Annotated in this window: 86 protein-coding genes; 41 read left to right on the top strand and 45 right to left on the bottom strand. The window is 64.3% G+C overall.

What is annotated here, in order from left to right:
- Nucleotides 1–381: 381 nt before the first annotated feature.
- Both D4754_RS21270 and lepA read right to left on the bottom strand, forming a co-directional pair.
- Nucleotides 382–813: a nuclear transport factor 2 family protein gene (locus D4754_RS21270; RefSeq protein WP_121067860.1), complete on the bottom strand. Its 432-nt coding sequence runs from the start codon at nucleotides 811–813 to the stop codon at nucleotides 382–384.
- 178 nt (nucleotides 814–991) lie between these two features.
- Entirely contained in the window at nucleotides 992–2791 is a 1800-nt protein-coding gene (lepA, locus tag D4754_RS21265) for a translation elongation factor 4 (protein WP_121067858.1), read from the bottom strand.
- Nucleotides 2792–2980: 189 nt separating this feature from the next.
- Between lepA and D4754_RS21260 the strand changes: the two genes are divergently transcribed.
- From D4754_RS21260 to D4754_RS21245, 4 genes are all read left to right on the top strand, one after another.
- On the top strand, nucleotides 2981–3286 hold the full coding sequence (locus tag D4754_RS21260) for a hypothetical protein (RefSeq protein WP_121067871.1): 306 nt from the start codon (nucleotides 2981–2983) through the stop codon (nucleotides 3284–3286).
- Nucleotides 3287–3365: 79 nt separating this feature from the next.
- The gene (locus D4754_RS21255) at nucleotides 3366–4331 is read left to right on the top strand and encodes a LysR family transcriptional regulator (protein WP_121067856.1); all 966 of its coding nucleotides are present in this window, start codon (nucleotides 3366–3368) and stop codon (nucleotides 4329–4331) included.
- A gap of 160 nt (nucleotides 4332–4491) precedes the next feature.
- Complete coding sequence (locus tag D4754_RS21250; protein ID WP_121067854.1) at nucleotides 4492–4953, top strand: MaoC family dehydratase; 462 nt, start codon at nucleotides 4492–4494, stop codon at nucleotides 4951–4953.
- The gene (locus D4754_RS21245; RefSeq protein ID WP_121067852.1) at nucleotides 4953–5807 is read left to right on the top strand and encodes an HpcH/HpaI aldolase/citrate lyase family protein; all 855 of its coding nucleotides are present in this window, start codon (nucleotides 4953–4955) and stop codon (nucleotides 5805–5807) included. The genes D4754_RS21250 and D4754_RS21245 overlap by 1 nt, the downstream gene beginning before the upstream one ends.
- A 79-nt stretch (nucleotides 5808–5886) precedes the next feature.
- Here the strand turns inward: D4754_RS21245 and D4754_RS21240 are convergent, their stop codons facing one another.
- Nucleotides 5887–7395: a class I adenylate-forming enzyme family protein gene (locus D4754_RS21240; RefSeq protein ID WP_121067850.1), complete on the bottom strand. Its 1509-nt coding sequence runs from the start codon at nucleotides 7393–7395 to the stop codon at nucleotides 5887–5889.
- Nucleotides 7396–7462: 67 nt separating this feature from the next.
- Between D4754_RS21240 and D4754_RS24605 the strand changes: the two genes are divergently transcribed.
- Nucleotides 7463–7597: a hypothetical protein gene (locus D4754_RS24605; protein ID WP_276208640.1), complete on the top strand. Its 135-nt coding sequence runs from the start codon at nucleotides 7463–7465 to the stop codon at nucleotides 7595–7597.
- A 166-nt stretch (nucleotides 7598–7763) separates the two neighbouring features.
- On the opposite strand, the gene argF is transcribed toward D4754_RS24605, so the two are convergent.
- Both argF and D4754_RS21230 read right to left on the bottom strand, forming a co-directional pair.
- A complete protein-coding gene (argF, locus tag D4754_RS21235) occupies nucleotides 7764–8690 on the bottom strand; it encodes an ornithine carbamoyltransferase (protein WP_121067848.1) in 927 nt (308 codons plus the stop codon).
- A gap of 70 nt (nucleotides 8691–8760) precedes the next feature.
- Nucleotides 8761–9939: an aspartate aminotransferase family protein gene (locus D4754_RS21230; RefSeq protein ID WP_121067847.1), complete on the bottom strand. Its 1179-nt coding sequence runs from the start codon at nucleotides 9937–9939 to the stop codon at nucleotides 8761–8763.
- Between the two features lie 361 nt (nucleotides 9940–10300).
- Here D4754_RS21230 and D4754_RS21225 point away from each other — a divergent pair, with 361 nt between their 5' ends.
- Together D4754_RS21225 and D4754_RS21220 are read left to right on the top strand one after the other, a co-directional pair.
- The gene (locus D4754_RS21225) at nucleotides 10301–10900 is read left to right on the top strand and encodes a GcrA family cell cycle regulator (RefSeq protein WP_121067845.1); all 600 of its coding nucleotides are present in this window, start codon (nucleotides 10301–10303) and stop codon (nucleotides 10898–10900) included.
- A 158-nt stretch (nucleotides 10901–11058) separates the two neighbouring features.
- Nucleotides 11059–12357: an MFS transporter gene (locus tag D4754_RS21220; protein ID WP_121067843.1), complete on the top strand. Its 1299-nt coding sequence runs from the start codon at nucleotides 11059–11061 to the stop codon at nucleotides 12355–12357.
- Between the two features lie 114 nt (nucleotides 12358–12471).
- Here D4754_RS21220 and D4754_RS21215 read toward each other — a convergent pair whose 3' ends face one another.
- The 3 genes from D4754_RS21215 to D4754_RS21205 form a co-directional block, all read right to left on the bottom strand.
- The gene (locus D4754_RS21215; protein WP_121067841.1) at nucleotides 12472–12990 is read right to left on the bottom strand and encodes a YHS domain-containing (seleno)protein; all 519 of its coding nucleotides are present in this window, start codon (nucleotides 12988–12990) and stop codon (nucleotides 12472–12474) included.
- A 240-nt stretch (nucleotides 12991–13230) separates the two neighbouring features.
- A complete protein-coding gene (locus tag D4754_RS21210) occupies nucleotides 13231–14025 on the bottom strand; it encodes an SseB family protein (RefSeq protein ID WP_121067839.1) in 795 nt (264 codons plus the stop codon).
- Complete coding sequence (locus D4754_RS21205; protein ID WP_121067869.1) at nucleotides 14022–14636, bottom strand: uracil-DNA glycosylase family protein; 615 nt, start codon at nucleotides 14634–14636, stop codon at nucleotides 14022–14024. The genes D4754_RS21210 and D4754_RS21205 overlap by 4 nt, the downstream gene beginning before the upstream one ends.
- Before the next feature lie 105 nt (nucleotides 14637–14741).
- On the opposite strand from D4754_RS21205, the gene D4754_RS21200 reads away from it, so the two are divergent.
- From D4754_RS21200 to rimO, 4 genes are all read left to right on the top strand, one after another.
- Complete coding sequence (locus tag D4754_RS21200; protein ID WP_121067838.1) at nucleotides 14742–14924, top strand: hypothetical protein; 183 nt, start codon at nucleotides 14742–14744, stop codon at nucleotides 14922–14924.
- Nucleotides 14925–15115: 191 nt separating this feature from the next.
- Nucleotides 15116–15775: an ABC transporter ATP-binding protein gene (locus D4754_RS21195; protein WP_121067836.1), complete on the top strand. Its 660-nt coding sequence runs from the start codon at nucleotides 15116–15118 to the stop codon at nucleotides 15773–15775.
- Nucleotides 15753–17444, top strand: coding sequence for a KpsE/RkpR family capsule polysaccharide export protein (locus D4754_RS21190; RefSeq protein WP_121067834.1), 1692 nt, complete (start codon nucleotides 15753–15755; stop codon nucleotides 17442–17444). The genes D4754_RS21195 and D4754_RS21190 overlap by 23 nt, the downstream gene beginning before the upstream one ends.
- A 54-nt stretch (nucleotides 17445–17498) precedes the next feature.
- A complete protein-coding gene (rimO, locus tag D4754_RS21185; protein WP_121067831.1) occupies nucleotides 17499–18890 on the top strand; it encodes a 30S ribosomal protein S12 methylthiotransferase RimO in 1392 nt (463 codons plus the stop codon).
- A 68-nt stretch (nucleotides 18891–18958) separates the two neighbouring features.
- Here the strand turns inward: rimO and D4754_RS21180 are convergent, their stop codons facing one another.
- The 3 genes from D4754_RS21180 to folD all read right to left on the bottom strand — a co-directional run bounded on the left by D4754_RS21180 (nucleotide 18959) and on the right by folD (nucleotide 21428).
- Entirely contained in the window at nucleotides 18959–19897 is a 939-nt protein-coding gene (locus tag D4754_RS21180; protein WP_121067828.1) for a methylenetetrahydrofolate reductase, read from the bottom strand.
- Nucleotides 19890–20453: a methylenetetrahydrofolate reductase C-terminal domain-containing protein gene (locus D4754_RS21175; protein WP_121067825.1), complete on the bottom strand. Its 564-nt coding sequence runs from the start codon at nucleotides 20451–20453 to the stop codon at nucleotides 19890–19892. Before D4754_RS21175 ends, D4754_RS21180 begins: the two co-directional genes overlap by 8 nt.
- An 81-nt stretch (nucleotides 20454–20534) precedes the next feature.
- A complete protein-coding gene (gene folD / locus D4754_RS21170) occupies nucleotides 20535–21428 on the bottom strand; it encodes a bifunctional methylenetetrahydrofolate dehydrogenase/methenyltetrahydrofolate cyclohydrolase FolD (RefSeq protein WP_121067867.1) in 894 nt (297 codons plus the stop codon).
- 236 nt (nucleotides 21429–21664) lie between these two features.
- On the opposite strand from folD, the gene D4754_RS21165 reads away from it, so the two are divergent.
- The gene (locus D4754_RS21165) at nucleotides 21665–21898 is read left to right on the top strand and encodes a hypothetical protein (protein WP_121067822.1); all 234 of its coding nucleotides are present in this window, start codon (nucleotides 21665–21667) and stop codon (nucleotides 21896–21898) included.
- Between the two features lie 37 nt (nucleotides 21899–21935).
- On the opposite strand, the gene D4754_RS21160 is transcribed toward D4754_RS21165, so the two are convergent.
- From D4754_RS21160 to D4754_RS21145, 4 genes are all read right to left on the bottom strand, one after another.
- Nucleotides 21936–22889: a D-2-hydroxyacid dehydrogenase gene (locus D4754_RS21160; RefSeq protein WP_121067819.1), complete on the bottom strand. Its 954-nt coding sequence runs from the start codon at nucleotides 22887–22889 to the stop codon at nucleotides 21936–21938.
- Nucleotides 22890–22965: 76 nt separating this feature from the next.
- On the bottom strand, nucleotides 22966–24156 hold the full coding sequence (locus tag D4754_RS21155) for an aminotransferase class V-fold PLP-dependent enzyme (RefSeq protein WP_121067816.1): 1191 nt from the start codon (nucleotides 24154–24156) through the stop codon (nucleotides 22966–22968).
- Between the two features lie 24 nt (nucleotides 24157–24180).
- A complete protein-coding gene (glyA, locus tag D4754_RS21150; protein ID WP_121067813.1) occupies nucleotides 24181–25497 on the bottom strand; it encodes a serine hydroxymethyltransferase in 1317 nt (438 codons plus the stop codon).
- 34 nt (nucleotides 25498–25531) lie between these two features.
- Entirely contained in the window at nucleotides 25532–26584 is a 1053-nt protein-coding gene (locus D4754_RS21145; protein WP_121067810.1) for a ketopantoate reductase family protein, read from the bottom strand.
- Nucleotides 26585–26725: 141 nt separating this feature from the next.
- Between D4754_RS21145 and D4754_RS21140 the strand changes: the two genes are divergently transcribed.
- Nucleotides 26726–28132, top strand: coding sequence for a helix-turn-helix domain-containing protein (locus D4754_RS21140; protein ID WP_121067807.1), 1407 nt, complete (start codon nucleotides 26726–26728; stop codon nucleotides 28130–28132).
- Between the two features lie 52 nt (nucleotides 28133–28184).
- Here D4754_RS21140 and D4754_RS21135 read toward each other — a convergent pair whose 3' ends face one another.
- From D4754_RS21135 to D4754_RS24145, 10 genes are all read right to left on the bottom strand, one after another.
- Nucleotides 28185–29636 (bottom strand): tripartite tricarboxylate transporter permease, encoded by a 1452-nt coding sequence (locus D4754_RS21135; RefSeq protein WP_420837226.1) that lies wholly within the window; start codon nucleotides 29634–29636, stop codon nucleotides 28185–28187.
- A gap of 109 nt (nucleotides 29637–29745) precedes the next feature.
- Nucleotides 29746–30273 carry a tripartite tricarboxylate transporter TctB family protein gene (locus D4754_RS21130; protein WP_121067800.1) on the bottom strand — a complete coding sequence of 176 codons (528 nt, stop codon included), beginning with the start codon at nucleotides 30271–30273 and terminating at the stop codon, nucleotides 29746–29748.
- 128 nt (nucleotides 30274–30401) lie between these two features.
- Complete coding sequence (locus tag D4754_RS21125) at nucleotides 30402–31361, bottom strand: Bug family tripartite tricarboxylate transporter substrate binding protein (protein WP_240453970.1); 960 nt, start codon at nucleotides 31359–31361, stop codon at nucleotides 30402–30404.
- A gap of 174 nt (nucleotides 31362–31535) precedes the next feature.
- Nucleotides 31536–32372 carry a universal stress protein gene (locus D4754_RS21120; RefSeq protein ID WP_240453969.1) on the bottom strand — a complete coding sequence of 279 codons (837 nt, stop codon included), beginning with the start codon at nucleotides 32370–32372 and terminating at the stop codon, nucleotides 31536–31538.
- 31 nt (nucleotides 32373–32403) lie between these two features.
- Nucleotides 32404–34071 (bottom strand): formate--tetrahydrofolate ligase, encoded by a 1668-nt coding sequence (locus D4754_RS21115; RefSeq protein ID WP_121067789.1) that lies wholly within the window; start codon nucleotides 34069–34071, stop codon nucleotides 32404–32406.
- Nucleotides 34072–34101: 30 nt separating this feature from the next.
- Nucleotides 34102–35019, bottom strand: coding sequence for a methionyl-tRNA formyltransferase (locus D4754_RS21110; RefSeq protein WP_240453968.1), 918 nt, complete (start codon nucleotides 35017–35019; stop codon nucleotides 34102–34104).
- A gap of 64 nt (nucleotides 35020–35083) precedes the next feature.
- The gene (frc, locus tag D4754_RS21105) at nucleotides 35084–36358 is read right to left on the bottom strand and encodes a formyl-CoA transferase (RefSeq protein WP_121067782.1); all 1275 of its coding nucleotides are present in this window, start codon (nucleotides 36356–36358) and stop codon (nucleotides 35084–35086) included.
- A gap of 20 nt (nucleotides 36359–36378) precedes the next feature.
- Nucleotides 36379–38154, bottom strand: a complete 1776-nt coding sequence (oxc, locus tag D4754_RS21100; protein WP_121067779.1) for an oxalyl-CoA decarboxylase — start codon at nucleotides 38152–38154, stop codon at nucleotides 36379–36381.
- A gap of 57 nt (nucleotides 38155–38211) precedes the next feature.
- A complete protein-coding gene (locus D4754_RS21095; protein ID WP_121067776.1) occupies nucleotides 38212–38931 on the bottom strand; it encodes a GntR family transcriptional regulator in 720 nt (239 codons plus the stop codon).
- Nucleotides 38928–39104, bottom strand: coding sequence for a hypothetical protein (locus tag D4754_RS24145; protein ID WP_163026017.1), 177 nt, complete (start codon nucleotides 39102–39104; stop codon nucleotides 38928–38930). The genes D4754_RS21095 and D4754_RS24145 overlap by 4 nt, the downstream gene beginning before the upstream one ends.
- A 357-nt stretch (nucleotides 39105–39461) precedes the next feature.
- Between D4754_RS24145 and D4754_RS21090 the strand changes: the two genes are divergently transcribed.
- The 4 genes from D4754_RS21090 to ppc all read left to right on the top strand — a co-directional run bounded on the left by D4754_RS21090 (nucleotide 39462) and on the right by ppc (nucleotide 44958).
- The gene (locus tag D4754_RS21090) at nucleotides 39462–39977 is read left to right on the top strand and encodes a hydrolase (RefSeq protein WP_240453967.1); all 516 of its coding nucleotides are present in this window, start codon (nucleotides 39462–39464) and stop codon (nucleotides 39975–39977) included.
- 52 nt (nucleotides 39978–40029) lie between these two features.
- On the top strand, nucleotides 40030–41223 hold the full coding sequence (gene sucC / locus D4754_RS21085; protein ID WP_121067770.1) for an ADP-forming succinate--CoA ligase subunit beta: 1194 nt from the start codon (nucleotides 40030–40032) through the stop codon (nucleotides 41221–41223).
- Nucleotides 41224–41227: 4 nt separating this feature from the next.
- On the top strand, nucleotides 41228–42109 hold the full coding sequence (gene sucD, locus D4754_RS21080) for a succinate--CoA ligase subunit alpha (RefSeq protein ID WP_121067767.1): 882 nt from the start codon (nucleotides 41228–41230) through the stop codon (nucleotides 42107–42109).
- Nucleotides 42110–42252: 143 nt separating this feature from the next.
- Nucleotides 42253–44958 carry a phosphoenolpyruvate carboxylase gene (gene ppc / locus D4754_RS21075; protein WP_163026016.1) on the top strand — a complete coding sequence of 902 codons (2706 nt, stop codon included), beginning with the start codon at nucleotides 42253–42255 and terminating at the stop codon, nucleotides 44956–44958.
- 78 nt (nucleotides 44959–45036) lie between these two features.
- Here ppc and fdhF read toward each other — a convergent pair whose 3' ends face one another.
- From fdhF to D4754_RS21060, 3 genes are all read right to left on the bottom strand, one after another.
- Nucleotides 45037–47805: a formate dehydrogenase subunit alpha gene (gene fdhF / locus D4754_RS21070; RefSeq protein WP_121067761.1), complete on the bottom strand. Its 2769-nt coding sequence runs from the start codon at nucleotides 47803–47805 to the stop codon at nucleotides 45037–45039.
- Between the two features lies 1 nt (nucleotide 47806).
- Nucleotides 47807–49498 carry an NAD(P)H-dependent oxidoreductase subunit E gene (locus tag D4754_RS21065; RefSeq protein WP_121067758.1) on the bottom strand — a complete coding sequence of 564 codons (1692 nt, stop codon included), beginning with the start codon at nucleotides 49496–49498 and terminating at the stop codon, nucleotides 47807–47809.
- A gap of 87 nt (nucleotides 49499–49585) precedes the next feature.
- The gene (locus D4754_RS21060; protein ID WP_121067755.1) at nucleotides 49586–50467 is read right to left on the bottom strand and encodes a LysR family transcriptional regulator; all 882 of its coding nucleotides are present in this window, start codon (nucleotides 50465–50467) and stop codon (nucleotides 49586–49588) included.
- 126 nt (nucleotides 50468–50593) lie between these two features.
- Between D4754_RS21060 and D4754_RS21055 the strand changes: the two genes are divergently transcribed.
- The 10 genes from D4754_RS21055 to D4754_RS21015 all read left to right on the top strand — a co-directional run bounded on the left by D4754_RS21055 (nucleotide 50594) and on the right by D4754_RS21015 (nucleotide 60748).
- Nucleotides 50594–51748: a succinate--CoA ligase subunit beta gene (locus D4754_RS21055; RefSeq protein WP_121067752.1), complete on the top strand. Its 1155-nt coding sequence runs from the start codon at nucleotides 50594–50596 to the stop codon at nucleotides 51746–51748.
- A gap of 13 nt (nucleotides 51749–51761) precedes the next feature.
- Nucleotides 51762–52640: a succinate--CoA ligase subunit alpha gene (gene sucD / locus D4754_RS21050; protein ID WP_121067749.1), complete on the top strand. Its 879-nt coding sequence runs from the start codon at nucleotides 51762–51764 to the stop codon at nucleotides 52638–52640.
- A 20-nt stretch (nucleotides 52641–52660) separates the two neighbouring features.
- On the top strand, nucleotides 52661–53650 hold the full coding sequence (locus tag D4754_RS21045; RefSeq protein WP_121067746.1) for an NAD(P)H-quinone oxidoreductase: 990 nt from the start codon (nucleotides 52661–52663) through the stop codon (nucleotides 53648–53650).
- A 39-nt stretch (nucleotides 53651–53689) separates the two neighbouring features.
- On the top strand, nucleotides 53690–53875 hold the full coding sequence (locus tag D4754_RS24140) for a hypothetical protein (RefSeq protein ID WP_163026015.1): 186 nt from the start codon (nucleotides 53690–53692) through the stop codon (nucleotides 53873–53875).
- Between the two features lie 54 nt (nucleotides 53876–53929).
- Nucleotides 53930–54838, top strand: a complete 909-nt coding sequence (locus tag D4754_RS21040) for a dihydroneopterin aldolase (protein ID WP_121067743.1) — start codon at nucleotides 53930–53932, stop codon at nucleotides 54836–54838.
- 63 nt (nucleotides 54839–54901) lie between these two features.
- The gene (locus D4754_RS21035; RefSeq protein ID WP_121067740.1) at nucleotides 54902–55378 is read left to right on the top strand and encodes a dihydrofolate reductase; all 477 of its coding nucleotides are present in this window, start codon (nucleotides 54902–54904) and stop codon (nucleotides 55376–55378) included.
- Between the two features lie 176 nt (nucleotides 55379–55554).
- On the top strand, nucleotides 55555–57834 hold the full coding sequence (locus tag D4754_RS21030) for an NADP-dependent malic enzyme (protein ID WP_121067737.1): 2280 nt from the start codon (nucleotides 55555–55557) through the stop codon (nucleotides 57832–57834).
- 84 nt (nucleotides 57835–57918) lie between these two features.
- The gene (locus D4754_RS21025) at nucleotides 57919–58110 is read left to right on the top strand and encodes a DUF6494 family protein (RefSeq protein WP_121067733.1); all 192 of its coding nucleotides are present in this window, start codon (nucleotides 57919–57921) and stop codon (nucleotides 58108–58110) included.
- Between the two features lie 263 nt (nucleotides 58111–58373).
- Entirely contained in the window at nucleotides 58374–59462 is a 1089-nt protein-coding gene (gene folE2, locus D4754_RS21020) for a GTP cyclohydrolase FolE2 (protein WP_121067865.1), read from the top strand.
- Nucleotides 59459–60748: a glycerate kinase type-2 family protein gene (locus D4754_RS21015; protein WP_240453966.1), complete on the top strand. Its 1290-nt coding sequence runs from the start codon at nucleotides 59459–59461 to the stop codon at nucleotides 60746–60748. The genes folE2 and D4754_RS21015 overlap by 4 nt, the downstream gene beginning before the upstream one ends.
- Before the next feature lie 3 nt (nucleotides 60749–60751).
- Here the strand turns inward: D4754_RS21015 and D4754_RS21010 are convergent, their stop codons facing one another.
- The 4 genes from D4754_RS21010 to D4754_RS20995 are packed head-to-tail and all read right to left on the bottom strand — an operon-like array spanning nucleotide 60752 to nucleotide 63984.
- The gene (locus D4754_RS21010) at nucleotides 60752–61636 is read right to left on the bottom strand and encodes a helix-turn-helix transcriptional regulator (RefSeq protein ID WP_121067729.1); all 885 of its coding nucleotides are present in this window, start codon (nucleotides 61634–61636) and stop codon (nucleotides 60752–60754) included.
- Nucleotides 61637–61683: 47 nt separating this feature from the next.
- Nucleotides 61684–62502, bottom strand: coding sequence for an ABC transporter substrate-binding protein (locus D4754_RS21005; protein ID WP_121067726.1), 819 nt, complete (start codon nucleotides 62500–62502; stop codon nucleotides 61684–61686).
- Nucleotides 62503–62528: 26 nt separating this feature from the next.
- Nucleotides 62529–63284 (bottom strand): ATP-binding cassette domain-containing protein, encoded by a 756-nt coding sequence (locus D4754_RS21000; protein ID WP_121067724.1) that lies wholly within the window; start codon nucleotides 63282–63284, stop codon nucleotides 62529–62531.
- Nucleotides 63277–63984, bottom strand: a complete 708-nt coding sequence (locus D4754_RS20995) for an ABC transporter permease (protein WP_205589687.1) — start codon at nucleotides 63982–63984, stop codon at nucleotides 63277–63279. The genes D4754_RS21000 and D4754_RS20995 overlap by 8 nt, the downstream gene beginning before the upstream one ends.
- Nucleotides 63985–64129: 145 nt before the next feature.
- Between D4754_RS20995 and tsaA the strand changes: the two genes are divergently transcribed.
- Nucleotides 64130–64615, top strand: a complete 486-nt coding sequence (gene tsaA, locus D4754_RS20990; RefSeq protein ID WP_121067718.1) for a tRNA (N6-threonylcarbamoyladenosine(37)-N6)-methyltransferase TrmO — start codon at nucleotides 64130–64132, stop codon at nucleotides 64613–64615.
- 60 nt (nucleotides 64616–64675) lie between these two features.
- Here the strand turns inward: tsaA and D4754_RS20985 are convergent, their stop codons facing one another.
- Entirely contained in the window at nucleotides 64676–64945 is a 270-nt protein-coding gene (locus D4754_RS20985) for a DUF6455 family protein (RefSeq protein WP_121067715.1), read from the bottom strand.
- 115 nt (nucleotides 64946–65060) lie between these two features.
- Nucleotides 65061–65771, bottom strand: coding sequence for a M48 family metalloprotease (locus D4754_RS20980; protein ID WP_121067712.1), 711 nt, complete (start codon nucleotides 65769–65771; stop codon nucleotides 65061–65063).
- Nucleotides 65772–65868: 97 nt separating this feature from the next.
- On the opposite strand from D4754_RS20980, the gene D4754_RS20975 reads away from it, so the two are divergent.
- Complete coding sequence (locus D4754_RS20975; RefSeq protein ID WP_121067709.1) at nucleotides 65869–66108, top strand: hypothetical protein; 240 nt, start codon at nucleotides 65869–65871, stop codon at nucleotides 66106–66108.
- On the opposite strand, the gene D4754_RS20970 is transcribed toward D4754_RS20975, so the two are convergent.
- Nucleotides 66081–66371 carry a DUF167 domain-containing protein gene (locus D4754_RS20970; RefSeq protein WP_121067706.1) on the bottom strand — a complete coding sequence of 97 codons (291 nt, stop codon included), beginning with the start codon at nucleotides 66369–66371 and terminating at the stop codon, nucleotides 66081–66083. The genes D4754_RS20975 and D4754_RS20970 overlap by 28 nt on opposite strands.
- An 11-nt stretch (nucleotides 66372–66382) precedes the next feature.
- Nucleotides 66383–66886 (bottom strand): YfgM family protein, encoded by a 504-nt coding sequence (locus D4754_RS20965; protein WP_121067703.1) that lies wholly within the window; start codon nucleotides 66884–66886, stop codon nucleotides 66383–66385.
- A gap of 156 nt (nucleotides 66887–67042) precedes the next feature.
- On the opposite strand from D4754_RS20965, the gene D4754_RS20960 reads away from it, so the two are divergent.
- Nucleotides 67043–67621, top strand: a complete 579-nt coding sequence (locus D4754_RS20960; RefSeq protein WP_121067700.1) for a nitroreductase family protein — start codon at nucleotides 67043–67045, stop codon at nucleotides 67619–67621.
- Nucleotides 67618–68343 carry an EI24 domain-containing protein gene (locus tag D4754_RS20955; RefSeq protein ID WP_121067697.1) on the top strand — a complete coding sequence of 242 codons (726 nt, stop codon included), beginning with the start codon at nucleotides 67618–67620 and terminating at the stop codon, nucleotides 68341–68343. Before D4754_RS20960 ends, D4754_RS20955 begins: the two co-directional genes overlap by 4 nt.
- Here the strand turns inward: D4754_RS20955 and D4754_RS20950 are convergent.
- A complete protein-coding gene (locus D4754_RS20950) occupies nucleotides 68294–68569 on the bottom strand; it encodes a DUF1467 family protein (protein ID WP_121067695.1) in 276 nt (91 codons plus the stop codon). The genes D4754_RS20955 and D4754_RS20950 overlap by 50 nt on opposite strands.
- A gap of 3 nt (nucleotides 68570–68572) precedes the next feature.
- Entirely contained in the window at nucleotides 68573–68977 is a 405-nt protein-coding gene (gene mce, locus D4754_RS20945) for a methylmalonyl-CoA epimerase (protein ID WP_121067692.1), read from the bottom strand.
- A 141-nt stretch (nucleotides 68978–69118) separates the two neighbouring features.
- Here mce and D4754_RS20940 point away from each other — a divergent pair, with 141 nt between their 5' ends.
- Both D4754_RS20940 and D4754_RS24600 read left to right on the top strand, forming a co-directional pair.
- Complete coding sequence (locus D4754_RS20940) at nucleotides 69119–69838, top strand: response regulator (protein ID WP_121067689.1); 720 nt, start codon at nucleotides 69119–69121, stop codon at nucleotides 69836–69838.
- Between the two features lies 1 nt (nucleotide 69839).
- On the top strand, nucleotides 69840–69962 hold the full coding sequence (locus tag D4754_RS24600; RefSeq protein WP_276208639.1) for a hypothetical protein: 123 nt from the start codon (nucleotides 69840–69842) through the stop codon (nucleotides 69960–69962).
- Here the strand turns inward: D4754_RS24600 and D4754_RS20935 are convergent.
- The 5 genes from D4754_RS20935 to puuE form a co-directional block, all read right to left on the bottom strand.
- On the bottom strand, nucleotides 69959–70684 hold the full coding sequence (locus D4754_RS20935; protein ID WP_121067686.1) for a GNAT family N-acetyltransferase: 726 nt from the start codon (nucleotides 70682–70684) through the stop codon (nucleotides 69959–69961). The genes D4754_RS24600 and D4754_RS20935 overlap by 4 nt on opposite strands.
- Nucleotides 70685–70731: 47 nt before the next feature.
- Complete coding sequence (locus D4754_RS20930) at nucleotides 70732–71961, bottom strand: DUF1501 domain-containing protein (RefSeq protein WP_121067683.1); 1230 nt, start codon at nucleotides 71959–71961, stop codon at nucleotides 70732–70734.
- A 9-nt stretch (nucleotides 71962–71970) separates the two neighbouring features.
- Nucleotides 71971–73272, bottom strand: a complete 1302-nt coding sequence (locus D4754_RS20925) for a DUF1800 domain-containing protein (RefSeq protein WP_240453965.1) — start codon at nucleotides 73270–73272, stop codon at nucleotides 71971–71973.
- A 243-nt stretch (nucleotides 73273–73515) separates the two neighbouring features.
- Nucleotides 73516–74022, bottom strand: a complete 507-nt coding sequence (locus D4754_RS20920; RefSeq protein ID WP_121067677.1) for an ureidoglycolate lyase — start codon at nucleotides 74020–74022, stop codon at nucleotides 73516–73518.
- Nucleotides 74019–75431, bottom strand: a complete 1413-nt coding sequence (gene puuE, locus D4754_RS20915) for an allantoinase PuuE (protein ID WP_121067674.1) — start codon at nucleotides 75429–75431, stop codon at nucleotides 74019–74021. Before puuE ends, D4754_RS20920 begins: the two co-directional genes overlap by 4 nt.
- A gap of 156 nt (nucleotides 75432–75587) precedes the next feature.
- On the opposite strand from puuE, the gene uraH reads away from it, so the two are divergent.
- Both uraH and D4754_RS20905 read left to right on the top strand, forming a co-directional pair.
- Nucleotides 75588–75941, top strand: a complete 354-nt coding sequence (gene uraH / locus D4754_RS20910; protein ID WP_121067671.1) for a hydroxyisourate hydrolase — start codon at nucleotides 75588–75590, stop codon at nucleotides 75939–75941.
- Between the two features lie 39 nt (nucleotides 75942–75980).
- Nucleotides 75981–76523 carry a histidine phosphatase family protein gene (locus tag D4754_RS20905; protein WP_121067668.1) on the top strand — a complete coding sequence of 181 codons (543 nt, stop codon included), beginning with the start codon at nucleotides 75981–75983 and terminating at the stop codon, nucleotides 76521–76523.
- 6 nt (nucleotides 76524–76529) lie between these two features.
- Here D4754_RS20905 and D4754_RS20900 read toward each other — a convergent pair whose 3' ends face one another.
- Nucleotides 76530–77477, bottom strand: coding sequence for a LysR family transcriptional regulator (locus tag D4754_RS20900; RefSeq protein WP_121067665.1), 948 nt, complete (start codon nucleotides 77475–77477; stop codon nucleotides 76530–76532).
- Nucleotides 77478–77578: 101 nt separating this feature from the next.
- Between D4754_RS20900 and D4754_RS20895 the strand changes: the two genes are divergently transcribed.
- The 3 genes from D4754_RS20895 to D4754_RS20885 all read left to right on the top strand — a co-directional run bounded on the left by D4754_RS20895 (nucleotide 77579) and on the right by D4754_RS20885 (nucleotide 85416).
- Nucleotides 77579–78826 (top strand): urate hydroxylase PuuD, encoded by a 1248-nt coding sequence (locus D4754_RS20895; RefSeq protein WP_121067662.1) that lies wholly within the window; start codon nucleotides 77579–77581, stop codon nucleotides 78824–78826.
- Nucleotides 78827–78976: 150 nt separating this feature from the next.
- A complete protein-coding gene (locus D4754_RS20890) occupies nucleotides 78977–80845 on the top strand; it encodes an autotransporter assembly complex protein TamA (RefSeq protein WP_121067659.1) in 1869 nt (622 codons plus the stop codon).
- On the top strand, nucleotides 80845–85416 hold the full coding sequence (locus D4754_RS20885) for a translocation/assembly module TamB domain-containing protein (RefSeq protein ID WP_121067656.1): 4572 nt from the start codon (nucleotides 80845–80847) through the stop codon (nucleotides 85414–85416). The genes D4754_RS20890 and D4754_RS20885 overlap by 1 nt, the downstream gene beginning before the upstream one ends.
- A gap of 47 nt (nucleotides 85417–85463) precedes the next feature.
- Here D4754_RS20885 and D4754_RS20880 read toward each other — a convergent pair whose 3' ends face one another.
- Complete coding sequence (locus D4754_RS20880) at nucleotides 85464–86477, bottom strand: AraC family transcriptional regulator (protein WP_121067653.1); 1014 nt, start codon at nucleotides 86475–86477, stop codon at nucleotides 85464–85466.
- Nucleotides 86478–86752: 275 nt separating this feature from the next.
- Between D4754_RS20880 and D4754_RS20875 the strand changes: the two genes are divergently transcribed.
- From D4754_RS20875 to D4754_RS20865, 3 genes are all read left to right on the top strand, one after another.
- A complete protein-coding gene (locus D4754_RS20875) occupies nucleotides 86753–87601 on the top strand; it encodes an SDR family oxidoreductase (protein ID WP_163026014.1) in 849 nt (282 codons plus the stop codon).
- A 2-nt stretch (nucleotides 87602–87603) separates the two neighbouring features.
- Complete coding sequence (locus D4754_RS20870) at nucleotides 87604–89043, top strand: flavin-containing monooxygenase (RefSeq protein ID WP_121067647.1); 1440 nt, start codon at nucleotides 87604–87606, stop codon at nucleotides 89041–89043.
- Nucleotides 89044–89117: 74 nt separating this feature from the next.
- Nucleotides 89118–90632, top strand: a complete 1515-nt coding sequence (locus D4754_RS20865; RefSeq protein ID WP_121067644.1) for a malonate--CoA ligase — start codon at nucleotides 89118–89120, stop codon at nucleotides 90630–90632.
- Nucleotides 90633–90849 lie beyond the last annotated feature (217 nt).

Below are 90849 nucleotides of genomic sequence, written 5' to 3'. Positions count from 1 at the left end.
CGACCCTGAAATGGGCTGCGCATCATCAGACCCGACGCAACAACCCGTCAACTGACGGCCTTCCAAGCCCTTCAGGCTGCGCCAACTGCTCCATAGTCGAGAAAACAGTCAAAAATCGAGGTGCCCAAGACTAACTCGGTCTTTGAGGCGACCGCGCCCCTCCTTCATCTGCCTAAGCGAATTTGACGGCAGGCGAAAACTGACCCGGCTTAAAAAGTACAACAAGAAATGGGTGAATTTCTCATTTACAATTGCCATGGATATCATCGTTGCCGTACTTTTGATTAGTCTTGAGGAGCGAATTGCGGCGCTGTTCTAGCGCATAAGAAATAGTGCCTCCTATTTTCCGTGCCTCGACTAAATTTCAAGCTGGGAAAGCTGTCACCCCTGCGGCAAAGCAAAATTCGCATGCGCCGAAACGAACCATGTCTCTCCGATGCGGCGGAAGACGGTCAGGCGGGGGGCTTCGTGTTGCAGTTCCTTGCCGTCGACCGTCTCGGTGATCTGCAGGACATAGCTGACCACGCGGATGTCGCCTTCGCCCGTGACGACGAAGTCGGTGGCGTCGGGGATCGACGTGATCTTGGGGAAGTTGTTCTGAACGTAGGACGCCGCGTCGTGCTGCGTGCCGCTGCCGCGGACGATCTGGAATTCCGGGGCAAGGACGCTCGCCACCGTGTCGGCATTGCCCGAGGCGACGACCCCAACCCATGTGCCCACCATCAGCGCCGCGTCGTCGGCTTCGATCCCGTCGGCCAGGGCGGGGGACGTGGCGAGAGCGGCCAGCAGGGCCAGCGTGCGGATGGGTTTCATGGGTTATCCTCCAGTGTTGCGGCAGAGTTTAGATAGCTCTGCGGCAGGAGGACAGGATTTTTCGTGTTTGGCGTGTATCTGGGGAGATGAGCGGCCGCGGATGGTGCGTGCGGAGCACGCACCCTACGGGGGCAGTTGTGCGTAGGGTGCGTGGTTGCCACGCAGCGTTGCCCCGCCCCTAGCTGTCCATTTTCAGCGCCGAGATGAACGCTTCCTGCGGAATGTCCACCTTGCCGAACTGGCGCATCTTCTTCTTGCCGGCCTTCTGCTTGTCCAGCAGCTTGCGCTTCCGGGTCGCGTCGCCGCCATAGCATTTCGCCGTCACGTCCTTGCGCATGGCCGACAGCGTCTCGCGCGCGATGACCTTGCCGCCAATGGCCGCCTGGATCGGGATCTTGAACATGTGGCGCGGGATCAGGTCCTTCAGCTTCTCGACCATCGCCCGGCCGCGCTGTTCCGCCCGATCGCGGTGCACCATGGTGGAAAGCGCGTCCACGGGTTCGTCGTTCACGAGGATCTGCATCTTCACCAGCGAATCTTCACGGTAGCCGATCATCTGGTAATCGAAGCTGGCATAGCCCTTGGTCACCGATTTCAGCCGGTCGTAGAAATCGAACACGACCTCGTTCAGCGGCAGATCGTAGACGACAAGCGGGCGGCTGCCAGCATAGGTCAGCTCCTGCTGGATGCCGCGGCGGTCCTGGCACAGCTTCAGCACGTCGCCCAGGTAGTCGTCGGGCACCATGATCGTGGCCTTGATCCGCGGCTCCTCGATATGATCGACATGGGTCAGGTCGGGCATGTCGGCGGGGTTGTGCAGTTCCAGCACCTCCCCGTCCTTCATGAATACATGGTAGACGACCGACGGCGCGGTGGTGATCAGGTCGATCCCGTATTCGCGTTCCAGCCGGTCGCGGATCACTTCGAGGTGGAGAAGCCCAAGGAACCCGCATCGGAAGCCGAAACCCAGCGCGGCGGAGGTCTCCATCTCGTACGAGAACGAGGCGTCGTTCAGGGCGAGCTTCTCGATCGCGTCGCGCAGGTCTTCGAATTCGGCGGAATCGACGGGGAAGAGGCCGCAGAACACCACTGGAACGGACGGCTTGAAGCCCGGAAGCGCCTTGTCGGTGCCCCTCTTTTCATGGGTGATCGTGTCGCCAACCTTGGTGTCGCGGACCTGCTTGATCGACGCGGTGATGAACCCGATCTCGCCCGGGCCCAGCTCATCGACATTCTGCATCGCGGGGCGGAAGACGCCGATCCGGTCGATCTGGTGCACGGTGCCGAAGCGCATGAACCGCACGCGGTCGTTCTTCTTCATCACGCCGTCCATGATCCGGACGAGCACGACGACACCCAGATAGGGATCGTACCAGCTGTCGACCAGCATGGCCTTCAGCGGTGCGTCACGGTCGCCCGAAGGCGCGGGAAGACGGTGGCAGATCGCCTCCAGCGTCTCGTGGATGCCAATGCCGGACTTGGCCGACACCAGCAGCGCGTCGGAGGCGTCGATCCCGATCACGTCCTCGATCTGCGCCTTCACCCGGTCGGGTTCCGACGCGGGCAGGTCGATCTTGTTCAGGACCGGGATGATCTCGTGATCCGCATCGATGGCCTGGTAGACGTTGGCAAGCGTCTGCGCCTCGACCCCTTGGGTGCTGTCGACCACCAGGAGCGAGCCTTCGACCGCGTGCATGGAACGGGAGACCTCGTAGGCGAAATCGACGTGGCCCGGCGTGTCGATCAGGTTCAGCACGTAGAACTCGCCATTGTCGGCGATGTACTCGATCCGGACGGTGTTCGCCTTGATGGTGATGCCGCGCTCGCGCTCGATGTCCATCGCGTCGAGCAGCTGTTCCTTCATCTCGCGTTCGGACACCGTATTGGTCGATTGAATCAACCTGTCGGCAAGCGTGGACTTGCCGTGGTCGATATGGGCGACGATGGAGAAATTCCGGATATGCGCGAGGTCTGTCATGGAACGTGCATATGATCGTGAACGCCGGGCCGGTCAAGCGGGACGCGCCTGCCAGCGATAGAAGATTGATCTGAAGCCCCGATTGACGGTATCTAGGACGCCATAAGGCGGAAAACCGGCAAAGCCGGGCCGCCACGGATCCGGGCAAACCGGGCCGGACGTGCAAACCAGATGGGCAAGAGGCAGTCCATGAAAAATTCGATTATCTTACTCTCTCTCGGTCTGTGTCTGGCCGGGGCATGCGCAAACGCAGGCGGCGTTGTCGAGCGGGCCTGCCGCGAGTCGGAACGCACCGCGGCGTCCGACAGATTGTGCAGTTGTATACAAAACGTTGCGCAAAAGACGCTTTCGTTCTCGGAACGCCGCAAGGTCGCCAAGTGGTTCCGGGATCCGCATCGGGCGCAGGAAACCCGGCAGTCGGATCGCGCCCGTGATGAAGTCTTGTGGAAAAACTACAAAAAATTCGGCGATACTGCGCGGAGAACCTGTGGTTGACCAAAACTGTCGTCTTTAACCTTGACCCCGTGCACTGTGCCATTAAGGAACAGCGCGGGGGGAATGGCAGGACGGCAGAATGCTGATCAAGGGTGTGACGTTGCGGGGGCTCGAGGTGTTCGAGGCGCTCGCCAGTACGGGGTCGGTCGCTCAGGCGGCGGAACGGACCGGGCTTAGTCAGCCGGCGGTCAGCCAGCAGTTGCGCAATCTGGAACAGGCGCTGGGGGTCGATCTTGTCGATCACGGTCGTCGCCCGATGCGCGTGACGCCCGCCGGACGCGCCTTCCTGTCCCGCACCGAAGCGGTTCTGAGCGAGCTTCGCCTTGCCCAGAACGAACTGACGGTGATGGACCTGGGCGATCTGACGACGCTGTCCATCGGGCTGATCGACGATTTCGACAATGACCTGACCCCGCGGCTGGTGACCGAACTGGCGGATTCGCTGTCGCGCTGCCGGTTCAAGCTGATCACGGCCTCCAGCCGCGAGATTTCCGCCGCGATGAAGGCCCGCGAATTCCACATCGCCGTGGCCGCCAGCACGGGCGAGGCGATGGACGGGGTGACGGAATACCCGCTTGTCGAAGACCCGTTCATCCTTGTGACGCCGGCCGGCTGGGTCAGCGATCCGGAAAAGATCATTTCCGATATCCACGGCCTGCCGCTGCTGCGTTATGCCCGCGAACAACTGATCGCACAGCAGGTCGAAGGCATCCTGACCCGGCATGGCCTGCAGTTCGACGACCGCTTCGAAATCGGCAGTCACCTGGCCCTGATGGCCATGGTCGCGCGGCGCGTCGGCTGGGCGATCACGACGCCGCTGGGCTACATGCGCGCCACGCGGTTCCACGATGCGATCGACGCCTATCCCCTGCCCTTCGGCAACGAGGGCCGCAAGATCTCGCTTTTTGCCGGAACCGACTGGACCGACCGCGTCCCCCGCGACGTGGCCGACATGATGCGCCGGCTGGTGCGCAGCCAGATCACAGAGCCCGCGACTGCGAAGCTGCCGTGGCTTTCGGGTTCGCTGGAAGTCATCGGGAAGTAGTCGGACGCTCAGGGGAGCGAGCCGACCCAGCGTTCGCTCGATCATGCAATTTTGCACGCCCCGATATGCGCCGGCGCATGGCCCTTTTTTTGGTGCCTTTGCTTTCCTTTGGGGCGGGTCTCATGCAGATCATGCAGAAGGCAATTGATGGAGGGTTTGAATGGCCGGTCTCTTTTTCGACGAGTATCACGAAGGGCAGGAGTTCCAGCACGAGCTGCGCCGCACGGTGTCAGAGGCGGACAACACCATGTTCAGCCTGATGTCGATGAACCCGCAGCCGCTGCATATCGATGCGCATTTCGCCGAGCAGACGGAATGGGGCCAGCGGTTGTTCAACTCCATGTTCACCTTCGCGATCCTCGTGGGCCTGTCGGTGCAGGACACGACACTGGGCACGCTGGTGGGCAACCTGGGCTTCACGGATGTCGTCTTCCCGAACCCGGTCTTTCACGGCGACACGCTGCGCGCGGAAACCACGGTGACGATGCTGCGCGAGAGCCGCTCGAAGCCCGACCGGGGCATCGTGGAGTTCGAGCACCGCTGCTACAAGCAGGACGGCACGCTGGTGGCCAAGTGCAAGCGCACGTCGCTTCTGTACAAGAAACCGCAGGGGGACGCGTGATGCGCAGCTTCCTGTTCGTCCCCGGCGACAGCGAACGCAAGTTCGGCAAGGCCCGCGATGGCGAGGCGGATGCGCTGATCCTGGATCTGGAGGATTCGGTGGCCCTGTCCGAAAAGGACGCCGCCCGCGGCATCGTGGGTCGGATGCTGGGCCAGAAGCGCGAAGGGCAGAAGCTGTTCGTGCGGGTCAATGCGCTGGACACGGGGCTGACCTTGGCCGACCTGGCCGCCGTGATGCCCCATGCGCCCGACGGGATCGCGCTGCCGAAATGCGAAGGCCCGGAGGATCTGAACCGCTGCGCCCACTACCTTGCGGCGTTCGAGGCAGCGCATGGGCTGGGAGAGACACCGATCCTTGCGATTGCCACCGAAACGGCCGGATCCCTGTTCACGCTGGGCACGTACAAGGGCTGCGATCCGCGGCTCTGGGGCCTGATGTGGGGGGCAGAGGATCTGGCGGCCTCGCTGGGCGCCAAGGAGAACGGCGCACGCGAGGGCTATCACGAGCCGTTCCGGCTGGCGCGGAACCTGTGCCTTGCGGGGGCGGCGGCGGCGGGCGTCGTGCCGGTCGACACGATCTGCGCGGTGCTGGACGATCTGTCCGTGGTCGAGGCCGAGGCCAACGCCGCGCGCCGCGACGGGTTCGGCGCCAAGGCAGTGATCCACCCGAAACACGTGGCCCCGGTGAACGCGGCCTTCACGCCGACGGAAGATGAACTGAACTGGGCCGAGAAAGTGCTGGCCGCCTTCGCCGCCGACCCCACGGCGGGGGTCGTGCGGATCGACGGGCAGATGATCGACAAGCCGCACGAGCGCGCCGCGCGCAAGATCATGGCGATGGCCGGGCGGGACTGATACCGGGAAGGATCGCGCCTCTCGCGCCCCACCCGCCCGCCCCGGCGGTCGAGGCGCGATGGGCGCATGCGCGCCCGGGTCATTCCCCAGTGCGACCGGACCCAAGCCGCGCGCGGAGGTCTGTCTTAAGGACCTTGCCGTAATTGTTCTTCGGCAGCGCATCGACGAAGATGTACCGCCTCGGCTTCTTGAAGCGCGCAATCCGGTCGGTGCAGGCCCGGTCCAGATCGGCCTCCTCGGGCCTTTGCGTGGCGGCCACGACGAAAGCCACCACGATCTCTCCCCAGTCCGGGTCGGGCTTGCCCACGACAGACACTTCGCTGACGCCGGGATGGGTCAGCAACGCTTCCTCGACCTCGCGCGGATAGATATTGGTTCCGCCCGAGACCACCAGGTCCTTGGCGCGATCCTGCAGCGTCAGGTAGCCGTCCGCATCCAGCCGCCCCAGGTCCCCGGTCCAGAGCCAGCCGTCGCGGAGCGCCTTCGCGTTGGCCGCGTCATCGTCCAGATAGCCCAGCATCACCGTCGGTCCCCGCACCACAATTTCGCCGGTCTCCCCGTGCGGTTTGGGCCGCCCCGCATCATCGACCACGCGGACCTCGGCCACCGAATGGGCCCGGCCGACCGAGCCCAGGCGCCTGTCCCGGTCGGGATGGGACGCATCGGCCAGGTCTGCACGCGACAGGGCAGTGATCGTCATCGGCGTTTCGCCCTGTCCGTAGATCTGGACGAATTTCGGCCCGAAATGATCCAGCGCCTCGCGGATGTCGGCGACATACATCGGCCCCCCGCCATAGACGATGGTCTTGATCCCATGGCCCCTGTCGACCGCAGCCCGGGCCGCGGTGACAAGGCGCTTGACCATGGTGGGTGCCGCGAACATCGACACGGGCCCCAGCCTACGGGCCAGATCCAGAATTTCGGCCGGATCGAACCCGCCGCTTTCGGGCAGCACGTGGCGGGCGCCCCGCAGCACGTGAACGAAATTGTAAAGCCCCGCACCGTGGGACATCGGCGCCGCGTAGAGCGCGGCATCGCGGGCATGAACGTCGTCGACATCCGCGAGATAGCCGAGCGACATGGCCATCAGGTTCCCCGCGCTCAGCATCGCGCCCTTGGGGCGGCCGGTGGTGCCCGAGGTGTAGAAGATCCAGACAGGATGGTCGGCGCCCAGCGGATGGGGATGGCCCAGGGGCGCCCGTGCATAAAGATCGGCCGACGGCCCGATCAGTTCGGCGTCGACGCCGGCCCCTGCCAGCGCCTGGTGGTCCGTGGCAAAGACAAGCCGCGCCGACGCATGACCGGTGATCCAGGCCACTTCCCGCGGATGCAGCTTGCCGTTGACCGGAACGGCTGTCGCGCCTGCATACCAGATACCGTAAAGGGTCGGCAGGTAATCGGGACCGTTGGGCAGGAACACGGCGACCCTGTCCCCGGGACCGATCCCGCGTTGCGCCAGAAGCGCACCGACCGACCCGGCCATCCGGGCGAACCCGGCATAGTCGCAGATCTGGCGTGCGCCGTGAAACAGCGCCGGCGCCTCCGGCACGGCTTTCGCCGTCCGGGCCAGCCATTCTGCAGGGTTCATCCTGTCCCTCCTCGTTCCCGCACGGAATGATACCGCGGCGCCTCGCGCTGTAAATCCGGGAACACGGATGAAAGACGCCGCGCGCCCGAAACCCGGTCGGGGGCGTCAGCCCAACTGGAACCTCGGGGTCGATTTCGTAAGTGCGATCTCGTCCTCGCTCATGGCTTCCGGGATCGCCTCGAACAAGGGCGTCGACATGTAGCGCTGCCCCGTGTGGCTGCTGCGTGATGCACCGCAACGGTCCGGCCACCGGAACCGATCAGGCGCCTGGTCACCCTATGTCAGGTCAGGCAGGAACGGCCCGGGAAAAAGCGAGGTGCCCGCGAAGCGCAACGGGCCGGCGATCTGTGCCGGCCCGTCAGCAAAGGTCAGACGCCCAGGCACCAGCGCAGGATCGCCTTCTGCGCGTGAAGCCGGTTCTCCGCCTCGTCGAAGATCACCGATTGCGGACCGTCCATCACTTCCGACGTCACCTCTTCCCCGCGATGCGCGGGCAGGCAATGCATGAAGAGCGCGTCCGACCCCGCCGCCTCCATCAACCGCTTGTCGACCTGGTAGGGCCGCAGCAGGTTGTGGCGCCGTTCGCGCGCCGACTGGGCATCGTGCATCGAAACCCACGTGTCGGCCACGATCAGGTCTGCGCCTTCGACCGCCTTGTAGGGATCGCGTTCGATCAGGATCTCGCTGCCCTTCTCGCGCGCATAGGCCACATCGGCCGCGGCCGGGTCCAGCACCTGCGGACCGGTGAAGGTCAGGTCGAACCCGAACTGCCCGGCCGCGTGCAGGAAGGACGAACACACGTTGTTGCCGTCGCCCGTCCAGACGACCTTCTTCCCGGCGATGGGGCCGCGATGTTCTTCGAACGTCATCACGTCGGCCATGATCTGGCAGGGATGCGAGGCGTCGGTCAGCCCGTTGATCACCGGCACGTCGGCGGCTTCGGCCATTTCCGTCAGGACCGAGGGATCGAAGGTCCGGATCATGATCAGATCGACGAAGCGCGACATCACGCGGGCGGTGTCGGCGATCGTCTCCCCATGGCCCAGCTGCATGTCGGACCCCGACAGCACCAGCGTCTCGCCGCCCATCTGGCGCACGCCGACGTCGAAGGACACGCGCGTCCGGGTGGATGGCTTTTCGAAGATCAGGGCCACCACGTGACCCTCCAGCGGCCGGGTGTCGTCCGCCGCGCCGCGCGGGCGGCCGGCGCGGGCCGTCTTCATGGCGCGGGCATCTTCGATCATCTGCCGCAGGTCGGTCGGGTCGGTGGTGTGAATATCCAGAAAATGGTTCATGTCTGTCCGTCGATCAGGCCGGAGACCGCCGCCGTCCTTGGGCTGGCGTTCTCCGGGCAGTTGGGCTTGTTTATCCGGCTGTCAGGGCCGTTGCGGCGGCGCCGAGGCGCGCGATGGCTTCGCCGATTTCGTCCTCGGTCAGGTTCAGGGGCGGGATGAGGCGGATGATGTTGTCCGCCGCAGGCACGGTGATGACCCCGGCCGCATAGCCCGCCGCCACGACTTCACCCGCGGGCGGCTTGCATTTCAGGCCCAGCATCAGCCCGGTGCCACGCACCGATTCAAACACCTCCGGGTGATCCGCCACCAGCCCTTCCAGTCGCTGACGGAACAGGCCCGCCCGGCGGTTCACGTCGGCCAGGAAATCCGGATCGCCCACATGGTTCAGGACCGTCAGGCCCACGGCACAGCCCAGCGGGTTGCCACCATAGGTCGACCCGTGGGTGCCCGCGACCATGCCGCTTGCGGCCTCTTCGGTGGCCAGCACGGCGCCCAGCGGGAAGCCCCCGCCGATGCCCTTGGCGACCATCATTATATCCGGCGTGATCCCGGCCCATTCATGGGCAAAGAGCCGCCCCGTCCGGCCCACGCCGCACTGCACCTCGTCAAGGATCAGCAGCAGGCCGTGCGTGTCGCACAGGTCGCGCAGCGCCTTCAGTTCGGCATCGGGCAACACACGAATACCGCCCTCGCCCTGGATCGGTTCGATCAGGATGGCGGCGGTAGTGTCGGTCACCGCGGCCTTCGCAGCCTCCACCGCGTTCTCCCACGGGAGATGCACGAAACCGGGCAGCACGGGCCCAAAGCCCTTGACCATCTTCTCGGCCCCAGACGCGGCGATGGCCGCCGACGACCGGCCATGGAACGAGCCATCGAAGGTCATGATGTCGACCTTCTCGGGCTCACCCTTCTCGTAGAAATACTTCCGCGCCATCTTCACGGCCAGTTCGCACGCCTCGGTGCCCGAGTTCGTGAAGAAGACCGTGTCGGCAAAGGTCAGATCGACCAGCCGGTTCGCCAGCGCTTCCTGCTGCGGGATCTTGTAGAGGTTCGACACATGCCACAGCTTCGACGCCTGATCGGAAATCGTGGCAACCAGATCGGGATGGGCATGGCCCAGCGCGTTCACGGCAATGCCGGCGCCCAGGTCCAGAAAGCGTCGCCCGTCCTTCTCGATCAGCCAAGCGCCTTCGCCGCGCTCGAATTCGAGCGGCGCACGGTTATATGTCGGCAGAACGGACGGGATCATGAGATTTTCCTCTGATAAGTCCCAGGACAGGCCACAGAAGTGCCGGATGGGGCTGGGAACGTCAACGAAATGTAAGGGAAAGTCAGGTCGTACGGGCATTGGCCCGAGCGCCGGGGCGCTTCAGGCTGTGCGACGTCGGCGTCGCGAGGCGATATTGGCAATACCAGTGACCATGGCGCGGCTTTAGCGCTTGCACACGGGAAAGGGAAGTGGGAATTGCAGTACGCTGCTGCCGGGCTATGGGGCCTGTACCTTGTAACTCCGCCCCGAAAGACTAATATGTCGGTCTGGCGAAAGCCAAGCTTGATGAAATTGACGGCGGGCGCCTTCCGGGTTGTCCGCTATACGAGATGGGGTTGGCATGTCCTGGACCGACGAGCGCGTTGAACTGCTCAAGAAAATGTGGGGCGAGGGTCAATCCGCCAGTCAGATCGCCAAGGAACTGGGCGGCGTGACCCGCAATGCCGTGATCGGGAAGGTGCATCGCCTGGGCCTGTCGAACCGCACCGGCGGACCGGCGGCGGCGGCAAAGCCCGCAGCGGCGGAAGCAAAGCCTAAACCGGCCAGCAAGCCCGAAGCGGTGCAGCCGGAAGCGGCGCCCGAAACGGCCAAGGCCGAAACGGCCGATGCCGCGCCCGAACCCGAAGCCCGGCCCGCCCCTTCGGCGCCGGTCAACCCGCGCAAGCAGATCGTGCCCGCGGGGCAGCCCCTGCCGCCACAGCCATCGGCCAATGAAATCAGCCCCGAAGCGCTGGCCAAGGTCAGCGAAGTCGAAAAGGGCGCACTGAAGCTGACGCTGATGGACCTGACGGAACGGACCTGCAAATGGCCCGTGGGCGATCCGGCGACGGAAGATTTCTGGTTCTGCGGCCTGCCTGCCCAGCCCGGCAAGCCCTATTGCGAAGCCCATGTCGGCGTCGCCTTCCAGCCGATGAGCGCACGCCGCGACCGCCGGCGGTAATCACACGATCGAACGGCGCCGTGCTGTGTTGGCGCGGCGTCACTTCCCCGGGTAACAGCTTCCCGCTGGCAGCTTACCCTTGCGTCATACATCTCCCCCTTTCTATCTGAACCCGACCGCACGCCTCATTTGCGTGCACGGGCGGGGGAAACCGTGACATGACCGAAACCGCACAGGCCGAAGGCCCGCGCGCCTTCTGGAGCCGTTCGAACATCGCCGGCGCCATCGGCAACGTTCTGGAATGGTACGATTTCGCGATCTACGGCTTTCTTGCGCCGATCATCGCCAAGCACTTCTTCCCCGCCGACAGCGAAACCGTGAGCCTGATCGCCACCTTCGGCGTCTTCGCCGCGGGCTTCATGATGCGCCCCATCGGCGGCATCGTCATGGGCCATATCGCCGACACGTTCGGCCGGAGACTGGCGCTGACGCTATCGGTGGGGCTGATGGCCATCCCCACGACGCTGATCGCGTTCCTTCCGACCTATGCCGCGGTCGGCGTGGCCGCCCCCCTGCTCCTGACCCTCTTCCGCCTGTGCCAGGGCCTGTCGGTAGGCGGCGAATACACCAGCTCGGCCACCTTCCTTGTCGAAAACGCGCCGCCGAACCGCCGCGGCCTTGCCGGATCGTGGAGCGTCACCGGCGCTGTTCTGGGCCTTCTTCTGGGATCGGGTGTTGCGACATTGCTGTCGAACCTGCTGTCCGACACAGCGATGAGCGCGTGGGGCTGGCGTGTGCCGTTTCTGCTGGGCATCGTGCTGGGCCTCGCCGGCGTCTACCTGCGCCGCCATGTCGAGGAAACGCTGGTCGCACCCGAAGTCGACGACCTGGAAGGCAATGTCGAAAAGCAGGTGCCGCTGGTCGATGCCGTGCGCAATCACGGGGCCGACATGCTGCGCATCATCGGCATCTGCGTGATGAGCTCGATCGCCTTCTACGGCGGGTTCGTGTTCCTCGTGACCTACCTTGTCGAATACAACACCGTCACCCAGCGGCTGGCGCTTGACCTGAACACGATCAGCCTCGTGGTTCTGGTCGTGCTGCTGCCGGCCATGGCCTACCTGTCCGACCTTGTCGGACGGAAGACGATGCTGCTGGCCGGCACCCTCCTGATGGGGCTGGGCGCCTACCCGGTGTTCTGGCTGCTGCACCATGACAACGGCACGCTGATCCTGACGGGCGAGCTGATCATGGTCGCGATCATCGCCGTCTTCAGCGGCTGCCTGCCCACCGCGATGTGCGAGCTCTTCCCCGGCAGGATCCGGGTGACGGCGGTGTCCGTTGCCTACAACCTGCCCTATGCCGTCTTCGGCGGCACCGCACCGATGGTCGTCACCTGGCTGATCGGGGCCAGCCATGACGACCTTGCGCCGGCCTACTACATCATGGCCGCGTCGGCCGTTTCTCTCGTGGCTGTTCTGACGATGCGCGAAACCTTCCGCGAACCGCTGCGCTGACGGCAAAAGGCCGGCTGTTCCCAGCCGGCCTTTCCCGCCTGACGGCCCAGCGCCCGCATTGTCCGGGGGGACAGGTCGGGTGCAGGCGCGTTCTGTGGCCGTCGAGGCCCGGGCTCAGTCCGCGACGGGACCGGGCGAGGTGTATTTCGGGATCGTGCTGGTCGAGGCCGGCGTGGGCTCGATATCCACCCAGTTGCCTTCCGACAGGTCGAGGTTGCCGGGAATGTCTTCCTCCCAGAAGCCCACGACGACAGGCGTGATGTTCAGGTACAGCTTGTCGTCGACGATCCGCCACAGGTGCGGATTGCCCGGCACCTTGCCACCCTTGGCCACGCCATAGGCGCAGTGCCCGTCATATTGCGGCGCGTAATAGTCCGGGTTTTCCAGGAATTTCGCGCGGTTTTCCTCGGTCGAGAAGGCAAATGTCGCGCCGTTGTGCTCGGCGGTGATGTCCGCCTTGCCCCGCACGGCTTCGGGCTGGCTCTGGCCCGGCGGGGCCTGTTCAAGGTCGCGGTAGGCCACGACATCGTATCCCGAAACGGCGTAGCCCGTCTCATCGGTGTACTGGTCGCCGGCAAAGGCGGCGGGCGCGGCGAAAAGGCCGGCGGCAAGAATCATGGCAAATCGGTTCATGGTCGGCACGAAAGCTCCCTGTAAGGACTGGATCCGTTCGCGCCGCAGGAAATATCGCGGCGCCTCATCACCCTAGACCGGGCCCGGCGCCGGCCACAGTGGGTCTCTCACCCTCGTGACAGCCCGACATCGCTCGTGATGCCCCTGAAATAGAAGCGTGATCCGCACACGTCTTTGGTCTTCAAATACCTTTGAGGGAGTCCGTCCGCAGGACGGACGGGGGCAAAGCCCCCTCCCCGCTCACCGCAATTTCGGCGGCTTGGAAGGATCGCTGCCCGGCGCGGTGCGGTTCAGCCCTTTCGAGACCGGCAGGTCGAACCGCAGCCCCACCCGCGCCAGCCGTGCCGCCATCGGCTCCGACGCGCCAAAGAACGCCACGTCGATGGCGCCCGCTTCTATCCCCGAGAAGACCAGGGCCTCGGCCACCGCCCGGCTCAATGCCGTCTCGGCACCTTCGGTCGCGTCGATGAAGGCCAGCAGGTGCCCCGAGGCGCCGCTTTCGTAATCCACCGCCGTCAGATAGGCCATCTGCGCCAGCCCCGCGGCGCTGGCCAGCTTGGTATCCAGCCCCGACAACAGCGCCTCGGGCACGCCTGCGGGCGAACGGAGTTCCGAGATCTGCGCCTCTTCCGCCACCGGCGCGCCGGAATGGGCCTGCGCCAGGATGTCCGACAGCCATGCCAGCGCATCGGGCGGGATCAGGATCGACGACGGCGCGACTTCAAGGTTCAGGCCCAGACCGATCCCCTGCCCTGACAGCAAGCCCGCCAAGGCCCGCCCCGGGATCGCCACGTAGCGCACCGAGGCGCCGGCGAAATCGGCCAGCCGTTCGACCCGGTCGAAGGCCAGGGCGAACTGGCCGTCGGCCACGTTGAAGATGTCTGGGCTGATCGCGTCGCCCTGCGGATCGGCGGCCAGCATCAGGAACAGCTCGTTGTCCGCGACGCGTTCGAAGAAGCGCAGCCGCGCGGCATCGTCGTCGGGCGCGGCCTCCATCGCGGCATGGGCCAGGTCGATAGGTGTGGGATCGGTCATGAAAGTACCTCTGCGACCCGGGCACGCAGAACCGGCAGAAGCTCGGTCTCGAACCAGGGGTTTTTCTTCAGCCAGCCGGTATTGCGCCACGACGGATGGGGCAGAGGAAAGACCCGCGGTGCATGATCGCGCCAATTCGCCACGGTCCGGGTGACGGAAACCTGACGGCCCATATGCCAGCGATGGGCATGACCGCCAACCAGGATCTTCAGTTCGACGCTGTCCAGCGCGTCCATCACCTGTCCGTGCCACGTGTGCGCACAGATGGGCGGCGGCGGCAGGTCGGCCTTTTTCGCGTTGTAGCCGGGAAAGCAGAAGGCCATCGGCACCACCGCCACGCCGGACAGATCATAGAACGTCGCTTCGTCGATCCCCAGCCAGTCGCGCAGCCGGTCGCCCGACGGATCGGTGAACGGCCGGCCCGAGGCATGAACCCGCGCACCCGGCGCCTGCCCTGCCACCAGCATCCGCGCGCCGGGGCGGAACCAGACCACCGGGCGCGGCGCATGGGCGGTGGCGGTCGCGGCAAAGCGTTCGGCGCAGATCCGGCAGGCGCGGATCCGGTCGGCAAGCGGGTCGTGGGTGGGAATGGGTCGGCCGAGGTCGCTCATGCCGCGATAGATGGGGGCAGAGGCCGGGATTGGCCAGTACCGCCGGTGCCGGAACGGCTCCCGCACCTTTGCACCGGAGCGGATAATCGGATTTGGGCCGCCCATGTGTCGCGTCTGGATCGCCGCCCGCCCGCTGGCCTTGGCCGGCCCGAAGGCATGCGCAGCATCGGCCCGGTCGTGATCGACTTCGTCGTTGCCATCGGCTTTACCCTGGCGCTGTTCAGCTTCGGGGCGGTTCTCAGCTTCTTTTCCGGTGCCGTCTGCCAGGTCGAAACGCAAAACGCCTGAGACCGGCAAAGGTCTGAAAAGAAAAGCGTCGCGTTCCTGTGAGCGCGGCGCTTGTGCTTATGGATTTGTTTCCCGTTTCGGCATAAATTGACCTGCGGTGCCTGAAAACTGTTTCCGGGCGTCCCCGAAAGGTGTGACCGAATGGCAGAACGTGAGTGACCAGAAAGAACGCCTCTCCACGGCAAACGCGGATGATCGAGTTTTCGAATGTCAGCAAGAGCTTCTGGACCGGAACACAGCGGAAGGTGATCCTCGACCGCGTGTCCTTCCGGGTCGAACTGGGGCGCAGCCTTGGGATCCTCGCACCGAACGGCACCGGCAAGACGACCCTGATCAACATGATGGCCGGGATCGAAAAACCGGACGAGGGCGTGATCCGGCGCACCTGCAACGTGTCCTTCCCGCTTGGCTTCATGGGCGGCACCGTCTCGCGGATCTCGGCCAAGGAAAACAGCCGCTACATTGCCAAGCTGTATGGCATGGATCCGGATTACGTCGAATCCTATTGCCGCTGGCTGTGCCACCTGGGCGAATATTTCGATCAGCCGATGGGCACGTATTCATCGGGCATGAAGGGGCGGTTTTCCTTTGCCCTCATGCTTGCGCTAGACTTCGATATCTATTTGATCGACGAAGGCATGCCCGGATCGACCGATGCCGAATTCAACCGCAAGGCCGCCAGCATCCTTCGCGAACGGCTGGAGACGACGACAATCGTGATCGTCTCGCATTCGCCTGCCACGCTGGAGAAATTCGCCAGATCCGCGGCTGTCCTTCGCAACGGGCAACTTTACATGTTCGACACGCTAGAAGAAGCGAAACAGCTTTATGACTACCAAACCGAAGGCTAGGAAGTTCCGCATCCGCCGCAACCCGGCGGCGGCAGGCAACGCGGCCCCGGAAACTGTCGAGACCGAGGCTGGCCGCGATCCCCGTCGCGTCGCCCCGCCGCCGGATGGCGCGTTCTCGGCCCCGAAGGCCGATCCCTACGTCACGGATGCGGCACAGCGCGCGACCCCCCGGCCCGAACAGCCCCCGCCACAGGATGATCCCACGACGTCGCCCAAGCGCGACGAGACCGAAGCACAGCCGACCCCGGCCGAAGTGGAAAACGAGGCGATCCGACAGGAAGGGCTGACAAGCCGGCAGTTGCGGATGGCGCGCCGGGTGGCACAACGTCACGATCTGCCCGCCACATCGGACGAGGACGCCGTCCGCCTGCTGCGGCAGAACGGGATCGATCCGTTCCGCCACGCCAACATGCTGGAACTTGTCGTGCCACGGAAGAAGGATGGCGAGGCCCGCGTCCAGCTTCCCCAGACGGTCGAGCAAAAGCCCGATCTCCTGCCATCGACCGAGCTTGACCCGGCCCGGCGCCGCGAACGCGAGATCAGCGAGATCCAGCGCGACATCGTCCGCCGCCGCCGCCGCACGCTGGCGCTTCTGGCGGCGCGGCTTGCCTTCTTCGTGGGGCTGCCAACGCTGATCTGCGGGTACTATTTCTACAACATCGCCACGCCGATGTATTCGTCGGACAGCGAATTCCTGATCCTGCAGGCCGATGGCGGCAGTGGCCAGGTGGCCGGCCTGCTGACAGGCACGCAATTCGCGACCTCGCAGGATTCCACCGCCGTCCAGTCCTTCCTTGAATCCAAGGACGCGATGGTCAGGCTCGACCGCGATGCCGGTTTCCAGGCGCATTACTCGCAGCCCTGGATCGACCCGATCCAGCGCCTGCCGGCCGATGCCTCGACGGAGGAGACCTACAAGACCTACAAGAAAGCCGTGAAGATCGGCTACGATCCGACCGAAGGCGTGCTGAGGATGGAGGTCACGGCGGCAAATCCCGAGACGGCCACCGAATTCTCGCGCCGGCTGATCTCCTACGCGGAAGACCGGGTGAACGACATGAGCCGTGAAAAGCGCGGCGACCAGATGGAGGACGCCGAAGAGGCGCTGGCCGTCGCCGAACAGGACCGCCGCGACGCACAGGAAGCGCTGATCAAGTTGCAGCAGAAGAACGCGCTGATCGACCCGGAGGGCCGGATCGCCAGCCTTCGCACGATGATCAGCACCTTCGAGACCCAGCTTGAGGAAAAGGAACTGGAACTGGCCGCGCTGGAAGACAACCTGCGCCCGAACCAGGCCAAGGTCGACGGGGTCAAGGGCGACATCCGGCGGCTGACCAGCAAGGTGGCCGAGCTGAACGATCGCATGACCCAGGCCAACCAGGGCGAGGAATCGCTGGCCAGCATGTCGGTGCAGATGCAGATGGCGCAAGCCGATCTGGCGACGCGGGACATGATGATGCAATCCGCGCTGCAACAGGTCGAACAGACCCGGATGGAAGCCAACCGGCAGGTCCGTTACCTGACGATCTCGGTCCAGCCCATCCCCAGCGAGGAGCCAAGCTCTCCCCGCAAATTCGAAAACACGGTTCTCGCCTTCCTGATCTTCGGGGGCATCTACCTGATGATCTCGCTCACCGCTTCGATCCTGCGCGAACAGGTCAGCACCTGACACGGCTGCGCGAGGGGCCTTTCCAGCCCTGCGTGCGCTCGTTATAGCGCGCGCATGGTACAAAACCCGCCCGAGCTTCGCCCCGACCTTGCCCCCGCCCCGCGGATGGACGACACCCGCCGTGACGGGCAGCCCCGGATCGGGATGGTGTCGCTCGGGTGCCCGAAGGCGCTCGTCGACAGCGAACGCATCCTGACGCGGCTGCGCGCCGAAGGCTACGGGATCTCGCCCGACTATTCCGGCGCCGACGCGGTGATCGTGAACACCTGCGGGTTCCTTGACAGTGCGAAGGCGGAATCGCTGGATGCCATCGGCGAGGCGCTGACGGAAAACGGCCGCGTGATCGTCACCGGCTGCCTGGGCGCCGAGCCCGACTACATCCGCCAACACCACCCGCGCATCCTGGCCGTGACGGGCCCGCACCAGTATGAACAGGTGCTGGACGCGGTGCATCTGGCGGTGCCGCCGTCGCCCGATCCATTCGTGGATCTGTTGCCCGCGGCGGGCGTGAAGCTGACGCCGCGGCACTTCTCTTATCTAAAGATATCAGAAGGCTGCAACCACAAGTGCAAGTTCTGCATCATCCCCGACATGCGCGGCCGGCTGCAATCGCGCCCCGCCCACGCCGTGCTGCGCGAGGCGGAAAAGCTGGTCGAGGCCGGGGTGAAGGAGCTGCTGGTGATCTCGCAGGATACCAGCGCCTATGGGCTCGATCGACGCCACGAGCCGCAGACATGGAAGGACCGCGAGGTTCGCAGCCACATCACCGATCTGGCCCGCGAACTGGGCACGCTGGGCGCGTGGGTGCGGCTGCACTACGTCTATCCCTACCCCCATGTCCGTGACCTGATCCCGCTGATGGCGGACCCGGCCAACGGCGTGCTGCCTTACCTCGACATCCCGTTCCAGCACGCGCATCCCGACGTGCTGAAGCGCATGGCCCGCCCCGCGGCCGCCGCCAAGACGCTGGATGAAATCGCCGCCTGGCGGGCGATCTGCCCCGACCTGACGCTCCGGTCGACCTTCATCGTGGGCTACCCAGGAGAGACCGAGGCCGAGTTCCAGACTCTTCTGGATTGGCTGGACGAAGCGCAGCTGGATCGCGTCGGCTGCTTCCAATACGAAAATGTCGCTGGCGCGCGGTCGAACGCCTTACCGGATCATGTCCCGGAAGAGGTGAAGGCCGAACGTTGGGACCGGTTCATGGAAAAGGCACAGGCGATTTCCGCCCGGAAGCTGGAAGCCAAGGTCGGCCAACGGATGCAGGTTCTGGTGGACAGCGTGGAAGACGACGGGGCCACCTGCCGGACAACCGCCGACGCGCCAGAGATCGACGGCAACCTGTTCATCGATGAGGGCTTCGAAACCCTTCAGGCCGGGGACATGGTCAACGTCATCGTCGACGAAGCCGGCGATTTCGACCTTTGGGGCAAGATCGAGAACTGAAGCAGAACATGTGCTTTCGGATATTCAATATTTCAGGTAGTTGCGCGTCTTATCTCGCGCGATTCACGTCATCGCCATTCGATTTTCCGACGCTCCAGAACGCCTGAGCGCATGACGATCTCCGACACCTCATGTTCGCGCCGATAGGCCATGACATGAACGCCGGACACACCCGAGATCTCGCGCACCTGTTGGATCAGTTCGACGGATATGCGCTTGCCCTCCTCGACCGGATCGCTGGCCTTTTCCAGACGGTCGATCACGTGGTCGGGGATGTGGATCCCCGGCACACGCGCCCGCATCCACCGCGCGCCCTTGGCCGACGTCGCCATCCCGACGCCCGCAAGGATGTACGCACGTCGATGGAGGCCCAGTTCACGGACCCGGTCCATGAAGCGTTCGAACCGTGGGATGTCGTAGATCAGGTTGGTCTGGATGAAATCAGCGCCCGCGTCGATCTTCTTGCCCAGCCGGTCGGCGCGCCATTCCAGCGGGTCGACGCACGGGTTTTCGGCCGCGCCAAGGAACAGCTTCGGCGGGGTGGTGATCTTGCGGCCGGACAGGAACACCGCATCGTCGCGAAGGGTCCGCAGCGTGCGCAGGAGCGAGATCGAATCGAAGTCGAACACCGGTTTCGCGCCCGGCTGATCGCCTGCCGAAACGTCATCCCCCGTCAGGCACAGCACGTTGTGCACGCCAAGGGCCGACGCGCCCAGCACATCCCCCTGGATCGCGATCCGGTTCCTGTCGCGGCACGACACCTGCAGCACTGGCCCGTACCCGGCCTGCACGAGCAGGGCCGAGATCCCCAGCGATGACATATGGCAGTTGGCACCTGACGCATCGGTGGCGTTGATCGCGTCGGCGACCTCTCCCAGGGGGCGCGCGGCCTCGTACACGTCCTCCGGGTCGGCGCTGTCGGGCGGGTTCAGTTCGGCCGTGATGGCGAAACGGCCCGACCGCAGGACCTTCTCCAACCGGCTTCCGGTGCGCGGAGCGTCATCCATCCTTGCGACCGGGTTCGGGCGCCAGGGGGGCCGAGGTGGGTTCTGTCTTGCGGGCGCCGCCGAAGGCCCCGGCGATGGTCGTGCGGCGGGGCTCCTGCGCTTCGCGCCGTTCCTCAGCCTTTTCGCGGGCGACACGCAGCCACGAGGACGAGCCTTTCAGGGAATGATCGACAGGTGGCAGGACCGTCTTGATCCGATCCCCGCCCTTCATCCTGGCCGCACCGTCCCAGCCTTCGACCCAGACACAGCGCATGTCGGGCTTCACCTCGCAGTACCCGCCCGGGCGGACGCCGCCGCACGGGCCGTTGCGCAGGGTCTTGGGGCAGTTCATCGGGCAGGACATGCCGGTCGAGGATAGTACGCACTGCCCGCACATCTTGCAGTCGAACAGCAGTGATTTGGTCAGGTTTTCCATCGGCCCCACCACGCGTTCAACGCGGGTGTAGCCCAGCCGCCGAAAGACGGGGTCCAGTGCGACCATGACCGTTTCCAGCATCCCGTAGAGACGCTCGAATCCGCGGGCATGGCGGGTCGCGAAGAGTCGGATGCGGTACATGTCACCTTTGCCGTTCTGGGTCGCGGGACAGTGTGCAGCAGTCTAGGGCGCGGCCCGGCCTGCACAGCCGGGCCGGCAGGATCAGGCCGTCAGGCCTTCGGGTTCGGGCAGGCCGTTGGCGCGGCAGCAGGCGGTGATCGTGTTGGCCAGAAGGCAAGCGATGGTCATTGGGCCTACGCCGCCCGGCACAGGCGTGATGGCGCCTGCGACCTTGGACGCGCTTTCGAAATCAACGTCGCCCACCAGCTTCGTCTTGCCGCCTTCGCCTTCGATCCGGTTGATTCCCACGTCGATCACCGTGGCGCCCTCGCCGATCCAGTCGCCCGTCACCATCTCGGGCCGGCCGACGGCCGCCACGACGATATCGGCCGCGCGGACCACATCCTGAAGGTTCTTCGTCCGGGAATGCGCGACGGTCACGGTGCAGCTGTCGCCCAGCAGCAACTGCGCCATCGGCTTGCCCACGATATTCGACCGGCCCACGACAACAGCGTTCAGCCCCGAGAGCGAGCCCAGATGGTCGCGCAGCAGCATCAGGCAGCCCAGCGGCGTGCAGGGGACCATGCTTTTCTGTCCGGTGCCCAGCAGCCCGACATTGGAGATGTGGAACCCGTCGACATCCTTGGCCGGATCGATCGCGTTGATCACCAGGTCGGAATCGAGGTGATCCGGCAGCGGCAATTGAACGAGGATCCCGTGGATCGAAGGATCGGCGTTCAGATCCGCGATCAGCTTCAGCAGGTCTTCTTCGGACGTGTCCGGCGAAAGCTTGTGCTCCACCGACAGCATCCCGGCTTCCTTGGTCTGCTTGCCCTTGGACCGGACATAGACCTGGCTGGCCGGATCTTCACCCACCAGAACCACCGCCAAGCCCGGGGTCAGCCCATGGTCGGCCTGCAGACGCGCGACATGGTCGGCCACCTTGGCCCGAACCGTCGCTGCAAAAGCCTTCCCATCAATAATCTGTGCCGTCACGGTCTTCTCCTTCAACCCATTGGCCTGTCCATTGGCCTGTACGTCCGCCCTGCGCCGGGACCGGAGCATACCCCCCGGCCGTTTAGCGAAAATCGATCCGAACCCATACCGAAATCACCCGCAATGCCCCAGCCTTGCCATTTCTGCATAGCGGCAATGCTGACGCAGCATTTGCCGTTCGCGCCGCAACGCGGCATAAGTTGGTACCAGATATACCAGATGAAAAGGTGCCAGTCATGGCGAACACCGTTACACACCCCACTCAGGTCAACTTTGGTCAAGCTCTGCTTTTTCCGCTGCGGGCACTGGTTCTGGCCATCGAATGGATTCGTGAAGCCAACCGTATGGCAAACGAGTACACCCACCTGTCGCACAAAACCGACGCTAGCCTCGCCAAGGCCGGCTTTTCGCGTGAAGATCTGCCGAAGGTCGTTGTCTCCCGGGCGAACGGCTTCTGGAAGTTCCCCTGAATGCTTGGCGGTCCGGGTTGCCGGACCGCCAGCCGCTTCACGTGACGACGTTGCTCGGTTCGCCACGGTAGAAGTTTTCAAGATGATCGCGGACCTGATTCCACAAGGTCTGCATCGCCTCCTCGCTGGCCCAGGCCACGTGCGGCGTGACGATCACGTTCGGGCGATCCAGTACCGTTAACAACGGGTTATCGTCCGCCGGCGGCTCGGACGTCAGCACGTCGAAGCCCGCGCCGGAAATCCAGCCCTCGTCCAGCGCCTTGACCAGATCGCCTTCGTGCACCAGCCCCCCGCGGGAGCAGTTCACCAGAAGCGGTTTCTTCTTCATCTTCCGGAATTCAGGCTCGGCGATCATGTTCTTGGTCGCGGGCATCAGCGGGCTGTGCAGCGTGATCACGTCCGCGGTTTCCAGAACCTCGTCCCATGGCGTGTAAAGCGGGCCAAGCCCCGACACGCCCTTGTGCGCGGCGAACTGGACCTTCATGCCAAAGGCCCGCGCCAGTGTCGCGACCCCCTGCCCCAGCACGCCTTCACCGACAATGCCGATGGTCGATTCGCTCAGATCCTTGATCGGATGCGTGAAGAAGCAGAACTGCCCCGACCGCTGCCATTCGCCGTCGATCACGTCCTGACGATAGCCCACGATGCTGCGGCGCAGCGCGAGGATCAGGGCGAAGGTATGTTCCGGCACGGTGTTGATCGCATAGCCGCGCACGTTCGACACGACGATGCCACGCTCGCGGCAGGCTTCCAGGTCGAAGGCGTCATAACCCGTCGCCGGAATCGCGATCATCTTCAGCTTCGGCGCCTTTTCGATGCTGTCGCGGCGGATCGGCACCTTGTTCGATATCGCGATATCGGCGTCTGCCAGACGCTCGGCCACCTGGTCCGGCGCGGTCTGTTCATAGACCACCCATTCATGTTCGAAAGACGGGCGGTGCAGCTCGACAGAGGGGCCAATGGAGCCCCGATCAAGAAAGACGATGCGCATGTATTGGGCCTATTTCGTAGAAAAAAGCGGCGCGCGACCCCCGAGGGGACGACGATCGCGCGCCACAGGGGGGGAGTTATTCGGCGGCCAGTGCCGCGGCCTGCGGGGTTGCGGCGTAGTAATCGACCGCCGCGCCAACGCCCGCCCCGGATTGGAACGGAATGCCCACGTCCCGCATCGCCAGTTCTGCGCCGCCCAAGGCCTGCAGGACCATCAGTTCGTTCATGTAGCCCAGATGGCCGATCCGGAAGACCTTGCCCGCCACTTTCGACAGGCCCGCGCCCAGCGACAGATCGTACTTCTTGTAGGCGGTCTGGATCACGTCATTGGCGTTATAGCCTTCCGGCACAACAATCGCGCTGACCGTGTCGGAATACCATTTCGGCTCTTTCGCGCAGAGCGTCAGGCCCCAGGCATCGACCGCAAGGCGGCAACCTTCGGCCAGCCGGTTGTGGCGCGCCCAGACGTTTTCCAGCCCCTCGCCCAGCAGCATGTCGAGCGATGCGCGCAGGCCGCGCAGCAGCGTGGTGGCCGGCGTGTAGGGAAAGTAGCCGTCCTTGTTCGTCTTGATCATGTCGTCATAGTCGAAGAACGTCTTCGGCAGCGTCGATTTAGGTCGCGAATCCAGCGCCTTCTGGCTGACACCGACGATCCCCAGACCGGTCGGCAGCATGAAACCCTTCTGCGAGCCCGAAACGGCCACGTCGACGCCCCATTCTTCCATCCGGAATTCGATCGAGCAGATCGAGCTTACACCATCGACGAACAGCAGCGCGGGGTGGCCGAGGCTATCCAGGACGTCGCGGACGGCCTTCACATCACTGTTCACGCCCGTCGCGGTTTCGTTCTGGGTGACCAGAACGGCGCGGATTTCGTGGTTCTTGTCGGCGGCAAGCTTCTGTTCATAAAGCTCGATGGGAACACCGGTGCCCCAGTCGCACTCGATCGCGTCTACGACCAGGCCGAAACGCTGGCACAGGTCGACCCACAGGTGCGAAAACTGTCCGAAGACCGATGCCAGGACCTTGTCACCGGGCGACATGGTGTTGACGATCGCCGATTCCCACCCGCCGGTGCCCGAGCTGGGGAAGATGAAGACCTGCCCGTTTTCCAGCATGAAGGCCTTCTTCAGGTCGGCGAACAGCGGCAGCGTGAATTCCGGGAAATCAGGCGCGCGGTGATCTTCCAGTGCCACATCCATCGCCCGACGCACTTCGAAGGGCATGTTCGTCGGGCCGGGAACGGCCAGTCCATTAAAACCAGACATTTGTGGTTCCTCGCATTACCAGTTTCACAGGGTTGGGTAGATCGGGAAGTCTTGGCACAGGGCCATGGCGTCTTCCTTGACCTTAGCTTCGACTTCGCCGTTGCCCTCGGGGCCATTGGTGGCGAGCCCGTTCAGAACGGTACAGATCATCGTGCCGATCCGGGCGAACTCTGCGGCGCCGAAGCCCCGCGTGGTGCCCGCCGGCGTGCCAAGACGGATGCCCGAGGTCACGGTCGGTTTTTCGGGGTCGTTCGGCACGCCGTTCTTGTTGCAGGTGATGTGTGCACGGCCCAGGGCCTGTTCGGCCTCGTTCCCCTTCACGCCCTTGGGGCGCAGGTCGACCAGCATCAGGTGCGTGTCGGTGCCGCCAGACGTGATGGCAAAGCCGTCATCGACCAGCGTTTTCGCCAGAATCTGCGCGTTTTCAATGACCTGCGCGGCATAGGTCTTGAAGCCGGGCTGCAACGCCTCGCCAAAGGCCACGGCCTTGCCGGCGATGGCATGCATCAGCGGCCCGCCTTGCAGACCCGGGAAGATGGCCGAATTGATCTTCTTCGCGATCGCTTCGTCATTCGTCAGGATCATGCCGCCCCGGGGGCCGCGCAGCGTCTTGTGCGTGGTGGTCGTGGCCACATGCGCATGCGGGAACGGCGACGGGTGCAGACCCGCGGCGACCAGCCCGGCGAAATGCGCCATGTCGACCATCAGGATCGCACCGACCTTGTCGGCCACTGCGCGGAAACGGGCGAAATCGATCTGGCGGGGATAGGCCGAGCCCCCGGCGATGATGATCGTGGGCTTGTGTTCGACAGCCAGCGATTCAAGTTGGTCGTAGTCGATCAGATGCGTTTCCGGATCAACGCCATAGTGCACAGGATTGAACCATTTGCCCGACAGGTTAGGCTTGGCGCCATGGGTCAGGTGACCGCCGGCGTCGAGGCTGAGGCCAAGGATCGTGTCGCCCGGCTTTGCCAGCGCAAGGAACACGCCCTGGTTCGCCTGGCTGCCCGAATTGGGCTGCACGTTGGCGAAACCACAGCCGAACAGCTCGCACGCGCGTTCGATGGCCAGCGTCTCGACCTCGTCCACGTACTGGCAGCCGCCGTAGTAGCGACGCCCCGGATAGCCTTCGGCGTACTTGTTGGTCAGCACGCTGCCCGCCGCATCCAGCACGGCGCGCGAGACGATGTTTTCCGACGCGATCAGTTCGATCTCGTCCCGCTGACGGCCCAGTTCGCGGCCGATCATGGCCGCAAGGCCCGGGTCCGTCTGGGTCAGAGGCGTTTCAAAGAATGTTTCAGACGCACCTGAGGCGCGCGGTGACTCCGCAAAATCTTCCATAATTCCTCCGGTTCATTTGTCGCTGCGTGTTACGTCACGCGGCGGCGCGCTGATTTTCGGCAAGTCGCGCGCTGACTGTATTTGCGATCCGGTCCAGTTCCGGCGACGTGACGCCCAGCTGATCCCCGATGAGCTTGACCAGCAGATCCACACGTTCGATGTGATCGGCCCCGCCATCGACGGCCCGTGCGGCGGAAGACGGGCGCAGAAGCCCTTCGGCCGCGTTGGCGTATTTCTCGAACGGCACAAGATCTTCGGGATCGGCGCCCAGTTTGCGGATGATCGCATCGACCTGGGTGTAGATCGATTGCGACAGGTCCAGATCCCCCTGCACCGCTTCGCGGATCGCCTGCACACCGTCCGGCAGCACGCAGCGGTAATTGCCGGTCAGCAGCATCGACCATTTGGCGAAGGGAACGAAGAGCGAATCGAACACCCGAAGCTTCACGGGGACGTCCTTGCCATCGACACGCAGCGCATCGATGTCCTCGGCCAGGTCCCTCAGGATCTGCGTGTGCTGCGGCTTCTCGAAAGGCGCTGCCTTGAAGTTCGTGGGCAGCCCGACATGGAGCACGTTCGCGCCCTCTTCGGCCAGCCGGTAGGCTTGCGGGTCCGGGCTGCACAGCGTCACCCGGCCGGGTTCCAGCGTGTTCCAGACGTCCGCGCAGGTGAAGCTGGATTCCAGCGTCGACGTATCCAGCCCTTCGATCCGGCGCAGGAACGGCAGCGGCGGCATGTTCATAATCGACAGGCACGGCAGGCCGGCCCCGCCGATACCGCGCAAGACGGCCGTGATGGCGTCGTTGCAGTACTGCGGCTCGGACATCGCGAGAACGCCCAGATCGTAATCCGACGCCACGACATCCTCTGGCGTGACGGCATTCATCGTGCCCGGCAGATCGTTGGATCGGAACGACCGGTGGTCGTCTTCGTCGCGCAGTTTGATGCGGACGTCGGTGCCTTCGGCATTGATCAGTTCGGCCGTGGGCTTGCGGCAAACCAGAGTCACGTCATGGCCTGCCATGACAAACTTGGTGCCCAGAAGCGAGCCATAGGACGCACCCAGAATAACGATCTTGTATCCCATGCGACATCTCTCCCAAGCGTGGTCTTCATCGTTCTTGGAGGTAATATACTTTCAAAAAATATCTGCTCCACGAAAAAAGGGTAAACGTGTATGCTGTGAACACAACAAACCAACATTCCGTAATGTTGTAAGGAACAGATGATGGTGAAGACCCTGATCGGCCCCAGGCTGCGGCAACTGAGACGCGAACGGAAGCAGACCCAGGCCGAAATGGCCAAGCAACTGGGGGTCAGTGCGTCCTATGTGAACCTGTTGGAGAATAACCAGAGATCTCTTTCCGTTCAAATGCTTATGAACATTGCCGACACCTATGCCATCGATTGGCGCGATCTTACGCAGGACGAAAGCACCCGGCACATCGCCGATCTGCGCAACGCGGTGCAGGACCCTGTCTTCAACGGCGAGAAACCGGACCTGCAGGAGATTCGCGGCGCAATCGACCATGCCCCGCGACTGGTCGACAACTTTTTACAACTTTACGACGCGCACCGGTCGGCGCTTGAGAAACTGATGACGCTGGGCGGTGCGGAAAGCGCCAGCGAACTTCTGAAATCGTCGCCCGAGGCGCTGATTCACGACTTCTTCCGCGATCACCGGAACCACTTTCCGGACCTTGAAAGCGCGGCCGAAAATGCGTGGAACGGGCGCTTCACGACGCCCGAGAATCGCTATGCCGAGCTGCGCGACAAGCTGAAGGACAAGCACGGGATCCAGGTCGAGGTCCGCCGCATCGGGGACATGGGCGACGCGTTGCGCTACTACGACGAGGCGGCGCGGGTGGTGTACCTGTCGCAGGCGCTCAACAACTCGAACCAAGTGTTCCAGCTGGCCCATGTCCTGTGCGTGGTCGAGTTCGGGGACATCATCACCGACTATACCGAAAAGAGCGGCTTCGATTCGCCCCAGGCGCTGACGCGGTTGCGGGTGGAGCTGGCGAACTATTTCGCGGCCGCCTACCTGATGCCCTATGACGGTTTCCTGGCCGAGGCCGAAACCACCGGCTACGACATGGACCGGATCGCCGCCGCTTTCGGGACATCCTTCGAACAGGTCTGCCAGCGGGTCACGACGCTCCAGCGTGAAGGGGCGCGGGGCGTGCCGTTCTTCTTTATGCGAATCGACAAGGCGGGGAACGTGACGAAGCGGTTCAACTCCACCTCGTTCCACCTGGCCGAACATGGCGGATCCTGTCCCGTCTGGAACATTCACACAGCGTTCTACACGCCCGGCGTGATCATGCCGCAATTCGTGGAAATGCCGGATGGCGACCGATACTTCACCATCAGCCGGACCGTGCACCGCCCGGTTTTCAGCGAGGAAACGCAGGACAGGCGCCTGACGCTCGCGCTGGGGTGCGAGGCCGGATACGCGCACCGGATCCGCTATGCCTCGCGCTACAATTTCGACGACCCGCAGCTATATGCACCGATCGGCATCAACTGCCATCTGTGCCCGCGGCAGGCCTGCACGCAACGGGCGCATCAGCCGCTCTTCACCGAACTGCCGATGGATGAAAACCGGCGCGGAAGCACCCGGTACGAAAGCTAAAAAAGGGGGCCCGAAGGCCCCCTTTTCCATTCCCCAGCAGGACGGATTGCGATTACTCGGCAATCTTGACCGTCTTGCGCCTCTTCAGGAAGCTGTTGACGATCGGGTAGCAGATCAGCGCGACCGCCAGCAGGATGACCGTGAGCGAGATCGGACGCTCGAGGAAGGTCATCGGATCGCCCTGGCTTCCGATCAGCGACTGACGCAGCGACTGTTCGGTCAGGGGCCCGAGCACGATGGCCAGAACCGCGGGTGCGACCGGGTAGTTCAGCTTGCGCATCAGGTAGCCCATGCAGCCCAGGAAGAGCATCAGCCAGGTATCGAACATCCGGTCCGTGGTGGCGTAGACACCGACGGTGCAGAGGATGAAGATGATCGGCGCCAGCACGCTGAAGGGCATGGCCAGAACACGGATGAAGACCGGGATCAGGGCAATGTTCAGGACGACCGTCACGAAGTTGGCGACATACATCGACCCGATCAGGCCCCAGACGAAGTCCGGGCTTTCCGCGAACAGGAGCGGTCCGGGACGCAGGCCCCAGATGATCATGCCGCCCAGAAGGATCGCCGTGGTGGGCGAGCCCGGGATACCCAGCGTGAGCATCGGAAGCATCGAGCCGGTCGAAGCCGCGTTGTTGGCCGCTTCCGGTGCCGCGACACCGGCCACGTTGCCCTTGCCGAAGCTGTCACCGTCTTTCGAGAATGTCTTGGCCAGACCATAGGACATCAGCGCGGCAGGCGTTGCACCGGCGGCCGGCAGCGTCCCCACGAAGAAGCCGATGAAAGACCCCATCGTGGCAGTGCCGAAGTACTGCTTAACCTGGCGCAGATTGTCGACGATCCTCTTGAAGCCGATCTCGACCTTGTGCATCTGGATGCCACCCTTGGTGTGCTCCAGTGTCCAGATCATCTCGCCGATGCCGTAGATGCCGATGGCCAGAACCAGGAACTCGATCCCGCGCTGGAAGTCGACCATGTCGAAGAAGATCAGACGTGGCTTGCCCGAGATGATGTCGAAACCGACGGTCGCCATGACAAGGCCGATGAGGATCGAGAAGATCGTTTTCGGTATGTCATCCCCACCCAGCCCGATGAAGGTTGCGAAGGCCAGAAGCATCAGCGCGAATTCTTCCTGTGGACCGAACTTCAAGGCGAAGGCCGCCAGCGGCGGTGCGAAGCCGGTGAATAGGATGACCGAGATCGTGCCGCCGATGAACGATGCAATGGCCGCGGCCATCAGCGCCTGATCGGCCTTGCCCTTCTGGGCCATCGGCCTGCCGTCGAAGACGGTGGCCACCGCTGTCGAGGCGCCCGGGATCCCCAGGGTGATCGAAGATACCGCACCGCCGTACATAGCGCCGTAGTAAAGGGCGGCCAGGAAGATGATGGCCGATGTCGGCGGCACCAGGAAGGTGACGGGAAGAAGGATGGCGACGCCGTTGACCGACCCGAGGCCCGGCATGGCGCCGATGAACAACCCGGCCAGACATCCCAGGAAGATCATAGCGAGGTTGAGCGGCTCGAAGGACTGAAGCAGCCCGGCGCCCAATAGTGTAATTATGGAGTCCATTTGGCGTTTTCCCTGCTGGAGTGCAGTTTTTTTGTGGGCAACTTCAGTACATGAGAGAGTAGCGGAAGTCGTCGACGTGCAGCATCAGGTTCTCGAAGAACGGCAAACCGCGCGGGAGATACTTGTTCAGTGCGACCTCGAAGAGCATGTAGACCGCCACCGGAACACCAATCATCACGCCGATCGTCACCGGCCAGCCGTGGCGCCCGAGCACTTTCACGTAGAAGAGCAGGAACAACATCATCGAGAAATAGAGCCCGATGATCGAGCTGAAGAGGAGCAGACAGAAGATGGCTGCAACCGTGACCCCGACCATGAAGATGGTGTCCGGGTCGATATAGGGATCCTCGTTGCGGGATTCGGGCGTGACTCCCTTGAACCAGCGGACCAGGGTCCAGACCGAAGATCCGGCCATGCCAAGGGACAACCAGAAGGGCCACATGCCGGCACCGGGTCCGACGCCTTGGACCCAGCCGATGGTCAGATCGTCGCTGTAGACGGTCCACATCAGGCCGAGTGACGCCAGAAGCATGCCAAAGCCCATGAGCAACTCTGCCGTACGAACGTTCATTGAATACCTTCCCTTGCGGACTGTCGTTGGAATTCGTTGTTTCCTGTGGTCAGCACCGCAGCCGACCAGCCAGACGAGTTTGCTTGGTTGCTCCGGGCCTGTTTGACGGGCCCGGAGCAGGTATCACATCACTTCGACATGATGGCGTCGGCGCCCACGGACTCGATCAGCTCTTCGTGACGCTTGAGCTGAGCTTCGTGGAAAGCGGAGAGGTCGTCACCGGTCAGGAACTGCTCGCAGGTCAGCCCGTCGGATTCGCAGTAGGCCTGCCATTCCTCGGAGTTGAAGAGTTCCTCGAACAGGTTCTGGTACCAGGCGATGGCTTCCGGATCCATTCCGGCCGGCCCCGAGATCGAGCGCTGCATGTAGTACTCGATGTCAGCCCCCAGTTCCTTGGCGGTCGGCACGTCCTCGAACGGAGCGGTACGTTCGCCGTTGAACTGGACGAGAGGCTTGGCATTGCCCGCGCGCCAAAATTCCATCTGTTCAGACGGGTTGTTGACGGTGGAATCGACCTGGTTGCCGACAAGGTTCTTCGCCACCGTGCCGCCACCCGGGAACGGGATGTAGGTCACGTTGTAGCCAAGTTCCTTTTCCATCATCGCGGTCAGGATCGAATCTTCCTGGCCCATGCCGGTGCCGCCTACTTTCCAGGCGCCATCCTTTTCCTTCACGGCCGCGATATAGCTGTCGAGGTCGGTGATATCTTCGTTCTCGGCGTTGACCCAGAGAAGGAAGGTATCCATTGCCATCCGCCCGATGGGGGCGAAGCTGGTCACGTCGATTTCCAGCTCTTCCTGGATCAGCGGCGTGGTGTAGAAGCTGTTTAGCGCAACCAGCAAGGTGTGGTTGTCGCCTTCCTTGCCCTTCATGTAGGACAGCGCTTCCGCGCCGGACCCGCCGGGCTTGTTGATCGGAATGAAAGGACGCGGGCTCATGCCGTTCTTCTGGATCAGGCCCTGCAGCAGGCGCGCGATCTGGTCTGCGCCACCGCCGGTGCCGGCCATGATGATCAGCTCGACAGGCTTACGAGGCTGCCATTCCGCCAGTGCCGCGGTACCCGACATGGCAAGTGCAGCGGCACTCATCGTCAATGCTTTCCAAATTTTCATAGTATCCTCCCTTGGATTCAGAACTTTGGACTTCAGGTGCTGGTGTCTCCGCCTGCCGATCTTGAGTTTTGGTTTGGCTAGGCTGTTTCGGAGAACACCGGGTCGTTCCAAGTCTCTCTCTTTCCTCCTTCTTCTTCTCTACTTCCTCACTCAGTGAACCATGATCACCGGGATCGTCGCCTCCTCCACCACAACGGCAGAGTTTCCTCCGAGCAACGTCTCGCGTTCATAGCTCTCGTGATATGCGCCCATGACGAGCAGGTCGGCCCCCACCTCACCGCTCTTGGACAGAAGTTGGCGCCCGGCGGACCCGCGGACATCGAAATTCACGATGCCTGCAGTCACGCCCCGGACTGCCAGGTAGTCCTGAAACTCCTCGGCCGAGGCCGCGTGTTCAGAACCGCCACCGGTCAGGATCGTTACCTGTCCGGCGTTTTCGATCAGCGGCACCGCCAACGCAGCGGCACGGGACGCCTCCAACGACCCGTTCCACCCGATGGCGACGTGCTTGCCCAGATCGGGGCTGACCTGATCGGACTCGGTGCAAACCAGAACCGGCCGTCCCGAAAAGAACAGGGCTTCCTTCAACGTGTTGAAGCCAAGGTTTTCTTGCTTGGACGGCTTGGCCACGCAGATCAGATCGGAAAGGCGGCCGAAATGGCGCACCGCGTCCACCTGCTTGCCGACATATTCGTACCAATTCGCTGTCGGCTTGCCCAGTTCGGGCGCCTGCTCGCTGACGCCGTGCTTGGCGGCGTCAGCCGTGAATTTCGCGTGCAGGAAATCCTCATCGCTGCCGGCGCTCGCTTCCGAGGCGGCCTCGATCTGTTTGCGAAGGAAGGCCGGCACGACAACGCCATAGGGCATCATGTCGTCGACCTTCGGATGGCAATGCACAACCTTGACATGCGCGCCAAACCGCTTTGCCAGCGCCGCGGCGTGGGCAAAGAGCACAGGCCCCCTGCCATCGCCGCGAACAGGCATCATAATGGTATGAAGCGTGCTGCTGGGCATTTGATCAGAACAACCCGTCAATCAGGCCGTCGTCATTGATGCAGATCGCTTCCGCCGACGGAACCTTGGGCAGACCGGGCATGGTCATGATCTCGCCGCAGACAACCACGACGAACCCGGCACCGGCCGACAGCCGCACTTCGCGGATCGGCAGGCTGTGGCCCACCGGCGCGCCGCGCCTGTTCGGATCGGTCGTGAAGGAATACTGGGTCTTCGCCATGCAGACCGGCAGGTCGCCATAGCCTTGCGCTTCCCATTCCTTCAACTGGTTGCGGATTTTCGTGTCGGCCACCACTTCGTCCGCGCGGTAGATCCGCTTGGCGATGGTGTCGATCTTGTCGAACAGCGACATGTCGTCGGGATAGAGAGGAGTGTAGTTCGCCTCGCCGCTTTCCACGATTTCGACGACCTTGTTCGCCAGATCGGTGATGCCCTTGGAGCCATCGGCCCAATGCTTGCAGAGGATCGCCTCGGTGCCCTGGGTTGCGACATATTCCTGAACCGCGGCCACTTCGGCATCGGTGTCGGTGACAAAGTGGTTGATCGCCACGACCGCTGGCACGCCGAACTGCTTGAGGTTCTCAATATGACGGCCAAGGTTCGGGCAGCCCGCTTTCACGGCATCCACGTTCTCGGCGCCCAGATCGGCCTTGGCGACACCGCCGTTCATCTTCATCGCGCGCACGGTGGCCACGATCACGACCGCCTCGGGCTTCAGGCCCGCCTTGCGGCACTTGATGTCCATGAACTTCTCGGCGCCAAGGTCGGCCCCGAAGCCGGCTTCGGTCACGACATAGTCGGCCAGTTTCAGCGCGGTGGTGGTTGCCACGACCGAATTACAGCCATGCGCGATGTTCGCGAACGGGCCGCCGTGAACGAAGGCCGGGTTGTTTTCCAGCGTCTGCACCAGATTCGGCTGCATGGCCTGCTGAAGCAGCACGGTCATGGCACCGTCGGCCTTGATGTCGCGGCAGTAGACGGGCGTCCGGTCGCGGCGGTAGGCCACGATGATGTCGCCCAGGCGCTTTTCAAGATCGGCCAGGTCGGTAGCCAGGCACAGGATCGCCATGACTTCCGACGCCACGGTGATATCGAAGCCGGCTTCCCGCGGGAACCCGTTGGCGACACCGCCCAGGTTGCAGACGATCTGGCGGAGCGCACGATCGTTCATGTCCATAACGCGGCGGTAGACCACGCGGCGGATGTCGATCTCCAGCTCGTTGCCCCAGTAGATGTGGTTGTCGAGCATCGCGGCCAGCAGGTTGTGGGCCGAGGTGATGGCGTGGAAGTCACCGGTGAAGTGGAGGTTCATGTCCTCCATCGGAACGACCTGGGCGTATCCGCCACCGGCCGCGCCACCCTTCATGCCGAAGCAGGGGCCGAGCGAGGCTTCGCGGATGCAGACGGCAGCCTTCTTGCCGATGGCATTCAGGCCGTCGCCCAGACCCACGGTCGTGGTCGTCTTGCCTTCGCCTGCGGGCGTCGGGTTGATGGCGGTCACCAGAACCAGGTGGCCGTCGGGCTTGTCGGAGAGCGACTTGATGAAGTCTTCCGACACCTTGGCCTTGTCGTGGCCATAGGGGAGCAGATGCTCGGACGGAATATCCAGCTTGGCACCGATCTCCTGGATCTGTTTCTTTGTCGCGGCGCGGGCGATTTCGATATCGGACATGAGTAATAGTTCCCGAAATTTGAGTGTGTTTTAGCTACCGAGTGTGTCGCCGGCTTTCAGTCCGGTCGACGCGGCCCATTCCGAGGCAGACATCTTTGCCTCTCCCGCCGGGCGCACGCGCTTTACGAGGATCCGGCCGCCTACGCACTGGACCGAAATTCCGTCATCCGTGATCTCCCGAATACGACCGGAAATGCCGTCACCCGACACCAGCTCGCAATCGAAGATCCCGACCTCTTCCCCGTTCAGCGTGGTCCACGCGCCGGGCGCGGGATTGGTGCCGCGGATCAGGTCGTAGACCTGCTTGACCGGGCGATGCCAGCTGACCTGGGCATGGTTCTTGTTGCAGCGACGCTCGTAGGTCGCCTCCGCCTCGTCGGCCACGATCCGCGGCGGATTTCCGTCACGGTAGAGGTCGACGACCGTCAGCACGGAGTCGACGGCATGGGGGTAGATCTTCTTGAAATAGAGATCGATCACCGTGTCGTCGGGGCCGATGTCGCATTCCCACTGGAGCAGGCTGTCGCCTTCGTCCAGCCCGTCGGACGGGTAGAACCAGGAATAGCCGGACTTGGTGGAGCCCATGATGATCGGCCAGTTGACGGCCGACGGTCCACGGTGCAGAGGCAGAAGCGACGGGTGGAAACAGATCGAGCCATGGGTCGGCGTGTCGCGCGCCGCTTCGGGAACGAAGACGTTCACGAAGGCCATGACCATCAGGTCGGCATTGTAACCGGCCAGCGTGTCCAGGGTCGCCTGGTCGTCGAAATTCGCGGGCTGCTCGACCGGAAGACCCTTCTCAAGCGCGAATTCCTTGATCGGATCGACGGGTTTGCCGTCCTTGTCGGGCTCGCAATAGACGGCCACGACTTCGTCCGTTCCAGTCTCAAGCAGCTTGGCCAGCACGTCTTTACCGAAGGCCTGCTGCCCCATAACGATCAATCGCATTTTCGTCCTCCCGGGACACGGGGCATCCGTTCTTGCGCCGGATCACCCCGTTTGATTCACAAATTTACTCGGCGGCCTTTTGGTCGACTTTGCCCACCGCACCGGATTCCACGATCTTGGCCAGCGCCTCGCCGTCGTAGCCCAGCACGTCGCGCAGGATTTCGACGGTGTGTTCGCCCAGAAGCGGCGAACGGGTGACTTCGACAGGGCTGTCCGACAGCTTGATCGGGCACCCGACCGAGGTGTACTTCCCGCGCTTCGGGTGATCGATGTCGACGATGGTGCCGGTCTTGCGCAGGCCCTCGTCCTCGATGATCTCCTTGGTCGACAGGATCGGACCGACGGGGATGTCGAGCGGGTTGCAGATGTCCATAACCTCGAACTTGGTCTTGGTCATGGTCCATTCTTCGACACGCGCGAAGATCTCGTCGAGCTTGTCGAGCCGCTCAGCCGGGGACTTGTAGCCTTCCTTGGTCTTCCACTCGGGCGCGCCGATCACGTCACAGACGCGCTCCCAGACAGCCGCCTGGGTGATGAAATACGTGTAGGCGTTCGGGTCGGTTTCCCAGCCCTTGCACTTCAGGATCCGGCCCGGCTGACCGCCGCCCGAGTCGTTGCCCGCCCGCGGCGTGGCTTCGCCGAATTCGATGCCGGCGCCGTATTGCGAGTATTCCTTCAGCGGGCCCGCTTCCAGACGCTGCTGGTCACGCAGCTTGACGCGGCAAAGGTTGATCACGCCATCCTGCATCGGCGCCAGAACCTTCTGGCCACGACCGGTGCGGGTGGTCTGGAACAGGGCCGTCACGATCCCCAGAGCCAGGTGCAGACCCGTGCCGGAGTCGCCGATCTGCGCGCCGGTCACCGTCGGCGGGCCGTCAAGGAAACCGGTGGTCGAGGCCGAGCCACCGGCGCATTGCGCGACGTTCTCGTAGACCTTGCAATCCTCGTACTTGCCGGGGCCGAAACCCTTGACCGAGGCCAGGATCATGCGCGGGTTGATCTCCTGGATACGCTCCCAGGAAAAGCCCATGCGATCCAGCGCGCCGGGGGCGAAGTTTTCCACCATCACGTCGCAGGTTTCGATCAGCCGGGTCAGAACTTCCTTGCCGGTTTCGTTCTTCGAGTTCAGCTCGATCGACCGCTTGTTGTGGTTCAGCATGGTGAAGTAGAGCGAATCCGCGCCCGGAACGTCCACCAGCTGCTGGCGGGTCGCGTCACCGACGCCGGGACGCTCCACCTTGATCACGTCTGCGCCGAACCAGGCGAGAAGCTGGGTACAGGTCGGGCCTGACTGCACGTGAGTGAAATCGAGGATCTTGACCCCTTCGAGAGCTTTCATAGTAGTGCCTCCGCGGTCACTTAACCGTTGATTTTCTTGGCTTGCGGGTAGCGCTGCTGCGCCACGACCGAAGACGGGTTGAGGTTGCCGATATTGCCGCTTTCCTTGCCGGCGCCTTCGGCAATCACGGCATTGATGAGCGTCGGCTTCCGGCTGGCGAAGGCTTCCTTGATGGCCTGGCGCAGCGCATCCGGGTTGTCGACGGTCACGCCAACGCCACCGAAGGCCTGGATCATCAGGTCGTAGCGGGAGTCCTTGACGAACACGGTGGTCGCGGGATCTTCGCCGCCCGACCAGTTGGTGCCGTCGCCACGGTAGATACCGTTGTTGTTCATGATCACCGTGCAGACCGGCAGGTCGTAACGGCAGACCGTTTCGATCTCCATGCCGCAGAACCCGAAGGCGCTGTCGCCCTCGACGGCCAGGACCTGGTTTCCGGTTTCGACAGCCGCCGCGATGGCGCTGCCCATGCCGATGCCCATGATGCCCCAGGTGCCCACATCCAGACGCTTGCGCGGCTTGTGGATGTCGACGATCGAACGGCACTGGTCCAGCGCGTTGGCGCCTTCGTTCACCAGAACCACGTCGGGGTTTTCGGCGATTAGTTCCTTGATGACGCCCAGCGAGCCCTGGTAATCCATCGGCGAGTTGTTGTTCTTCAGCCGCGGCGCCATCTTGGCGACATTGCCTTCGACCTTCGAACGCACCGCGCCGGTCCATTCTTCGGACGGCTTTTCCCAGTTCCCGCCCATCTTTTCGAGCAGGGCCGTGGCAACCGAACCAACATCACCGATCAGCGGGGCGCTGATCATCTGGTTGCTGTCCATCTCGGTCGGTTCGATGTCGATCTGGACGAATTTCTTCATGCCCTTCTCGCCCCAGCCCGGGCCCTGCCCGTGGCTCAGAAGCCAGTTCAGGCGGGCACCGATCAGGAAGACGCAATCGCTTTCCTTCAGCACCAGCGACCGGGCCGCGGCAGAGCATTGCGGATGGGTGTCGGGCAGCAGGCCCTTGGCCATCGACATCGGCAGGTAGGGGAAGCCCAGCGTTTCGACCAGTTCGCGGACCTTTTCGTCGGCCTGCGCGTAAGCCGCGCCCTTGCCAAGGATGATCAGCGGCTTCTTGGCCGATTTCAGCACGTCGAGCGCACGATCGAGCGCCTCGTCCGACGGTACGCTGGCGGGGTTGGGGTCAACCACCTTCATCAGCGACTTCGCGCCTTCGGCCGCGTCCATCACCTGGCCCAGAAGCTGGCCCGGCACGTCGAGGTACACGCCACCGGGACGGCCCGTCAGGGCGGCACGGATGGCCCGGGCAACGCCCAGACCGATGTCTTCGGCATGCAGGATACGGTAGGCGGCCTTCACGTGGGGCCGTGCGATGGCCAGCTGGTCCATCTCCTCATAGTCGCCACGCTGCAGGTCGACGATCTCGCGCTCGGACGAGCCGGAGATCATGATCATCGGCCAGCAGTTCGTCGTCGCATGGGCCAGCGCGGTCAGTCCGTTCAGGAAGCCCGGCGCCGAAACCGTCATGCAGATGCCCGGCTTCTTGGTCAGGAACCCGGCCGCAGCCGCGGCATAGCCCGCGTGCTGTTCGTGACGGAACGACAGGACCCGCAGTCCCTGCGCCTGCGCATACCGGCCAAGGTCGGTGATCGGAATGCCGGGGACATTGTAAATGGTCTCGACACCGTTCAGCTTCAGCGCGTCGATCAGAAGATGGAAGCCGTCGGTTTGGCTTTCCTGCGCCGGCGCTTCGGTGCTGAAGTCCTTTGCTGCGGTGGCAACGTCCATTGGTGTCCTCCCTTGGTGCCTGGGCCGGAACGCTTTTCTCTCTTTGCGTCCGTCTTCCTAGGCGGTGTTCAAGTTGTCTTTGCTCAGGTTGTCTTTGGTCGAGATTTCCAGACGCATCCACGTCCGACGAACGTGGTCGTGAAGGCGCATCGTGTGTTCCCGGACGCGCAGGGCGGCCAGTTCGGGATCACGCGTTTCCAGCGCCTCGATGATCTCGGCATGATCGACGATCGAACGGTGCAGCCGGTCCCCTTCCCCCATTGCCCGCAGCCGAACCGCGTGCATGTGGAGGAACAGGGCATCGGCCATCGTCTTCAGCATCGTGCATTTCGAGATCTCGAGAATGCGCTGGTGGAACTTGATATTGTCGTCGGAGTACTCCGAGATGTGGGTACTCGCCGTTTCGCCCGTGTACTTGGCCGCGATCTTGCGCAGGGATGCGATCTCGGCATCCGTTGCGGTCTCTGCTGCCAGTCGGGCCGCCATGCTTTCCAGCGCGGCCCAGGCAATGATCATCTCGAGGATCTCTTCCCGGCTCTTGCGCCGCACGTAGATCCCCTTGCGCGGAACCACCGACACCAGGCCGTCGCCCTCAAGACGCGCGATGGCGTCCCGCAGCGGCGTGCGCGAGATACCCAGCTGCTCTGCGAGCGAACGCTCGTCGAGCCTCAGGTCAGCATCTCTGGCGTAGATATCCATTTCGGTAATGGCCTCGCGCAGCCTGTCGTAGACATGGTCCTTCAGGGTGAAGTTGGTCGCGATCGGTCGAAGCTTCATGCCTCTGGTCTCCCCGTCATGAGTGCGATCTGCGACGCTGCCCTGATCTTGTGGTATACCATAGACCAGCCATTCTGAGCACGCAATTGTCTTTTGCGGTCGTTCTTCGCTGCAGTTGCACAGTTTGTATTTGGTGCACCACCATAACACCCTGTTTTTTCGATGTCTTTCATCAAAGGACTTTCTACACATTCCGATGGGCAGATATGATGGCAATCCCTGCAACCTCAGTAAAACAAAGAGGTTATTTAGGCCATGCGGCGTGATGGAGCCCGTCGGACAACCAGGAAAGGCCAGATTTTATTGCGCTGCGGCGTGAATTCAGCGTCCCGAACCCCCCCATCATCCGCCTTAGATTCGATAGCGCGCTTTTGCCGGCCAGCAGCCACTTGATGAACGGGAACCACCGTGGTATTTGGCATACCAAGGGAATGTAGATCACCTGACGGGCGTAAGGAGAGACGTCCTTTCGGCGATCCGACACATAGCGGGGGACACAGACCGACATGCTAATACGCGCAACAGACTCCGTGCTCGTCGTCATCGACATGCAGGAGCGGCTGGTTCCGGCGATGCAGGCCCCGGCCCGGACGATTCGGAACACCAAGACGCTTCTTGCCAGCGCGCAGGAAGTGGACGTTCCGGTTATCATGACGGAACAGTATCCGGCCGGCCTTGGCCACACGGTGCCGGAACTGAAACCCGCACCCGGGACCACGGTCCTGAGCAAGGTGCACTTTTCCTGCATGGAAGACGATGCATTTGCAGCAAAGTTCCGCGGGCTGAACCGCAAGCAGGCGGTTCTGGCAGGTATGGAGGCGCATATCTGCGTCGTCCAGACCGCCGCCAGCCTGATCGAGGAAGGCTACGACGTCTTCGTCGTCTCTGATGCGACCGCCTCGCGGACGCTCGAAAGCGAACAGGCGTGCCTCGCGCGCCTCAACGCCAGCGGCATCGGCATCGTCACGACGGAAATGGTCGTGTTCGAATGGCTGGGCCAGGCCGGCACGCCGGCATTCAAACGGCTTCTGCCGCTTATCAAGTAACTCCAAACCAACTGCGGCCGGAACGGCATACTTCAAGGGAGGAATTCCAAGCGTGAATATTCATGAATACCAGGCGAAAGCGCTGCTTCGCCAATACGGTGCACCGGTCAGCGACGGCCGCGCCGTAACACGGGCCGAAGAGGCCAAGTCGGCCGCCAGCGAACTCGACGGTCCGGTCTGGGTGGTCAAGGCGCAGATCCATGCCGGCGGCCGCGGCAAGGGCAGCTTCAAGGAATGCGATGCCGGCGAAAAGGGCGGCGTGCGCGTCACCAAGTCGGTTGAAGAAGCCGCACAGGAAGCCAGCCGCATGCTGGGCCGTACGCTGGTCACGCACCAGACGGGCCCCGCGGGCAAGCAGGTGAACCGTATCTATATCGAAGACGGCTCGGCCATCGCGCGCGAACTGTACCTCGCCCTGCTGATCGACCGTGTCACCAGCCGCGTGGCCTTCGTGTGTTCAACCGAAGGCGGGATGGACATCGAGGAGGTCGCCGCGTCGACGCCTGAAAAGATCCTGTCCTTCTCGGTCGACCCTGCCACCGGGTTCCAGGCCTTCCACGGCCGCCGCATTGCGTTCGCTCTGGGGCTGGAAGGCGCCCAGGTGAAACAGTGCGTCAAGCTGATGGGCACGCTCTACAAGCTGTTCACCGAAAAAGACATGGACATGCTGGAGATCAACCCGCTGATCGTGACCGAGGGCGGCGACCTGATGTGTCTCGATGCCAAGATGGGCTTCGACGGCAACGCCATCTACCGCCACCCCGATATCGGTGCGCTGCGCGACGAATCCGAAGAGGACCCGAAGGAGCTGGAAGCGTCGAAGTTCGATCTGAACTACATCGCGCTGGACGGTGAAATCGGCTGCATGGTGAACGGCGCGGGCCTTGCGATGGCCACCATGGACATCATCAAGCTCTACGGCTCGAACCCGGCCAACTTCCTTGACGTGGGCGGCGGTGCCACCACCGAGAAGGTGACCGAAGCCTTCAAGATCATCACCAGCGACCCGAACGTGAAGGGCATCCTCGTGAACATCTTCGGCGGCATCATGCGCTGCGACGTGATCGCGGAAGGCGTAGTGACGGCGGTGAAGGAAGTCGGCTTGAAGGTGCCGCTTGTCGTGCGCCTCGAAGGTACGAATGTCGATCAGGGCAAGGAGATCATCAACTCCTCGGGCCTGAACGTGATCGCTGCGGACAATCTCAAAGACGGCGCCGAAAAGATCGTGGCCGCGGTGAAAGGGTAATCGAATGGCTGTTCTTATCGACGCAAACACCAAGGTGATCTGCCAGGGCCTGACCGGCTCGCAAGGCACCTTCCATTCCGAACAGGCCATCGCCTACGGCACCAAGATGGTCGGCGGCGTGACCCCCGGCAAGGGCGGGACCGAACATCTGGATCTGCCCGTCTTCAACTCGGTCCACGAGGCGAAGCATGTGACCGGGGCGAATGCCACGGTGATCTACGTGCCGCCGCCGTTCGCGGCAGATTCGATCCTCGAAGCTATCGACGCCGAGATGGAAGTGATCGTGGCGATCACCGAAGGCATCCCGGTGCAGGACATGATGCGCGTGAAGCGCGCGCTGATCGACAGCACGTCCCGGCTGGTCGGCCCCAACTGCCCCGGCGTGATCACGCCCGGCGCCTGCAAGATCGGCATCATGCCCGGCCACATCCACAAGCCCGGCACCTGTGGCGTGGTCTCGCGCTCGGGCACGCTGACTTACGAGGCCGTGGCCCAGACCACCGCGGCGGGCCTTGGCCAGTCGACATGCGTGGGCATCGGCGGCGACCCGATCAAGGGAACGGAGCATATCGACGTGCTGGAATGGTTCCTTGCCGATGACGATACGCATTCGATCATCATGATCGGCGAAATCGGCGGTTCGGCCGAAGAAGAAGCGGCCGAGTTCCTGAAGTCGGAAGCCAAGAAAGGCCGCAAGAAACCGGTTGCCGGTTTCATCGCCGGCCGTACGGCGCCTCCGGGCCGCCGCATGGGCCACGCGGGCGCAATCGTCGCCGGCGGCAAGGGCGGTGCCGAGGACAAGATCGAAGCCATGCGTTCGGCCGGGATCGTCGTTGCCGAAAGCCCCGCCGGGCTGGGCGAGGCCGTTCTCGAAGCCATTGGCTGATAGCCTACGGGCGGCGGCGTGCGTGTCATGCCGCCACCCATACCAACGACGATCAAGAAGGCTCCTGCGACCGCCCACGATATTCTCACGCCATCCGACGGGGCCCATGACGACTGGAACGACACGCGCAGGGAGTCACCGCATTGGCCATCACCTCAGTCCTGGATCGCACCGCGCCGCCCGAAAAACCATCGGATGACGGCATCCGCTTCCTTGGCAGGTTGCTGGGCCAGGTCCTGCGCGCGCAGGAAGGTGACGAGGCTTACCGCATCATCGAAAAGATCCGCGTCGCGTCAGTCGACTATCATCGCAGCGGCGACGCCCGGCATTACGCCGATGTGCAACAGACCTTCGACGGTTTGACAGAAGCCCAGACGCTTCAGGTCGTCCGGGCGTTTACCTATTTCCTGCACCTCCTGAACATCGCGCAGGACCAGGAAGTGCTGGCCTCGGGCCGTGCCGAAGGCTCGCAGATAGGCGACATGCTGGAAGAGCTGCGCGCCGTGGGCTTTACCGAAGACCAGATCAAGAGCTTCTTTCAGGAAGCGCTCATCTCCCCCATCCTCACCGCCCACCCGACCGAGATCCGCCGCCAAAGCACCATGCGGTCGGAATTTTCCATCGTCCGCCTGCTGGACGAACGGTCGCGCGCGAAGGCGGTGGGGCTGGATATCAAGGCCATCGACATCACCATCGAGCGCGAGATCGCGACGCTGTGGCAGACGCACATGCTGCGGCGCACGAAGCTGACCGTGAATGACGAGATCCGCAACGGGCTGGCCTATTTCGACCATACCTTCTTCCAGGCCGTGCCCAAGATCATGACAGCCGCGCAGGAGGCGATGGACCTGCCGTTCACAACGCCCATGCCCCCTTTCCTGCGCATCGGCACGTGGATCGGCGGCGACCGCGACGGCAACCCGTTCGTGACGGAAACCGTCCTGCGCGATGCCTTCCGCCTCCAGGCCGGCCACGCGCTGGCGCACTACCTGTCGGAAGTCGACGCGCTTGGCAGCGAATTGTCGATCTCCACCCGGGTCATGGGCGTGAACGACGACATCCTTGCGATGGCCGAAAGATCGCCCGACGCCTCGGGCCACCGGATGGACGAACCCTACCGGCTGGTGCTGAGCACGATCTTCGCGCGGCTGGCCACGACGTTGCAGGAGATCGACCCGGACGCCCCCCGCCCCCGCGCCACGTTCGAGGCCGGTGCCTATGGGCAACCAGAAGAATTTCTGGCGGATCTCGATGCCATCGACGTATCGCTTCGCACCAATCAGGGGGAGATCATCGCCACCGGCCGCCTGCTGGACCTGCGCCGCAAGGTGCGCAGCTTCGGGTTTCATCTGGCGACGGTCGATCTGCGGCAGAACTCCTCCGTGCACGAGGCGACGGTGGCCGAACTGTTCGAAGCCGTGACACCGGGCACGGGGTACAGCGACCTCTCTGAAGACGACCGCATCGCGCTGCTGCGGCAGGAACTGAACTCTCCGCGCGCCCTGCGCCGCCCCTACTGGACCTATTCCGACGCCACCGAAGACGAGATGGGCATCCTGCGCGCGGCGCGTGACATCGTGGAGCGGTTCGGCCCCAAGGCGATCACGACCTCCATCATCTCGAACGCGCAGAGCGTGTCGGACGTGCTGGAACTGCTGGTCCTGCTGAAGGAGGCAGGTCTTGTCGCGCCCGATGGGACCTGCGCGCTGGCCGTGGTGCCGTTGTTCGAAACAATCGCCGACCTGCAGGTCGGCCCGCAGGTCATCAGCGACCTGATGGACCTGCCCGAATACAAGCGCGTCGTCGATGCGCAGGCCAGCACGCAGGAAATCATGCTGGGCTATTCCGACAGCAACAAGGATGGCGGTTTCGTCACCTCGGGCTGGGAGTTGTACAAGGCCGAACGGGAATTCGTGAAGCTCTTCAAGGCCCGCGGCCTGAAGCTGCGCCTGTTTCACGGGCGGGGCGGGTCGGTCGGACGGGGCGGCGGGCCGGCCCGCGACGCGATCATCGCCCAGCCGCCCGGCGCCGTGGATGGCCAGATCCGGTTGACGGAACAGGGGGAAGTCATATCCTCCCGCTATTCCAATGCCGAGATCGGGTTCAGCCACCTGGAAACGCTCGTTTCGGCCACGATCCAGGCGTCGCTGCTGCCCGGTCAGGATCTTGTCACCGACAAGGCCGAGGCGATCTTCGAAAGCCTGTCGCACCACGCCTTCCGCGCCTATCGCGAGCTGGTGTTCGAAACCGAGGGGTTCGAGGACTTCTTCTGGTCCTCGACCATCATCAGCGAGATCGCGTCGCTGAACATCGGCTCCCGCCCCGCCTCCCGCGCGAAAACGCGGGAGATCACGTCGCTGCGGGCGATCCCGTGGGTCTTCAGCTGGGCGCAATGCCGGATCATGCTGCCGGGCTGGTACGGGTTCGGGACGGCCGTGGCGGAATGGGAGAAGGACAATCCCGGCGGCGCATCGACCGAACTCGCGAACCTCTACCACGACATCCCGTTCTTCACGGAGATGATCTCCAAGATCGAATCCGTGATCGGAAAAAGCGACCTGACCATCGCCGCGCATTATGCCGACCTTGTCGAAGACAAGGCGCTGCGCGACCGGATCTTCTCGCGCATCACGGCGGAATGGGAAGCGACGGTCGACGCGATAGAGAAGATCACCGGCAAACGGCCTGTCACCGAAAGCGACCGCAGCCCCTACCTGAACCCGCTGAACCACATCCAGGTGGCGCTGCTGAAGAAATCCCGGTCAACTGATGAAGCGTCCGAGCGTCTTCAGCGCGGCATCCTGCTGTCGATCAACGGGGTGGCATCGGGCCTGCGCAACACGGGCTGACAGGCCCCTGCCACGAAAACGCAAATCGCCGCCGGACCTTCCAGTCCGGCGGCGATTTCTTTGGGTCGGTGTCGCGGCTTACTCGGCCGCGACCAGTTCCGCCTTCTCGACGCGCACGGCCGAGAACTTGAACTCCGGGATCTTGCCGAAGGGATCAAGGGCCGAGTTCGTCAGGATGTTCGCCGCCGCCTCGACATAGGCGAAGGGCAGGAAGACGTTGTTCTCGGACACCGCCCGGTCAGACCGCGCCATGACCACGACCGACCCGCGCCGTGTCGACAGCTGGATATAGCCGCCCGGTTCCACGCCAAGTTCGCGCAGCGTCTTGGGGTGCAGCGAACAGTTCGCTTCCGGTTCGACCGAGTCGAGAACCGAGGCACGGCGGGTCATCGACCCGGTGTGCCAGTGTTCCAGCTGACGGCCGGTGATCAGGATGAACGGGTATTCCGCATCCGGCGTCTCGTCCGGCGGAATCACGTTGGCGGGCGTGAACTTGGCCCGGCCTTCTTCCCGCGGGAACGCATCGCCGAACACGATCGCCTGGCCCGGATCTTCGGGGCTGAGCGACGGGTAGGTCACGGCGGTTCGTTCCAGACGTTCCCACGTGATATTGTCGAACGACTTCATGTTCAACTTCATCTCGGCGAAGATTTCGCTGGGATGCGTGTACGTCCAGTTCAGGCCCAGACGCTTCGCCAGTTCGACCTCGATCCACCAGTCTTCCCTGGCATCGCCCGGCGGCGGCACCGCGGGCCGGCCCATCTGGACCTGCCGGTTGGTGTTCGTCACGGTGCCGGTCTTTTCGTACCACGCCGAAGACGGCAGGATCACGTCGGCATAGTTCGCCGTTTCCGTCAGGAAGATGTCCTGCACGACAAGGTGGTCCAGCTTGGCCAGAGCGTCCCGCGCATGGTCGACATCCGGGTCCGACATGGCCGGGTTCTCACCCAGGATGTACATGCCGCGGATCTCGCCATCGTGGATCGCATCCATGATCTCGACCACGGTCAGGCCCTTCTCGCTCGAGAAGTCTTCCGATTTCCACACGTCGGTGAAGGCAGAACGCACGCCATCGTCGGTCACGGTCTGGTAGTCCGGCAGGAACATCGGGATCATGCCCGCGTCGGACGCGCCCTGCACGTTGTTCTGACCGCGCAGCGGATGCAGGCCGGTCCCCGGCCGCCCCACCTGCCCGCACATCAGGGCAAGGCTGATCAGGCAGCGCGAGTTGTCGGTGCCGTGGATGTGCTGGCTGATGCCCATGCCCCAGAAGATCATGCCTGCCTTGGCACCAGCGAAGGTACGGGCGACATCGCGCAGGGTCTCGGCATCGATGCCGCAGATTTCCTGCATCTTCTCGGGCGGGAAGCCTTTCAGGTGCTCCTTCATCGCCGGCCAGTTTTCGGTCATCGCTTCGATGTACTGGCGGTCGTAAAGCTCCTCTTCGACGATCACGTGCATGATCGCGTTCAGCATCGACACGTCCGCGCCGGCGCGGAACTGCAGCATGTGGCTCGCAAAGCGCTTCATGCCCTGCCCGCGCGGATCCATGACGATCAGCTTGCCGCCCCGCTTGGTGAACTGCTTGAAATAAGTTGCAGCCACGGGGTGGTTTTCGATCGGGTTGCAGCCGATGGCAATGGCCACGTCCGCATTCTCGATCTCGTTGAAGGTCGCGGTCACGGCGGCCGAACCCACGTTCTCCATCAGCGCGGCCACTGACGAGGCGTGGCACAGACGCGTGCAGTGGTCGACGTTGTTGTGCCCGAAGCCCTGGCGGATCATCTTCTGGAACAGATACGCCTCTTCGTTCGAACACTTGGCCGAGCCGAAGCCGGCGATTTCGCGCCCGCGGCCCTTCATGCCATTGGCGGCGAAATCCAGTGCCTCATCCCATGTCGCTTCGCGGAAATGGGTCGACAGGTTGCCGGGATCCACATTCAACCCCTTGGCCGGCGCGTCGTCGCGACGGATCAGCGGCTTCGTCAGGCGATGCGGGTGGTGAATATAGTCGAAGCCGAACCGGCCCTTGACGCACAGGCGGTTTTCGTTCGCCGGCCCGTCGATGCCTTCGGCATAAAGGATCTTGTCGTCCTTGATCTTGAGCGAGATCTGGCAGCCCACACCGCAATAGGGGCACACGGTATCGACCTCGCGGTCGAAATCCTTGCTGTCCCCGGCCTGGGTTTCATCCAGCACGGAGGCCGGCATCAGCGCGCCCGTCGGGCAGGCCTGAACGCATTCGCCACACGCCACGCACGACGACGCGCCCATCGGATCGTCCTGATCGAAGACGATCTTGGCTTCATGCCCGCGGCCCGCCATCCCGATCACGTCGTTCACCTGCACTTCGCGGCAGGCGCGGACGCACAAGTTGCAGTGAATGCAGGCATCGAGGTTCACGTTCATCGCGACGTGGCTGGCATCCAGAAGCGGAACCGATTGCGGCTCCATCTTCGGGAAACGGCTTTCCTTCACGCCGTTCAGTTCCGCCATGTCCCAGAAATGCGACGACTGATCATGGGCCACTTCGGGCTGATCGGCGACCAGCAGCTCCATCACCATTTCGCGGGATTTCTTCGCACGGTCGCTGTCGGTCGTGACCTTCATGCCGTCCGCCACGGGGCGGATGCACGAGGCGATGAGCGTCCGCTCGCCTTCCACTTCCACCATGCAGGCCCGGCAGTTGCCGTCGGGCCGGTAGCCGGGTTCGGGCTTGTGGCACAGGTGCGGGATCTTCAGGCCACGGCCGTTGGCCGCTTCCCAGATCGTGTAGCCTTCGGGAACGGTGACGTCCTCCCCGTTCAGGCTGAAGGTAATCATTGCTACAGGCGCGCCGTCGGGCATGTCACACCTCTTCGCTAAAATGTTTCATGGTCAGACGGATCGCATTCGGCGCCGCCTGTCCCAGGCCGCAGATCGAGGCATCCACCATCGTGACGCACAGATCTTCCAGCAGTTCCTGGTCCCAGTGCTCCGCCTGCATCAGCTTCACGGCCTTCTCGCAGCCCACCCGACAAGGGGTGCACTGCCCGCAGCTTTCGTCTTCGAAGAACCGGAGCATGTTGAGCGCCGCATCCCGGCAGCTGTCCTTGTCGGACAGGACCACCACCGCGGCGGACCCGATGAAGGAGCCATGCGGTTGCAGCGTATCAAAGTCGAGCGGCACATCATCCAGTGAAGAAGGGAGGAGACCGGATGATGGGCCGCCCGGCTGGTAGGCCTTGAACTCATGGCCCTCCAGCATTCCACCTGCTGCCTCGATAATGTCGAGAATGGTTGACCCGGCGGGCAGCAGGTGAACGCCCGGGTTCTTGACGCGTCCGGACACGGAATAGTTCCGCAGCCCCTTGCGACCGTTCTTCTCGACAGAGCTGAATTCCTCGGGACCGAAGCGGTTGATCCGCGCGATCCAGTAGAGCGACTCGACATTGTGGACCAGTGTCGGGCGGTTGAAGATCCCCACCTGCGCCACGAAGGGCGGGCGGTGACGCGGCAGGCCGCGCTTGCCCTCGATCGATTCGATCATCGAGCTTTCTTCGCCGCAGATATAGGCCCCCGCACCACGGCGCAGGTCGATGTAGCCGGGCGTCACGATGCCGGCCTCCTCCAGCGCCGCGATCTCTTCCTTCAGAAGATGCAGGATCGCCGGATATTCGTCGCGCATGTAGATGAAGGCCTTGTCGGCCTCGACCGCCCAGGCGGCGATCAGCATGCCTTCCAGGAAAGTGTGCGGATCGCGCTCCAGCAGGTAGCGGTCCTTGAACGTGCCGGGCTCGCCCTCGTCGCCGTTCACGGCCAGGAAGCGCGGGCCGGGATTGGCGCGCACGAAGCCCCATTTCTTGCCGGACGGGAAACCCGCCCCGCCAAGGCCGCGCAGGCCGGCATCCAGAATCTTGGTCTGGACGGCTTCCCAGTTGCCGTTGGCGCGCAGGTCCTTCAGCGTCTCGTATCCGCCTTCGGCGACATAGGCGTCGAAGCGGGTGTAATCGGGGATCATGGGATGGGTATGCTTCGCCTCGACCGCTGCCATGACGTTTTCAGGCGTGGCGTTGTCGACGTGGAAATGGCCCAATTCGACCACGGGCGCGGTATCGCAGCGGCCCATGCAGGGCGCGCGGACAACGCGAACCTCTGACGGATCCAGCCCGTCTTCCAGAGCTTTCTGCAATTGCGCGGCGCCCGCCATTTCGCAGGACAGCGAATCGCAGACTCGGATGGTCAATGACGGCGGGGGTGTCTCGTCCTCCCGCACGACATCGAAATGGGCATAGAAGGTCGCGACCTCGTAGATCTCTGCCTGCGCCATGCGCATCTCATCGGCCAGGGCCGAGATATGCTGCGCCGACAGATGGCCGTAAGCGTCCTGAATCAGATGAAGAAATTCGATCAGCAGGTCGCTACGGCGCGGCTGGTCTCCCAGCAGGGCCCGCACTTCCGAAAGAGCGATATCGTCATACTGACGACCCTTCGGGGTCTTGCGGCTCTTGCCGGTCCCCTTCTTCTTCCAGATGCCTTTTTGATCGTCCAATGGTGCCATGTCACCCCTCCTTCGACGGGGTGAAGCTGGCATAAGGATCTCACATTGTAAAATCGCGATGCATTAAGCCACGATAACCAATCCTTATCAAGACTTGTCCACCACCGACCTTAGGGCCTGCAAAATCGGCATCCCCTCCTCGCGGATCGCGGTGACAAGGCTGACCGATTTTTCCACGACCGGATCGATCAGCGGCAGCGTGGCGGCTCCCGACGATCCGCCCAGTGATTTGACCAGCCCTTTCGGCACCACCGTCGCGGCCAGACCTTCAACAGCGATCACGATGGCCGATGTAAAACCGCTGGTTTCCGCGATCACGTTGGGCGTGGCGCCGACATGTTCGAAGACCTGATCGACGATCCGGCGGTTCTGCATGCCGGGCTCCAGCAGTGTCAGCGGCAGCTTCGCGGCCTCGGCCCATGTGACCGCACCGTTGACCCGCGGCGCGATGGCGAAGGGCACCAGAAGTTCGTAGGTTTCGATGTAAAGGGGCTCGACCTGAAGGAAATCGGCGGGCGCACCATCCGTGTAGGTTATCCCGGCGTCAAAGCGGCCGTCCTCGATCCCCTGGTGTATCGCCAGCGACGACGCGGTTTCGATCCGGGCGACGATGTTGGGAAATTCCCGGCGCAGGTCGATCAGCAGATGCCCGGCATAGCCCAGCGCCGTGGGGATCACCCCCAGCTTCAGCGAGCCCGAGATCTGCCCCTTCGACGACCGGTATTCCTGTTCGAAGAATTCGACCTTGTCCATGATGCTGCGCGCGTGGCGCACGATCATGTTGCCGTCGTCGGTCAGCCCCTGGAACCGGTTACCGCGCTTCACGATCGAGGTCTGAAGACGCTCCTCGATCTTGCGGATGCGCATGGAGAACGCCGGCTGGGAGATTCCGCAATCCTTGGCCGCGCGGGCAAAATGCTTGTGCCGCGCCAGCGCGCTGAGACACTGCAAATCCTTCAGATCTATCACCTGGCATCCTCGCTTGATCGCTTTCCGGCGTACAACAATACCCCACCTCTCGCCAGTTGCGTTGACTCCGGCGGTACCGTGGTATACCAAGGACCAGATATCAGGCATTCGGGGAGGAGTGCTAGGATGTATTTTTCGGAACACCTTTCGAAGGAAATGTTGTCCCAGTACGGGATTGCGGTTCCTGCGGGCAGGCTTGCGCGTTCGGCTGACGAGGCCGCGCAGGCCTGTGCCGCCATCGCCGCGCGGAAATACGTGGTGAAGGCCCAGATCGTGGCCGGCGGCCGCGGATTGGCCGGCGGCGTGAAGTTCGCGGCGACGCCATCGGCCGTCGCGGATGAAGCCCGGAAGATGTTGGGTTCGACCCTCGTCACCGCGCAGACCGGCAGTTCGGGGGAGCTCGTCTCGTCGATCTACGTCGAACAGGCGATGGACCTGGCACAAAGCTACTTCATCGCGCTGGCGCTGGATACGGCGACAGGCGAAGTGCTGTTGCTGGCCTCGTCCGAAGGCGGGGTGGAGTTCGAACAGCGCTCGAAAATGGATCCCGACACGGTCAAGAGGATGACGCTGGGGCGGGACGGACCTGACACGCGCTCGCAGTTGACCGATTTCCTGAAGGGCATCGGGATCGAGGCCGACGCACCCGTCAACATGATCCTGGCCGCCCGCGAGGCCTTTGTCGAAAACGACATGACCCTGCTGGAGATCAACCCCTTCGCCCGCACCTCCGACGGCAAATGGGTGGCCATCGACGCCAAGATCGCGATCGACGGCAGCGCGCTGTTCCGCCATCCCGAATTCGAACCCCTTGTCGAGAAACAGGGCCTGACGGCGACCGAGATGGAAGCCGCACGGAACAACATCAACCTCGTCCGGATGGAGGGCAATATCGGCATCGTGTCGAACGGCGCGGGCCTTGGCCTTGCGACGACCGACATGATCTTCGATGCCGGCGGCGCGCCCGCCAACTTCATGGACATCCGCACCACCGCCACCAGTTTCGACATCGGCAAGGGCGTGTCCCTGCTGCTGGACGAACCGAAGGCAAAGGTGATCCTGCTGAACGTCCATGGCGGCGGCATGACCTCGTGTGACACGGTCGCCGAGGGCCTGACCTTCGCCTATTCCCGGTCGAAACGGCACCTGCCGGTGGTCGCCCGGCTGGCGGGCCTGAACGCCGAATGGGGCACGCGGATCCTGCGGGAGCGCAAGATCCCGGTGGAAATCCACGACACCATGACCGCCGCCGTCGCGCGTGCCGTCGAAATCGCGCGCTAGGGAGGGCCGGGACATGTCCATCTTCGTGAACGCCGACACCCGTGTGATCGTGCAGGGGATGACCGGCCGGGCCGGGACCTTCTACACCGATCAGGCGATGCGCTACGGCGCCACCTATGTCGGCGGCGTGCGCCCCGGCAAGGGCGGGCGGCGGCATCTGGACCTGCCGCTGTTCAACAGCGTCAGTGAAGCGGTCGAAGGCACCGGCGCCAATGCATCGCTGGTGATCGTGCCCGCGCCTTTCGCGGCCAATGCGATGATCGAGGCCATCGAGGCCGGTATCGGCGTTGTGGTCTGCGTGACCGAACGCGTGCCGCAGCACGACATGGCCCGCGTGAAGGCCGCCCTGCGCCAGTCAGACACGATGCTGATCGGGCCCAATTCCCAAGGCATCCTGACACCGGGCCAGTGCAAGATCGGCGTCATGCCGACGGTAGATGCCAAGCCCGGCAATATCGGGATCGCGTCCCGGTCGGCGTCGCTGACCTCGGAAATCCTGGCGCAATGCTCGAAAGCCGGGCTGGGCCAGTCGACCACCGTGGGCATCGGCGGCGACACGCTGCACGGGGTCGACTTCGTCGACTGCCTGAAGCGGTTCAAGGACGATCCGGAAACCGAAGCCGTGGTGCTGGTTGGCGAGATCGGCGGCCGGGAAGAGGAAGAAGCGGCCGCCTATCTGAAATCGGTCAACTTCGGCAAGCCGGTGGTCGCGCTCGTGGTGGGCCGTCATGCGCCAGAGGGCCGGCGCATGGGACACGCGGGCACGCTTTCGACATTCGGGCTGGCCTCGGCCGCGGAAAAAATAGACGTTCTGCGCGATGCCGGCGTTGCCATTGCCAATACCGCCGATGACGTGGTCGCGGCTATCGGCACGGTGCCGGTTCCTGCCTGAACAAGCATCTGGGAAAGCGCATGACCGACCTGCCAAGCGATATGAATGTCATTGAACTCAAGGAATTCGGAGGTCCCGAGGTCCAGCATCTCGGGACCCGTCCCGTTCCCGCCCCTGCCCCGAACGAAGTCCTGATCCGCGTCACCGCTGTAGGCGTGAACGGCCCCGACATGGTGCAGCGCCGCGGCCACTACCCGCCGCCCAAGGGTGCGTCCGACCTGCTGGGGCTGGAAATCTCGGGCGAAGTCGTGGCCGTGGGCGACGGGCAGAATATGTGGAACGTGGGAGACCGCGTCTGCGGGCTGGCCAATGGCGGCGGCTATGCCGAATACGTGGCCGTCCGCGCCGACCACTGTCTGCCGGTTCCCAAAGGCGTGGACGAGGTCGACGCCGCGGGCCTGCCCGAGACCTTCTTCACGGTCTGGAGCAACGTGTTCCTTGACCACGCCATCCCCGAAAACGGCAACTTCCTGGTCCATGGCGGATCGGGCGGCATCGGATCCACCGCGATCCAGCTGGGCAAGGGCCTTGGGCTGAACGTCTTCACCACCGTCGAATCGGACGAGGCCGCGGCCTTCGCCACCTCTCTGGGGGCCACGACGACGATCAACTACAAGACCGAGGATTTCGTCGCCATCTGCCGCGAGGCCGGGGGCATGGACATCATCCTGGATATCATCGGCGGCGACTACGTGGCCCGCAACATCAAGGCCGCGCGCCATGATGCGCGGCTGGTGCAGTTGGCGTTCAACGGTGGCTCGAAGGTGGAAATCGACCTGATGCCGATCATGCTGAAACGGCTCAGCTACACCGGCTCGACGCTGCGGTCGCGGCCCGAGGAGTTCAAGGCGAGGGTCGCCGCAGACGTGCGCGAAAAGGTCTGGCCGCTGTTCGAAAACGGGACGTTGCGCAGCGTGACCCACGCCGTCCTGCCCCTGTCCGAGGCCGCCGAGGCCCACCGGATGATGGAAAGCGCCACCCATCACGGAAAAATACTGCTGAAACCATAACACCCTCTGGCACCCGACAGGCCAATACGGGGAGGCCCCATGCCCAGACCTTGGAATTCTGTATCGGAATACTCGGTGCCGCTGATCGGCAAGCCGATCGGTACCTGGGCTATGGGCGCGCTTTGGTCCTTCGGTGCAGCGATCATGTCCTTCGCCGCAGGCCACATCTTCGATTGCAAGACCAAGCGGACCGCCGGGGCCACGGTCCCGAGCGTGGCAGAATAGGATGGGCATGCTCCTGAACATCACCATGCCGTCCCCCCATCCGGGGGGCGGCACATGAACCGCCCGGCAGAGATCCGGTACGACCTGCTGGCCGAACATGTCGCCCCTGCGCCCCGCACGGCCAACCGCCTGCTGCTGCGCAACTACGTCCGCGAAACCGAGATCGGCGCGTTCGACGAGGAACGTGGGATAGACCAGACCCTGCGCTTCAACCTGACCGTCGAAACGCTGCCCCCCGAACATCCCGCCGGTGACGACGTGGACGACATCCTTAGCTACGACACGCTGGTGCAGGTGATCGACGCGGTGCTTGGCGAAGAACGGCTCGACCTCCTCGAAACCCTGGCCGAGCGGATCGCCGACCGGCTGCTGGCCCAGCCGATGATCACCCATGTGACGCTGTGCGTCGAAAAGCTGGATCGCGGGCCATTCCAGCTGGGGGTCGAAATCGAACGCACGAAGCCCCAGGGAGAGGCGCCCGCCTCCGCGCGCCGATCCAGTGGTACCGGGACGCCCATCGTCGTGATGGTATCGGACCGCGCCGCGGAGGACCCGCGCCTGGGCCAATGGTTCGATCAGTTCCTGTCGCTGGGCCAGCCCGTCATTCTGACCACCGCTCCGGGCACCGTGTCTGTGCACGCCGAAACCCGCCCCGCCCAACGCCAGATCGACCTTCTGGCGATGGAGCAGGCCGCGTGGAAGCTCGCCGCGCGCGACACGCGCTGCTGTGTCGTCGAAAGCCAGACGGAGTTGCAATACGCCATGGAGAAGGCCTTCCTCGCCGTCTGGGCACCCTCCCGCATCGTCCGCCGCGCGCGGGATGCAAGCGTGCGGGACGATATGCGCGGCCCGGCCCTGACCGCATGGTTCGCCCGCCAGGTGGGCGCGGAACTGATCTACGGGCTGGGCACGGGCGATGCGCTTGGCACACCGCTGGCGCTGGTAGACCACCTCGTCCTCTAGGACCGCGTTGTCATCGCGTATTGGCTTCGCTATCGGTGCCCCGAAATCTGAAGGACAGACCGCTTGATCAGCCTCATCGTTGCACGCAGCCGGAACGGCGCCATCGGGCGGCGCGGCACCATGCCGTGGACGCTGCCCGAGGACATGGCGTTCTTCAAGGACGCCACCCGGGGCGCCGCCCTGATCATGGGCAGGCGGACATGGGCCAGCATCCCCAACCCGCCCCTGCCCGGCCGGCTGAACTGCGTCGTGTCGTCGACCCCGGACCTTGCCCCCCACACCTTCCCGTCGGTCGAGGCCGCATTGGCCTTTGCACGGGACAAGGGGCACGGCGCCATCTTCGGCATGGGTGGCCGCGGGATCTACGACGCGTTGATGCCCTTGGCCGACCGGTTGCTGATCACCGAGGTCGACACCTTCGTCGACGACGCCGACACGTTCTTCCCCGACGTCGACGAAACCCAATGGACCGTTCAAAGCGAAACCGTCCTGCGCGAGGCCGGACCGCGCTGCGTGGCCCGCGAACTGGTCCGCGCCTGAGCGGCGTCAATCGCACAGACTGCAACGCCTCCCCTCGACAAAACCCGGCCGATGCTCGACTAACGGCGCCAGCCGACAAGAACCGATGGGCACATCTGCGGAGCCGGGGAGGCGATCCGGTGCCCTTGGGACGTGGCGATGGTGCAGCGAATTCGATCTAGGCAAGAAGAACAATCATGACGGACAAATCAGACCCCAAGACCCAAAGCGCGGCTCTGGACTATCACGAGTTCCCGCGGCCCGGAAAACTGGAAGTGCGGGCGACGAAACCGCTCGCCAACAGCCGCGACCTGACCCGGGCTTATTCGCCCGGCGTGGCGGATGCCTGCATGGAGATCGCGAAGGATCCGACGACCGCCACGCGGTTCACGTCGAAGGGCAACCTTGTGGCCGTGGTGTCGAACGGATCCGCCGTTCTGGGGCTGGGCAATATCGGCGCGCAGGCCGCCAAGCCGGTGATGGAAGGCAAGGCCGTCCTCTTCAAGAAATTCGCCAATATCGATTGCTTCGACCTGGAAGTGAACCAGACCGACCCGGAAAAACTGGCCGAGATCGTCTGTTCGCTGGAACCCACCTTCGGCGCCGTGAACCTGGAAGACATCAAGGCGCCCGACTGTTTCATCGTCGAAGACATCTGCCGCGAACGCATGAACATCCCCGTCTTCCACGACGACCAGCACGGCACCGCCATCGTGGTGGGGGCTGCCGCGACCAACGCCTTGCGGGTCGCCAAGAAGAAGTTCGAAGACATCAAGGTCGTCTCCACCGGCGGCGGTGCCGCGGGGATCGCGTGCCTCGACATGCTGATCAAGCTGGGCGTGAAGCCTGAGAACATCTGGCTCTGCGATCTGCACGGGCTGGTCTACGAGGGCCGTGAAGAGGACATGAACCCGCGCAAATCGACCTTTGCGCGCAAGACCGACCTGCGCAACCTCGACGACGTGATCGAAGGCGCCGACCTGTTCCTGGGCCTGTCGGGCGCGAACGTGCTGACGCCGCAGATGGTCAAGCGCATGGCCGCCCGCCCGATCATCTTCGCGCTGGCCAACCCGCTGCCGGAAATCATGCCCGACGCGGCGCGCGAAGTGGCGCCAGATGCGATCATCGCCACCGGCCGGTCGGATTACCCGAACCAGGTCAACAACGTGCTGTGCTTCCCGTTCATCTTCCGCGGTGCGCTGGACGTGGGCGCGACCGACATCAACGACGAGATGAAGATCGCCTGTATCGAGGCCATGGCCTCGCTTGCGCGGACGACGACAATTGCCGAGACGGCGGCTGTCTACAAGGGTGAGCAGCTGGCCTTCGGGCCGGATTACCTGATCCCCAAACCCTTCGATCCGCGCCTGACCGGCATCATCGCCACCGCCGTGGCCAAGGCCGCGATGGAATCCGGCGTGGCGACCCGGCCGATCGCCGATCTGGACGCCTACAAGCAGCAGCTCGACAGCACCGTCTTCCGGTCTGCCCTGCTGATGCGCCCGGTGTTCGAAGCGGCGGCCAAGGCGCACCGCCGTGTCGTCTTCGCCGAGGGCGAGAACGAACAGGTGTTGCGGACGGCCAGCGCGATGCTGGACGAAACCACCACCGTCCCGATCCTGATCGGCCGTCCCGAGGTCGTGGCCGTACGGCTGGAACAGGCCGGCCTGTCGATCAAGCCCGGCGTCGACTTCGAACTGGTCAACCCCGAACACGACAGCCGCTACCGCGCCTACTGGGAGAACTATCACCAGATCATGGCCCGCCGGGGCGTGGCGCCGGAGCTGGCCCGCACGATCATGCGCACGAACACCACCGCCATTGCCGCGATCATGGTCCGCCGGGGCGAGGCCGACAGCATGATCTGCGGCACCGTGGGCCAGTTCAGCTGGCACCTGCGCTACGTGAACGAGATCCTGCAGGAAGGCGCGCTGGCCCCCGTCGCCGCCCTGTCGATGATGATCCTGCAAGACGGGCCGCTGTTCATCTCGGACACGCAGGTGAACCACCAGCCGACGCCGGAACAGATCGCCGAAACCGTGATGGGCTGCGCGCGCCATATCCGCCGCTTCGGGATCGAACCAAAGATCGCGCTGTGTTCGCATTCGCAGTTCGGCAACCTCGACAACGATTCCGGCGGGCGCATGCGCGCGGCGCTGGAGATCCTCGACAGCAAGGCGCCGGATTTCACTTACGAAGGCGAAATGAACCTCGACGCCGCGCTGGACCCCTCGATCCGCGAACGGCTGCTGCCGGAATCGCGGCTGACAGGGTCGGCCAACGCACTTGTCTTCGCCAACACCGATGCGGCCAGCGCCGTGCGGAACATCCTGAAGATGCGCGGCGACGGTCTGGAAGTGGGGCCTGTCCTGATGGGCATGGGCAACCGCGCGCATGTGGTCACACCGTCCATCTCGGCGCGCGGTCTTCTGAACATGGCAGCACTCGCCGGTACGCCGGTGGCACATTACGGCTAAGAGCCGGGGCAAGGGCAGGAAAACCCTTGCCCTTCGCCCATGCCGGGTGTGAGCCTTGGCACAGATCCAACACGGGAGACGGAGATGAGCGAAGATTTCAACATGAGCATGCGCAAGTTCCTGAAGCAGGTGGGCGTCACCTCGCAGCAGGCCATCGAGGAAGCGATGCGCGAAGCCGATACGGCGGGCAAGACCTTCCCCGTCAAGGTCGTGCTGACGATCGGTGAGCTTGACCTGGAACATGTCGTGGAAGGCAAGATCAAGGGGCCGGAATAGGCCATATCAAGCATTCTGAATATTTCCTTCAGTTCGGACTCGACTGACGCCTGTTCTTGGTATACCTAGCACCAAGAACAGGCGCCGGCACCTGCCGCGCTGTCCACGTGACAGGAACCGCCAAAGGTTTCCGCGGCGAAGGAAAGGTTCCGAATGCGCAAGATCCTGGATCCGGCAAGGTCTGCCGACCGGAAACGGTCGCGGCCTGGCCAAGCGTTGTCACCCTTCAGAATGGGGACCGCATTGTGAACCACAGATTCGTCATGGACACGCCCGTATCCCGGACAGACGACCTGTCGGAGCCCACGCAGGCCACGGTGATCGCCGAGCTTCTGAAGATGTGGACCGCCGGCGCGGAAGAAACCGACCTGGCCGATCTGCGCGACGTGATCAAGACACTGGCCGAACCACGGACCGAGATGTCGCGCACCTATCCGAAAAGCTTCGTGGCCGATCCCGCCTATGTCGCGACGCTCCCCGATCTGCAGAACGGCCCCGCAAGCGACATCAAGGGCGCGCACTCCCTGATCCGGCATGTCGGTATCTCGGGCTTTCGGCTGCCGATCCGCTACCGTCTGCGCGACGGGGGAGAGCTGAATTCCGAAACAACGGTCACCGGCACCGTCAGCCTTGAAGGCGAGAGCAAGGGCATAAACATGTCCCGGATCATGCGCAGCTTCTACCGGGCGGCCGAGCATACCTTCAGCTACGACGTGATCGAAGACGTGCTGAACGACTACCAGACCGACCATGGCAGCCGCGACGCCCGGATCGCGATGAACTTCCGCTTTCCCGTGAAGGTCAGGTCCCTGCGATCGGGGCTGGAAGGCTACCAGTACTACAACACGACGCTCGAGGTCGTGGAACGGCAGGGCGTTCGCCAGAAGATCCTGCATCTCGATTACGTCTATTCCTCGACCTGCCCCTGTTCGCTGGAACTGTCGGAACACGCACGCGCCACGCGCGGGCAGCTGGCGACCCCGCATTCGCAGCGCTCGGTCGCGCGGCTGTCGCTGTGCACGGCGCCGGATGCCGGGATCCTGTGGTTCGAGGATGTCGTCGATCTGTGCCGCGCGGCGATCCCGACCGAAACCCAGGTGATGGTCAAGCGCGAAGACGAACAGGCCTTTGCCGAACTCAACGCCGCCAACCCGATCTTCGTCGAAGATGCCGTCCGGCTTTTCGCAGAAAGGGTCGGCGCGGATGACCGCATCGCCGATTACCGGATCGTTGCCAGCCACCAGGAAAGCCTGCACAGTCACGATGCCGTGGCGATGATCGCGCGCGGGAACACATTCGACCAGACATCGGTCGATCCGCACCTGTTCCAGGATCTTCGAATACTGCGATGACGACCGGCAAGACGACCCCCGCGATGACCACCACCGACGGCCTGCTGCGCGCGATGTTCGACGCCGCCGTATCCGCCGCGCAGCCCGATATCTGCGTCCCGCCCCACCTGCCCCGCTATCCTGCCACCGGACGCCTTGTGGTGATCGGGGCCGGCAAGGCCTCGGCCGCGATGGCACGGGCGGCAGAGGCGCATTACGGGCGTCCGCTCGAAGGTCTTGTTGTCACCCGCTACGGATATGCCGTTGACTGCGACGGGATCGAGATCGTCGAAGCCGCCCACCCGGTGCCGGATGCGGCGGGCCGTGATGCGGCCGAACGGATGCTGGCGCTGGTCGAAGGGCTGGGACCGGACGACGTGGTCGTCTGCCTGATCTCGGGCGGCGGATCGGCGCTGCTGCCCCTGCCCGCCGATGACCTGACGTTGGAAGACAAGCAGCAGATCAACCGCGACCTGCTGCGCTGCGGGGCGACGATAGACGAAATGAACTGCCTGCGCCGCCACATGTCGGCGATCAAGGGCGGGCGTCTGGCCGCGGCCTGCCATCCGGCGACGCTGGTCAACCTGCTGATCTCGGACGTGCCGGGCGACGATCCGATCAACATCGCCTCGGGGCCCTCCGTCGGCGACCCCACGACCTGCGCCGACGCGCTGGAGATCGTTGACCGTTACGGCCTGACCCTGCCTGCCGCCGCCCGCCAGATCCTTGAAACCGGCGCAGGCGAAAGCGTGAAGCCCGACGATCCGCGCCTGTCCACTGTCACCACCCACATGATCGCAGCCCCCCAGCAATCGCTCGAAGCCGCCGCCAATGTCGCGGCGCAGGCCGGCTACGCCACGCATATCCTGGGCGATTCCATCGAAGGTGAGGCCAGCGACGTCGGCATCGTCATGTCCGGCATCGCGTCACAGGTCGTCACTCACGGTCAGCCCTTCGCGAAGCCCTGCGTCCTGATCTCCGGAGGCGAGACCACCGTCACCCTGCGCGGCGACGGTCGCGGCGGGCGGAACGTGGAATTCCTGCTGTCGCTGGCCGTGGCGCTGAACGGATTGTCGGATGTGTATGCGATTGCGGGCGATACCGATGGCGTGGACGGGATCGAAGAGATCGCCGGCGCCGTCATCCGCCCCGACACGCTGGCGCGCGCCATGGCCATTGGGATTTCCGCGAAGGATTTCCTGATCCGCAATGACGGGCACAGCTTCTTCGAACGGCTGGGCGATCAGGTCATCACCGGCCCGACGCTGACCAACGTCAACGATTTCCGGGCGATCCTGATCCTCTGACGTTCAGGCGTTCCAGAGCACCTTGCCAAGGTTTCCGATGTCGTAGCCGCCATAGCTTTCGGCGCGGCGCCGGAATTCGGGCTGTGCGCAGAAGGCCAGGAGCGCCTGCATCGGCGGCTCGAACCACGCGCGGCGGTCGACCAGAAGCGCGAATTCTTCCTCGATCACCGGCACGAAGCGCAGGCCATAGGAGCGCGCGACGGAGGCCAGCCCGAACGCCACGTCCGCCTCGCCCCGGCGGACGGATTCGACGGCCTCGTCCTCGGTCCGGGCGACTTCGGCGAAATCGACAGTCTCCAGATCCAGCCCTTCGGTCGCGGCCAGATGCCGGAACAGCCCGTCCGTCCCGGATTCCGTCTGGCGCGGGACGACGCGCAGGCCCGCTAGGTCGGCAAGACGTTCCGGTGCCACATCGTCTCCACAGACCAGCCCGCGGCTGCGCGTGGCGAAGGCTATCAGAACCGCGTTCTCGTGCCCGGCCACCCGCGTCGCCGCCGGCACGTTCCAGTCGCCGCTTTCGGGGTCGTGGACATGCAGGCCCGTGACAACGCCCTTGGCGCGCGCAAACCGGTCGAGCCCGTCCAGCGAGCCGTCGAAGAACGTGGCCAACCCGCAGCGCGATTGCCGGATCGCCCAGTCGAGCAGCGGATCGTGGCTTCCCAGCGCGATCGCGGGCCGGTCAGGCGCTTCCGCCCGGCGGCCCGAACTGGCGCCATCGATCCAGGCCTGGATGTCGGCGGCGGGGAACAAAAGCTTGCCGGTCGCGCGGGAACACGGCACCTCGCCCGAGGCGGCAAGATCGTAGACCTTCCGTTCCTTCAGGCGCAGCAGGTCGGCCAGTTCCTTGACCGTCAGGTACTGATGTTCCACGATTGCAGCCTCGGTCATCTTGTCCGTCGGATCGGGGCGGCAGGATGCGCCGCCCCGACGGTCTATCAGTTGGACGGCGCGTTGGGGAAGAACAGTTGCTGCCCGTCAACCTTGTACTCGGCAATCGCCGCCTGCCCTTCCGGCGACAAAAGCCAGCCGGAAAACGCGTTCGCCGCTTCGACATTCACGCTGGGGCACTTGTCGGGGTTCACGGGGATCACGCCGTACTGATTGAAGAGATCCTCGTCCCCTTCCACCGCGATTTCGTAATCCTGCTTGTTGGCGAAGCTGATCCATGTCGCACGGTCGGTCATCACGTAGGCGCCCATGCCGATCCCGGCATTCAACGTCGCGCCCATGCCCGAACCGGTCTCGCGGTACCACTGGCCCGAGCCCGCATCCGGATCGACGCCCGCGTCCTTCCACAGGGACACTTCCTTCTTGTGCGTCCCGGAATCGTCCCCGCGCGAGGCGAAGAGCGCGCCTTCCCCGGCGATCTTCTTCAGCGCGGCCTGCGCATCGGTCATGCCCGTCACGCCGGCGGGATCCTCTGCCGGGCCGACGATGATGAAGTCGTTGTACATCAGGTCGGTGCGGCCGGTGCCGTAACCGTCGGCGACGAACTTCTCCTCGGCCGGCTTGGCGTGAACCAGCAGCACGTCGCCATCGCAGTTCTGCGCGTTGCGGATCGCCTGCCCGGTCCCCACGGCCACGACGTTGGCCTTGATGCCGGTCTTGCCTTCGAAGATCGGCAGGATGTGATCGTAGAGCCCGGAATTGGCGGTCGAGGTGGTCGACTGCACGATGATGGCGCCGTCTTCGGCAAATACGGGGCTGTTCGCAGCCACCGCGATGGCAGCCGCGCCAAGGATTTTTCGGAACATGTGGGGGGTCCTCTGGTAGGTGGTAGTTACACGACGATCTTGCCGTTCAGGTAATCCCGGGCCGCCTGACAGCGGGGTTCGGGGAAGAATGCAGCGGCCGGGGCGTGTTCGGCCACGCGTCCGCGGTGCAGGAACACGACATCGTCGGCCATGCGCCGGGCCTGTCCGATATCGTGCGTGACAAAGACGATCCGCACGCCGCGGTCACGAGCGCTCGACACGATCCGTTCGATGGCCAGCACCGATGCCGGATCTAGGCTGGCGGTCGGTTCGTCCAGAAGCAGCACCTCGGGATCGGTCGCCAGCGCACGGGCCAGCGCCAGCCGCTGCGCCTCTCCGCCAGACAACAGGCGCGCAGGCTGATCCGCCTTGTGGGTAAGCCCGACATGGTCCAGCAGCGCATGGCAGCGGTCCCTGTCCTTCCCGCGGGACCGCAGAACGAAATCGAGATTGGCAGCGACCGACCGGCGCAGAAGCACCGGTTTCTGGAACACCATCGCCTGCCGCGCGGTGACGTCGGCGGCACTGTATCCGCTCCAGTCGATCCGCCCCGACGTGGGTTTGATCAACCCGTGAAGCAGCTTCAGAAGCAGGCTCTTGCCGGCGCCGTTCGGGCCCATGATCATCGTGCAGCCCACAGGCCCCAGCGTCAGATCAAGACCGTCCAGCACAGTCGCCTCGCCGAAGCGCAGGGAAAGGTCGGTGACCGAAAGCTGCAGGATCGGGGCCTGCGTCGCCTCCTCGATCCGGGGCGGTGCGCCGGTGATCGTCATGTCAGACATAGGCTTGCCGTGCCGCCGTGGTGCGCATCATCTGCACGGCCGCGTTCACCGTCAGCGCGATCGTCAGCAGCACCATCCCGATGGCCAGCGCCAGCGCCAGATCGCCTTTCGAGGTTTCGAGCGCGATGGACGTCGTCATCACCCGCGTCAGGTGGTCGATATTGCCGCCGACGATGATCACCGCGCCCACTTCGGCCACCGCACGGCCAAACCCGGCCAGCGCGACCGTGAGCAGCGAAAAGCGGGCATCCCACAGCAGCGCCTCCATGCTCTGCCACGGGTTGAGGCAGAGGGAACGGAACTGTTCGGCATATTCGCAATGCAGGTCTTCAAGGATCTGACGCGACAGGGCGGCGACGATGGGCGCGATCAGGATCGTCTGCGCGATGATCATCGCGGTGGGCGTATAGAGCAGCCCCAGAAACCCCAGCGGGCCGGAGCGGGACAGTTGCAGGTAGACCAGCAGCCCGACGACCACCGGCGGCAGGCCCATCAGGGCGTTCATCACCGCCAGCACCACGTTGCGGCCGGGAAACCGGCTGATCGCCACCAGCGCGCCCAGCGGCAGGCCGATCAGAAGGGCGAAACCCGTTGCGCTGAGGCTGACCTGAAGGGACAATCCCACGATCTCGATCAGATCGGCGCTGCCGGTCAGGACCAGCTGGAAGGCCAGAGCGATGGACTCTCCGATACTATGCAAAATTTCCCACTCCCGGAATTCTTGCAGTCGAGGATAGGGCGGCGAAGTTAGGCTAGACAAGGGGGAATGATAACATCCGCGTAACGCCGCCGGACTCTCTTTCAGCATTATCCTGCAAAATCATGTGATTTATTCTGGAGCCTTCATGGTAAGCAAAGACACGATAAGGACAGGTGAACGTGCGGTGGTATGCACCCCGGCCGGTGATGCGTGGCTGCGTTTCATCGGCCGTATCCGCACGCCGTTCGCCACCCGTGATTCCTGCCCGCGGCAGGGCAGGATCGACGGTCCGGAATGCCGGTTGGTGCTCGATCCCGTCTGGCAGCCCGCGCTGGCGGGGCTAGACAGTTACGAGATGATCGAGGTTCTCTACTGGCTTGACCGCAGCCGGCGCGATCTGGTCACGCAGAGCCCGCGGGACGACGGGACCACGACCGGGACGTTCGCGCTCAGATCGCCTGTGCGGCCCAATCCGATCGGAACGTCACTGGTCAAACTGGTGAGGATCGAGGACGCGGAGGTCATCGTGCGCGGGCTCGATTGCCTGGACGGCACGCCCCTCATCGATATCAAGCCCGACCGCTGCGCGTTCTCCCCGAAGGCGCCGCCGAAAGCGGCCGACGGCGGGTAGGACGGTTCGCGGTTCGGCAATGTCCGGCAGGGGCGCGGCGCGCATGGCCCCGCCGGTCTGTCAGATCGGATCGTTCTTGATCAGCGTTTCGAACAGCGCGCGGTTGCGGCAGAAGTCCGGCGTGTGCTTCTGCGCTCCCGCTCCATTCCTGTCGAGCCAGTGATCGCATCGGTCCGGATCGGAACAGCCGGTGCATGCCAGCACGGCCTCGGCCAGTTCGGTCATTTCCAGCGTGCCATCCAGAACGGAGTTTTCAAGATCAACCCCCACGGACTGGGCCATGCTGTCGAACAGGAAAGCATGGCGCTTCAGGTTGGGTTGGCTCGACATCTTCACCTCCGGGTCTGCGCAATGCGCGCGACGATGAAGAGGGTGTATTGACTCGCGCAAAGGTTAACTTTGATTCAGGTCAAGAAAAACAGGCATTTTCGAAGTGCCTTTCCCGTCAGAGCGATACGCCGATCCGCGAAGACGTCTGCTGCACCGCGCGGCGGCGGTCGGAATTGGGCGGATGCGTGCCAAGAAACTTGTCGCCGGGATCGGGTGTCTTTTCGAAATAGCCCATACCGATCAGCGGGTTGTACCCGGCGTTCGCGGTGATGATCGTGCCCAGTTCGTCGGCTTCCAGCTCGTGGTTCTTGGAGTAGACCCGCGAGCCGATGGCCGCGCCCAGCTCCTGTGCAATGCGGATGTCGCGGGCGCTGCCGCCCTGTTCGGCCACCTTCTGCGCCAGCAGTTCGGCCCCGTAGGCCGCGCTTTCGCGCTGGCGACGGATGTGATTCAAGATGTGGTGCGACGCCTCGTGGCTGAGGACGAAGGCAAGCTCATCCGCGTTGCGCACGTCGAGTATCATGCTCCCCGAGATGGTGATCACGGGCCGTCCGGTCAAATCCTCGCTCTGATAGGCGTTGACCGGCGCGCCGGGGGTCACGTCGACGCGGAACAGGAAATCGCAGGGCATGGATTGCGAGACCTGCCGACATTTTTTCTCTGCTGCAGGCTCCACGCGGGTCACGACCTGGGTGAACATCTCCGCCGCGGCATCCGCCCGGGCCCTGAGCGCCGCGTCTTCTGCCGGAGTCGGTCTCTCCGCAGGCTGAACGGCCACGTCGCAGGCCGCCACGAAGCAGGCCAAAAGCAGCAAGACGCGAAACATTGCATATCCTTCTTCCCGGACTTCCGGCAGGGTGGCATTGGCAACAATGCCTTCGGAACCGATTGAATCCCAGAGCAGATCCCGGCAGGTTCACCCCATGTTTACTATCGAACACGATTTCGACGCGACGGTCATCACGCTGGTCGACGAAGGCAGCACCGTGCTGCAGGAAGATCTCGTCATCAATGCCTTCGAAGAGTGCGTGACCGTCGAACAGCTCGATCCCCGAACCGATCGCGTGCAGAACATCGTTCTGTCGCACCAGCAGATTCGCGATCTTGCCGCCGCGCTGAACCTGCCCGAAGGCGTCTATGCCGGGCGACCGGGGCGCAAGTAGACGAACACCTTGTCCCGCGTCGTCTGCCCCTGAACTAGCTCCAGATGCGATGGCGCCACGCCCATGGCGCGGGCTAGCACGGCGCGGACGGCCGCGTTGGCCTTGCCGTCTTCGGGCGGGGCAGTGACCGTGATCTTCAGGTCAGCGCCGTCCACGCGAACCCCGTCCTGCCGGGCCTTCGGCGTCACCCTGACGGCGACGCGCGCGCCGGGCACGGCAAGGTGCGTCAGATCGGGAAGATCGCGCAGCTTGGGCCTGGCCATTGCGTCAGCCCCTATTCCTTTTCTTCGGCCGCGCCCTGCACCTGCTCCATCAGCGAATTGAAGTAGGCCCGCGCCTTCTCGGGCGTGTCCTGAACCTCGCGCAGCGTCTCCATCGCCCGTGCCCGCACCGCGGTGGGTAATTCCATTTCATTGACCTTTTCCACGGCGCGGTCGTAGTCCAGCCCATCCTCCGTCAGGATGCCCTGCGCTTCCAGCCGGGCCTGCAAACCGTTCAGGCTGTCGGCCGCATCGTTCAGGGTCGAGGCGGCCAGATTGCCAAGGCTGGCCTGCAGGTTGGCAACATTGTCGGACAGGGCGTCCTTCGCCTGTTCGGTCGCGGCAGAGCTGACGCCCGTCACCGCGTCCTTCAGGTTGTTGACCGCATCGCTCAGATTCTCGCCCGCGACGGCGGCTTCTTCCTGCGGCGTGGGCGGCACCTGCCGGTCCTGCCAGTACACGTAGCCACCAAAACCCAGTGCGCCGATCACGGCCACGATTGCAATCACTCTCAGCATGATGTCGTTTTCCTTCCTTGCGCCTGACTGTCGCGGCCGCCGATGCTTACATCGGGTGCCATCCCCGCAGATGCAACCGCCAGACCGCAAGCCGCCCCTTGACCCCGGCCCTTCGCAGTCCGAGATAGACCGAAGTTCTTACCGGAGGCACCGTTCATGCCCGATCCCAATCCCGCCGCGCTGGAATTCCTGCTGTCGCGCCGATCCCGCCCTGCCAAGACATTGACCGGCCCGGCCCCGGACCGCGCAACGCTGGAGGTGATTCTGACCGCCGCCGCGCGAACGCCGGACCACGGCAAGCTGGAGCCGTGGCGGTTCATCGTTCTGGAACGCGCGGCGCTGCAACGGCTGGCCGGGCTGGCCGGCGACATGTCCGCCGCCGCGGGGCGCGAGCCCGAAGAGGTGGAAAAGGACAGGGCCCTCTTCGCGCAAGGGCATCTTGCGGTCGTTGTCGTGGCCTCGCCGCAGCCGTCCGTCAAGATCCCCGACATCGAACAGGTTTATTCGGCAGGCGCCGTCTGCCTGTCGCTTCTGAACGCCGCGCTGGCGGCGGGCTGGGGGGCCAACTGGCTGTCTGGCTGGGCGTCGCATCATCCGGCCTTCTGCAGCGAAGGCCTGGGCCTGACGGATTCGGAAAAGGTCGCAGGCCTGATCTTCCTTGGCACCGAAACCGCTGCACCGCCGGAACGGCCGCGCCCGGACCTTGACCGCATCACACGCTGGGTAAGCTCATGATCTTCAGTGCCGTTTTCCGTGCCATAGGCCAGATGGACGACCCGCGTTTCCAGCGGGTCCTGCTTCTGGGCGTCGGGCTTTCCGTGGGGGCGCTAATCCTCGCCTCGATCATCGTGGCCGCGCTGATCAACTGGCTGGTGGGCCCCTCTGTCACCCTGCCCTGGATCGGGCAGGTCGACTGGATCGGCAAGGTGGCCAGCCTGTCGTCGATCCCGCTTATGCTGGTGCTGTCGATCTTCCTGATGATCCCCGTCGCCTCGGCCATCACGTCGCTGTTTCTGGATCAGGTCGCCGACGCGGTCGAGGAACGGCACTACCCCGGCCTGCCCCCCGCGACCGAAGTGCCTTTCATGGACGGTGTCCGCGACGGGCTGAGCATGCTGGGGGTGATGATCGTGGCAAACCTGGCCGCGCTGGTCTTCTACCTGCTGCTGGCCCCCATCGCGCCGATCATCTTCTACCTGCTGAACGGGTTCCTGCTGGGGCGGGAGTATTTCATGCTGGCCGCCATGCGCCGCGTGGGCCGGTCAGGCGCGATCAAGCTGCGGCGCAAGCACCTGCCGCTGATCTGGGGAACCGGCATCGTGATGGCCATCCCGCTGACCATTCCCATCGTGAACCTGCTGGTCCCGGTTCTGGGGGCTGCGGCCTTCACCCACGTGTTCCACGCCCTTACTGGAGCGGCGGCAACTGGTGAAAGACATCCAGATCGCGCACGGTGATCAGCCCGGATATGATGATAGAGGCGATGATCGCGAACAGCACGACGGACACGCCCGTCGTGATCCACGCCTTGCGCTTCAGGTGATGGGTTTCCGGCGCGCCCTTGTGCGTGCCGGGCACCACGTCGTTGTTGTCGCCCTGCGTGACGATCCGGATCGGCAGGATCACGAAGAAGGTCATGAACCAGATCACTGAAAACAGGACGAAGGCCGAGGTGATGGACATGGTCTACACCTCCTCGAGTTCGACGAGACAGCCGTTGAAATCCTTGGGATGCAGGAACAGCACCGGCTTGCCATGGGCGCCGATCTTGGGGTCGCCGCTGCCCAGCACCCGGGCGCCGGTTTCCTTCAGGTGATCCCGCGCGGCGATGATGTCGTCGACCTCGTAACAGACATGATGGATGCCGCCCGACGGATTCTTTTCAAGGAAGCCCGCAATCGGGCTGTCGTCGCCCAGCGGATACAGCAGTTCGATCTTGGTGTTGGGCAGTTCGATGAAGACGACCGTCACCCCGTGATCGGGTTCGTCCTGCGGGGCGCCGACCTTGGCGCCCAGGGCGCTGCGGTATTGTTCGGACGCCGCGTCCAGGTCCGGAACGGCAATGGCGACATGGTTCAGACGGCCGATCATGGCGGGCTCCTCTCAGCAACGGGTAACGTGGGTTATATCTGCCTCTCTGCCCCGCGGCGCAAGGGGCGGGGTCGGGTACGTTAACCGGGCGTTAGTCCTGTTGAACGTAGCCTTCCACGGTGTCCGCCGAAAGGAGCTGCCATGCACGACACCGATTCTGCCCCCCGCCTCAGCGGTGTCTTTCTGCCCTCCCGCCCCCTTCTGGGTCTCACGGTACTTGTGGTGGAAGACAGCCTTTATGCCTGCGACGCGATCCGCCTGCTGTGCTTGCGCAGCGGTGCCCGGATCCGGCGCGCGGATTGCCTGAAATCGGCACGACGACACCTTCTTGTCTATCGTCCCGCGGTGATCATCGTCGATATCGGCCTGCCCGACGGCAACGGCCTTGAACTGATCGAGGAGCTGACCGCCACCCGCCCCCGGATCGCCACGATCCTTGGCGCTTCGGGCGATGACAGCATGGCCGATGCCGCCATCGCTGCCGGCGCCGATGGATTTGTCGCCAAGCCCATCGTCTCGCTCTCCCAATTCCAGAGCCTGATCCTCCGCCACCTCCCGCCGGAGATGCAGCCGGACAAGCCCCGGCCCGTCACCGACGAAACCGTGACGCCCGATCCCATCGCCTACCAGGACGATCTGGCCCACATGGCGGACGTTCTGAACAGTCCGGAGGCGGAGGACATGCTGGATTACGTGGCCCAGTTCCTGCAAGGCGCGGCCCACAGCGCCGGGGATGGCGAATTGACCGACGCCGCCGCAGCCCTTGCGAAGGCCCGCGCCGCCGGTGCGCCGTGGCACGACAAGGCCGCGCATATCAGGTCCCTGCTGCAACGCAGGCAGGACCAGGCGAAGGTTCTGTAGGATGGTCGAAACCGTTGTCCTGACGCTGCTGGCGCTTGGCGTGGCGCTGTTCCTGCAGTCGCGAATCCAGAACCGCCAGACGGCCCGTGGCGTCCAGCGCCCGGGCAACCGCGATCTGCGCTAGAGCGTCGGGTCCGACGACGCCCTGACAAGGCGCGTGAGATCGCTGAGACGTTCCTGCTGCGACCCGTCGGCATTGAAATTCGACGGGTCGAGCCAGACGCCATAGGCCTCCCGCAGCGCGGGCCATTCTGCGTCGACGATGCCGAACCACGCGGTGTCGCGGTTCAGGCCCTTGACGACCATGTGCTGCCGGAAAACGCCTTCGAAACTGAATCCCAGCCGCTGCGCGGCTTGCCGCGACGGGCGGTTCAGGGCGTTGCACTTCCATTCGTAGCGGCGGTAGCCGTTCTCGAAGGCCCAGCCCATCATCAGCGCCATCGCCTCGGTCGCGGCGCGGGTACGCTGAAGGACAGGGGCGAAGTTGATGTTGCCGACCTCGATCACGCCATTGGCCGGATCCATCCGCAGGAACGACGCGACGCCGCCGTAGTGGCCGGTTTCCAGGTCAAGGATCGCGTAGAAGGCAAAGGCCGGATCGTCTTCCACGTCGCGCACCCAGCGATGGTATTGCGCGGCCGAGGAATAGGGGCCGTTCGGCATGTAATCCCAAAGCCAGTCATGCCCGTCGAACGCGGCGAACAGGAAAGCGGCATGGGCTTCGGCCGACAGCGGCTCCAGCCTTGCATAGCGTCCTTCCAGAACCTCGCCGCCCGGCAAGGGCCGGGGCGACCAGTCTACGACGGGGGCGCCCACGGGGCGCGGGGAGGGATCATCCTGCGTCATGGGAAAGCTTCTATGCCCTTCCGCGGGCATAGCCAAGCCTGACCGCATCACCCGAGGATCCGCGGATCGCTCCCCAAATCGAGCCCGGGGAACACCGTCCGTTCGATGTCGCTGACGCTCAGGCCCGTCATCCCGCGCATCAGCCAGCCGATGGGCGCGCGAATGTCACGCGTGGGCATCAGGTCGCGGCCGTTGTAGAGATCGGCCTCCGCCAGTCCGGGCCAGTCGCCGTAGACGCGCCCGCCGCGGATCGCACCGCCGGCCATCACCATCGTCCCGCCCGTGCCATGATCCGTGCCGCCGGTGCCGTTTTCGCGCGCCGTGCGGCCGAACTCCGTCACGGCGACCACGGCGGTCTTGCCCCAGACTTCGGAGCCCAGTCCGTTTCTCAGCGTCGCGATTGTCAGGGCCAGACGCTCCAGCGCCTGCGGCAGGGCGCGCGCCTGGTTGAAATGCGTGTCCCAGCCGTTGATCGAAAACGACGCCACCCGCGCAGGCCCGCGTAGCATGTCCGCGGCGAAGGCAGCGACCTGTTCTTCCCGTCCCGGACGGGCGGGCTTGTCGCCGTCCATCGACATCATCATCCCGCCCTCGTCACCTTCTTCCTCCAGTGGCGGGATCTCAAGACTGCCGTCCGACAGGTTGAGCGCTTCGGAAAAGGCAGCGTGGAAGGCCGGATCGTCCTGCATGATCTCTTCCGCCAGCCGCTGGGTCTGCGGGCTGAGCGACAGATCGGCTTCGGGCGTCCAGTCCGACACGGGGGCCTGGCCGTCGAGAATGCGCAGATCGCCGTGGCCAATCGCGAAGGCGGTACGGGAATCCACCTGCGGCAGAAGCTGAAGCATGCGGTTCAGCCAGCCGTCCCGCGCGGCCATCAGCTCCGTCGTTCCCGCTTCCAGCAGGTCCTGCCCTTCGAAATGGCTGCGCTTGTCGCGATAAGGCGTCGAAACGGCCTGCATGAATCCCAACTCTCCCGCCTGCCAGAGCGGCATGAGCGGCGCCAGCGCCGGGTGCAGCGCGAAATAGCCATCCAGATCCACCGCCCCGTTCACGGGTCCCGTCTTCAGCGTGGGCCGCATCGCGGCGAACAGCGGATCGCCGTAAGGCTGCACGACATCCAGCCCGTCCATGCCGCCCCGCAGCACGATCACGACCAGCCGCGTATCCCAAGGTGCGGCCGCGAACGTGACCGGCGTGAAAAGCGGACTGGCCGCGGCGCTGCACCCGATCAGGGCAGAGCGGCCAAGGAAGGCCCGGCGGGTAAGGGTATTGGACATCTGCACCTCCTAACGGCGCTGAAATGCGGGCGAAACAAGCACCAGGCCTATGGCCTCGTAGCGCTGTTCGGCCGCTTTGGCCGCGAATGCGACGCTTGGGGGCAGGGTCGTGCCCAGCGCCTGCTGCGCGAAAAGGCGGGGATCGGGAAGGTCGCTTCTCAGCTGGCGCGGGGCTGCCATGGCCCAGTCCAGCCGCGACGCCAGGCTTTGCGGGGTGATCCACGCGATATCTTCCTCGGGCCAGCCGTCCGGGCCGGGCGGAAGTTGCCAGTTCTGTCCCATCTTCTGCATCGGTCGCAGAATCTTACGCTTCATGTCGCGCGCGCTCATGCTTTCGAACGTGCGTTCGTGGAGATCCAGCGCACGGCAGGCGGAAGCCACGAAGTCGGCCGCGGGCTTCACGTTGCGAAGCGCCGGGTCCCAGGCGGCAGGATGCTCGAGCAAGGCCGCATAAACGGGGAGGAGCGCGCCGTCCGTTTCTCGGTAGCGCGCTTCGATATGGGCCACCAGATTGGCCGGCGGCGTATCGGACACGAAATGGGTGGCCAGCTTTCGGGCGATGTGGCGTGCCGTATCCGGATGCCGCGCGAGATCTCGCAAGACCTCGTGAATGCTGTCCAGCGACGGTTCGTCGCCGCCGTAGCTGCGCCCCAACACGGTTTCCGCACCGGGTTCGACATAGCCATCGCGGAACTGGAACGACATGGTGCGATCGGTGCTGAGCCCGGTCAGAAGTTCGGCCAACTGGCGGACATCGCCCTGCGTGTAAGATCCGTCGACACCCAGCGTATGAAGCTCCATCACTTCGCGGGCCAGGTTTTCGTTCAGCCCCAGTTTCTTGTTCTCGCCACGAAGCGAGGCGCGGCTGGACGGTCCGGCCGAAACCCTCTGGTCGAGGAACAAAAGCATGACGGGATGTGTCACCGCCGGGATCAGCAGATCCTCGAACCGGCCGGTCAGATGGGGGCGGATCGCGTCTTCCACGTATCCGGTCGCGCCGTACTGGGTAAGCCCGGTCTTCGGATAGGCGGTGAAGTGATCGGTCCAGAAAAGCACAAGGCGTTCCCGGAACGCGTGTTCGGTCTGCGTCCAGCGCTGCATGATACGCGCGCGGTCCCGTGCGGCGTCGTCCATCGTGGTATCGCGAAAGTTCCGCAATTGCTTCCGATAGCCCGGGTCATCTTTCCCAAGGGCCTCCCGATAGGTTTTCAGCTCGTCCCGCAAAGTTACGAGATCGGTGGAAAACTGGGGGAACGACCGGACAGGATACCGGATGGCCATTTCATCCGGCGCCTCGAGTCCCGCCAGCATGGCCTCGCGGGATGCGGGCGGTTCAATGCTCGGCGACAGACCGCATCCGAACCGTATTTCTGCAAGTTCGCTTGAAAACATGACCGGTTTCCCTTGTCGATCCCGCGCTGCGATCAACTTCCTGACTATAGTACGGTCAGGTGATCCGGTTCCGTCGTCAATTCAAGCGCCTCATTCGAGATATGGCGCGGTCTCGGTGAATTTTGGCCGACGCGGCTGGCACGTGCTCACGTGATGGCCCGCTCACCCCGCCGGCGGCATCACTGTCCACGGGGCATCGAACCAGTGTTCGTCAAGGTTGGCATCACCCGGTTCGCCCGCAGCGATCCGGTCCACCACGGCGAAAAGGCCCGGAGCAGACAATGGCGTCAGGACGCCATGCCATGTTCCGGCACAGAAATTGATGGCCTGCCCCGGTTGTGTGACGAAGGCCAGAGGCGTGCCGGGCGTGCCGTCTTCGTCGGGGGCCACGATCACAAGGAAGGGATCGGGCGTCATCGGGATGAAGCACTGGCTGCCCAAAGGGTGCCGTTCGACCATGTCGAGCACCAGCGGCAGCGCCCGGGTTTCAGCCTTGAAGAGGCTGATTCCGGCACGGCCCGTACCCACTTCCACCCGCGCACGGTCGTGATAGCGGCCACATAGCCCCTGGTTGATCATCTTGTCCGGGGCGCGGGCGGTGTCGAGGACGTCGCCGAACGGGGCGAAGGCCGCGGGGTCCATCGGGGTGGCGTGGATGGTCCGGGTCATGCGGGCAACATATCGGCCAGGCGCAGTTGCGCGATGCGTTCGACCTGCGCGCACGCGGTCGCGAACTCGGTCTCGCGGTCATGGTCCAGCCGCGTCCGGAACGCGGCGAGAATGCCCGCCTTGTCGTGATCGCGGACGGCGATAATGAAGGGAAAGCCGAACTTCTCGACATAGTCGGTGTTCAGGCGGGTGAAGCTGTCCCGCTCGTCATCCGTCAGGCTGTCGAGCCCGGCGCTGGCCTGTTCGGCGGTCGAGGCCTGGGTCAGTCGTTTCGCGGCGGCCAGCTTGCCGGCCAGATCGGGATGCGCCGTCAGGACGCCCAGCCGTTCGTCGGGCGAGGCCGAGCGGAACATCCGCGTCAGCGCGTTCCAGAGACCCCCGGCCCGGTCATGCACCGGCCCCAGTTCCAGATCGAACGCACGGTCGGCGATCCAGGGGGAGTGTTCGAACACGTCGCCATAGGCCGCCACGAAATCTTCGCGCGTCATTTCCGACGGGCGGGCGAAGGTCACCGGCGGATGGGTCGCGGCCCAGTGCTCGGCGATCTCCAATCGCGTGGCGAACCAGACGTCGGAATGCGACCGGACGTGGTCAAGGAACTTCTGCAGCGCCACGGCGCGGCCGGGGCGGCCGGCAAGGCGGCAGTGCAGGCCGATCGACATCATCTTGGGCGCGCCCATCACGCCTTCGGCATAGAGACAATCGAAGGTGTCGCGCAGGTAGGCGTAGAACTGTTCGCCCGAGTTGAACCCCTGCGGCGTGGCAAAACGCATGTCGTTCGCATCCAGCGTGTAGGGCACCACCAGCTGGTCCTTGCCGTCGAAGCTCTGCCAGAACGGCAGATCGTCGGCGTAACTATCGGCGACATAGGAGAAACCGCCCTCCTCTGCCGCGAGCGCCGCCGACTGCATCGAGGCGCGCCCGGTGTACCAGCCGCGCGGCCGTTCGCCGGTGACTTCGGTGTGCAGGCGAATGGCCTCTTCCATCTCGGCGCGTTCGGCCTCCGCGGTGTAATCCTTGTATTCGATCCATTTCAGCCCATGGCTGGCGATCTCCCACCCCGCGTCCTGCATCGCGGCGACCTGTTCGGGCCCGCGGGCCAGCGCGGTGGCGACGCCGTAGACGGTGACGGGGATACCCTTCAGCATCCGGTAGAGACGCCAGAACCCGGCGCGGGCGCCGTATTCGTAGATCGTTTCCATGTTCCAGTGCCGCTGCCCGGGCCACGCGGCGGCGCCGACGATTTCGGACAGGAACGCCTCGGACGCCGCATCGCCATGGAGGATGTTGTTCTCGCCCCCTTCTTCGTAGTTGATCACGATCTGGACGGCGATCCTGGCGCCGTTCGGCCATTTCGGATCGGGCGAGGTCGGCCCATGGCCGATCATGTCACGGGGGTAACGGTTCATCTTCAGGGCCTTTTCGTGGTGCGCACCGGTCGCGGGGGACGATACCGGCCCCTGACCGGAAAATCTTTCAATTTGTACCGAATACAGATGCCTGCGGATACGTTTTGTACCAGACTGACCTGACCATGTAGAAGGGACTGGCAAGGGGAACACAACATGACCGGTTATCTCACCACCCACGTACTCGACACCGCTCATGGCTGTCCGGCGGAAGGCGTTCCGATCCGGCTGTACCGCGTGGACGGCGACCGCCGCCAGCTGGTGGCCGAGGCCGAGACCAATGCCGACGGGCGCACCAACGCGCCGATCCTGCCCGCCGACACATTCGAGACCGGCACCTATGAACTGGTGTTCTCGGCCGGGACCTATCTTCAGGCGACGGGACAGGCCGGGCCGGACCCGATGTTCCTGGACGAGATCCCGATCCGCTTCGGCATGTCCGAGGCATCTCATTATCATGTGCCGCTGCTGCTTTCGCCCTACGCTTTTTCCACCTATCGCGGCAGCTGATCGCTGGACGACCGCCCGCCGGAAACTACCTGACGGGGCATGAAACAGCTGATCCTTGCAACCATCGCCCTGCTGCTGGCCGCCCTGCCCTTGCGGGCGGACGACTGGCAGGCGTTCGACACGCCGGGCGCCGTCGCGCTGATGCGCCATGCGCTGGCGCCGGGAACCGGGGATCCGGCCGGCTTCGCGCTGGACGATTGTGCGACGCAGCGCAATCTGGACGACCGCGGCCGGGCACAGGCGCGGGCCATCGGCGCGGCGTTCCGCGACCGCGGGATCGCGTTCGATGCGGTCCTGTCCAGCCAGTGGTGCCGCTGCATGGACACCGCCCGGCTGCTGGAGCTGGGGCCGGTCACCGAAGAACCCGCGTTGAATTCCTTCTTTCAGGACAGGTCGCGGCGGGCGGCCCAGACCGCAGAAGCACTTGATCTGATCCGCGCGCAGGACGGGCGGATCATGATGGTGACGCATCAGGTGAACATCACGGCGCTGACAGGCGTCTTCCCGCGATCGGGCGAAGTGCTGATCGTGAAACCGGGGGCCGAAGGTCTGGACGTCCTGGGCCGGGTGCTGATCGAGTAACCCGCCTCAGACCGCGGCGGCACCCAGCACCGGCTCGGCCGTGTCCTCGGTGCCCTGCACCGCGACGGCGAGCCGTTCCGACATGAACTCCATCAACAGCCGGGTCTTGGGATCCTGATGCCGCCGGTGGGTGTATAGGCACGCCATCTGCACCGACAGCGGCGGCGTGTCGGTGGCGACCGGGACGAGGTTGCCCGATCTCAGATGCTCGGACACCTCGAAGACGGGCTTCAGGATGATGCCTTCGCCCGCCAGAGCCCATTCCGTCAGCACATCGCCATCGTCGCATTCCATGTGGCCCGTCACGGCAAAGCGTTCGGGGCCGGCGGCCGTTTGCAACCGCCACTGGAATTCGGTCGCGCCCGGGAACCGCAGGTTAAGGCAATCGTGCCGGTCCTCGACCAGATCGGTGCCCGTCTTCGGCATGCCGCGCTTGGCGATATAGGCCGGCGCCGCACACAGCACGCGGCGGCATTCGGCGATCTTGCGGATGCGCAGGGTCGAATCCTCGGGCTCTCCAAGAAAGAACGCGAGGTCCAGCCCTTCGGCGGGCAGGTCGACGCGCCGGTCGGTCAGGCGCAGGCGCAGGTTGATCTCGGGGTACTCTGCCAGGAATCCGGGGATCTGGGGGGCCACCAGCCGCCGGCCGATGCCAAGCGGCGCCGCGATGAACAGGTCGCCGCGGGGATGTTCCGTCAGGCTTGTCACCTCGGCCTCGGCCGCGGTCACGGCTTCCAGCACCTGGCAGGCACCGGGATAGAAGGCGCGGCCCTGTTCCGTCGGCGTGAGGTTGCGGGTGGTGCGCTGGAACAAGCGCACGCTGAGATACGACTCGAGCTGGGAGATCCGCGCCGACGTCACCGCAGGCGAAATGCGCAGATCTCGGCCAGCGGCCGACATGCTGCCCAATTCATAGACACGAACGAAGGTACGTATGTTATCGAGGTATGACATTCTTCGGCGATTTTTGAGGGTGATTGCCCTCACTCATCAATAGCCAGATATTCCGTCCCTGCATAGGCTCGCGCGAGCCCACCCTGCCGGAGACGTCCCACATGCTTGATTTCGCCACCATATCGGTCATCGCCTGGGACTGGGTCGCCTTCGCCTTGCGCTGGCTGCACGTGATCGTGGGGATCGCATGGATCGGGTCGTCGTTCTACTTCATCGCACTGGATCTTGGCCTGAAGAAGGCGCCCGGCATGCCCACCGGCGCCCATGGCGAGGAATGGCAGGTCCACGGCGGCGGCTTCTATCACATCACCAAGTTCCTTGTCGCGCCCGAGCGGATGCCCGAGCACCTCGTCTGGTTCAAATGGGAAAGCTATGCCACGTGGCTGTCGGGGGCCGCGCTGCTGATGGTGGTCTACTGGGCCAATGCCGACATCTTCCTTGTCGACACCTCGATGGTGGACATCGCGCCGTGGCGCGGGATCATCGTGTCGGCGGGGTCGCTGGGACTGGGCTGGCTGGTCTACGATGCGCTCTGCAAGTCGAAGCTGGGCCATCACCCGACGGAACTGATGCTGATCCTGTTCGTCCTGCTGGTCGCTCTGGGCTGGGGCTACACGCATATCTTCACCGGGCGGGCGACCTTCCTGCATCTGGGCGCCTTCACCGCCACGATCATGACAGCGAACGTGTTCTTCGTGATCATTCCCAACCAGCGCATCGTGGTGGCCGACCTGAAGGCCGGGCGCACGCCCGATCCGGAATACGGGCGCATCGCCAAGCTGCGGTCGACGCACAACAACTACCTGACGCTGCCCGTGATCTTCATGATGCTGTCGAACCATTACCCGCTGGCCTTCGCCACGCCGTTCAACTGGATCATCGCGGGGCTGGTGTTCCTGATGGGGGTCACGATCCGGCATTTTCACAACACCGACAACGCGGGCAAGGGCAAGCCGTGGTGGACATGGGGTGTGACCGCCGCGCTGTTCCTGACCATCGTCGGGCTCAGCCTTGCCGGTCTGGCGCGGCTTCCCGCTGCGGCGCCGGACGGTACGGCGGCCCGCAACCCGGCCCATGTCCGGCTGGCCGAAGCGCCGGGGTTCGATACCGTGCACCAGACAATCCAGGGCCGCTGTTCGATGTGCCATGCCCGCACGCCCAGCTATGACGGGATCGCCGTGGCCCCCAAGGGAGTCTATCTTGAAACCGAGGACGATCTGCTGACGAATGCCCGCGAAGTGTTCCTGCAGGCCGGGGCATCAACGGCAATGCCGCCCGCCAACGTGACCTACATGGAACCGGCCGACCGGGCCGCCATCGTACGCTGGTACGCGGCCGGACGGTCCTGACCGTTACATTTGGGCAAGTCATCGCCTTTTCTGGCGGAGCCCATTGCCCAAAGTCGTTTTTACTGCCGAAGCAACATGCTAACCATGCTCTAGCCAAGGCGCGCCACAGGGGCGGGTCAGGCTCGAAGGTGTGGGGATACCTGGGCTGTCATGATTCGACCCGATCACAAACGCGGCGCCGCAAGCGCATTTGTTGTCTGCGCCCTGAGCACCCTGGTGCTTGGCGCTCCAACCACTGCCACAGCCCAATTCTTCAAGAAAAAAGATGATTCGGCCGAGTCGCAGGCGGCCAAGCCTGCCGGGCCGGAAATCACGCTGACGGCGGATGGCGCTTCGGAAGAGCTTCAGGAAAGGCTTCGCGCCGCGTCCTCGGTCATCAGCTTCAAACAGACGGGCCGGACCGACGCGCAGGAACTGGCCGCGGCATCGCTCGCCGACTACCGGACCTTCGTACAGGTGCTTTACGATGCCGGCTATTTCGGCCCCGTGGTCCATATCCGCATCGACGGGCAGGAGGCCGCGACGATCCCCCCGCTGAACCTGCCCAGCCAGATCAAGACCATCGCCATCGATATCGACCCCGGCCCGCAATTCGTTCTGGGCAATGTCAGCATCGATCCGCTGGCCCCCGGCACCGAGCTGCCCGAAGGGTTCCGCAGCGGCGCGCCCGCGTCCTCGCGCGTGCTGCGCGACGCGACGGCGGCCGGGATCTCGGGCTGGAAGGACATAGGCTATGCCAAGGCCAAGGTGGGCGACCAGAAGATCGTCGCCAATCACCGCGACTCCCGGCTGAACGCGGCCATCGCCGTGGCGACGGGCCCCAAGCTGCGGTTCGGCAACCTGACCATCACCGGCAATACGACGGTGCGGCCCGAAGCCATCCGCAAGATCGCCGGCTTCCCGCAAGGCGAGGTCTTCAGCCCCGACGACGTGCGGACCGTCGCCAACCGTCTGCGGCGGACCGGCACCTTCGACACCGTGGTTCTTAAGGAAGCCGAGGTTCCCAACCCCGACGGCACGCTGGATTACACGATCGAGGTCGACGACCGCAAGAAACGCCGGATCAGCTTCGGCGGCGAACTGAACTCGCGTTCGGGCGTCGATGTCTCGGCCAGCTGGACGCACCGCAACCTGTTCGGCAATGCCGAACGGCTGGCGCTGTCGGCCCGGATCGCCAATATCGGCGGGGACGAGGATATCGAAGGCACGCTGGGCGCGCGGCTTGAACTGCCCGCGAAGCTGGGGCCGGACGACCTTGTGTACTACTCTGCGATCCTGGATCAGCAGAACAAGACCTTCTACGACCTGACCCATATTGCCGTGGGCGCAGGCGTGCAGCGGCGGTGGAGCCGGACGCTGAGCAGCGAAGTGGGCGTGGAATTCGCCCGTGACCTGGCCAACGACGTCTTCGGCAAGCGCGATTTCAACATCGTTTCGGTGCCCACGACGGTCACCTGGGATCATCGCAACGACCCGGTGAACACCACCAACGGCTACTTCGTGGATGCCGAGGTGCGACCCTATTTCGAATCCCACGGCAACACCGTGGCGGCGCGCGCCTATGGCGATTTCCGCTACTACATCAGCCCGCCCTCCGACCGGGTCGTGTTCGCGACGCGGGTGCAGGCCGGGTCGAACATGGGCAACGATCTGCCCAACATCACCCCCGATTACCTGTTCTTCAGCGGTGGCGCGGGCACCGTCCGCGGGCAGCCCTACCAGTCGCTTGGCGTTCCAGCCAATGGCGGGACATCGGGCGGGCGGTCGCTTTTGGCAGGATCGTTCGAAGTGCGGACGCGGGTGACCAACACCTGGTGGCTGGTGGGCTTCTACGATGTGGGGATCGTCGGACGGAATGCCGTTGTCGAAAGCGATTCCCCCATGCAATCGGGCGCCGGCCTTGGCATTCGCTACGAGCTTGGCGATTTCGGGCCGATCCGGTTCGACGTGGCCGCCCCCGTCGACGGCGACACCGGCGACGGTCTTCAATTCTATATCGGTATCGGGCAGGCATTCTGATGCGGCGATTCATTCGTTACTTCGCGCTGGCCACCGGCCTCATGATGCTGAGCCCGGCGGTCGCACAGAACGCCGATGACAGCGACGATGCCGGCGGTTTCCTTGTCCGGACGCTGGAAAGCCTTGCCTCGGGCGAGAACCGCCAGGTGCGTGTCGTGGGCCTGAGCGGCGCGCTGAGCTCGCGCGCGACGATCGAACGGATCGAAGTGTCCGACGATGACGGGCCGTGGCTGACACTGAGAAATGTCGTGCTCGACTGGAACCGGCTGGCGCTGGTGCGGCGGCGGTTCTCGGTCAACGCACTGACTGCCGAGGAAATCGACTTCGCCCGCCTGCCGACCCCCGTCGAAACCGACCCGGAACTGCCCACGGCCGAGGCGCAGCCGTTCTCGATCCCCGAACTGCCTGTTGCCGTGAACATTGGCGAGATCTCGACCGAGAAGCTGACGCTGGGCGAGCCAGTGATGGGCATCGCCGCGACGCTGTCGCTGGACGGGAAACTGGACCTCGCCAATGGCGGGCTGAACGTGCAGATGGAGGCCACGCGCCTCGACAGCGCGGGCGACCAGCTGAAATTCGTGGCCGCCTATGCGCCGCAGGGCCAGGAGATCACGGTCGATGTCGAAGTGAACGAAGCGTCGGGCGGCCTTCTGTCTTCGATGATGGGCATTCCCGGCGCGCCGGCCCTGTCGCTGACGGCCAAGGGCACGGGCCCCGTGGAAAATTTCAACGCCGATATCGCATTGTCAACGGACAATACCGACCGGGTGACCGGCACCGTCGCCCTGTCCAGCGTGGCCAGCGGCGCACAGACAGACGCGCCCCAGGGCGGCATCACCTTCACCGCCGATCTCGGCGGCGACGTCGCATCGCTGGTGGCAGAAGAATACAAGCCCTTCTTCGGCCCCGACACCCAGCTTCACGTCGAAGGTCTGAAACAGGGCGGCGATCTGAACGTCAACACCGCCGAAATCAAGACGCAGGCGCTTGACCTGACCGCGTCTCTCGGGCTGTCGGACGGGCAGTTGAACCATCTGGAAGCCCGCGGCCGGATTGAACCGCCGGATGCGACATCGGTTGTGCTGCCCATCGGCGCGCCCCCGGTGTCGATCGCGGGTGCCAACCTGAGCGTGACGCTGACCGACAACACCCGCTGGCAGGCCGAGATCACCGCCTCGGGCATCGACCGCGAGGGCCTGGCGCTGGAGCGCGCCGAGATCATCGCGGGCGGCGACCTGAAGGCCAAGTCGATGACGCCCGACGCGGATGAACCGCTGCTGTCGGGCTCGCTCCGCGCGACGCTGACCGGGCTGGATCTTGAAGATGACGGATTGAGCGCCGCGCTTGGCGACACGGCCGTTCTGCGCAGCAACTTCTCGTTCGGCGGCGCGGATTACGCGACGCTCGACTCGCTCGATTTCAAGATCGCCGATTACGGCATGACCGGCGACATCGCCGTGCGCCGCAAGGAAGGCGGGCTTGTGCTGGATGGCGGCGCACAGCTGGACATCCCCGACCTGTCGCGCTTTGCCAAGCTGGCAGGCCGGCCCATCGACGGATCCGCGCAGGTTTCGGTAAAGGGCACGGCCGAACCGCTGGCGGATTCCTTCGACGTGACCGTCAGCGGCGAGACCACCGATCTGGATGTCGGCATTCCCGACCTCGTGCCGCTGCTGAAGGGCACGGCCGAGCTCGACATCGCCGCCGCCCGCGACACGACCGGCACGCATCTGCGGACCTTCACGCTCAAGGCGCCCAGCTTCGATGCCAGCGCCAATGGCAGCGTCAGCAGCACGAACACCGATCTGGCGCTTCAGGCGAAGCTTGAAGATCTCGGGCTGCTGGTGCCCTCGATTTCGGGGCCCGTGACGCTCGATGGCGCGGTCAAGCAGGCCGAAGGCACGTGGTCGGGCGATCTGTCCGTGACCGCCCCCAATGACAGCACGATCGAGCTGTCTGGCAGCGTCCCGCCCGAAGGCGCCGCGCAGATCACCGCCAAGGGCAATGTCGGCGCCTTGCCCGGCCTGGTGCCGGAAGAGCTGACGCCCATCGAGATCGACGGCGAGGCCACCCGCCCCGCCACGCAGGATGCAGGCTGGACGGGGGAGCTGAACGTGACCGCCGGCGAAGGCCTGCAGGCGCTGATCGAAGGCACCGTCGATGCGCTGGGTCAGGCCGACGTGACGCTGAGCGCCACCGCCGACGACAAGACGGGCATGATCCCAGAGGAATTCGCGCCCGTGGCCCTTGCCGGGCGCCTGCAACGGGCGACGTCGGGCATCTGGCAGACCGATGTCACGGTCACCGCCGCCGATGCCGTCCGCGCCACGCTGAAAGGCGAGGTGGGCGAGAATGGCACCGCCGATCTGGACCTGAACGGCGCCCTGCCCTTCCTCGACACCACCCTGCCGCCGGCGATGACGCCTGTCGCCTTCTCGGGCACCGCCACGCGGACCGAGGACGGCCAGCTTGACGCGCGGCTGGAACTTGACGGCAACGGCTCGGCCATGGCCGATGTCGAAGCCGAGATGACGCCGGACGGCATCCTTCAGGTCGAAGTGAACGGGCAGGTTCCGTCGGGCAGCGGCCTTCTGCCGGCTGAACTCGAACCCGTGACGCTCACCGCCAATGCCCGCCGCCGCGACGGCGTGGCCACGGCACAGGGCGAACTGACCGGCGGCGCTGCGGGCAGCTTCACCTTCACCGGCCGTCACACGGCCGAAGACGGCGCGAACCTCACCCTGCTGGGCACGCTGAAACGCGTCGAAGGCATGATCCCCGACGATATCGCGCCGCTGTCGCTCAAGGCCGATTTCGACACCGATCCCGACCAGACCTGGACCGCGACGGCCCATGTCACGGGGGCCGAGCGCATCGTGCTGCATGTCGATGGCAGCCAGGGCGCAGATGGCCTGATCAAGGGCATGCTGGATGGCGAGATCGCGGTCATCGGCGATCTGATCCCCGCGTCGATGGGGCCGATCAAGCTGACGGGGCAGGTCAACCAGACCCGCGCCGGCGGCTGGACGACGAAAATGGCTGCCCGCGGGCCGCGCAACTCGGCCCTGACGGTCGACGGTGCGCTGAATTCCGACGGGTCCGCACGGATTTCCTACGATGCCCGGATCACGGAACTTCAGCGCCTGCTCGAGGATTTCTCGGGCACGCTGACATCGAAAGGCCAGGCCCAGCTGCAAAACGGGCAATGGCGGATCGACACCGACCTGTCCGGCCCCGGCGGAATCACGTCGGGCATCGCCGGCACCTACAACATGACCGACAACCGGGCCAACATCACGGCCCAGGGCCAGGCCCCGCTGGCCATCGCCAACATCTTCATCACCCCGAACTCGCTGTCCGGGCTGCTGAACTACCGGCTGACCCTCAACGGGACACCGTCGCTCGACGCCATTGCCGGCACGATCACGACCGAAGGCGCCACCGCGGCCTTCCCCGCGGCCGGTCAGCTGGTCGAAGACCTGCGCCTGAACGTGACGCTGAACAATGGCTCGGCCGTGGTGGCGGCGTCCGCCTCGCTTGGGGAAGGTGGTGACGTCACGGTGCGCGGCCCGATCGAGCTGCTGCCGCCCTTCAACGCCAACCTTGCCATCGCGCTGAACGAACTGGGGCTGACCAACAACATCAACGTCCAAAGCTCGGCCAGCGGCCAGCTGTCGCTGACCGGCCCGCTGACGGGCGGCGCCCAGATCGCCGGTACGGTCAACTTCGGTGAAACCAATATCGACCTTGCCGCAACCGGTGCCGGCCTTGGCCTGACACCGATCCCCGAGATCACCCATGTCGGCGAAAGCGGCGCCGTCTACCAGACGCTGGTCTTCGCCGACCTGATCCAGACGGGCGAGGAAAGCCCGCCGGTGGTCTACGGGCTGAACATCCAGCTGAACGCGCCCAACCGCGTCTTCGTGCGCGGACGCGGCGTGGACGCCGAACTTGGCGGGTCGATGCGGATTGAAGGCACCACGGCAAATGTCATCCCCACCGGGCGGATTTCGCTGATCCGGGGCGTCGTCGACGTGCTGGGCCGGCCCTTGCGGCTGAACCGTGGCGAGGTTTCGTTGCGCGGGTCCTTCACGCCCTATATCGAGTTCGTGGCCACGACCAACACGTCGGAAGGGTCGGCCACGCTCAGCATCGAAGGCGCGCTGACATCGCCCGAGATCGTCGTCACCTCGTCCCCCGAACGACCCCAGGACGAGGCGCTGGCCATGCTGGTCTTCGGCGAGAACTTCGCCGATATCTCGCCCCTGCGGCTGGCCCAGATGGCGGCATCGATTGCGCGGGCGGGCGGGATCACCGGCGACGGCGTGACCAACCAGGTGCGCGAGGCGACCGGCGTGGATTCCATCCGCACCGGATCTTCTGGCGGGCTGGGCGCGCTGACGACGGGCGGCTACATCGCCGACAACGTCTATTCCGACGTCACGGTCAACACCGAAGGCGATACCGAACTGAACCTGAACCTGGATGTCACCCCCTCCGTCACGCTGCGTGGACGGGTGGACAATACGGGCGAAGGCGGGATCGGCCTGTTCTACGAACGGGACTATTAAAAACCGGTGCCGCGCGACGTCTGGCGTCAGCGCGGCATCGCCACGCCCTACTTCTGCTTCCGGAACTGCCCCGGCGTCTGGCCTGTCCAACGCTTGAAGGCGTCGTTGAAGCTCGACATGCCTGAATAGCCCAGCAGGTAGGCGATCTCGGCCAGGACGATGTCGCTGTTCTTCAGGTAGTTCACGGCCAGCGTGTGGCGCAATTCCTCGACCGTGCCGAAGAAGGTCGTGCCCTCGGCCGCAAGGCGCCGCGCAAGGGTGCGGGCGCTCATGCCCAGCGCGCGACCAACTTCCTCCTGCGTGGCCTCGCCCGAGGCGAGCCGGTCGACGATGGCGCGCTCCACGTCGATGACGATGTCGGGCGCATTGCGGTTCTTCCGCCCCAGCACGTCTTCGCAGTAGTCCTTCAGCACCGTATGCAGACCGTCATCGGCCGCCGGCAGCGGCAGGTCCAGATCGTGCGGCCGGAAGCCTATCTGGTTCATCGGCCGTGCATAGCTGACCTTGCAACCGAAGAACTTCTCGATCACGTCGGTATGGGTGTTGCGGGCGTGCTTGAAGTGGATGAATTCGGGCACGAACGGCCGCTGTGTTGCTTTGCGCAGCACCGCCATCATGCCCGATGCGCTGAATTCCACGTATTGCCGCCGTTGCACCCGAGTTTCGACCCGGTACTGCCAGGACACGATGTTCTTGCTGGTCATCTGGGACGTATCGAATTCGAGCGCGTCCGAGAACACACGCTGATAGCGCGCCACGTTCCGCAGCGCATCGGCCAGCGTCGGGCTGGAGGTGCCGACATAGCAGATCAGCCCCGCCCGCCGTAGTTCCCGCGCGGCACCGCGTTCAAAGCCGACAAGGTCGTTGTCCGTCAGCTCGGCCGCGTGTTCGAAGAACGAGGCGATCTGTTCGAAGGGCAGCGACGGCTTTTCATCGGTCATGATCCGGGGAGAGACGCCCGAGCCGTCAAAGATCTGCTTCTGCGAATAGCCATGATCGATCAGGTCGCGGACGAAACCCTGGATCAGCATCGCGCCATGGTGGGGGGTGGTTCCGGGCATTCAGCGTGCCTCCGTCCTGCCGAACGATCCCTCGTGTGCCCCTTGGCCAGGCGCCTGCACGCCGCGCCGATCTTCAATAGTTCCCGCCATGCTGGGGTGTTCTCCGCTGATACACGTCAAGCTTTGAAACAAGGCGATACCAGTTTCAATCGCAAAAAGTCGATCCCGGAAGGCCTGTGGCAGCCGCTCCGAAAGACGTGCCCCCACGGAACTTTTCGCCGGGCTGGTACGACCCCTGCTTCGTTTCTAGACTGCCAATGGGGGAGGACAGGATCATGACCACAATTTCAGGCAGAACAGCCTTTGTCACCGGCGCCGGATCGGGCCTTGGCCTGGCCATCGCCCGCAGCCTGGCAGGCCGTGGCGCGAACGTGATGCTGGCCGATATCGACGCCGACCGGCTGAAGGCGGCTAAGGACGAGCTGCTGCATATCCACGACGGGATCGCCAGCCTGCACTGCGATGTCAGCGATCCGGAACAGGTGGACGCCGCGGCGGGTGCCACCGTCGAACGCTTCGGCGCGGCGCATATCGTGGTGAACAACGCGGGCGTGGCCATCGGCGGCGCCCCCGGACAGATCGACCTTGCCGACTGGCGCTGGCTGATCGGGATCAACCTGATGGGCGTGGTGCACGGGGTGCAAAGCTTCCTGCCGATCCTGCGCCGGCAGGGCACGGGCGGGCATATCGTCAACACCGCCTCGATCGCCGGGCATATCGCGATGCCGGGGCTCGCCCCCTACAACGCATCGAAATACGCGGTCGTGGGCTATTCGGAGACGCTGCAGCGCGAACTGGCGCCGGAAGGCATCGGCGTGTCGGTCCTGTGTCCCGGATGGGTGCGGACCGACATTCACAATACCGGTGCGAAGCGGCCCTCGCTGGACAGCGCGACCGAGACGCTTGACGACATGCTGGCGACCACGCCCGACGGGATCCCCGAGGTCATCGCCAACGGCATCGACCCCGCGCTGGTGGGCGACCTGACGGCCGAGGGGATCGAAAGCGGCCGGTTCTACCTCTTCACCCATCCCTCCATGAAACCCATGACCGAACTGCGCGCGGCGGCCATCGCCGAAGACTATGCCGCCTGCTCGGCCGACCCGCGCTTCCGGGACGCGTGACCATGAAACGGCTGGAGGTTCTGGTGATCGGCGCGGGCTTCTCCGGCATCTGCGCGGCGGTGAAGCTGAAGCAGGCCGGGATCCAGGCGTTCGAGGTGATCGACAAGAACAAGGGCCTGGGCGGCACGTGGTACGCGAACACCTACCCGGGCGCGACCTGCGATATCCCTTCGCATTTCTATTCTTTCTCCTTCGCGCCGAACCCGGACTGGTCGCATCTTTATTCTCCGCAGGCAGAAATCCGGGCCTACATGGAAGACGTTGTCGCCCGTTTCGACGTGGGCGACCGGTTCTCCTTCCGGCGCGAGGCCACCGGTGCGCGCTATGATGCGGAAGCGAATGGCTGGATCGTCACCGTCGACGGGGAAGAGATCTTCGCCCGCTTCCTGATCAACGCGATGGGCGGGCTGCACAAACCGGCCTGGCCCGACATTCCGGGCCGCGAGACGTTCACCGGCGCGGCAATGCACACAGCCCAGTGGGACCCCGGTTTCGACCCGGCAGGCAAACGCATCGCCGTGATCGGCAGCGCCGCCAGCGCAATCCAGGTCATCCCCGAAATTGCGAAGACCGCCGCCCGCGTCGATGTCTACCAGCGCACGCCGAACTATATCTCTCCACGCGGGGATTTCGCCTATTCCGACGCGCAGAAAGCCCGCTTTGCCCGGTTTCCCCTGTGGCAGCGGCTTTATCGCTGGATGATCCGCAAGCGGCTGGATCTTGTGCTCTATCCCGCGATCCAGAGCCCCAAGCGCCGCAAGACGATGGCCGAGCGCGTGACAGGCTACATGCGCCGCGTGGTGAAGGATCCAGGCCTCCACGACAAGCTGGCTCCCGACTACGAGATCGGCTGCAAGCGCATCCTGATCTCCGACGATTTCTATGCCACGCTGAACCGTGAGAATGTCGACCTGGTCACCGACCGGATCGCCCGGATCACCGCCACGGGGATCGAGACCGCCGACGGCACGGAGCGCGAGGTCGATGCCTTGGTCTACGCCACCGGCTTCGACATACAGTCCCAGTACCTTGCGCTGGATCTGGTGGGGGAAGGCGGCGTCCGGCTGCGCGATCTCTGGGCCGAGAGGGTCGAGGCCTACAAGGGCGTGATGGTGGCGGGCTTCCCGAACTATTTCATGACGACCGGGCCCAATACCGGCGTCGGCACGACATCGGTCGTCTACATGATCGAACAGACGGTGCCATGGATCCTGCACGCCATCCGGGCGGCCGGGGACGGCGCGGTGGATGTCCAGCCCGACGCGCAAGCGGCCTTCAACGCCCGCATCCACGACGGCCTGTCGCAGACGGTCTGGGCCACGGGATGTCAAAGCTGGTACAAGCGGCCCGATGGGCGGATCGAAACGCTCTATCCCGGCAATGCGGCGGCCTATGTGCGCGAGATGCGGTCCCTGCCCCGGCGCGCGCTGAAGATCGGCTGACCGCGCGCCCTTCCGCCCCCCGCCCGATGCCGTTATCAACGCCCCCGGCAGATACGCACAGGATGGACGACCCCATGGCCAACCCGCTCTACGACCGTCTGATCGCCCCTCATGCAGGCAAGGATACACCGTTCCTGCACCTGCCGGGCGACACCACGCTGACCTACGCCGATTTCGCCGGACGCACCGCGCAGTTTGCCCATGCGCTGATGGATGCCGGGCTGCAGACAGGCGACCGCGTCGCCATCCAGGCCGAGAAATCGCCCGACACATTGGCCCTGATCTTCGCCTGCGCCCGTGCCGGGCTTGTCTTCCTGCCGCTCAACACCGGCTACACCGCGTCCGAGATCGCCTATTTCATCGAGAACAGCGGCGCGACGCTTTTCATCTGCGATCCCGCGAAGGCCGCCGACATGGCCCCCGTCGCGCAAGCCTCCGGCGCGGCCTGCGAAACGCTGTCGCCCGACGGCAGCGGCTCGCTTCAGACCACCGCCGACGCGGCTATGCGCGACTTCGCCACCGTCGACCGCGACGCGGACGATCTGGCTGCTTTCCTTTATACCTCGGGCACCACGGGACGGTCGAAAGGCGCGATGCTGACGCAGGGCAACCTGCTGTCCAATGCCGAAACGCTGGTGGACCTTTGGCAGTTCACCGAGAGAGATGTCCTCCTGCACGCGCTGCCGATCTTCCACACCCACGGCCTGTTCGTCGCCACCAACGTGATCCTTCTGGCGGGCGGGTCGATGATCTTCCTGCCGAAATTCGATCAGGCCGAGGTGCTTCAGGCCCTGCCCAAAGCCACCTCGATGATGGGCGTGCCCACCTTCTACACCCGGCTTCTGGACGCGCCGGAGTTCACGAAGGACCTCGCCGGGCACATGCGCCTGTTCATCTCGGGCAGCGCGCCGCTTCTGGCCGAAACCCACCGCGCCTTTGAAGAGCGCACGGGCCACCGCATCCTCGAACGCTACGGGATGACGGAAACCAACATGAACACGTCGAACCCCTATGACGGCGACCGCCGCCCCGGCACCGTGGGCTTTCCCCTGCCCGGCGTCGATCTGAAGGTCTGCGACCCGGAATCCGGCGGCCCTGTGCCACGGGGCGAAATCGGCGTGATCGAGGTCCGCGGCCCGAACGTCTTCAAGGGCTACTGGCAGATGCCGGAGAAAACCGCCGCCGAACTGCGCGACGACGGGTTCTTCATCACCGGCGATCTGGGGATGGTGGATGCCGACGGCTATGTCCACATCGTGGGCCGCGGGAAGGACCTGATCATCTCCGGCGGCTACAACATCTATCCGAAGGAAATCGAGCTCCTGCTCGACGATCAACCCGGCGTGCTGGAAAGCGCCGTGGTGGGCGTGCCGCACCCTGATTTCGGCGAAGGCGTGGTTGCGGTGCTGGTGGCCGAAGCCGGGGCCGCGCCCGATCTGAACGCGATCCGGGCCGACCTGAAAGAGAAGCTCGCCGCGTACAAACGCCCCAAGCGGATCGAGGTGATCGAAAACCTCCCCCGCAACACCATGGGCAAGGTGCAAAAGAACCTCCTGCGCGACAGCTACGCCGACAGCTTCACTGCCTGACGCAAAAGGCGCCCGTCCCCTCGGGCGCTCGCCAGACCTATTGAAGGTCATGCGGCATGGTGCGTGAGAGGGTTTCTTGCAATGTCTGCCTCTCTAATTGGGCGTTTTGGTCAAGCTCGTTTTCCTTGTTGTTTGGGATCTCTGTCACTCATCCGGGTCACGCTTCTCTTCGCAGTCTGGTTGATACCACGTGGGGCATCGCTGCACGCATGTGTCG

Origin of the sequence: Chachezhania antarctica, from assembly GCF_003646465.1 — a bacterium.
GTDB lineage: Bacteria > Pseudomonadota > Alphaproteobacteria > Rhodobacterales > Rhodobacteraceae > Chachezhania > Chachezhania antarctica.
This window is presented reverse-complemented; position numbering and strand designations above follow the sequence as displayed.

Excerpts from the sequence above, each read along its gene's own strand:
- rimO (WP_121067831.1), top strand. The coding sequence starts at position 17,499 with ATGGTACAAAACCCGCCCGAGCTTCGCCCCGACCTTGCCCCCGCCCCG.
- D4754_RS21055 (WP_121067752.1), top strand. The coding sequence starts at position 50,594 with ATGTATTTTTCGGAACACCTTTCGAAGGAAATGTTGTCCCAGTACGGG.
- sucD (WP_121067749.1), top strand. The coding sequence starts at position 51,762 with ATGTCCATCTTCGTGAACGCCGACACCCGTGTGATCGTGCAGGGGATG.
- D4754_RS20865 (WP_121067644.1), top strand. The coding sequence starts at position 89,118 with ATGGCCAACCCGCTCTACGACCGTCTGATCGCCCCTCATGCAGGCAAG.
- sucD (WP_121067767.1), top strand. The coding sequence starts at position 41,228 with ATGGCTGTTCTTATCGACGCAAACACCAAGGTGATCTGCCAGGGCCTG.
- D4754_RS21140 (WP_121067807.1), top strand. The coding sequence starts at position 26,726 with ATGGTGAAGACCCTGATCGGCCCCAGGCTGCGGCAACTGAGACGCGAA.
- D4754_RS24140 (WP_163026015.1), top strand. The coding sequence starts at position 53,690 with ATGCCCAGACCTTGGAATTCTGTATCGGAATACTCGGTGCCGCTGATC.
- D4754_RS20870 (WP_121067647.1), top strand. The coding sequence starts at position 87,604 with ATGAAACGGCTGGAGGTTCTGGTGATCGGCGCGGGCTTCTCCGGCATC.
- D4754_RS21260 (WP_121067871.1), top strand. The coding sequence starts at position 2,981 with ATGAAAAATTCGATTATCTTACTCTCTCTCGGTCTGTGTCTGGCCGGG.
- lepA (WP_121067858.1), bottom strand. The coding sequence starts at position 2,791 with ATGACAGACCTCGCGCATATCCGGAATTTCTCCATCGTCGCCCATATC.
- folE2 (WP_121067865.1), top strand. The coding sequence starts at position 58,374 with ATGGACACGCCCGTATCCCGGACAGACGACCTGTCGGAGCCCACGCAG.
- D4754_RS21190 (WP_121067834.1), top strand. The coding sequence starts at position 15,753 with ATGACTACCAAACCGAAGGCTAGGAAGTTCCGCATCCGCCGCAACCCG.
- D4754_RS21135 (WP_420837226.1), bottom strand. The coding sequence starts at position 29,636 with ATGATCTTCCTGGGATGTCTGGCCGGGTTGTTCATCGGCGCCATGCCG.
- D4754_RS20965 (WP_121067703.1), bottom strand. The coding sequence starts at position 66,886 with ATGCTGAGAGTGATTGCAATCGTGGCCGTGATCGGCGCACTGGGTTTT.
- D4754_RS20950 (WP_121067695.1), bottom strand. The coding sequence starts at position 68,569 with ATGTCCATCACCTCGGCCTTCGTCCTGTTTTCAGTGATCTGGTTCATG.
- D4754_RS21220 (WP_121067843.1), top strand. The coding sequence starts at position 11,059 with ATGACCGAAACCGCACAGGCCGAAGGCCCGCGCGCCTTCTGGAGCCGT.
- D4754_RS21145 (WP_121067810.1), bottom strand. The coding sequence starts at position 26,584 with ATGGGATACAAGATCGTTATTCTGGGTGCGTCCTATGGCTCGCTTCTG.
- D4754_RS21000 (WP_121067724.1), bottom strand. The coding sequence starts at position 63,284 with ATGTCTGACATGACGATCACCGGCGCACCGCCCCGGATCGAGGAGGCG.
- D4754_RS21040 (WP_121067743.1), top strand. The coding sequence starts at position 53,930 with ATGAACCGCCCGGCAGAGATCCGGTACGACCTGCTGGCCGAACATGTC.
- tsaA (WP_121067718.1), top strand. The coding sequence starts at position 64,130 with ATGGTAAGCAAAGACACGATAAGGACAGGTGAACGTGCGGTGGTATGC.
- D4754_RS20985 (WP_121067715.1), bottom strand. The coding sequence starts at position 64,945 with ATGTCGAGCCAACCCAACCTGAAGCGCCATGCTTTCCTGTTCGACAGC.
- oxc (WP_121067779.1), bottom strand. The coding sequence starts at position 38,154 with ATGGACGTTGCCACCGCAGCAAAGGACTTCAGCACCGAAGCGCCGGCG.
- D4754_RS20960 (WP_121067700.1), top strand. The coding sequence starts at position 67,043 with ATGCCCGATCCCAATCCCGCCGCGCTGGAATTCCTGCTGTCGCGCCGA.
- D4754_RS20895 (WP_121067662.1), top strand. The coding sequence starts at position 77,579 with ATGCTTGATTTCGCCACCATATCGGTCATCGCCTGGGACTGGGTCGCC.
- D4754_RS21205 (WP_121067869.1), bottom strand. The coding sequence starts at position 14,636 with ATGAGCGACCTCGGCCGACCCATTCCCACCCACGACCCGCTTGCCGAC.
- D4754_RS21240 (WP_121067850.1), bottom strand. The coding sequence starts at position 7,395 with ATGAACCCTGCAGAATGGCTGGCCCGGACGGCGAAAGCCGTGCCGGAG.
- D4754_RS20885 (WP_121067656.1), top strand. The coding sequence starts at position 80,845 with ATGCGGCGATTCATTCGTTACTTCGCGCTGGCCACCGGCCTCATGATG.
- glyA (WP_121067813.1), bottom strand. The coding sequence starts at position 25,497 with ATGGAAGATTTTGCGGAGTCACCGCGCGCCTCAGGTGCGTCTGAAACA.
- D4754_RS21155 (WP_121067816.1), bottom strand. The coding sequence starts at position 24,156 with ATGTCTGGTTTTAATGGACTGGCCGTTCCCGGCCCGACGAACATGCCC.
- D4754_RS21225 (WP_121067845.1), top strand. The coding sequence starts at position 10,301 with ATGTCCTGGACCGACGAGCGCGTTGAACTGCTCAAGAAAATGTGGGGC.
- fdhF (WP_121067761.1), bottom strand. The coding sequence starts at position 47,805 with ATGCCCGACGGCGCGCCTGTAGCAATGATTACCTTCAGCCTGAACGGG.
- D4754_RS21245 (WP_121067852.1), top strand. The coding sequence starts at position 4,953 with ATGCGCAGCTTCCTGTTCGTCCCCGGCGACAGCGAACGCAAGTTCGGC.
- uraH (WP_121067671.1), top strand. The coding sequence starts at position 75,588 with ATGACCGGTTATCTCACCACCCACGTACTCGACACCGCTCATGGCTGT.
- D4754_RS21115 (WP_121067789.1), bottom strand. The coding sequence starts at position 34,071 with ATGTCCGATATCGAAATCGCCCGCGCCGCGACAAAGAAACAGATCCAG.
- D4754_RS21250 (WP_121067854.1), top strand. The coding sequence starts at position 4,492 with ATGGCCGGTCTCTTTTTCGACGAGTATCACGAAGGGCAGGAGTTCCAG.
- D4754_RS21120 (WP_240453969.1), bottom strand. The coding sequence starts at position 32,372 with ATGATGCCTGTTCGCGGCGATGGCAGGGGGCCTGTGCTCTTTGCCCAC.
- D4754_RS21130 (WP_121067800.1), bottom strand. The coding sequence starts at position 30,273 with ATGAACGTTCGTACGGCAGAGTTGCTCATGGGCTTTGGCATGCTTCTG.
- D4754_RS21255 (WP_121067856.1), top strand. The coding sequence starts at position 3,366 with ATGCTGATCAAGGGTGTGACGTTGCGGGGGCTCGAGGTGTTCGAGGCG.
- D4754_RS21005 (WP_121067726.1), bottom strand. The coding sequence starts at position 62,502 with ATGTTCCGAAAAATCCTTGGCGCGGCTGCCATCGCGGTGGCTGCGAAC.
- D4754_RS24605 (WP_276208640.1), top strand. The coding sequence starts at position 7,463 with ATGAAAGACGCCGCGCGCCCGAAACCCGGTCGGGGGCGTCAGCCCAAC.
- D4754_RS21025 (WP_121067733.1), top strand. The coding sequence starts at position 57,919 with ATGAGCGAAGATTTCAACATGAGCATGCGCAAGTTCCTGAAGCAGGTG.
- D4754_RS20935 (WP_121067686.1), bottom strand. The coding sequence starts at position 70,684 with ATGACGCAGGATGATCCCTCCCCGCGCCCCGTGGGCGCCCCCGTCGTA.
- D4754_RS21195 (WP_121067836.1), top strand. The coding sequence starts at position 15,116 with ATGATCGAGTTTTCGAATGTCAGCAAGAGCTTCTGGACCGGAACACAG.
- D4754_RS21160 (WP_121067819.1), bottom strand. The coding sequence starts at position 22,889 with ATGCGCATCGTCTTTCTTGATCGGGGCTCCATTGGCCCCTCTGTCGAG.
- argF (WP_121067848.1), bottom strand. The coding sequence starts at position 8,690 with ATGAACCATTTTCTGGATATTCACACCACCGACCCGACCGACCTGCGG.
- D4754_RS20925 (WP_240453965.1), bottom strand. The coding sequence starts at position 73,272 with ATGCTGGCGGGACTCGAGGCGCCGGATGAAATGGCCATCCGGTATCCT.
- D4754_RS21210 (WP_121067839.1), bottom strand. The coding sequence starts at position 14,025 with ATGACCGATCCCACACCTATCGACCTGGCCCATGCCGCGATGGAGGCC.
- D4754_RS20900 (WP_121067665.1), bottom strand. The coding sequence starts at position 77,477 with ATGTCATACCTCGATAACATACGTACCTTCGTTCGTGTCTATGAATTG.
- D4754_RS21165 (WP_121067822.1), top strand. The coding sequence starts at position 21,665 with ATGGCGAACACCGTTACACACCCCACTCAGGTCAACTTTGGTCAAGCT.
- D4754_RS24145 (WP_163026017.1), bottom strand. The coding sequence starts at position 39,104 with ATGAAAGACATCGAAAAAACAGGGTGTTATGGTGGTGCACCAAATACA.
- D4754_RS21125 (WP_240453970.1), bottom strand. The coding sequence starts at position 31,361 with ATGAGTGCCGCTGCACTTGCCATGTCGGGTACCGCGGCACTGGCGGAA.
- D4754_RS21045 (WP_121067746.1), top strand. The coding sequence starts at position 52,661 with ATGACCGACCTGCCAAGCGATATGAATGTCATTGAACTCAAGGAATTC.
- D4754_RS20890 (WP_121067659.1), top strand. The coding sequence starts at position 78,977 with ATGATTCGACCCGATCACAAACGCGGCGCCGCAAGCGCATTTGTTGTC.
- D4754_RS21175 (WP_121067825.1), bottom strand. The coding sequence starts at position 20,453 with ATGTACCGCATCCGACTCTTCGCGACCCGCCATGCCCGCGGATTCGAG.
- D4754_RS21180 (WP_121067828.1), bottom strand. The coding sequence starts at position 19,897 with ATGGATGACGCTCCGCGCACCGGAAGCCGGTTGGAGAAGGTCCTGCGG.
- D4754_RS21110 (WP_240453968.1), bottom strand. The coding sequence starts at position 35,019 with ATGCGATTGATCGTTATGGGGCAGCAGGCCTTCGGTAAAGACGTGCTG.
- D4754_RS21230 (WP_121067847.1), bottom strand. The coding sequence starts at position 9,939 with ATGATCCCGTCCGTTCTGCCGACATATAACCGTGCGCCGCTCGAATTC.
- frc (WP_121067782.1), bottom strand. The coding sequence starts at position 36,358 with ATGAAAGCTCTCGAAGGGGTCAAGATCCTCGATTTCACTCACGTGCAG.
- D4754_RS20980 (WP_121067712.1), bottom strand. The coding sequence starts at position 65,771 with ATGTTTCGCGTCTTGCTGCTTTTGGCCTGCTTCGTGGCGGCCTGCGAC.
- D4754_RS21030 (WP_121067737.1), top strand. The coding sequence starts at position 55,555 with ATGACGGACAAATCAGACCCCAAGACCCAAAGCGCGGCTCTGGACTAT.
- D4754_RS24600 (WP_276208639.1), top strand. The coding sequence starts at position 69,840 with ATGGTCGAAACCGTTGTCCTGACGCTGCTGGCGCTTGGCGTGGCGCTG.
- D4754_RS21215 (WP_121067841.1), bottom strand. The coding sequence starts at position 12,990 with ATGAACCGATTTGCCATGATTCTTGCCGCCGGCCTTTTCGCCGCGCCC.
- D4754_RS20905 (WP_121067668.1), top strand. The coding sequence starts at position 75,981 with ATGAAACAGCTGATCCTTGCAACCATCGCCCTGCTGCTGGCCGCCCTG.
- D4754_RS20930 (WP_121067683.1), bottom strand. The coding sequence starts at position 71,961 with ATGTCCAATACCCTTACCCGCCGGGCCTTCCTTGGCCGCTCTGCCCTG.
- D4754_RS21015 (WP_240453966.1), top strand. The coding sequence starts at position 59,459 with ATGACGACCGGCAAGACGACCCCCGCGATGACCACCACCGACGGCCTG.
- puuE (WP_121067674.1), bottom strand. The coding sequence starts at position 75,431 with ATGAACCGTTACCCCCGTGACATGATCGGCCATGGGCCGACCTCGCCC.
- D4754_RS20940 (WP_121067689.1), top strand. The coding sequence starts at position 69,119 with ATGCACGACACCGATTCTGCCCCCCGCCTCAGCGGTGTCTTTCTGCCC.
- D4754_RS21270 (WP_121067860.1), bottom strand. The coding sequence starts at position 813 with ATGAAACCCATCCGCACGCTGGCCCTGCTGGCCGCTCTCGCCACGTCC.
- D4754_RS21095 (WP_121067776.1), bottom strand. The coding sequence starts at position 38,931 with ATGAAGCTTCGACCGATCGCGACCAACTTCACCCTGAAGGACCATGTC.
- D4754_RS20955 (WP_121067697.1), top strand. The coding sequence starts at position 67,618 with ATGATCTTCAGTGCCGTTTTCCGTGCCATAGGCCAGATGGACGACCCG.
- mce (WP_121067692.1), bottom strand. The coding sequence starts at position 68,977 with ATGATCGGCCGTCTGAACCATGTCGCCATTGCCGTTCCGGACCTGGAC.
- D4754_RS20875 (WP_163026014.1), top strand. The coding sequence starts at position 86,753 with ATGACCACAATTTCAGGCAGAACAGCCTTTGTCACCGGCGCCGGATCG.
- D4754_RS20975 (WP_121067709.1), top strand. The coding sequence starts at position 65,869 with ATGTTTACTATCGAACACGATTTCGACGCGACGGTCATCACGCTGGTC.
- D4754_RS20880 (WP_121067653.1), bottom strand. The coding sequence starts at position 86,477 with ATGCCCGGAACCACCCCCCACCATGGCGCGATGCTGATCCAGGGTTTC.
- D4754_RS21010 (WP_121067729.1), bottom strand. The coding sequence starts at position 61,636 with ATGACCGAGGCTGCAATCGTGGAACATCAGTACCTGACGGTCAAGGAA.
- D4754_RS20970 (WP_121067706.1), bottom strand. The coding sequence starts at position 66,371 with ATGGCCAGGCCCAAGCTGCGCGATCTTCCCGATCTGACGCACCTTGCC.
- D4754_RS20920 (WP_121067677.1), bottom strand. The coding sequence starts at position 74,022 with ATGACCCGGACCATCCACGCCACCCCGATGGACCCCGCGGCCTTCGCC.
- D4754_RS21065 (WP_121067758.1), bottom strand. The coding sequence starts at position 49,498 with ATGGCACCATTGGACGATCAAAAAGGCATCTGGAAGAAGAAGGGGACC.